Raw genomic sequence first — 113,538 nt, 5'->3', positions numbered from 1 at the left:
CGTAGGCGAACGCCGAGCGCAACGCCCTGGTGCTCGCGTCACCCCTGCTGGCCTGGGTGTCGGGGCCCGCCAGCGCGAAGTAGGCCCACCACAGCACGAACAGACCGACGAACCCGAGCAGTGTGGCCACGACGGCGCGGGAGGTGATCGGGTCGAGCTCGGAGAGCGTGAAACCCATGATCAGGATGGATTCGCCGAGCGCGATGATGAACACTGCCCGGTTGCGTTCGGCGAGGTGTTCGGGGTCGGTGGGCCAGGTGTGCATTGGTGCCGAGCCCAGGCCGGGGAAGCGGAACTCGAATCGAGGGGCCGCCACGTCCACGACCAACGCGACCAGCCAGACGACCAGTCGTGCCGTGGGGTCGAGAAACGCTCCCACGATCCATAGCACACCCGCTGAGGTGCTCCAGGCGAGCAGGTTCGTGTAGTTCTTCGCCAGCACGTGCCCACGCAGCGCCACGGCCATGAATGCCGCTCGTCCGACCTGGGCGGCCACATAGCAGGTCGCGAACAACAGGCCGTCCTCGGCGAAGGCGTGCGGCAGCCCGAGTGACATGCCCAGCGCTGCGAGCATCAGCAAGCCGTTGAGGACCCGCACGAGCCCGCTGCCGGGATCCAGCCAGTTCATCGCCCAGGCCGAGTAGTTCCAGGCCCACCACACCGCCCCGAACAGCAGGGCCACCTCCAGCACACCCAACCAGCTGAGGTGAGCCAGCAGCGTGTGCGAGACCTGAATGATCGCGAAGACGTAGACCAGGTCGAAAAACAACTCGATCGGCGCGACCTCCGACCGCCCAGCACCCTCCGACCGCATCAAACGAGGCCGTTCCGGGGAGGGCACTCCCCCCGACGCAAAATCCTGACCCACAACAACCTTCCTTGACAGACGGAGCCGACCCGCAGCCGTGTCAGTATCGGCCGCATACACCACAGTGGCTCGGAGTGCTGCGAGCCACACCCCGAGCGCTCACCACACTTGACTGTCGATGGTTTCTGTGACCTGGTGATCTCCTTCTCGCCTCATGCCCAGCAGCCCCGGCACAGAACAGAGGAGAGCAGGTTGCCGCCACGTGCGGAACGGAACAAGCCCGCCCGCAGCGGGCCGGTCGGAATCCACCCGACACGGACCGCCGCGGCTATGGGAGTCAGCGGCTCGTGTAGCCCCCGTTGGGGAACATCGTCTGGCCGGTGAACCACCAGCCGTCGGTGGCCAGAAACTCGATGATCGGGGCGATGTCCTCGATCCGGGTGAGCTGGTTGCCCATGGCCATCGACTTGTGAAACTCTACCCGTTCCGGCGTCTCCTGGGGGTAGAAGAACGGGGTGTCCATCGGCCCCGGCGCCACGGTGTTGACCGAGATGTGCCGGTCGGCGAATTCCTTGGCCGCCGCCCGGGTGAAGTGTTCCAGCGGCGCCTTGCCCCCCGCGTAGGTGGAATAACCGTCGGTGAAGGCCGCCAACAACGACGTGCCCAGACTGATGATCTTGCCGTAGTCGTTGAGTCGGCGTCCGGCCTCCTGGATGAAGAAGTAGGCGGCCTTGGCGTTGATGCCAAACATCTGGTCGTACTCTTCCTCAGTGGTCTCCAGGATCGGCTTGCGCAACACCATCCCGGTCGTGTTGACCGCGACATCGATCCCGCCGAAGGAATCAACCGCCTGGTCGAACAACCGCCGCACCTGGCTGACCTGGGTCAGATCGCCCTGCACGCTGACCGCCTGTGACCCGGCCTGCTGCACCGCCTTGACCGTGTTCTCGGCGCTGGAGCTGTCGTTGTGGTAGTGCACCACGACCTTCGCTCCGTCCGCGGCGAAGGTCGTGGCCAGCAACCCGCCCAGATTCTTCTCGCCACCACCGATCACAGCGACCTTGTCCTGCAACTTCCCGGTCATGATCTCCCCTCCCTCGATGTCGTTTCGATGCTGGCAGGCGATCCCACCGCCCGCAGCACCCAACGCTAGGCACCTGTCCTCGACGCCGGGAAACACAAACCTCCTGTAACCGCACAAACAAACCTGATAACCCCAGGGAAGCCGATACAGCGACTCCCTGAACACGGGTTTTCATCCCGGCCGCGAGACGGCACCGGAGAGATATCGATAACGAGGAGCTGGTGAACAGGGCACCGGAAATCGAGGGCGAGGTGGTCGGCCCCAGAGCTCGATACAGCGGGCAATCCGTACCACCAGCACCGGCGGACACCTCGGCTACATTCGCGTCGCTCACGACGTGTAGTCGCCAGGGAGAGGAGTGGAATCCGCGCGGTGCATCTGCACAGTGGCCCAGCACCGATGGGCCACTTCTCGCGGGAACTGATCGGATCGGTCTTCCACCGCGAGAGCGATCCCGACAAGATCTTCGGCCTCACCTTACCGCCGGAACAGGCCGCTGAGTCCTACCAGATCATGGAGCATGACCACGCCATACCGCACCGTCGCGGGACGCGGGCTGAACCTTCGATCACGATTTGGCCCACGTCCCACGTCAAACGCGGTCCGAGCCGCACTGTCTCCGGGCACCGGGCACCGGGCACCGGGCACCGGGCACCGGGCACCGGGCACCGGGCACCGGGCACCGGGCACCGGAGGTGGAGCGAACCACGATCTCGTCGAGATCGACGTTCCGCGGCGTCACCGCACCTCTCACTCCGAATCGCAGCAGCTTCCCTCACCGCTTCGAGGGCCGGTCAACGCCAGTCCGGTAGGAGCGCAGCAACCGTCACCCCGCCAGGACTCCACGCCTTCCTTGACAGCGAGCGCGGCGATGACCAGGGCCACGACCGGATCGGCCCAGGCCCAACCGAGGGCGGCGTTGAGTACCAGACCGAGCAGCAGCACCGCGGACAAGTAGGTGCACAGCAGGGTCTGCTTGGAATCGGCCACGGCGCTGGCCGAACCCAGCCGCCGCCCCGTGTGGCGTTGCGCCAACGAGAGCCCGGGCATGACCACCAACGACAGGGCCGCCAGCACGATCCCGACGGTGGAGGACTCCGCACCGGCACCGCCGACCAACGAGCGGACCGCCTCGACGGCGACGTAGCCGGCCAGTAGGAAGAACGACACCGCGATGACGCGCAGCGCGCTGCGCTCACGGGCCTGCCGCGTCGTGACCTCACGCGCGGAGAACTGCCAGGCCACCGCCGCCGCCGAGGCCACTTCGACGACCGAGTCCAGCCCGAACCCGATCAACGCGGTCGAGGAGGCCAGCGCTCCCGCCGTGATGGCCACGATAGCCTCGATCACGTTGTAGCTGATGGTGGCCGCCACCAGCAGCCGGATCCGCCGGGACAGCACCGCCTGCCTGCGCGAGCTCGGGGCCGCGCTGGTGGCCTCGACCGCTGCCGCCGCCGGGGGTGCGCAGCATCCGTCGGAACACTCGGCCTCGCCGGTGATCCCGCCCTGCGGGGCGTGTTGCCGGGAAGCTTCCATCATGAGACCCCCACTTCCCGGGGCGCTGCCCCCTCGGTCGGTGTGTCCTCCTCGGCGCAGGCCTCGGTAGGTTCGACGGCCAGCACCACCTGCACCAACTCCCGCAGCGCACCGGCCAAGTGCTCATCGGCGAGCGTGTACTGCACCTGTCTTCCCTGGTAGGTGGCGATCACCAGACCACAACCGCGCAGGCACGACAGATGGTTCGACACGTTCGACCGCGACAGTCCCAGCTGTTCGGCCAACCGCCCCGGGTACTGCGCCCCGTCCAACAGGCGCACCAGGATTCGGCACCGCGTCGGATCGGCCAGTGCCCGTCCCAACCGGGCCAACACCGCCTCGCGCGTCTCACAAGTCACCATATACTCAACAGTACAGTTAACAATGAACTGAAGTCGAGGCCGAACCGCCACGACCGCCTGACGCTGCCAGGGCGGTGCGAACATCCCCCTGCCCGTGGGGTTTCCTCTCCCGAATCGCCCTGCTCGATCCCGCGACGACATCACCTCCGGGCCTCTGCCGAGTGCCGGTGGAACGCCGCCCGGTCAGCAACTCCACGCGACAGCACGGCCAGACCGGCGACCGCCGATCCCCCTTCGGGGACGGTGCCGAAATCATCGGAACTCGCGTAGCGCTGTCTCCGCCGCTCGGGCGAGGAGCGCGTTGTCGTACTCGGCGTCCCGACTCGGGTGGTCGGACAGCACCGCGAGCACGACGGGCGCCCCTTCCGGGGGCCACAGCACGGCGATGTCGTTGCGGGTGCCGTAGTCGGCGGCGCCGCTTTTGTCCCCGACACGCCAGCTATCCGGGGCTCCGGCACGGATGAGCTCGTCACCGGTGGTGGAGTTGCGCAGCATCCTGTTGAGCAGGGCACGTTCGTCCTTCGGTAGCGCGTTTCCGACGGTGAAAGCGCGCAGGCTGGTGGCCAGCGCCCGAGGGGTGCTGGTGTCGCGGATGTCACCGGGCTCGGTCGCGTTGAGGTCGGGCTCGATCCGGTCTACGTGGGTGGTGGTGTCACCGATCTCGCGCAGCGCCGCGCTGAGCCCTTCAGGACCGCCGAGCTCGTCGAACATGAGGTTCGCGGCGGTGTTGTCGCTGTAGCGCACGGCGGCGTCGAGCACGGAACGCAGACTCATACCGCTGTCGACGTGCTCTTTCGTGATCGGCGAGTAGGTCACCAGATCGGCTCGATCGTAGGTGATCGGCTCGTCCAGTCCCTCGAGCGAAGTTCGCCGCAGCACCGCCCCCGCCGCCAGCGCCTTGTGCGTGGAGGCATAGGCGAATCGTTCGTCGGCACGATAGGACAGTTCCCGCCCCGTCGCCGTGTCCACGGCGTAGACACCGAGGCGAGCGTCGAATTCGTGTTCGAGCCGCCGAAAGTCCTCATGAGACACCGACGCGGTGGAAGGCGTGGGCGTCGAGCTCCGCGGGGGAGCTGACTGTTCGGCTCCGACACCGGTGCAGCCGACAAGTGTGAGCAAAGCCAGCGAGGCCAGCAGACCCCCGCAAGTACGCCGTACGAACAAGGCGGTTCCTTTCGTCGTTGACTACTACAGCCACTCTCATCGACCTCGACTCATCCCGTCCAAGCCACGAACGGATGATCCGATGCCGAACGCGTATAAGCCGTGGATGTGGACCTGGTTGGCGGTCGCGAAGCCTTCGTGGCCGTTGGCGAGGCGGGCAGCTTCACTCGGGGAGCCGCTCTCGCGCGCATTCCCCAGTCAGTGGCCAGCCACCGGGGCTCGACTCTGGAGCGTCCACTGGCGCCAACGCGGGATCGGCCAGGGCCTTCGTCGATCTGTTGCGGGCACTGTGAGCACTTTCCCGCACCCCCGAAACATCGGCACGCGGGTGCGCGAACTCATGGCCAGCAACCTGCTCCGGCAACGCCTGGAACCGGAGTTCGTCTCCGACTCCTCGGCATGGTCGTCGAAGACCGGGACGCTGCTGAACCTGCGGCACGAGGTCGGCGTGGTCGAACACGCCGACGGTCGGACCTTCGCGGTCGCCGCGCTGACCGAAGCGCACCTGGCCACGGCCAACCAGCCCGAAGCCGATGCGGTCATGGCCTGGGTGGCGCGCACACTGCGTGATCAGCTGCGACGCGGCCTGCTCCGGCCGGTTCCTCTGAGGCAGTGGTGTGCTCACACCGGCACGACGCGATGCTCGGGGCCTGGATAGGCTAAAACGGCCGTGACGGTGTGAAAACCAGTGCGGAGCGGTGGTTCGGACCGAGCTCACCGCGCCGTCGCGAGTACTGCTTCGGACGAAAGGACAGGGCTGATGACTGCCGTGCAGGGAACAACGGTGGACATTCCCACGCCGGACGGCGTGGCTGATGCTTACCTCACGTGCCCGGACGACGGTGCCGCCCATCCCGTCGTGCTGTTCTACATGGACGCCTTCGGGATACGGCCACATCTGATCGTGATGGCCGACCGGCTCGCCGCGTCCGGCTACACCGTGCTGGTGCCCAACGTCTTCTATCGCCACGGCCGGGCACCGGTGGTCGAGCTGCCCGAGTTCATCGATCCGGGCAGGCGTCCCGAGATCTTCGACGAGATCGGCCCCATGATGCAGGCGCTCACCCCCGAGCTGGCGATGCGGGACGCCGGCGCCTACCTGGACTGGGTACGGCAGCGGCCGGAGGCCGACGGGGCAGCGGTCGGTGTCACCGGCTACTGCATGGGAGCGGTACTGGCATTGCGCACAGCTGGGACGTATCCGGACCAGGTGGCGGCCATGGCCGGGTTCCACGGTGGCGGTCTGGCCACCGAGGAGCCCGACAGTCCGCATCGGCTGGCCGGCTCCATCACCGCGGAACTCTACTTCGGTCACGCCGACCAGGACCACGCGCTACCACCCGAGCAGATCGAACGACTCGACCGGGCGCTGACCGAGGCGGGGCTGTCTTTCCGTAGCGAAGTGTATCCGGGTGCCGGGCACGGCTACACTCAGGCCGACACCGCCGCCTACGACGAGCAGGCCACCGAGCGGCACTGGTCGGCGCTGCTGGACCTGTTCGACCGTACGTTGAAACCGGACTCGTAACACCGGCGTCCGGGGGTGGACAGCGGCTGCACGTTCCTGATGCCGGGCCGTGTCCGTCGGCGGGTTGTGCTTCCCTCATTGGTGTGGAACGGGTACGCCAGCGGTGCGGAGTTTGGCCTCGATGAGCGCGGTCAACCGAGCTGAGACCGGCATCCGGTCCTGCCGGTGGTAGTTGATCATTCTGTACTGTGGGACAGCTTCGGACCAGGTTCGCAGATCAGTGGGATCCCCCAGCAGCGTGGGATTGGCGAGAAAGTGCTCGGCTACGGCGGTCGCGAGTTCCTCGATACAGGGGTCGTCGGGCTGCCAGGTCTCGGTCTCCCAGCAGCGTTTGGCCAGGTTGACGTACCCGGGGTCGTCGAGCCGGCGTTCGAGCAGGGTCAGGAAACCGTCGAATCCCTCAGGCACCAGAGCCAAGGACAGCACCAGGGCTTCCCGCTGGGTGGTTACATAGTCGGATTCGAAACCGAGCTCGGACATCCGGTGCAGCAGATCGAGAGCGCGGTCGGGCAGCAGGGCACGGTCGCCTTCGGCGAGCTGCCGCAACGTCTCGCGTCGCGCGGTCAGCTCCGCGATCCGCTCGGTGAGGCGTCGCCGCACATCGGCGATCGCCGCGTCGAACTGCTCGGCATCCGCCTCGAGCACGGCCCCGATCTCGGCCAACGGCACGCCCGCGGCCGCCAGCGTACGGATCTGAACCAGTCGCAGCAGCTCGTCCGAGCTGTACCTCCTGTAGCCGGAGCGGTCACGCGGTGGTTCTTCGATCAGGCCAAGCTTGTGATAGTGCCGCACAGTCTTCACTGTGACGCCCGCGAACGTCGCCGCCTGGCCGATCGTGACGCCATAGGCCATCCTGTCAGGTCACCTCGCGGGAACATGGGGCTTCGTGGGTGGAGGCGATCTCGCGAACCGCGTCGGCGACGGCCCGGAAATCCTTGCGCAGGATCTTCGAGTGGTTGCTCGCGACCTTCGCGCTTACCTCGAGGTTCGAGTTGCGGGCGAGTGCGGGAGCGAGACTAGCGCGAGCCCGTTCCATCTCCTCGGCTCCGCCCCCCAGGTTGCCTCCCGAGGCGATCACCCACCGGCCCGGACAGGCCAGGCCGTCCAGCACGGGGCCGAGGGCGCCGAGGCCCTCGTTGATCTCGATGTTGATCTCGGCGTGCTGCTCGGCGGAGAATCGTGCAGCCAGGCCCAATCGACGGGCGATCGGAAACATCCACCTCAACCGGCGGAACAACGTCCTGATCCGTTCCCGGGCCGCGTCGTCGATCCAGTCGTACGGCATCGCACCGTCGACCAGGACCACTCCAAGGACGCGGCCCGGGTTGCGGTTGGCCCAGTGCACCGCGAGCGCGGCCCCGTAGGACCAGCCGACGAGTATCGGCCGGTCCACGCTCCTCGCTTCGAGGACGGCGTCGACGTCACGGACGCACGCCTCGAACGAATAGTCCGCGGACCGCTTCGATCCGCCGCGAGCACGCTCGTCATAGGTGATGTGTCGCCAGTCGCTGCCGAGTTCACCGATGACGCGCCGCCAGTGCGACTGATCGGCATAGGAACCGTTGAGATAGACCACGGGACAGCCGGGCCCACGCGTATCGGTCGTGGCAAGCGCGGTGTCTTCGACCGGCACCATACCGGTCCAGACCGAATCGGACGAAAAGATCGAGTTCGAGAGGCTCATGTGATCAAGTGTGAGCCCTGACCCGAGGGCAACCTCAACACGTACCTCGGCTCCGGAGGGGAGCGGAGGAGAATTCGATCACTTCCGCAGCCCGAGCATCGGGTGTCGCCACGCGGTCGCGGAACCAGGCCGTCAGGCTCGGCTCCGACGGGGATTCCCCGGCGAAACCGTGAATCGCCGCGACCGCGTCCCATTCGGGCGAGCACGAACGGTAAGGACATCGCCGCTGTGGACGTGCCACCGTGGTGCTTGCGCCCCGCCGGACAGCGGATCGGCGGCCGGGGAGCAGCGCCACCGTGAGCGGAACCGACCCGCGCGTTCACTGTCGGTACCGGCGCTGTCTCCACCGAGCGGTTTCGGACTCGTCACCGGAATCGTCCGGCGGACAGGGGTAACGGCCGGGAGTATGGCAAGCATTCCGTGAACACTTTTCCGGGGCCTCAGTGTCGAGAACGTGGCGTTCACCGATCCCCGCAGCACCTCACCTGTCATCACCGTGACGAAATCATCCTGACTTGAGGGGCATATGTTGTTCGCCTGTAACAGGCTCGAGATCCGCTCGCGCGGGGATCGCGAGGAGAGCGGCACCTCGTCCGGGAGGGACCGCCTGAACCGCCGGTCATCGGATCCGGCATCAGGTTTTCCAGGGACCGATGCGGTCCAGGCAGCGGCGCTGCTGGCGTGCGGTCGGCGCGTCGAGATCCTGGCCGCGTTCGACGAGCGCGTCGTCGGCGGCGGCGCGGTTCTCGACGGGATTTCCGCTCGTCGTATTCGAACTTGGCTACCATGTCGAAGGGCGGCGTATCTGCACCTGGCCCGCCAAGATCCCGGAACGTGGGCGTAGTCGCCGAGGACGGTGAAAATGACGTTCGGGGCGTCTTCGATGGTCGTCCAGACCGGATTGGATCGAGCCAGGTGGACGAGCAGGTGGTCTCCATGGCAGGTGAAGTGGGTCGGGAGGACGAGGGGTGGCTGGCCGCGCACACCGTTGACGGCCAGGTGCCCGAAGTCATTCCCCTCGGTGAACCAGGCCTGCCATTCGACCTCGTCCAGGCCGGCGTCCCAGGGACGAATCAACATGTCGTCCTCCTGTCCGGGTCAGGTCGCGGCGAGCAGGCTCACGGCCACGGCGGCGGTGCCCAGTCCGAGAAGTTGGCCGCGATGGACGCGTTCGGCGGTCACGCCGCAGGCGAGCAGGACCGTTCCGGCAGGGTAGAGCGCGACGATCACGGCGACGACGGCGAGGTCGCCGCCGCGGGCGGCGAGCAGGAACAGCAGGTTGGCCACCGAGTCCAACGCGCCCGCAGCGGCCGACATCGCGTAGGCGGGCCGTTCGGGGCCGAGCGCGCGGTGCAGCAGTCCCGCTGCGGCCAGGGTGATCGCCGAGGAGACCGCCCGACCGATGATCAGCGGAGCCACACCGCTGTCGCTCGGCGCCTGGTGCAGGAAGATCAGCTGCCCTGCGATGGCGGCTCCGGCCCCGAAGGCCAGCAGCAGCGCGCCCCGTGAGGGCCGTGTCGCGCCCGTGCCTGGGCCGGTGCTGACCAGCACCACCGCCACCAGGGCCAGCGGAAGCCCCAGGATGCCGGCAACGGCCAGGTGCTCGCTCTGCAGCAGTCCCACACCGGCGGGCAGCGCGGCCGAGACCAACGCGGTCACCGGCGAGAGCACGTTCATCGGACCGATCGCCAGCGTGCGGTAGAGCAGGACGAACGCGGCGGCCGAGGCGAGTCCCGACGCCGCGCCCCAGCCCAGCGTAGCTGGGCTGAACGACGCGCCCAGCAACGGCCACAGCACCAGTTCGACCGCGAGACTGGCCGGGGCCGCGACCACGACGGTCCGCAACGCGTGAGCCTTGCGGGCACCGAGTCCACCGAAGAAGTCGGCGCACCCGTAAGCCAGTGAACTACCCAGAGCCAGCAGCAGAGCGAACACGGCACACCTCTCGCGAGTCAGCAAAACGACCAGAAGGTACAATGAAACAACCAGTAAGGTCAATAAAACGACCTATTCGTTTATTGAAATGACCCATCGGGAAGTGTGACGAACACATGGTCGAGACAACAGCGGCGCTGCGCTCAGTCGCCTTCAACGTTCGGGCGGCACGCCTGCGGGCGGGCCTGTCACTGGAAGAACTCGGGCGTCGCGCCGAGGTCAGCAAGGGCGCCTTGGTAGGACTGGAAAAAGCCGAGGGCAACCCGAACCTGGCCACCCTGGTCCGGCTGGCCGACACCCTCGGCATCTCGGTGTCGGCCCTGATGCGGGGCTCAACCGAAAACCACGTGCGCGTGGTGACCGCCGACCAGGTGGCACCGCTGTGGACCGGGGAAGAGGGCGGCCGGGCTCGCCTCGTGGTGACGACCCCGGGAGCAGCTCCCACCGAGATCTGGCACTGGCAGCTGGAACCAGGGGAGGAGTACCCCAGTCATCCCCACCAGAGCGGAGTCGTGGAGACGGTCAACGTCACCTGCGGGCGGATGACCCTCGTCGTCGACGGTACCGACTACACCGTCGAAGCCGGCCAGACCGCCACTTTCGGTGGTGACGCCCCGCACACCTACCGGGGCGCGGGCACCGAGACCTGCCACCTGATCATGACCGTTCACCTGCCACCCGCCCCCGCTGGCACAACCTGAGCCACACGCATGCCCGGAGTCGTCGGGATCACCACGAGCGAAACCGACGACTCACCCGAGGTCGACCCACACTCGAAACGACCAAGTGCCCCCCTCGATTTATGCCGCCCAGGGCTGGGTGTGCGTGCTCAACGACAGCACGTCGACGACGAACCACTGGTCACCACCGCCGAAGTCGTGCACGCGATGGAGTTCCTGTTGACCAACACCGGGATCAACGCGCAGGACCTGCATCTCGACGGCGGTGTGACACCCACCTGAAACCGACTCCGCCCGAACGGGCACACCAGCCGACCCTCCACCGGCGGCGAAACCGTGGCGACGGCGATCGGCTCCCTAACCACCGAAAGCGAACCTGCCGTGCAGCCGCCACCGCCCCCGCAGCACCACCAGCCAGGCTTCGGACAGTTCGACGGTCAGCGGCAACGACTCCGAGGCCTCCCGTTGGATCACGGCCGCCGTCCGCTCGGCCACTCCCATGGCCACCGTCACGTGCGGCTCCACCTCCTCGCCGAGCCCCCGATGGGCGACCGGAGCAGGCCAGTCACTCCGAAGCGCCCCGATCAGGTCCCGCAGCGGCGCGACCGGTTCGGGCACCAGATACACGAACCCACCCCGCCGGCGGCACCGGGACAACACCACCCGCATCGGCGGCTGATGGTCGAACACCTCGCGCAACGCGGTGAGCACTCCGGCATCGAGGTCACCGGCGGCCAGAAACGGGTAGAGCAGCGACAGGTGCGCCGGCACTCCGTCGCGCACCGCCTCCGGATACCACCCGCTCACCCAGGCCAGCGCCTCGTCGGCAGCGGGAACCGGGATCACCAGGCCGGTACGGCCGTCTCGCGGCATGGTCCCGTTGTACCCGACCAACACGCTCCAGCACCCACCCGGTCATACGGCCGCGCGGCGCTCGCCCGCGCCGCGGGCGCGAGAATGTGAGCGGGCAATTCTTCGTCGTCAAACGCGGGAAGGGACATGGATCTCACCGTCCACCAACTGAGGTGCTTTCTCTCCGTGGCGAGAGAACTGCACTTCGGCCGAGCCGCCGAGCTGCTCCGACTGAGCCCCTCGGCGCTGAGCGAGCAGATCACCACCCTGGAACGCCGCCTTTCCCGCACCCTGTTCCGCCGCTCGTCCCGCACGGTGGAGCTGACCGACCACGCCGTCGAGCTGCTCCCACTGGCGCGCCGGGCGGTGGCCGCCATGGACGAAGTGCTCGAATGGGGCAGTGGTGAGGCCGCCGAACCGTGCCTGCGGATCGGGCTGATGGTCTCCAGCCCCACCTTCCAGACGATCATGACCACCGCCGGACAACGGATGCCCCGAGTACGGCTGCGCATCCGGCAGCTGGGATTTCTGGGATGCTACGAGGCACTGGCCGACGGGGACGTGGACTGCGCCTTCGTCGTCGAGATCGGCCAGACCCCCTCTCCGGAGTTCGACGCCGTCCCGCTGTGGGACGAGGGAAGTGTGCTGGTGGTCTCCGAGCAGCACCGACTCGCCGAGCGTGATTCGGTGCGGCTGGCCGAACTGGCGGGAGAGACCTTCGTCTCGGCCGAGGACGAGGCCGTCGCGGCACGCTGGTTCTCCTCGGTCGTCGGCGAGAACCGGGACTGTCGCCTGCGTCCGGTGGCGCGCACCTTCGAGGAAGTCCTGGAGCTGTGCGGAGCGCGGCAGGGCGTCAACATCGCCGGAGTCTCCGCGGCACGAACCTACCCCCGACCGGGGGTGCGGTTCGTGCCGGTGGTGGACGCGCCACCGGCCAGCACCTACCTGTACCTGCGCCGGGGACACCACCCGACAGCGCTGCGGCAGTTCACCCAGCTGGCCGAAGAGATCGCCGGCAGCCACCCCAGCTGATCATGCGGAACGTCCGAACGGCCGTTCGGACAATCACGTTGGTGTTCGCGGCGCTACCGGGCACACACTGGAAAACGTGCCTGAAGCATCCTCAACATCCGACGAGCCGGTTCGGATCACCAGAAACATCGACTTCGCCCACCGGGACACCGGGGAACTGCTGCTGGACCTGTACCACCCGGCCGCGGCGGGTCGTGCGGTGCCGGTGGTGCTGTGGCTGCACGGCGGCGGGTGGTTCACCGGCGACCGGAGCCTGGCCCCCGACCTGGCCCACCACGCCCGCACCACCGGCTGCGCCATGGCCGCCGTCGAATACCGACTCTCCGGGCAGGCCGTGTTCCCCGCCCAGCTGCACGACGTGCGCGCCGCCATCCGCTTCCTGCGCGAGCACGCCGAGCACTACGACCTCGACGCCGCACACTTCGGGCTCTGGGGCGGCTCGGCGGGCGGGCACCTGGCCGCGCTGGCCGGTCTGACCGGGCACCGTCCCGACGTCCTCGGCGAACCCACCACCGGCGGCGACGTCTCCGTGCAGGCGGTGGCGGTCTCCTATCCGCCGGTGGACCTGGCCGGGGTGGTCGCCGAGGCGGAACACAGCCACGGCCACACGGACGCCGCCTCACCCGAACAACGGCTGCTGGGCACCCACCCGGCGAGCCACCCCGAGGCAGCCAGACAGGCCAGCCCGTTGAGCTGGGTGAGCCCCGCCGCTCCGCCGTTCCAGATCTCGCACGGCACCGACGACGTGCTCGTACCGCAGCAGCAGAGCCAACAACTGCACGAGGCACTGACCACCGCGAACGTACCCAGCGAACTCTACCTCCTCACGGGCTACCGACACGGGTTCCTCAACCCGCCGGGCCGCGCCGACGTGCCCGCCAGCCCGACGATGGACCACGGCCGACTGTGGACCGAGCAGCCCGCCACGGCCCTGTACCGCACCTCGGCACGCCCCGAAACCACAGCCGAACGAACCCGTTTCGGCTTCACCGACATCGAGGCGTTCTTCCGCGAACACCTCGCGACCACCACCGAGAACACGAACTCCCGCACAGAAACAGGACAACCACGGTGAGCACAGCCGACCCCGAAAGCGTCCACGACCTCGCCCCCGTCATCAACGCCCTGCCCGGCGAGCCGGTGCCCTACTACCTGGCCAGCGGCGAAGGGCTACGGTTCGAAATCGACAACCGACTGTGGACGGTCATCGCCCGCGGCGCCGACACCGGCGGATTGTTCGACGCCGCGTTCGTGTCGGGACCACGCGGCGCCGACACCCCGTTTCACAGTCTGCCTGAGCACCAGTGCTCCTACTACGTCTTCGACGGCAGCGTGCAGTTCTGGCTGGACGGCCAGAGCCGTGTACTGGTGCCCGGCGACTCCATCCAGATACCGGACGGCACCCCGGTGGCCTACCGGATGCTCAGCCACCTCAGCCGGATGCTGCTGTTCTCCGCCCCCAGCGGCGCGCTGGACGAACTAGTGACCTGCGCGCAACCGGTGCACCGGCACGTGTACTCCGCCGGCGGGACGGCCCACGGCCATCTCCCGCCGCTGACCGGCGCCCTGCCACACGAGCTGCCGCGAGCCACAGCCCAGGACGCCGACGACGACACCCTTCCCGCCGGAGGCGAAGGCTACTTCCTGCGTTCCCGCTCCGGGGACCGGCGCGGCTGGCCGGACGCGATCAACGCCTACACCGCCCGCGGCCGCAACACCGCAGGCCGCTACCTGGCGGTGAACACCCTGGCCGCCCCGCAGCCCTACATCATCCGCCACTTCCACCGACTGCACACCGAGAACTTCCTGTGCCTGTCCGGCCGGATCTGGCTGTGGGTCAACGGCCACGAGATCCTGCTCACCGGCGGGGACTTCCTGCACGCCCCGGCGGGCACCGTGCACAGCTTCGCCATCGCCGCACACAACACCCAGATGCTGGGGCTGCTCACCTCCGACGTGTTCGAACCGTTCTTCGACGTCACCAGCGTGGCCACCGACGACCACGTCCACACCGAAGGACTGATCGACCCCTCCACGGTCACCGAAGGGCTGCGCACCAACCCCGACCTCGACCTCGTCGTGGTCGGCGGCCCCCCACAACGAGTCAAAGCCACCGAGTTGTGACCGCCCGAAAGACCCACCCAGGCCCCGCCGGGGCCGCGAACCGGCACCATCACGACGCGTCGAACCCTCCGTCGCAGCGGAGGCGACCCCCACCCGACGCGGCGGTACCGTCTCACCGATGACGCTGACACTGCCCGAGCTTCCCGAACTGCCGGTCCGGACCGTTCTCGGCGACATCGGCACCGAACTGGACCGCGGTGGGGCCGCCGTGCTGGTGGCCCCACCCGGAACCGGCAAAACCACGCTGGTGCCACTGGCGCTGGCCGAACGCGGGCTGCGGGTGGTGGTGGCCGAACCACGCCGCCTGGCCACCCGCGCCGCAGCCACCCGCATGGCCGAACTGCTGGGACAACCGGTCGGCGAGCACGTCGGCTACGCGGTGCGCGGCGAACGACGCCGCTCCCCGCGCACCCACGTCGAAGTCGTCACCTCCGGACTGCTGGTACGACGACTGCAGTCCGACCCCGAACTGTCCGGAGTGGACGTGGTCATCCTCGACGAGTGCCACGAACGCCACCTCGACGCCGACCTGCTGCTGGCGCTGCTGCTGGACGCCCGCGACGGGCTTCGTCCCGACCTGCGTGTGCTGGCCACCTCCGCCACCGTCGACAGCGACCGGCTGGCGAACCTGCTCGGCGACCAAGCCCCGGCGCCCGTGCTGCACGCCGCCGGACAAACCCACCCCGTCGAAACCAGCCACCTCGCCCCGCTGCGCAACGAGACCATCGAAAACACCGTGGCACGCGCCGTGCGCACCGCGCTGCACGACCAGCCCGGCGACGTGCTCGCCTTCCTGCCCGGCGCCAGAGAGATCACCCGCACCCGCGAGCTGCTCTCCGACGAGACCAACGTGGACGTGCTGCCGCTGCACGGCAGAATGCCCACCGCCGACCAGGACGACGCCCTGACACCACGAGCACGACGACGCGTGGTGCTGGCCACCGCCGTGGCCGAATCCAGCCTCACCGTGCCCGGCGTACGCGCGGTGGTCGACTCCGGCCTGTCCCGCGTGTCCCGCGTCGACCACCGACGGGGACTATCCGGCCTGGTCACCGTGCGAACCCCCAGCGCGGTCACCGAGCAACGCGCCGGACGCGCCGGCCGCGAAGCCCCCGGCAAGGCCTACCGGTGCTGGCCCGAACACGAACACAGCACCCTCGCCCGCTATCCCGAACCCGAGATCCGCACCACCGACCTCACCCGACTCGCGCTGGAGCTGGCCTGCTGGGGAACCCCGGACGGACAAACACTGCGCTGGTGGGACGAACCACCCCAAGGCCCGCTGACGGCCGGCCACCAAGTGCTGTCGGCACTGGGCGCCCTCGACAGCGACGGGCGGATCACCGAACGCGGCCGACGCATGGCCGAACTCGGACTGCACCCCCGCTTGGCCCGTGCCCTGCTGGACGGCAGCGCCCGGGTCGGGAGACGCACCGCGGCCGAAGTCGTCGCGCTGCTCGACGACGACACCCTGGCCACGCGGACCGAACTCGCCACCTGCCTGCGCGAGCTCCGCGACAACGGGCCCGGCTCCCGCCGCTGGCGCCGCGAAGTACGACGCCTGGAAAAGATGGTGCCCGCCACACCGGAGCCTCCCGACGCCGACGACGAAGCCCTGGTAGTGGCCCTGGCCCACCCGGAACGGCTCGCCCGACGCCGCGCCCCCCGTTCCCGGGTGTACCTCATGGCCGGTGGCACCGCCGTGGAACTGCCCCGCTCCGAAGTGCGGGAAGACCCCTCCGGAATGCCCACCTCCGAAGGAATGGCCGGCTCGGAGTGGCTGGCCGTAGCCGTGGCCGAACGCGACCCCAGCCGCGTGCACGGCTTCGTGCGGCTGGCCGCCCGCGCCGACCAACGCCTCGCCGAACAGGCCGCCCCCGGGCTGGTGGAACACGCCGACGAGATCGACTGGCACGACGGTGACGTGCGCGCCCGCATCCTCCGCCGCCTGGGATCGATCGTGCTGTCCGACACCCCGCTGCGCCACCCCCCGAACGAGGCGGTACGGGCAGCACTGCTCGACGGGCTGCGCACCGAAGGGCTACAGCTACTGCACTGGGACACCGAAGCACACCAGCTCCGACAACGGCTGGCGTTCCTGCGCAGAACATTCGGCCGGCCCTGGCCCAGCACCGACGAGCACGACCTGCTGGCCGCGGTCGACACCTGGCTCGAACCCGAACTCTCGGCCGCACGCACCAGAACCGATCTGGAACAGCTCGACGCCGGTCAGGCGCTGCGCCGCCTGCTGCCGTGGCCCGAAGCCGGGCGGCTCGACGAACTGGCCCCGCCACGGATGCAGGTACCGTCCGGTGCTCGGATCCGCCTCGACTACGACGACGAACAGCCCGTCCTGCCGGTGCGGCTCCAGGAAGTCTTCGGCTGGACCAGCGTGCCCACCATCGCCGACGGCCGCGTCACGGTACTGATGCGGCTGCTCGACCCCGCCGGACGCCCTGCCGCCGTCACCGGCGACCTGACCTCGTTCTGGAACAACGGTTACCACCAGGTCCGCGCCGAGCTGCGGGGCCAGTACCTCAAGCACCCTTGGCCGGAGGACCCGTGGAACGCCGCACCCGACCGACCACGCGGAGGCTGACAAGACCGGTACCGGAGACGATAGCGCACACAGACCATGCCATTACCGAAACAATGGTGGTCGAGCGACTCGAGTTCGGCACGCATCCCGGGCGAAGAACGACCCACCACAACCGGCGCGAGGAACAGTCCACACCTGTCGACCAGCCCCACCTCGAACGCGTGGGCGGCCAACGCCGGGCCGCCCACGGTGAGGTCGTGTTCGGCCGAAGCCTTCAGGTGATGGGCACCGTCTCCAACATGGTGGAGTAGACGACCTTGCCAGCCGCTCGTCACAGTCGCACGAACTCGTCCACGGCGGGACAGCGCCCGGCCAGAGCGGGATCGGATTCCCACCCGGTCATCACCGCGTAGAGCCCGCACCCGTACAGACCAGTCAAAACGGCCGTGTTCGTCAGCGATGTAGCCGTCGAGCGAAGCCAACACGGAACAGTTCAGCCTCACCGTGACTCTCGCGTCCTGCCCGGCGCATCCGCTGCTTGGCGGACGCTTTCCCGCGACATCGTCACGACAGTGTTTCACTGCGGTAGTGGTACCGGCACACCTCGGTGAACCCCACCCGCTCGTACAACCGCAGCGCCGAGGTGTTGTCCACGTCCACCTGCAGATACATCCCACCGGCTCCCAGCCCCGACGCCCAGTCGGCCAACGACCGCAGCACGTCCCCGGCAGCACCCCGCCCGCGCACCCGCGGCAGGGTGGCCATCCCGAACACACCGGCCCACCCGGAGTCGACGACCGCACGTCCCACCGCCACGAGTTCACCACCGTCGAGCACCCCGGCATAGGCGCTCGGCTGCTACCCCCGGGCAAGCATCTGCCACTCCGGCCGACGATCACCACCAGCACCGTGCACCGCGTGCCACACGTCGAACCACCCGGCGGTGGGTGACTCCACCAACTGGGTCCTCGCACCGCTCGTTCGCACCTGAGCGCGAACGTCGTCCACCGCCGCCGCCCACAACGACATCGGGGTGTGCCGGTAGTAGCCGCGTTCGGCCAACAACGCATCGAGCTCGACCGGACACGCACCCGGTGTGATCTGGAAAGTCGCGGCCCGACCGAACCCCGCGTAGAACCCCTCAGCGGCCGAGACCGCCCGCATCAGCCGATCATCGCCGAGCACGCCGTGCGGCAGCACCGTGGACGTCCACCAGGACGCGCCCGGGGCGTGGCGCAGCCACCAGCCACCGAGACGTTCGACGTGCTCGGCGGGCAGCGCCCTGGCTACCCTCTCCTGCAACCGGCGCGCCGTCTCCGGTCCCGTGACCGGGCACCACATCGACTCGACCACCTTCCCGCCACACACCGGCGAGGTTCAGGCGAGCAAGTGCCGCCAACTGTCCGGCTCGGCCCGCAGGAACTCGTCGAAGCTCCACGGCCGCACCCCGGTGACTCGCTCGACCGTGTGACTGGTCACCGAGGTCTCACCCGTGGCGATGGCCAGATACGAACCCACCCAGGCATCGATCTGCCACTGCCGGGCACCCGCCCGCGAGTCACGCGCCTCCTGCTCGTCCTCGGCGTGATAGGTGATCTCACGACCGGTGACCTCACTCAGCAACCGGGCCGTTTCGCGCAGATCGAGCGGTTCGGGACCGGAGACGTCATAGATCCGGTCGGCGTGGTCGTCGTCGAGCAGCACCCGCGCCGCCAACCGCGCCACATCCCGCCGGGCGACCCACGCGGCCCGCCCCATGCCCGCGGGACCACGAATCACCCCGCCCGCCCCGACGAAGTGCGGCACCACATCGGCATACATCGAATTACGCAACGCGGTCAGCCGCATCCCACTGGCCATCACGGCCTGCTCGGTGGCCGAGTGCTCCCGGGCGAAAGGAAACGTCGCGTGCGGCGCCGCCCCCATGAACGAGGTGTAGACCATCCGACGCACCCCGGCCTCGGCGGCCGCGTCGATGAGCGTGCGATGCAGCCACAACCGATCCGGCTCCTCGTGCGCGGAGACGAACAACACGGTGTCGACCCCCCGGAACGCCTCGCGCAACGCCGTCGCATCCGAGTAGGACGCCCGCACCACCGAACAGTTCTCCACCCGGGGCACACGTTCGGGAGCCCGGGCCACGAGGCGCTGCGGCACCCCGCTCTGCTCGAGCAACCGACTGACCCTGCTGCCGAGCTCACCGGTGACGCCGGTGAGCGCGATCGACTCCACCACAGTCACACCTCCCAGTCCCGCCCCGGAATCGTATCCGCCACACCACCGCCCACGCCCGACGACACGACGCGGACTCAGAGCAAACTCAACTGCCGAGCGGCACGTCGTCTGCCGCCCCCACCGTCGTCACCCCGCACCGCCGTGTCCCCCAACTCGGACAGGAACGGGCTGGGGGAGCGCTGCGCGGCGGCAGCCTGGCCCCGACGCGCCGCCCGCGTCAGATACAACCGCCGCTGGGCCCGCGTCATCCCCACGAAGAACAGCCGCCGTTCCTCGGCGGTGCCGTCCTGCTGCTCACCCGGCCAGCGCAACGGCAACAACCCGTCCTCACAACCGGTCACGAACACCACCGGGTACTCGAGCCCCTTGGCGGCGTGCAACGTCAGCAACGTCACCGCGTCCGCACGCGGATCCAGTGCGTCGACCTCCGCGCCCAGCATGACCTCCTGGCGGAACCCGGCCACGTCCTCACCGAAACGCGAGGCCAGCGGCGCCAACAACTCCACGGCCGTGTGCAGCTGTTCGGCCCGCTCGCCCGTCGTCTCGACCAACGAGGCGGCGGCCTGCTCCAACTGCCGCAGCACCGTGCCGGAACGAGGACCGGCATAGCCGAGCTCCCGCAACAACGGCTCCACCCCGTCCCGCGACGACAGCGGGTCGTGACTGCGTTTCTGCACCGGGAAACCCTGCCGCGTCAGCTCCTCGGCCAGCACCCGCGACTGCGCGTCAGTGCGGTAGACCACCGCGATGTCACCGAACCCCAACGACGAGGTCTCGTAGCCATCGGCACTACCGCTGTCCAGCGAATGGAAAGTGGCACCACCGAGCAACCCGTCGACGGTGCGGGCCACGAACCTGGCCTCGGAAGTCTCGTCGGCCGCCTGGTGCAGCACGACCGGGTGATCACTGTCGGCGCCCACCGGCCGCAACGTCCGCTCCGGCACCAGACTCTCCGGCCGGATCGCCCGCACCGCACCCTCGACGATCCGTCGCCCACTCCGGTAGTTCCGCGTCAACGCCAACACCGGAGCATCCGGATAGTCCTGTTCGAACCGCAGGAAGAACCCCACATCAGCGCCACGGAAACCATAGATCGCCTGATCCGGATCACCGATGACGGTCAGGTTCGCCCCGGCCGGGGCCAACAACCGCAGCAACCGGTACTGCACCTCGTCGACGTCCTGGTACTCGTCGACGCTGACCCAGCGGTACCGCCGCCGGTACCACTCGGCCAACTCACCATCGGACTCCAACAACTCGACCGGCAACACCAGCAGATCGTCGAAATCCACCAGCCCCTCCCGCCGCAACGCGGCGACGTAGCCGGAAAGCAGCTCCACCACCTCATCGGAAACAACCCCGCCCCGACGAGCCCGGGACAACGCGGAAACGACCTGCCGCGCCCTGCGCTCGTCACCGGTCAACGACACCAGAATCCGGTGCCGCCGATCAGCGTCGACCAGCGCGAAATCCTCGGGCAACCCCAGCGCCGCGTGGTTGTCCCGCACGAGACTCATCCCCAACGAGTGAAACGTCGCCACCGTGACCTCGCTGCCCCGCTCACCCACCAACGCGGTGATCCGGTTGCTCATCTCCGCCGCGGCCCGCCGGGTGAAGGTGATGGCCAAACAGTCCGAAGCAGGCACCCCCCGTTCCTCGATCAGATGAGCGATGCGATGCGTGATGGTGCGGGTCTTACCCGTCCCCGGGCCGGCCACGATCATCAACGGCCCGGACTCCACCTCGGCCGCGGCCCGCTGTTCGGCGTCGAGTTCGGCCAGCATTCCCACCGGGGCGGGCACACCGCCCACGGCACTGTCCGAGAGCTCGCGACGTTCGCCCTCTCGCTCCTCGTGCCGCGCGCCCCCCTCGGCATCCGACGGCGGGGAAGTGGTGGGCACCTCGTCGTCGAACGCCTCCGGCTCACCCACCGCCTCCAGGGCCAGTGGGGTAGAGGTCGCCAACTCCTCGTCGTCGAATAACGAGGCGGCACCACCACTGCGAACCCGCGAGAGCTCACCCGGTTCGAAGACGCGAATCGTGCCGTACTCCCCGTCGTAACCCGCCTCCCGGTGCACCGCGCCCACCCGCAACCGCTCGACAGCCTCGGCCAACGCCCCGTTTTCCCGCCGCAACCGCTCCACCGGAACGTTTTCCAGAATCGCCAGCTCGGAGCCGTGCCGCGCGGTGAGCTCACTGATCTCCCCGAAGACCTTCTTGCTCTTGGGACCGACCCCACGGATCTCACCGACGATCTCCGGAAGCGGTATCAGATTGCGATACTCCGCCGCACCCGACGGCCGCACCCCCTCGGCACGATCGGCCAGCGCATCAACCCGGTTGAGCACCCCCACCGTCAACGGCTTGCCGCAGTCCGGACACCGGCGCCCGTGACGACGCGTCTCGGCCGGATCCAACCGCACCCCGCACTTGCGATGCCCGTCGAGATGGTACTTGCCCTCCTCGGGAAAGAACTCCACCGTGCCCTCGAAACCAACACCGGTCTCCAGCGCGCGACGTATCGCGAAGTAGTCCAACTCGGTGTCGAACACGGTCGCCTCCCGCGCCAACATCGGCGGCGAATGCGCATCGGAATGACTCACCAGCGTGTAGCCGTCCAACCCCGACAACCGCCAGTTCATCTCCGGATCGCTGGACAACCCCGTCTCCAACGCGAAGACGTGCCCGGCCAAGTCCCGATAGCACTCCTCAATCGAATCGAACCCGGCCTTCGAGCCCAGAACGGCGAACCACGGAGTCCAGATGTGAGCGGGAACCAGATACGAACCCGCCCCGGACTCCAACGTGATCTCCAACAGATCCCGCGCGTCCAACCCCAGAATCGGACGCCCGTCCGACCCCAGGTTGCCAATGTTGCCGAGCCTGCGGCTGAACTCCTCAGCCGCGTCGAAATCCGGCACATAGCACAGGTGATGAATCTTGCGAGTGTAGTCCCCGTACTTGTAGATCGTGGCGATTTCCACCGAGAGCATGAACCGCACCGGCGTGTGGCACTTGGCGGGCAGCGTACGCAACGCCTCACGCTCGTACTCCGGACGCAACCGCAACAACCCCGGCTCGGCCGGCTCCAGGACCTCACGCAGATGCGCACGCCAAGCCGGATGCGTGAAGTCCCCCGTGCCCACCACCGTGACTCCCTTGCGACGTGCCCACCAGGCGAGATGCTCGATGTCACAGTCCTTGCTGCACGCACGGGAGTACTTGGAGTGGATATGCAAGTCAGCGTAGAAGCGCACCCGCCGATCCTGCCAAACCGGCCACACCCACCACGCTCCGGCCACGCACTCGCTCCACACCACCAGCGAAGCGATCACCCGCCACGAAAGACAACCACCGAACCGGGAACACCACAGTACTCATTCGACCTTTCTCACCCGGCGCTCCGCACGCCCCGTCGGAGCGCACCGGAGCATGTGAACCGATTTCGCCGAGCCTGTTCCACACCGGCCGCCGACACCGAAACGAACGAACACGCGCACACACGACGTCCCAGAAGAATCGAACCGACCGAAAAACCCGAAACGGAAGCGCCCCGAGAACAACGCCGACACCGAGCGCCGAAACCACCGAAGAAAACAGCGCGAGCCACCGGCGACCACGACGAGCACCACATCCCAGAACCCGCTCGCCCGGCCGCCCTCACCCGAGACCATCGAGCTGACACCACCACACCGACGCCCCGACACGCGGGGCCGGCGGGAGAACTCGCTCCCACCGGCCCCGAACCACACCGAACCGGTCAGACCAGCCCCAACCGACGCACGGTCTCACGCTCGTCGACAAGCTCCTGCACCGAAGCGTCGATACGCGGCCGGGAGAACTCGTCGATCTCGAGCCCCTGAACGATCTCGTAACGCCCGTCACGCGCCCTCACCGGGAAAGAGGAGATCAACCCCTCCGGCACACCGTACGAACCGTCCGAAACCACACCGGCCGAGGTCCAGTCACCCTCAGCCGTACCGTTGACCCAGGTGTGCACGTGATCGATGGCCGCGTTGGCCGCCGAAGCGGCCGAAGACGCCCCACGCGCCTCGATGATCGCCGCACCACGCTTGGCCACGGTGGGAATGAACTCCTCGCTCAGCCACTCCCGCTCGACCTGCTCGGCGGCGATCTTGCCACCCACCTCGGCGTGGAACAGGTCCGGATACTGTGTCGCGGAGTGGTTGCCCCAGATCGCCAGCCGCTGAATCTCGTCGATCCCCACACCCAGCTTGATGGCCAGCTGAGCCAACGCGCGATTGTGGTCCAGCCTGGTCATCGCCGTGAAACGCTCCGCGGGCACGTCCGGAGCGTGAGCCTGGGCGATCAGCGCGTTCGTGTTCGCGGGATTACCCACGACCAGGACCCGCACATCATCAGCCGCATTGGCGTTGATCGCCTCACCCTGCGGCTTGAAGATCCCGCCGTTGGCCTCCAACAGGTCGCCGCGCTCCATTCCCTGGGTACGCGGCCGAGCCCCCACCAACAGGGCGATGTTGGTGCCCTCGAAGGCACGATGCGTGTCATCGGTGACCTCGATACTGCGCAACAGCGGGAAAGCGCAGTCGGTCAGTTCCATCGCCGTCCCCTCGGCGGCCTTGACCGCCTGCGGGATCTCCAGCAACCGGAGATTGATCGGAGTGTCCGGACCGATGAGCTGGCCGGACGCGATCCGGAACAACAACGCGTAGCCGATCTGACCAGCGGCGCCGGTGACAGTGACGGTAACGGGGGAACGAGTCATGGAGTTCTCTCCTGGTCGCCGGGTATTGCCGAAGCGATGCTATCCACCCGCACACCGCGTGCCAGGCGCCCCCGGCACGGATCACACTCCACAACCATCCCCACAGAACCGAAACCGATTCAGCTCTCGCGGGACACGGCCGCCCACGAACCCGGAACCACAACGCTCCCCACGACACCGAACCCGACCGGCGCACACCACCGACACACCGTGTTTCGCCACACGTCACGATCACGCAGAATGAAGCCATGCTGCAGGTCTGCCTCAACGGCGCCCGGGGAGTTCGGGAACACCACCACCTTCCCGTACAACCCCACGAGCTGGCCGCGGCAGCAGCGCACAGCGTCGCGACGGGCGCCGAGGACGTGCACCTGCACCCCAAGAGTCCCGACGGTACCGACAGCCTCGACGCCACCACGGTGGCCGCCGCCATCAATGCAGTACGCGCAGCAGCGCCCGGCATTCCAGTGGGAATCACCACCGGCGCCTGGACCACCCCCGACACGCGATCCCGACTCGAAGCCATCGAGAGCTGGACTAGCCTACCAGATCATGCCACCGTCAACTGGCACGAACCCGAAGCCGAACGAATCGCCCACGCACTGCTGCGACGGGGGATCGGCGTCGAAGCCGGTGTCCGCTCCGGCACCGAGGCCGCCGAACGCTTCGCCGAATGGCCCCACCGCGATCGGGTGCTGCGCATCCTCGCCGAGGTCGTCGACCCCACAACAACCGGCGCGACCGCCACCGCCGAGGCACTGCTGGGGCGAATCCGTCCCACCAGAACCCCCGTACTGCTGCACGGCAGAGCCGCCGGAGCCTGGCCCGTACTGCGCCTGGCCGAACAGCTGGACCTGCATCGCAGGATCGGCCTGGAAGACACCCTGCTGCTTCCCGACGGCAACATCGCCGACGACAACCCCCAACTCGTCAGCGCCGCACTGCACAGCCGAACGGCCCCGGCTGATCGGGCTGCACGCTCCGAATGAGAGCACCACCCAGCGGAACAGAGCGGTCGAGTGAGGAGAGGGAAGCGGTAACACCACAACAGGTTCCGCAGCACGCCCCGCGAGCCCCGCACCGCGGCCACAGCGGGCAGTCACCACCACGTCACCTCCAACCGTCCCATCGCGAAAAAACGACGCGAAACACCCAGCACTCGGCACCGCACGGCCGGTGCGAAACGAGCCGTTCATCACCGTCTCAATCCAAACAGGACGGTCAGAAGCTCGAAGTACCGCAGGTTCCGACAGCAGAAGGACGAAATCGGGGTGCTTCCCAGGTCACAGTGGGCCGAATTCGCATTCGCTCGGTGTCTGGTGGACGAACGAGTCCGATACGAATCGTTACGAATCGTTCGGCCGTCGGCACAGGCGTGCTCAACGACCTCAGGCGAGTGTGACAGATGTGGGGTGGAGCGGTCATGGTCTCCGCGAGAAGCATTACTTAACATAATGTGCATTATCGGCTAAAACTGTATCCGGTGGTCACCGGTGGTGAAACCGGCCAGCCGACCGAACCAGCCGCGACATCGCGATGTCGCGTTCGCGGCCCGGAGACGCGCGGCGCGCTTCACGGCTCGGTGCGGCACGCTGTGGAAACCCCACGTGGGCCGCCGCCATCGATGATCTCGCTGCCGAGGCGTCTGCCAACCCGGGAAGCACGGGCGGATTCGTCACCGTGATGTTGTTGAGTGCTTGAAGCGGGCCTGCGGGCCGTCGTTCCGCTCGTGAAAACGTCGACCGCGCCCCCGGTATACGGTCGGTTCCGCTGCCGTAAAACGTGGATAATGAATATTATCCATCAAATCTGTTGATCCGCTCCTGTCCCAGCGCTGGTTCGATCACCTCAGCGGCCGTTCTCGGTGCACGGATCCTGGCAGGCGTGGTTGACCGCCGGTAGCGGTACCGTGCGAACATGTTCGGCCCGCTCGATCGTCAACGCCGCCAGTGCCGCCCCCACCACGCACAGTCCGGCGGAGATCAGCATGGCGTTGCCGTAGCCCTGCCCCAGCGGTTGCCCCGTCGCGGTGCCGGACAACCCCGCCAACGGCGGCAGCACCGCCACAGCCAGCAATCCGGCCACTCTGGAAACGGCGTTGTTGACGCCGGAGGCCACCCCACCGCGCTCAGAACCGACCGAGGCCAGCACGGCCGAGGTCAATGGTGCCACGGTGATCGACAGTCCGATCCCGAAGACCAGCACGCCGGGGAGTACACCCGTCGTATAGGAGGCCCCCGGCGTCACTCGCGTCATCAGAACGAGCCCGCAGGCGCACACCACCGGTCCGATGGTCATCGGCCACCGCGGTCCGATCCGTTGTGCCAGCGCTCCCATCCTGCTCGACAGCAGCAGCATGATGACCGTGATCGGCAGCGTGGCCAGCCCCGTGGCCATCGCCGAATAGCCCAGCGTCTGCTGTAGCTGCAGCGACAACAGGAACAGGGCCGTGCTCAGCGCACCGTAGACGGTGAAAGTGGTGAGGTTGGCCCCGACGAACTGCCGGGAGCGGAACAGTGACAGCGGCAGCAGTGGAGCCCGCTGTTTGGCCTCGATGCGCGGAAAGCAGGCCAGCCCGACGATCCCGACGAGCGCGGCAGCCACGGTCACCGCGTTCCAGCCGTGCGCGGGGGTTTCGATCAACGCGTAGACGGCTCCGGCCAGCCCGAGGGTGACCGCTGCCGCACCGGTGGTGTCAGGAGGTCCTGAGATCGTGGGGTCGTTGGACTCGGGAACGTGCCGCAGGGTCACCGCCAGCGCGAGCGCCGCTACGGGCAGGTTGATGAAGAACACCCAGCGCCAGGACGCGGTGTCGACCAGCCAGCCACCCACGAACGGGCCGACCGCCGAGGCGACACCGGTCAGTCCGGCCCAGGTGCCGACGGCTTTGCCCCGGTCCTCCGGTCGCACGGAGGCATTGATCAGGGCCAGGCTGCCCGGTACCAGCAATGCCCCGCCGACTCCCTGCACGAGTCGCGCGGCGATCAGCTCCGCTCCCCCGCGTGCGATCCCACAGCCGAGTGAGGCCAGGGTGAACAGCACCAGACCGGCGGTGAAGATTCGACGGCGACCGTAACGGTCCCCGAGCGCTCCGCCGAGCAGCAGCAGCGCGCTGAGCGTCAGCAGGTAGGCGTCCAGCACCCACTGCAGCAGGGCGAAGGTTCCGCCGAGATCGCGGCCGATGGCGGGCAGGGCGACGTTGACCACCGAGCCGTCGAGGAACGCGACTCCGGAGCCGAGCATGGTGGCGAGGATGATCCGCCTTCCCCGTGCCGAGTGCAGCGGCACGGGGGCGTCGGCGCTGCGGACGCTCATCCGGTGAGGGTAACCGCTGTGGGACGTTTCGGCCGGGAATCGCGGTGTGCGGGGATCGAGCGCGATTCCCGGCCAGTTCGTCGGGAGGTGAGGGGTTTTCCGCGCGTGTGGGCGGTTGTTGCCGGTACTTCTACTTCGTCGGATCGTCGTCGCTTTTGGGTGCCGCGTGGTGTTCAGGGGCGCCATCGGTGGTGGTAGGCGGGGCGGTCGTTGTAGGGCAGTCCGAGCCGGGCCCGGTGGGGCATCCTCGTTCGTCCTCGTGGGGGGGACGAGGTGTTGAGGATGTCGCGGGGGCCGTGTCCGGTTCCGCAGTGGCGGTGCTGGTCGAGGATTTTGGCTTTGAGTTCGCATTCCCGGAATCCTCGGGTGATGTGGGTGGTGGAGCAGGTGTCGGTTCCGGCCAGGTCGTGCGGGATCTGCGTGCGCAGGAACTCCCGGAGCCGATCCACGGTGGTTCTCCTCGACTGGTCTCCTCGTGGGCGTTTCGGTGGTGACCTGGGGGTCACGGGAGACATCGTCGATCATGGAAGGGTGCCGGTTCGGCCTCGGTGGGGTGATCGCCGGAGGAAATGCGCTGGGTATCGGCGTGTGCGGTTGTCGTGATCACGGGGTGGCCGCATGCTGTGGTGTCGAGGACGGCATCGGTTCGGGAAAAACGGGGGTCGTGATGGGTACGTGCGAGGTCTGCGGCAATGACTACTGGATGACGTTCGAGGTGCGTACGGCCGGTGATCAGGTGCACGTGTTCGATTCGTTCGAGTGCGCCGCGCACCGGCTGGCGCCGCACTGTGAGCACTGCGGGTGCCGGGTGCTGGGGCATGGTGTGGAGGATTCGGGGCAGTTCTTCTGCTGCGCGCACTGTGCCCGGCAGGCGGGGGCGGCGATGGCCGGTGAGTTGCGGGATGCGGTGGGTGTTCATCCGGGTTGAGGGATCTTCGGCGCGCGGGGGTGCGGGCTTGTCCGGGTGGGCGCGGTTCGCTCCCCCGCCCGTGTCGGTTTCGGGTGTGAGTCCCCTTCCGGTTCTGCGTAGCCGGAGTTCGCTCTCCCGTGTGGCCTCAGTGGCCGCCGTCGGGTTCGGCGCAGCCGCCGTCCAGGCTCGGTCCCTGGGTGTGCAGTGACACGTGGTCTTCGTCGATCTGGCCGGTGACGCAGATTCCGTCTGCTTCGGCTCGGAATCCGAGGCCGTCCTGGGTGGTGGTTACTTCTCGCGGGGTGAGTCCGACGTGACGCAGCGCGTGGCGCGTCCGTTCGATGTCTGGGTTCTCCTTCTCTGCCAGGTTCCGTAGCTGGGGGCGCAGCGCGGCGGTGATCCTGTCCGCCTGGCGTTGTTGCTCGGGGGTGAGCGGGTAGCGCTCGCGGTAGGCATGGTTTCCGGCGTGTTCGCGCTGCCAGTCGGTTCGCGGGTCCGGTACGTGGCTCGGTTCTGCCTGGGCGATCGTTTCGGAGCTGGGCGCTGGGCTGGGTGTGCTCGCCGGGGGTGTGGTTTCGTGAAGGGTGCCGGGGGTGTGTGTGGCGCCGCAGCTGGTGAGGACGAGACCGCAGGCGAGGGTCGCCAAGCACCGGATCGAGGCTGTCGGGGACATGTGTTGATGGTGTCATCGGCGGTGTTCGCCGTGGGGTGATCGGTGTTTTCTCGCGGCGTCGCGGCGTGTGTTCTCGCCGCTGCGTGGTCCCGTCTGCCGTGGTGCTTGGCGGTGCCGCTGTCGATGTTCTCGCCGGTCGGTTGTTCCTCGCTGCTGGTTTAGATACCGGTGGTGCCGTCGATGCGTTCCCGGAGCAGGTCGGCGTGACCGTTGTGGCGGGCGTATTCCTCGATCATGTGCACGTAGATCCAGCGCAGGTTGACCGCTTGGCCGCCGAGGTCGCCGAGATCGGTCAGCGAGTGCCGTTGGCAGTTCCGTCGAGAGTGTTCCACTTCGGTGTGCCACGTGCGCAGGGCGTCGTGGAGGGTGGCGTCCTCGGCGAGTTCGAATCCGCCGTCGGTGCCGTCGGGGTGTGCCCGGCCGGTGGGGATGGGTGGCAGGGGTTCAGCGGTCAGCACTCGGCGGAACCAGTTGCGTTCCACTTCGGCCATGTGCTGGACGAGTCCGGTCAGGGTGAGCTCGGACGGTGGGGTGGCCGCGGTGGACGCTTGGTTGTCGTCGAGTCCTTCGCATTTTCTGGCGAGGGTGGCGCGGTGGAAGTCGAGCCAGCCTTCGAGGACGTCGCGTTCGTCGGCGTTGAGGGGGGGGCATGGGGCGTTCGATGCTGCTCATCCGTGAATTGTCGCACCTTCTGTGAATTTTATTCGTATTGAGTTCGGCGAGTCGTACCTCCGCTGTTGTCGGTGCGACCGCAGGCCCGCCCCCGCACGAGCGTGGACGAGCACGGGAAACCCGAGAGCGGGGTTGTCCTCGCTCGGGTGCGGTGAAACGTGGACACCACGCCTCACGAGTGAGCAGGCAGCACGCACAGCTCATTGCCCGAGGGGTCGGCATAGAGCCGCCATGGCAACCCGTCCTGGTCGGGGTGGAGTTCCCGACCGCCGCGCTCGGCGATGCCTGCCGCGACTTCGTCGGGATCGTCACCGTCCTCGAGCCGGATGTCGAGGTGCAGCCGGTTCTTGGCCGCGCCCTTGGAAGCCGGTTCGGGACACAGTTCGAAGAGGGGGCCGCGCCGCGAGGGGTGGCGCAACGTGCGGGGAGCGACCCCGGGAGCATCGGTCCAGCCGGTCAGCCAGGCCCAGAACTCCCGGTCGGTGTCCGGGTCGGCGGAGGCGAGCGGGAGCGCCGCGATCGGGCCGGTGTCGAGGTAGACCGCCCGGTGTTCCATCACGCAGCAGGGATTGCCCTCCGGGTCGGCGAGCACCACCCAGGGCACATCGCCCTGGCCGATGTCGAGGTGTCGTGCGCCCAGCTCGAGCAGCCGGTCGACCTCACCGGCCTGGTGGTCCCCGCCGAGGAGGTCGAGGTGGAGCCGCGGCGGCTCGGCGGGCGGTTCGGGAACCGGCTGGAAGCACAGGTCCAGCACGGGCCCGTCCTCGACGGTGAGCCGGGTCTCGAAGATGTCGGGCTCGTCGGTGAGCCGCACCCCACCGACCACCGCCTCCCAGAACCGTCCCAGCCGCTGTGGTTCGATGGCGTCGATGATCAGGTTCTGCAAATACATGATCACAGTTTAGGCTCGGCAGGGGCCGCGATCGGGCCGCCGCCGAGCGGCGAGCCCCCTGCCTACTGGTGGCGGGCGTGCGCCAGCGCGGTGCTGACGCTGTCGTGGCAGTTCAGGCTGGCGTCGATGCCGGTGAGGTCGAGCAGGCGGCGCACGCAGCCCTGCCCGGGGACCACGTGCATGTCGATGCCGCGCTGTTGGGCGCGGCGTTGGGCCTGCAGCAGCAGTTCGCCCCCTGTGGTGTCGATGAACGAGATCATGCTCAGGTCCACGATCAGTGCTCGCAGGGTGGCGGCGGTCAGGCGTTGCCGGATGAGTTCGGTGACCCGGGGGGCGGCGGCGAGGTCTATGTCGCCGTTCATGCTCACCACCACCACGCCGGGTGCCGGGCGTTGGACGGACAGGCGCAGGGCGGGATCGAGCCGGTGTTGTCCTTGGGTGAGTTCACCTTCGCCCGGGCGTCTGGTGGGCACGGTCGGTCGCGGCGGGGTCGGCGTGGCCGTGTCGGGCTCGTCACTGTCGAGTGAGCGCGAGGTGTGTCGAGAAACGATCACGTTTCCTCCTGCGACGTCCGCCGGGCCGGCGAACAGGAAGCGGTGTCGGCGGCCGGGTCACCGCGTTGTGACCCCTCGTGTTGATGTGATTACTGTTCGCCCAGCCGTGTCTCCCACCGTAGTGGCCCCGCCGGAGGGGCTACAACCGCTGCGACGTTCGGGCGTACGAATACATCCGACTGGGGTCTCAACTCTGTCGTGCCGGGGTGGTCTCGGCGAGCATGGGGATGATCCCGCCCGCCAACACGGCGTTGACCTGCCGTGGGGACAACCGGTGGCCGACTCGGTAGTCGACGCCGCGGGTGAGGTTGTGCAGGGTGATCTCGCCCCGGCGGGGCAGATGGTGGTGCAGCTGCTCGATCCGGAGCACGTCGCCGTGGTCGATGTCGTCGTAGTCGGCCGGGTCGGTGAATTCCAGCGGCAGGATGCCGAAGTTGACCAGGTTCTGCCAGTGGATCCGCGCGAAGGATTTGGCCACCACCAGGCGCAGCCCGAGATGGCGGGGGGTGATGGCGGCGTGCTCCCGTGAGGAGCCCTGCCCGTAGTTGTGCCCGCCGATCACCGCGTGCGGGTGGCCGTGCTGCCGGGCTCGCTGGGGGTAGTCGGGATCCAGTCGGGTGAAGGTGAACTCGGCCAGCGCCGGGATATTGGACCGCAGCGGCAGCGCCTGGGCTCCGGCCGGGGAGATCTCGTCGGTGGAGACGTTGTCGCCGGTTTTGAGTAACACGGCCGTTTCCAACCGTTCCGGGGGTGGGCCCAGCTCCGGCAGCGCGGAGATGTTGGGGCCTTTGACGGGGCTGATGCGCAGCGCCTCGGTCTCCTCCGGCGGGGCCAGCAGCATGGCGGTGTTGACGGCGGAGCGCTCGGATGTTTCGGGGCTGTGGTCGGTGATGCCGAGCTGTTCGGCCAACTCGCGGGGGTCGGTGATGGTGCCGGTCAGGGCGGAGGCGGCGGCGGTTTCCGGGGAGCACAGCCACACCGAGTCCTCGGGGGTTCCGGAGCGGCCGGGGAAGTTTCGGGGGAAGGTGCGCAGTGAGTTCTGCCCCACGGCCGGTGCCTGGCCCATGCCGATGCAGCCCATGCAGCCGGATTGGTGGATGCGTGCTCCGGCGCCGATCAGATCGGCCACCGCGCCGGTGCGTGCCAAATCCTGCAGGATCTCGCGGGAGGTGGGGTTGATGTCCACGCTGACCGCGTCGTTGGTGGAGCGTCCGCGCAGCATGTGGGCGGTGACGGCGAAGTCGCGCAGCCCGGGATTGGCCGAGGAGCCGATGACGGTTTGGCTGACCGGTTCTCCCGCGACGTCGCTGACCGGCACGACGTTGTCGGGCGCGGAGGGGCGTGCGATGAGGGGTTGCAGGCCGCTGAGGTCGATCTCGTCGGTGAGGTCGTAGGTGGCTTCGGGATCGGCGGCCAGTTCGGTGAAGTCGTGTTCGCGGCCTTCGGCGCGCAGGAACCGTCGCACGGCCTCGTCGGCGGGGAAGACGGTGGTGGTGGCGCCGAGTTCGGCGCCCATGTTGGCGATGACGTGCCGGTCCATGGCCGACAGGTCGGCCAGGCCGGGCCCGTGGTATTCGATGATGCGGTCGACTCCGCCGGTGACGGTGTGTCGGCGCAGCATTTCCAGGATGACGTCCTTGGCCGAGACCCACGGGGGCAGCTGGCCGGTCAGGCGCACGCCCCAGATCTCGGGCATGCGCAGACGCAGGGGCTCACCGGCGATGGCCAGGGCGACCTCGAGGCCGCCGACGCCGATGGCGAGCATGCCCAGGGAGCCGGCCGCGCAGGTGTGCGAGTCGGAGCCGGCCATGGATCGCCCCGGGATCCCGAAGCGCTGCATGTGGGTGGGGTGGGACACGCCGTTGCCGGGTTTGGAGTACCACAGTCCGTAACGCTGGGCGGCGGTGCGCAGGAACTCGTGGTCCTCGGCGTTCTTCTCGTCGGCCTGCAGCAGGTTGTGGTCGACATACTGCACGCTGACCTCGGTGCGGGCGCGCCGCAGCCCCAGCGATTCCAGTTCCTGCATGACCAGGGTGCCGGTGGCGTCCTGGGTCAGGGTCTGGTCGATGGACAGCGCCACCTCCTGGCCGGGGTGCGGATCGCCGTCGACGAGGTGGTCGGCGATGAGTTTGTGCGCCAGGGTACGTGCGGGCACGGCGGGTCTCCCCTTTCGTGATCATGTGCTCACCGGGTGCCGGTGCCCCTCTGGTCGGGTTCGGCCCCGAGTGGGCCGTGCTCGGGTTACCCGCCAGGGGTGGAGTTGAAACGATCAGCCGGGCAGTACGCCCGTGATGTCAGGGACGCCTGACGCGCCGGTGGTGCTGTTGGTCGCCCCGGCGCGCGGAGGGGGCACATGTCGAGCGGCGGGTACGGGGAGAGGATCCCGTAGCTGGGGGAACACCGCGAGCCGTGCCCACCGGTGGCGGGCATCTCCTGGGAGCACCCCACGAAGATGGTGCGGGTCCGGGCGGGGTGCCGTCCGGACCCGCCCGGTCGGACCGTCAGCGGCCCCTCAGCGCGAAGACTCCCCAGCCGAGGTATTCACGTTCGTACCGCGTGTAGCGTGCGGGATCGGTGGTGAGCTCGGCCCGCACCTCGACGGCCGGCTCGTCATCGGGGTTCTGGTCGAGCCAGCGGCGCAGGTTGAGCCACTGTGCCGCTCGGTATCGGTCCCAGCTGTCCTGGTCGGCCAGCATCATTTCTACGACGTCGTGCCGAGGTCACCGAACCGCTCGATCAGCTCCGGCAGCACCAGGAAATCGTCCTCACCGCTGGCGTGGCAGGCCTGGGCTGTTTCCCGGTCCGGCACTCGCCGGCGCCAGTACGACTCGCCGATCAGCATCAGACCGCCGGAGCGGAGGCTGTTGCCCACTTGGACTTCATGGTGCTTGATTACGAGGAGGACGACGTCGGGACGGGCCCGCGCGAAGAGTTCGGTGGTCTCCGCACACCGGGTCCATGCTCTTCACTGGACTCGCGCCGCGGCTGTGTTCCGGTGGGGTTCGGTTGGGGGCGACCGCGCGGTCGGTGGCAGGATCGGGGCCATGCCGACTGTGGCCGGTGACTTCGAGTTGACCATGGAGGAGCTGCGGATCGTGGCGCGTTTCGCCGCCGACAGCGCCCGGCGAGTGCTGCCGGTGTTCGAAGAGACCGTCGCCGGTGATCCGCGTCCCCGTGCGGCCGTCGACGCCGCCTGGGAATTCGTCCACGGGGCCAGGCGGAGCAAACTGCAGCGCGTCACCTCGTTGGAAGCGCATCGAGCCGCGCGGCAAGCGAGCACCGAGGCCGCGCGGCTGGCCGCACGCGCCGCCGGTGATGCCGCCTCCGCCGCCTACCTGCACCCCATCGCGCGGGCCGAGCAGGTGGGACACATTCTGCGAGCTACCGCGAGCGCCGCGCGCGTGGCCGAGCTGAACGCCGGTGACGATCCCTCGGTCGGGGACGCGCTGCTCGAACGGGCGCGGCAGCGGGCCACGCCGGTCCTGGTCGATGTCCTTGGCCGGTATCCCCCGGCGCCGACCGGCAGCAATCGCACCGCGCGGCTCATGAGCACGTTGGACACCGCCCTGCGGGCTGCCCGAGTGTGGTGAACACGCGGCAGCGGCCGGTGTGCCGCGACGCGCCACCGCTGCCGCTTCGGGACGGGCGCTAGCCCGCGACGTCCGGCGGCAGGGGCAGCACCGCCACCGCGCGGCTGGTCAGGCTGCCCAGGTACAGGCTGTCCCGATGTCGGCGGACCCCGGTGACCATGCCGAATCCGGTCGGGTCGGCGCTGAGCTCGTGGACCACCTGCCCGTGGGGGTCGACGGCCAGCAGCCACAGCGTCTCGGTGGGTTGTACCTGCAGTGGTGGCGGCAGCGCGGCGGCCAGCCGCAGCAGGGCCGGGGCGTGGGCGTGGGCGGTGTCGAGCAGACGGCTGCGTGCGGCCGCCTGGGTCACCCAGATCAGCCCGTCGGGGCCGGTGGAGATGTTGTCGGGGAAACCCGCCATCGCCGAAAACAGGGTGTCGTCGCAGCCGGTGCGGGGACCGTCGAGGAGCACACGTCGCAGCCGGTACGCACCGGTCTCGGCCACCACCACGCTCGATTCGTCGGGGGTCAGCGCCACCCCGTTGGCGAACTGCAGCCCGTCGAGTACCACCTCGGCGTCTCCGTCCGGTGGCAGGCGCCACAGCCGTCCGGTGCCGGAGTGTTCCATGAGGTCGTCGCGCCAGCGAGCCAGCGGGAACCGGCGGGAGGAGTCGCTGAAGTACACGGTGCCGTCGCGGGCGACCGCCGCGTTGTTGCACAGCGCGGGCCCTGCCCGCTCGTCGGAGGCGAGCAGGGTTCGCACCGTCGCTCGCTCGGGGTCGACCCGCAGCAGCCCACGCTCGGCGTCGCAGACCAGCAGCTGCCCGTCCGGCAGCGTTTCGATGCCCAGCGGGCGGCCGCCGGTGTCGGCCACGGTGCGCGAGGGCCCACCGGCGGGGTCGACGGCGAGCAGACGTCCGTCGTCGACGCCGGTGATGACGCGCTCGTGTCGGTCGACGGCGACGTCTTCGGGGCCGAGCCCGTTGACCGGCAGCAGGCCGGGTGCCGCGATTCGTCGTGCCCGCCCGGGGCGAGGCGGGGGTGGGCGCCATCCTCGTGGGCGAATGCCGGGGCTCATCGGCGGCTCCCGGGGTGTGCGACGGGGCAGGTTCTGTTTTCGTGGGAAACAACGATCAACCCGGCGGTGAGTGACGCGGCGAGGTCGATGGCCGCCGTGCCGGCGGTGTGCCCGGCTCGCTGGTGCCGGGCGCCCTCCTCCGGCCCGCTCACCTCTCGTCCTCGGCGGGGGTGATGCTGATCGTCTGGTCGCGTTCGGTGCCCAGCAGGGCGGCGGCCGAGGCGGTGTTGACGGCCACGGCCAGCTGACCGGCCGAGTCGACCAGCACCAGGCAGTCACCTTCGGCGACGTCGCCGAAGGTGCGGCCGAAGCGGGCGGTGAAACTCCCGGTGGGGGTGGTGATCCGCAGCGGTTCGCCGTGTCGCCAGGGCGCCTCGGTGCCGGGCAGTGCCAGCTGCAGGTTGCCGAAGTGGTCGATGGTGATCACCTGTGCTCGCACCTGGTCGTTGTCGCGTCGGCAGTAGGGCGTGGGGGCCGGCACCAGTTCGGCGGTGGGCAGGGCGGGACCGGCTCGCCGGATGTCGGCTCCCATCGCGATGGCGGCGGCCACGGGAGCGAACACGTCGCGCCCGTGGAAGGTGGCCGAGACCTCGGGCAACCACCAGTCGGGCTCGGCCAGTTCCACCGCTGTGGTGATCCCGCCGAGCCGTTCGGCCGGGGCAGGCAGCACCCCGTTGTCCGGGCCGACGAGGACGCCGCCGGAAGCGGTTTCCACGACGATGCCGCGACGCGCGGTGCCCACCCCGGGGTCGATGACGACCAGATGCACGGCGGTGGGCAGGTAGGGCACGGTCTGGGTCAGCACCGCCGAGGCGGCGGTGATGGCCTGCGGCGGGATGTCGTGGCTGATGTCGAGCACCGCCGCGCCGGGGGCGCGGCGGGCCAGCACCCCCTTGCAGGCGGCGACGAAACCGTCGGCGGTGCCGTAGTCGGTGGTGAACGAGATCCACGGGTAGCGCGGCTGCTGATCGGTCATCGTTCCATCGTGACACCGTCGCCGTCGCCGGGGACGGCCGTGGCGGTCGCCGCGTGCTCGCAGGCGAGACCGGACGAGCGGTGCGGTTCGGCCAGCCGCACGGTCAGCGCGTCCCCGGTGACTTCGGCGTGCACGGTGCTTCCCTCCGGACTGGGGTGTTCGGTCAGCAGCGCGGCGAGGCGGTTGTGCAGCTCGCGTTCGATGACCCGCCGCAGCTGCCGTGCCCCGAACTCGCGGTGATGGCCACGGTCGACCAGCCAGCGCACGGCCTGTTCGGTGATCTCCAGCCGCATGCGGCGGGCCCGCAGTCGTTGCCGGGTCTGCTCCAGCAGTGTCTCGGCGATGCCGACCAGGGCGTCGGTGTCCAACGGTTCGAACGGCACGATCTCGTCGACACGGTTGACGAACTCCGGCCGGAAACACCGGGTCAGCTCGGCGACGGGGTCGTAGGGCTGGTCGGTTTCCCCGGCGTGCAGCGCCTGATCGGCCCCGATGTTGGAGGTCATGATCACCACGGTGTTGCTGAAGTCCACGGTTCTGCCGCTGGAGTCGGTCAGCCTGCCCGCGTCGAGCACCTGCAGCAGCGTGTTGAGGATGTCGGGGTGGGCCTTTTCGATCTCGTCGAGCAGCAGCACGCTGTAGGGCCGGGTGCGGATGCTGTCGGTGAGCTGGCCGGGCTCGTCGTGGCCCAGATACCCGGGTGGGGCGCCGATCAGTCGGGAGACGCTGTGCTTTTCCTGGAACTCGCCCATGTCGAACCGCACCGTGCGGTCACTGTCGGAAAACAGCGCGGCCGCCAGCGCCCGCGCCAGTTCCGTCTTGCCCACCCCGGTGGGGCCGGTGAACACGAAGCTGCACAGGGGCCGCTGCGGATCCGACAGTCCGGTGCGGGCGCGGCGTACCGTCTCGGCGACGGTGCGGGTGGCGTGGGGCTGGCCGATGACCCGTTCGGACAGCCGGGCACCGAGCTCGCGGAGCTTGGCGCGTTCGGTGGTGCCCAGTTCGGTCAGAGGCAGCCCCGTGCGGGTGGCCACGACCTCGGCGACGGTATCGGTGCCCAGCAGGGGGCGGCGTGTGGGCGGGGTGTCGTCGCGGTCGTGCCGCAGCCGCAGCCGGGCGCAGGCGTGGTCGAGCACGTCGACGGCTTTGTCGGGCAGGAAGCGGTCGCTGATGTGACGGTCGGCCAGGAACGCGGCATGGTGCAGGGCCCGGTCGTCGATGCGCACCCGATGGTGGCGCTGGTAGCGCTCCCGCACCCCCCGCAGGATCTCCACGGTCTCCGACACCGACGGCTCGGGCACCACCACCGGGTGGAACCGTCGTTCCAGCGCCGGGTCCTTCTCGATGTGCTTGCGGTACTCCTCGGTGGTGGTGGCCCCGATCAGGGGCAGCTCGCCACGCGCCAGGGCCGGTTTGACCACGGTGGCCGCGTCCAGCGCACCGTCACCGGCACCGGCCCCGATCAGCGCGTGGATCTCGTCGATGAACACGACCAGTTCCCGGCGGTGTTCGGTGATCTCGCGCAGCAGTTCGCGCAGGCGGCGTTCGAAGTCGCCTCGATGCTGGGCGCCGGCCACCAGGCTGGTGACGTCGAGCGCGACGAGTCGTTTGCCCGCCAGCAGCGGCGGGGCGGTGTTGGCGGCGATGCGGTGGGCCAGTCCCTCCACGATGGCGGTTTTGCCCACCCCGGCCTCGCCCAGCAGCACGGGACTGTTCTTGCCGTGCCGCGCCAGCACCTCCACGACCTGGTCGATCTGCTGTTGCCGCCCCACCACGGGGTCGAACTCCTCGGTGGTGGCGTGCGCGGTCATGTCGTGGCCGAACTCGTCCAGCCACGGTGTGGTGGGCCGGCTGGTGGTTTCGTGCGGGGAGGGCTCGCCGGAGCTGTCGGCGACGCCGCGGGCGGAATCGCCCTGTTCGATGGCGCGTGCCAGCGCCCGTCCCGCCGCGGAGTCGGCATCGGTGGCGATGCCCAGCAGCAGGTGCCGTGTCCCGAGCTGGTCGGCTCCCTCGTGGCGCGCCTGCCGGTAGGAGCCCAGCAGTGCGTGCCGGGCGGCGTTGGTCAACCAGGGACGCGGGTCGGTCGAGTCGTTGGCGGCTTCGTACGCACCGGCCAGGGTGCGCAGGCTGCGGGCCAGCCGGTCCACGGCGACCCCGGTCTCACGCAGCATGCGGGCGGTCTGGCCTGTCTGGGTCAGCGCCCACAGCAGGTGCGTGTCGTCGAGGGCGGTGCTGCCCCAGTCGCGGGCGGCGTGCACGGCCGCCGACAGCACGGTGCGGGCCTGCTCGTCGAGCAGACCGGTGTGCCGTTCGCGGGCCGTGTCGGTGGCGGCGTCGTCGCGGGCACGCAACAGTTCGTCGAGCAGCGACTCGACACCCGGCGACGGATCGGAGGTCCGGCCGCTACTCACGTCACTCTCCCCATCGGCGTGGCTGCTCGTGGTGGACCACCGCGGTGATCGCGGTGTCCTCAGTCCATCCTGGCCAATACCGACGGGCCGGTGTGCGGGTGGTGCCTAGTGGGCCATGCCGTGGCCCAGCAGTCGGTGCAGCTGGCTGTCGGTGACCGGCTGGAAGTCGTCATACCACTGGCCCACCGCACTGAACACGGCCGGGGTGCTGGGGCAAACCAGCAGCTCGACCTCCTCGCTCAACGCCGCCACGGCCTCGGGCGCCCCGACCGGCACGGCCAGCACCACCCGGGCCGGGTGGTGCTGGCGGACCCGCCGGACGGCGGCGCGGGCGGTGGCTCCGGTGGCCAACCCGTCGTCGACGACGATCACGTCACGCTCGGCCAGCCGCACCGTCTCGGCGTGCTGGTAGGCCCGCTCCTGCCGGCGGGCCTCGGCCCGTTGCCGCTCGCACCGCGTGGCGAGTTGTTCGGCGTCGAGCCCGTAGGCCCGCAGCAGCCGGTCGTCGTAGGTGGCGGGGCCTTCCGCGGCCACAGCGCCCAACGCCAGTTCCGGCTGCCCGGGGGCCCCGATCTTGCGGGCCACGCAGACCCGCATCGGCGCGTGCACCGCCGCCGCCACCTCGGCGGCCACCGGAACGCCGCCACGGGCCAGTCCCAGCACCACCGGATCGTCGAGCCGGTGTTGGGACAGGGCCTGCCCCAGCACTCGCCCCGCGTGCGAGCGGTCGGTGTAGACCGTTTCCCTGTCGAACGCATCGCCATGGCCCATGGTCGGCCTCCTCGGCCCGGGTGCGGGTGCGCGGCGCCGCCGACGGCCCGTGTCCTGCCTCCTGCCGCCAGGATGCCCGTCTCGGTGCGGCGGGAAAACCCGCCGCCACCTGCTCGGGAGCTCAGTCGCGGAACGCGCCGATCCGCAGGGTGCGCAGCCGGTTGAGCGCGGCGGCGAGCTCGAAGCGGCGGGGCACGGCGAAGTCGCCGACGTAGCGGTCGTCGACGGCGTGGATGCCGCGTTTGGCGACTTCGGCGTCGAAGGCGTCGAGCACCTCGTGCACGGTGCGTGTGCCGTCGAGCAGGCCGGCGCGCACACAGGTGACCAGCGCCAGCCCGATGCCGGTGACCTGGCTGGGGTCGACCAGCTGCTCCACGGCCCGCAGCTCCACTGTGGACTGGCCGAGGGTCAGCGCGTCGGTGCCGCGGGAGCGCACCTTGGGCCGGTCGGTCTCGACCGAGCGGGGATCGGGCACTCGGGCGCGGGTGTCGGGAAACGTCTCGGCCTCCCGGTGTCGCCCTGTGGGAGTGGTGGCCAGCGCCCGGGCCCGTTCGGTGACCTCGTAGCAGCGGTAGGAGTCCAGCATCAGCACCCGGTCGGCGACGTCCATGTAGTCGCCGGAGCCGCCCATGACCATAACGGTGGAGACACCGTGCCGCTGGTACAACGGGCGGATGAGGTCGAGGAACGGGGTCAGCGGCTCGGAGTCCTTGGCCACCAGTTCCTGCATCCGCGCGTCGCGGATCATCAGGTTGGTCGCGGCGGTGTCCTCGTCCAGCAGCAGTGTGCGCGACCCCGCTTCGACGGCCTCGACGATCGAGGCGGCCTGCGAGGTCGATCCCGAGGCGTTGTCGGTGGAGAAGTCACTGGTGCCCGAACCGGTGGGCAGGTGGCTGACGAAGGGGCTGACATCGACGCGGTGCACGCGCCTGCCGTCCTCGGCACGGACCTTGACGGTGTCGTGGGTGCAGACCACCAGTTCCCTGCCGTCGCCGGGCACGTGGTCGTAGATGCCGTGTTCCAGGGCGCGCAGCAGGGTGGACTTGCCGTGGAACCCGCCGCCGACGATCAGGCTGATCCCTTCGGGCACGCCCATGCCGGACACGCGTCCCCGGTTGGGCAGGTCGAACTCCACCCGAAGTGATTCCGGGGAGGTGAAGGGAACGGCCTGCTGCAGCGGGCGATCGTCGATGCCGCTGCGGCGGGGCAGCACCGCCCCGTCGGCGACGAAGGCCACCAGGTTGTTCGGGGCCAATTCGCGCCGCAGCGCGTCGGTGTCCTCGATGGAGTCGACGAACTCGCGGACTCTGCTCTGATCGGCGGAGTGCCAGCGCAGCGCGGATTCGACCATGTCGGGCAGGTCGCGGCACAGTGCCTGCTCGGCCTGCTTGCCGTCGATGCTGCGTCCCCTGCCCGGCATGTCGATGCCCAGCCGTAGCAGCACGGTGCCGTCGACGATCTGGCAGGAACTGCGGTCGAGCACCTGCTGCCTGCCCGCGTCGACGCTGAGCCTGCTGTCCTTGAGCCTGCGGTGCACGGCCCGCACCAGCACCCCGGCCAGGCCGCGAGCCCGGACCGGGTTGGCCCACAGGTCGGAGGGAAAACCGGCGTGGCCGGGGTCGACGCGGACCTCGCAGCGGCTGGCGGGGGCGTAGGGGTCGGGTTGGACCCGCTGCACCTCCAGGGTGAACCCGTCGAAGGACCAGTTGCCGGTCAGCGACTTGTAGCGCCCGTAACTGGCGCCGTGCATCGACCTGAGTTGGTCACGCAGCCCCTGGGCGGTGCGTTTGCTCGGATTGGCCGGTTGACCACGCCCGCCGGGGCCACGATTGTTACTAGCTCGTTGTGCCATCCCCCGATGGGTACCCGAGGCGACTGTGAATATCCAATCGAGTCCCGCCCGGCGCGTGACGACGGGGCGAGACCGGCAGATCCGGTAGTGTCCAGCACGGATCAGTTAGACACGTTGTGTGATCAAACTGGTGTGTCATCACCCCCGGACTGCTGAGGAGGACCACCATCGTGGGCGATGTCAGCTCCCCAGTCGACCGAATTCGCCGCCGCTGCCGACGTGGACCGCGCGGCTACGCACGCCTGGCCGGCGTGCTCGCCGTCACCATGGTGGGGCTGGCCACACCGTGCGCGACGAACGCCGCCACCCCCCGGTTTCCCGCCGGGCCCACCGTGCGCGGCATGGACGTCAGCGGCCACCAGGGCACGGTGGACTGGGCCACCGCCTGGCACCGGGGCGCGCGGTTCAGCTACGTCAAAGCCACCGAAGGAACCGGGTTCCGCAGCCCCACCTTCCGGGCCCAGTACGAAGGTGCGGCACGCGTGGGCATGCTGCGCGGCGCGTACCACTTCGGACGCCCCGACATCTCCGGCGCCGCCGAACAGGCCCGCTACTTCGTCGCCCACGGCGGTGACTGGTCACCCGACGGGCGCACCCTGCCGGGGGTACTCGACATCGAGTACAACCCCTACGGGCCCGACGACTGCTACGGCTTGACCCCGGCGGCCATGTCGGGCTGGATCGCCGAGTTCAGCGACACCTACCGCGCGTTGACCGGGCGTTTCCCCGTCATCTACACCACCAGGAACTGGTGGAACACCTGCACCGGAGGCAACCCGGACTTCGCGGCCAACAATCCGCTGTGGGTGGCGCGCTACGGCCCCCGCGTGGGCGCCCTGCCCGCGGGCTGGCGCACCCACGCGATCTGGCAGCACGACAACCGGGGACCACTGCCCGGCGACCAGAACCTGTTCAACGGCGACATGGCCGCGCTCGAACGCTTCGCCATGGGCCCGACAGCCCCGTGAGCACGAGAACACCGGCGGTTGGCCCCGGCCTGATCAGCCCAGCAGGCGCTCGGAGACCTCCCGGTCGGCGGCGATGGCCTCGAACAGCCGGGAGGCCCGCTGGGAGTCCCAGCGCACCACCGACTGGCCGTGCAGTGTGCCGAACCCGGCGATGGGCACCGTGCCCGACAGGCCCCGCCCACCGGAGACGTCCCCCATCGCGCCGGCCAACCCGGCCAGGTGCCAGACGTGGTCACCGTTGTCGACCAAGAACGTGTCCCCGACCGCCGAGACCAGCGGAACCATTCGGAACGGGTTGAGCAGCGTCGCCGGGCTGGTGGTCTTGTCGATCAACGCGCCCAACAGCCTGCGCTGGTTCTCCACCCGTTGCAGGTCCCCCTCGGCGTAGGCGCGGCTGCGCACGAACCCCAATGCCTGAGGCCCGTCGAGCTGCTGACATCCGGCGGGCAGGTCGACACCGGCTTTGGGGTCCTTCAACGGCTGGTCCAGGCACATCTCGACCCCACCCACCGACTTGACCAGATTGGCGAACCCACCCAGCCCGATCTCGGCGTAGTGGTCCATCCGCACCCCGGTGACGGTTTCCACAGTGCGCACCAGCAGCCGCGGCCCACCGAACGCGAACGCGGCGTTGAGTTTGGCACGCCCGTGACCGGGGATGGGCACCGAGGAGTCCCGCGGCAGGCTGACCAGTACCGGCCGGCCCCCACCGGAGGGGATGTGCAGCAACATCATGGTGTCGGTGCGCCGTCCCCCGGCGTCACCGGCCGAGAGTTCCTCCCGACGTGACTCGTCGAGCCCTTCCCGGCTGTCGGAACCCACCAGCAGCCAGTTCGTGCCCGGGGTGTCTTCGATCCGTTCCGGGTAGTCGGCCAGCGCGTCGGTGCGCTGCAGCGAACTGTCGACGTAGACCACCAGGCCCACTACCAGCAGCAGCACCAGCAGCAGGGTGATCCCGATACCGCGGCCCCATCGCCGTTTCTTGCCACGTTCGGACGTCGAGGCCGCCCCCGAGCGCTGCCGGCGAGAACGCCGCCTCCCACCCGAACCCGCACCGCGGTGGGAGCCGTCCCCGCCCCACTGTCCACGTCCCGCCGAGCTTCGTCCGTTCGGCTGCTTGGCCGACCAATCGCTCATGCCCGGTAATCTATCCGCACCGCCCACCCCCACCGAAACGGGTCATCACCCGATGATGCGCCGCGAACCGCCCGAACAGCCGCACCGCACTCCCCTGATCGCGCCCACGACACCCCCACACCCCCGCACCGGAAACGAGCACCACCACGCCTCCGCTGTCGAACACCGCACCGAAAGCGGGCATCATCGGTGGCATGAACGCTGACGACCAGCCACACCACCCGCGGGAAAGCACCGTTGTCGAAGCCGTGCCCCGGGCACTGCTCATCGACGGCACGTGGCGTTCGGCCACCGCCGAACGCACCTTCGAAGTCGAAGACCCCTCCACCACCACATCCCTGTGCGCGGTGCCCGACGCCACCGCCGACGACGCGCTACGGGCCCTCGACGCCGCCGACCGGGCCCAGTCCTCCTGGGCCGCTCACCCGCCCCGCCAGCGCGGCGAGATCCTGCGCCGCGCCTTCGAGATCATCAACAGCAGGCACAAGGACCTGTCCCTGCTGATGACGCTGGAAATGGGCAAACCCCTGCCCGAGTCCCGCGCCGAAGTCACCTACGCCGCCGAGTTCTTCCGCTGGTTCGCCGAGGAAGCCGTCCGCGTCGACGGCGACTACACCGTCTCACCCAACGGCACCGGGCGAGTGCTGGTGATGCGTCAACCCGTCGGGCCGTCACTGATGGTCACGCCCTGGAACTTCCCCATGGCTATGGGCACCCGCAAGATCGGCCCCGCGGTGGCGGCGGGCTGCACCATGGTGCTCAAACCCGCCCACCAGACCCCGCTGACCATGCTCGCCCTCGGCGAGATTCTCACCGAGGCCGGTTTGCCCGACGGCGTGCTCAACATCATCACCGCCCGCGACGCCGGCGCCGTGATGGGCCCGCTGATCAGCGACCCCCGAGCCCGCAAACTCACCTTCACCGGATCCACAGCGGTGGGACGCACCCTGATCGAGCAGTCCGCCGAGCAAGTACTGAAAGTCTCCATGGAACTCGGCGGGAACGCCCCCTTCCTCGTCTTCGGCGACGCCGACGTCGACGCGGCCGTCGAGGGGGCCATGCTGGCCAAGATGCGCAACGTCGGCGAGGCCTGCACCGCCGCCAACCGGTTCTACCTGCACCGCGACATCGCCGACGAGTTCACCGACAAACTCACCCGACGCATGCGCGCCCTGCGTGTGGGCCGCGGCGTCGGCGACGACGTCGACGTCGACGTCGGCCCGCTGATCGACGCGTCCCAGCTGAACAAGGTCACCGAACTCGTCGACGACGCCGTCCATCAGGGGGCCCGCGTGCTCACCGGCGGCAAAGCCGACTCCGGACCGGGCTACTACTACCAGCCCACCGTACTGACCGACGTCCCAGCCACGGCACGCTTGACCAGTGAAGAAGTGTTCGGCCCCGTGGCACCGATCAGCACCTTCACCGACGAGGACGAAGCGCTCACCGCGGCCAACAACACCGAATTCGGCCTGGTCAGCTACGCCTACACCCAAAACATGCGCCGCGCCCTGCGGGTCAGCGAATCCCTGCAGACAGGCATGGTCGGACTCAACCAGGGCGTGGTCTCCAACGCCGCCGCCCCCTTCGGAGGGGTCAAGCAGTCCGGTATCGGCCGTGAAGGCGGCAAGATCGGCATCGACGAATATCTGGAAACCAAATACGTCGCCGTCGGCGGACCGTGACACCGGAACGTTCCCACCCATCGGGCGGCACCGTCACCGGAAACGGGCCGCCCCACGGGGACCGGAGACGCCTACTGGTCGAGCGAGGCCGTCAACCGCTGCAGCGCATCGTTCATGTGCGCCTCCAAACGCGACAGCAACAACCCCTCGTCACCGGCCTCGATCGCATCCACCAGCCCCTTGTGCTCGTCGACCAGAGCCTGCGTGTCAGCCGGGTAGGTGTCGACCAACGCGGCCAGGCACATCCGCTTCTCCACCAACAACGTCTGGGCCATCCGCTGCAGCCTGGGGCTGCGGGAGGCCGCCACGAGCGTCTCGTGGAACTCCTGATCGGCCTCGGTGAGCCCGTCCCGGTCGTCCTTGGCCACGGCAGCGACCATCTTCGCGTGCGCGGCGGTCAACTCCGCCACCGCGTCCACCCGGTGGTACCGCACGATCTGTTCGCACGCGCTGCGCTCCACAGCCAGCCGCGCCACGTACACGTCGTGGACGTCCTCGGGCTCCATCGTGGTCACGAACAGACCCCGGTGGGGTTCACTGTGCAGCAGTCCTTCCTGAACGAGGCGCTGCATCGCCTCCCGCAGCGGCCCACGGCTGACACCCAGCTGCGTGGCCAGATCAGCCTCACCGAGCTGGCTTCCCGGAGCCAACGAGCCGTACATGATCGCCGAACGCAACTGGTCGGCGACGATCGCCGCCGTGGACTTCCGTTGGACCGGTTCCAACTCCCCGGCCTGGTTCTGTTCGTCGACTCCCAACATCTCGCACCCTCTCGTTATTCGAGGTCCCCACCCCTGACCGCGAGGGCGGGGCGGCTGCGGCTCGTCGACGACGCGTTCCCACACCACAGGCAGGCCGGCACCGAATCCGAGGACGGGGCCGACCGTGCGCGGGCTTCGGTGAACACGCCTGACACACCACATCCGAGTCCGAAACAGCCACGGGCACGGCAACGCGGAACTCAGCCGCACGATGCCCACCCGGCTCCCGGCACGATCGGCGTCCCGGCGACGGACGGTCTTCACCGCTCACCAGCAGCGAAGGCACGCGTGCCGCGGACAGCGCTCTCGCGCTCGCGGTACGCGCCACCGAAAACTCCCTTCGCGGATGCGCGCCCGCACGGGCCCGCACGACGGCGTCCGACCATCGCACCCGAGACGCCGATTGTTGACAATGCTACCCCCTCGCTCGCACGTCCCTTAACCACGAAGGGAACCAGATACCGAGCGGCGAGACGCATCAACGGCCCGTGTCGACCGAATCGACACCGCGTCACCGATCCCGCCCGGCAACCGAGACGTCGCACCGGGGAAAACACGTCCCGAACCGTCGCGGCGACACCGCGCACCGCGGTGGAAACGATCTCTGCCCACCGGAGTCGCCACCCCGCCGCGCCCCGCCGATTCGGCCCCCGACCGCGACCAAGCGCTTTACCGGCGGCGCCCGACCTTCACCTGCCGGGCACTACCCGGCCGCACACACCACTCTCCCCCAGCGATCCGGCCTCCCCCGAAAACGACCGGACCGTTCGCGAACCGTGTGTGGTCTGGCTGGCCCTGCCGCGCCAGCCAGACCACACACGCGCGATCATTCGAACGTGATGTCGGAACGGTCGTAACGGCAGTTGTCACCGGGGCCGCTGCCGACCTGTTCGGGTTCGCCGGAACCCTCGGTACCCTCGTACCAGGAGCAGATTCCCATCTCGGAGTCACCGACGATCGTGATACCGGAGAACTCGGCGGTGTCGCCGTAGTTGATGTTGACCCCGGCCAGCGTGTCGCCGGGGGCGGTGGCGGTCACATCGTCGATGACCACGTGGCGGTCGACCTGGTCGCTGCAGTTGCCGCAGGAGCGGTACAGCTTGCCGAAGTCCTCGACCCGGAAGTCACTGATCGTCATGGTTCCCGCACCGTTGGCCTGAAACACCTTGTCCGCGGCGTACTGCGCACCACCGCCCCGGATCGTCATCGTGGCCGAGGCGTAGTCGGCGTCGAAGGTGGCGGCGTCCTCACCGACGTCCTCCCACCACACGTTGCGCAGCGTGCAGGAACCCAGGCAGTGGATGCCGTCGGCGGCGGGGGCGCCGATGATGACGTTCCGCAACGTGGCCCCGTCGGCCAGTTCGAAGATCGGCGGTTGGCCCTCGGTCTGGTCACCCCCGCCGAGCTCACCCTCGCCGTAGTAGCGCGTGAGGCCGCCGTCCATGGCGCCCTCGACGGTGATCGTGGCGCTGACCGCCCGCTCACCCCGAGCTTCCGGCACGGGCACCTCGGCATGCCCCAGCGGGGCCACCATCACCGTGCCCAACACCGTCAGGGCGGCCAACACGGCCCCGTACAGGCTTTTCCCGATTCGCGACGAAATACCGGACAACAAAGCTCTTACCTCTTCACAACGGGAAAGAAAACGCTTTCCCGCTCAGGCTAGGCCGCACCGTCCTCCGGCCACAGTGTCCGTTCTTCCCTCTCGACTGCTCCGAACACCCCGCCGTGTCCTGGTTCCGACGGCCCCGGATCCCCCGCGGGGACCGCCGGAACTCCTCGTCGCCGCGCACGCGGTGTCCCGGACAGGATCTCGACGGCCGGTCTCACCCGCGCCAGCCCCGCCGGCTGCGCCGTGACTGCCGCACCTGGCCGAACAGGCCCACCACGACCAGCGACAGCACCGCCACATAGGCCAACCGGTAGGACGGCCCCGCCGGAAGTCCCTCGGCCAACCGCAACACCCCACCGACAGCCAGCTGGATCAGCACCGCGGCGGCGAACCCGCCCATGTTCGCGGTCCCCACCGCCAACCCCGAGCGGTGCGCCGCGTTCGCCGCCCGGGCACCGTCGAAGGCCAGCATCGCCGCACCGCCACCGAACCCGATCAGCACCAACAGCACGGCCAACAGTGCGGCGGGAATCACGCCGGACCAGCCGATCACGGTCGCCCACACCGCGACCAGCAGCACCGACAGCGCCAGCACGAACCGTTCGCGCCGCAGGGGGCGCCCCGCCACGAACTGCCCGCACAACCAAGCCCCCAGCAGAAAGCCCGCCACACACAACAGCACCCAGTTGCCCGCGGCCGCGGCTTTGTACCCCTGCGCCCGCATCAACCACGGCGGTCCCCACAGCACCGTCACGGCCACGAACTGCCCCATCATCACGAAGTGCACCCAGAAGGAGTGCCACGTGCCCGAGGTGCTCACCACGCCGCGCAGGGCCGCCCGCACCGGCTCGGACTCCGACGAGGTCGGCAACCCTGCCCCGGCGCCGCCGTACCCCGAATCCTGCGGACGGTCACGCACCGCCGCCCACGCCAACACCGCCAGCACCGCGGTCAACGCCGCCGCCCCCAGGAACGTGCCCAACCACCCCAGCACGCGCAGCGAAGTGGCCAGCGGGGCGGTGGCGGCCAGCTGGCCCACTCCGCCGACCAGCCCGGTCAGCGCCGCCACGCGACCGAACCGGTCAACGGGAAACCAGTGCGCCGCCAGCCGCAGCACGTTGGTGAACAAAAACGCGTCCCCCAGGCCGATCAGCGCACGCCCGGCCAGCCCGCCCACCAGGGAAGCGCTGATCGCGAACACCGCTGATCCCGCCGCCAGCGCCAGGGTGGCCACGGTGATCACCCGTCGGGGGCCGATCCGGTCGGCCAGCACCCCCGCCGGGATCTGCAAGGCCAGGTAGATCCCCAGCTGCAGCGCCGACAACGCCGACAGCGCGGCGGGTCCCACCGCGAACCGCGCCAGGGCCGCGTCGGCGGCCACGGCCAGGCTGGCCCGGTGAAACAGCGCCACGAAATAGCACGCCGCCGCCACCGACCACACCAACCAGGCTCGCCGCAGCGGTGGTCCCGTCCCCGTTTCGGGGGCCGTGGTCGAGGACTCCGAGGAACCGATCGTGACGCGCACACCCACCTCCAAACTTGTATGCATCTTAGATACAAGCCGGGCGGAAGTAGAATGGCGCCGTGTCGAACACAACATCCTCGGAGACGATCCCCGCGTCCCCGACCAGCACGGGCGACCACGAGCGGGAACCCGCCGCCGACCGCGCCTACCGGCACGTCAAAACCGGCCTGCTGGACGGCAGCTACCCCGACGGGCACCTGCTGTCCGAGGGGGAGATCGCCCAAACCCTGCGGATGTCACGCACCCCCGTTCGGGAAGCCTTCCTGCGGTTGCAGAGCGAAGGTTTCCTGCGGCTGTACCCCAAACGGGGAGCCCTGGTCGTACCGATCACCCCCGCCGAGGCGCACTCCCTGATGGAGGCCCGCCTGACCCTGGAGAGCTTCGCGATCGACAAACTCGCGGCTCTGGGACGGCAACGACTCGCCGCGATCGGCCGTGAACTGCTCGAGCACCCCGCCTGCCACCCCGGCGAACTCTCCGACGCCGAAACGCACGAAGCCGACCGCGCTTTCCACGCGCGGCTGGTCGCCGCCGCTGACAATCCCGTGGTGACCGACCTCTACAGCGCGCTGCGGGACCGTCAGCTACGCATCACCGCAACCGCCCGGACTCACGAGTCCTCCCGCCGAGCCGCGGTCACCGAACAACACAACGGGCTGGCCACCGCGTTGCGGGACGGGGACGCGGCCCTGGCCAAGCACAGGCTGCGCGAGCATCTCGCCCACACCATGCGCGCCATCGGCATCAGCGAACACCTGCCGCACCTCGACACCTGACGCGAATCGAGGGCCCCTCGCGGTCGTGTAACCGGGCAAGGACGAGTCCGCGGAGCGGGGCGACCTCGTGCGCACGGCGAGTCCGCACTCCGGCCGCGGCCGGAGTGCGGATGGTTGGCCACGGCGGCGATGCCGACCGCACCGTAGCCGTGGCCAACCGGCACGAACTGATCGCGCGGCGAGCGCCCGCCCCCGAGCCCCCGGGGCTTCCACACGGAGGTCTCCCCAGCCCCCTCACGTGGTCGCGGCCGAATCGGCCGGGACCACCTCGATCCGAAGGGTCAGCCCGCGCTCGACCCCCGAGGAAACAGCGGCCTGCCCGAACGGCGGTGCCGGCAGGTCGCATCACGTGAGGAGCGCGGCGGTCGGGCCGCCAGCAACACCGCGCACGTGATCACCAGTGTCACCACCACGAACACGGTGGCGCCGATCTCGACGAGAACCCCGATGGGCATGGTCACCTCCCGTGACTGGCCTCATCCACGGCTCGACTCCCGGCCCGCAGGCTGGCCACCGTCACCACCACGAGAATGAGCAGGATCACCGACAGCGAAACCGGAGTGGCGATCTCGGGAACGGCGGGCCAGATCCCGTGCGCCCAGTGCAGCATCAACTTCACACCGATGAACGCCAGAATCAGCGCCAACCCGTGGTTGAGATACACCAGTTTACCCAGCACGGAACGCAGCACGAAATACAACGCCCGCAGCCCCAGCAGCGCGAACGCGTTGGTCGTGAAAACCAGGTAGGGATCCTCGGTGATGCCGTACACGGCGGGTACGGAATCCACGGCGAAGACCACGTCGGTGGCGAAAACCGCCACTACCACGACGGTCATCGGGGTCAACGCACGGCGCCCGACCTGCCGCACTGTCAGACGGGTCCCGTGGTAGTCGTCGGTGACGGGCATCAGTCGACGCAACAACCGCACCGAACGCATCCGCGAGACGTCCCGTTCGACCGACTCACCGCCCAGCGCTTCGCGCAGGATCTTCACGGCCGTGACGAACAGGATCGCACCGAACACGAGGAAGGCCCAGGTGCCCGCCTGCAGCAACGCCGCCCCCATCGCGATGAACGCCCCGCGCAGCACCAGCGCTCCCACGATGCCGTAGAGCAGCACGCGCTGTACCAGCGCTTTGGGAACGGCGAAGGCCGTCAGCAGCAGCATGAACACGAAGAGGTTGTCCACCGACAGGGACTTCTCCACCACGAACCCGGCGAAGAACTCCAGTGCCTGAGCGGTACCGAACCACCACCACAGCCCGAGCCCGAACGCCAGCGGCAGAGCCAGGTAGAACACCGACCAGCCGACCGCCTCCCGCAGCGAGACCTCGTGCGGGCGGTGCGTGACCGCGAAGTCGGCAACCAGCAGGGCCAGCAGCACACCGATACTGATCGCCCACAACCACGGGGAGCCCACCGACTGCGGAGCGGCAGCCAGAGCAGACGGGGCACCGAACACTTGAGACCTCCCGAACAACGTCGTTCGAGGTCTCCTTCACCCCGGCAGCGGGGCCGATCCCGGGGACACCGTGGTGATGTCCGTACTGACCGGGTGAACGCGCGGAAGTACTCCCCTCTTGGCTGAGTATAGGGGATGATTAGTCCGCTTCGCCAAATTCGTTCGGCTTTTCGTCGTCGTGGTCATCGCTTTGTGTGTAGTGTTCGTGCAGCACTGAAACGACAGTCTCGACTATCACCTCAGGGCTTGTCCGCGCCCCGGCCAAGGCCGGTCCAGCCCCCTCGGGAGGGTCTCGACGACCGCGAAGCCACGGCCGAAAAGTCGCCCCGCGCCGCCGCGACCGACTCATCGCCCGACCTTCGACCGACACGAACGCCCCATCGGGGCTCTTCGCCCACCGCGGTCAGGCACCGACGTATTCCGCGAGGTGCTTGCCGGTGAGGGTGGAGCGGGCGGCGACGAGGTCGGCGGGGGTGCCCTCGAAGACGACGCGTCCCCCGTCGTGCCCCGCGCCGGGGCCGAGGTCGATGATCCAGTCGGCGTGTGCCATCACCGCCTGGTGGTGCTCGACGACGATGACCGACTCGCCGGAGTCCACGAGCCGGTCGAGCAGCCCGAGCAGCTGCTCCACGTCGGCCAGGTGCAGCCCGCTGGTGGGCTCGTCGAGCACGTAGACACCGCTCTTCTCGCCCATGCGGGTGGCCAGTTTGAGCCGCTGCCGTTCACCCCCGGACAGCGTGGTCAACGGCTGCCCCAGAGTGAGGTAGCCGAGGCCGACGTCGGAGAGTCTGGCGAGGATCCGATGCGCGGCCGGTGTGCGCCCCCGACCGGAACCGAAGAACTCCAGAGCCTCCGAGACCGGCATCGCCAGCACTTCGCTGATGTCGCGATCGGCGAGGCGGTACTCCAGCACCGAGTCCTGGAACCGCCTGCCCTCGCACTCCTCACAGGTCGTGGCCACGTCGGCCATCATCGCCAGGTCGGTGTGGACCACCCCGGCGCCGTTGCAGTTGGGGCAGGCCCCTGAGGAGTTGGCGCTGAACAGCGCGGGTTTCACCCCGTTGGCCTTGGCGAAGGCCTTGCGGACCGGGTCGAGCAGGCCGGTGTAAGTCGCCGGGTTGCTGCGCCGCGAACCGCGGATCGTCCCCTGGTCGATCGACACCACACCGGCCTCGGAGGGAAGCGAGCCGTGCACGAGCGAACTCTTCCCGGAGCCCGCCACCCCGGTGACCACCACGAGCGCACCGAGCGGGACGTCGACGTCGACCCCGCGCAGGTTGTTCGCCGTGGCCTCGCGCACCTCCAGCGCCCCGGTGGGGGTGCGTACGCCGTCCTTGAGCCCGACCCGGTCGTCGAGGTGGCCACCGGTGACGGTGCCCGAGGTTCGCAGCCCTTCGACGGCGCCCTCGAAACAGACACGTCCCCCCGACGTGCCGGCGCCGGGACCGAGGTCGACGACGTGGTCGGCGATCCCGATCACCTCAGGCTCGTGCTCGACCACGAGCACCGTGTTGCCCTTGTCCCGCAGCCGCAGCAGCAGCTCGTTCATCCGCCGGATGTCGTGGGGGTGCAGCCCGGTGGTGGGCTCGTCGAAGACGTAGGTGACATCGGTCAACGAGGACCCCAGATGGCGGATCATCTTGGTGCGCTGCGCCTCGCCACCTGACAGCGTTCCCGACGGGCGGTCAAGACTGAGGTAGCCCAACCCGATCTCCACGAACGAGTCGAGCGTGTGCCGCAGCGTGGCCAGCAGCGGGGCCAGAGACGGCTCGTCCACACCTCTCACCCATTCGGCGAGATCGCTGATCTGCATCGCGCAGGCCTCGGCGATGTTGATTCCGGCGACCTTCGAGGAGCGGGCCGCCTCGTTGAGCCGGGTGCCGCCGCACTCCGAACACGAGGTGAAGGTGACCACCCGCTCCACGAACGCGCGCACGTGCGGCTGCATCGCCTCGACATCCTTGGACAGCATCGACTTCCGGATCTTGGGGATCAGCCCCTCGTAGGTGAGGTTGACGTCGTCGACCTTGATCCTGGTCGGCTCCCGGTACAGGAGGTCGTCGAGCTCCCGCGCGGTGAACTCGCGGATCGGCTTGTCCGGGTCGAAAAAGCCACAGCCCCGAAAGATACGACCGTACCAACCGTCCGTGCTGTAACCGGGGACCGTGAGAGCCCCCTCGTTGAGCGACTTGCTGTCGTCGTAGAGCTGCGACAGGTCGAAGTCGGTGACCGCGCCCCGCCCCTCACAGTGGGGGCACATGCCGCCGGTGACGCTGAAATCGCGGCGTTCCTTCACGGTCCTGCCCCCGCGCTCGAACGTGACCGCGCCCGCTCCGCTGATCGAGGCGACGTTGAAGGAGAACGCCTTCGGTGAACCGATGTGGGGCTGTCCGAGCCGGCTGAACAGGACCCGCAGCATCGCGTTGACATCGGTGGCGGTGCCGACCGTGGATCGGGCATCGCCTCCCATCCGTTCCTGGTCGACGATGATCGCGGTGGTCAGCCCGTCGAGCAGGTCGACCTCGGGGCGAGCCAGCGTCGGCATGAAACCCTGCAGGAAGGCGCTGTAGGTCTCGTTGACCAACCGCTGCGACTCGGCGGCGATCGTGTTGAACACCAGCGAACTCTTCCCGGAACCGGACACTCCGGTGAACACCGTCAGCCGACGCTTCGGAAGTTCGACACTGACGTCGGCGAGGTTGTTCTCCCGCGCACCGTGCACGCGGATCAGATCGTGGCTGTCGGCGGGGTGCGGCGCGGAGGACCGCGTGTGCGTGCTTCCGGTCATGCTCCTCGTGTCTCCCTCGGTCGTGGGCTCTCGGCAGCCCCCGTCGACTGGGGCCGGGCTCGGTGCTGAGCGGCTTTCGACGGTCTCGTCCGGTAACCGGTCGGCCGTGCTCATCGGCTGTGGCACGCCGACCCCGTTACCGCTCCGTGCGCGGCGTTGCCGCCGTCACCGGACGGGTCAGCGCCGCTGCTGGACGCGGATCAGATTGCCCGCCGGGTCACGGACGGCGCAGTCGCGGACGCCGTAGGGCTGCTCGGCCGGTTCCTGGACGATATCGGCGTCGGCGAGCCGCAGCCGCTCGAAGGTGGCGTCGAGATCGTCGGTGGCCAGCAGGAGCATGGCGTAGGTGCCTTTGGCCATCATCTCGGTGATGGTGCGGTGTTCCTCGTCGGTGACGCCGGGATCGGCGGCGGGCGGGTCGAGGACCACGGACGTGCCGGGCTGCTCAGGGGGTCCGACCGTGATCCAGCGCATTCTGCCGCTGCCGACGTCGTTGCGGACCTCGAAACCGAGGACGTCGCGGTAGAAGGCCAGGGAGGCGTCGGGGTCCTCGTGCGGGAGGAAGCTCGAGTGGATGGTGATGCCCATGCCGGTCAGAGTAGTTGCGGATCGGTGATCCGCGCTTCTCGATTCCTGACCGGTCTGGTCACCCGTTTCGCCACGCACGCCGGCATTCCGGCCGTGACGCGTACCGCCTCGCGCCGGTACGTGCTGGGCGGCACGCCGACCAGCTCGGTGAAGCGGGTGCTGAAGGTGCCCAGGGAGGAGCAGCCGACCGCGAAACAGACCTCGGTGACGCCGAGGTCACCCCGTCGCAGCAGCGCCATGGCACGTTCGATGCGCCGTGTCATCAGGTAGGAGTACGGGGACTCGCCGTAGGCGCGCCGGAAGGCACGGCTGAGGTGGCCGGCGGACATGTGCACGCCACGGGCGAGTGCCGCCACGTCCAGTGGCCGCGCGTACTCCCGATCGATCCGGTCCCGGACCCGGCGCAGCCGGGTGAGTTCGTCCAGACGGCGCGCCGACGACGGGGTGCTGGTCACTCCCCGATGCTGCCAGGTGACCCACGAATCACCCAACCCGCTGACATGCCGGTGCTCGAAAAGCGCGGCGAGCGACCCGCCGACCGAAAAGAAACCCGGTGACCTACGTCGATGCTAGTTTGCACGAGCAATCGACTCGTTCGTCGACCCCGGCTCGTTCGAGGAGCAACCCGGTGACCGCAGGTTTGCACGTCTCGTGGCAGACACTGGCGCTCGTGGCGATATCGACGGTGTCGATCTATGTGGCGCTGATCGCGTTCTCCCGCATAGCCGGGCTGCGTTCGTTCTCGCAGATGACGAACTTCGACTACGCGGCGACGGTGGCGTTCGGCTCCATCACCGCCACCACCGCGGTCAGTTCCGAGGTTTCGTTGCTGCAGGGCATGTTCGCGTTGGCGGCGCTGTTCACCACGCAGAGCCTGCTGGCGTACCTGCGCAAGCACGGCAGGGTCGAACGGCTCTCCGACAACCGACCGCTGCTTCTCATGGACGGTTGCCGGGAACTGCGCGAGAACCTGGACCAGGCGCAGATGACCCGCAACGACCTCTACGCGAAACTGCGGCTGGCGGGCATCACCCGGCTGGAACAGGTCGAGGCGGTCGTGCTGGAGACCACCGGAGAGGTATCGGTGCTGACCGTCGACCCCGAGGGTCGTCCCGTGGACAGCAAGCTGCTAGCCAGTGTGGACGGACCACAACCGCCGGTACGCGACGATCTGTCCACCCACACCTCGGACTCGTCCGAGTCCGCGGACCCCTCCTCCGAACCGCCCACACGGCCGGGCGAGGACCGGTAACTCCCGCAGGTTCGGGTCCACCGGTCCTCCACGAGAAAGCGGTGCTGCCGAGGCGGTCTGCGGCTACTGCACGGCGGTGACACACGGATGCGTGCGGTCACCGGCTACAGCAGTAGCGGTGGGAACCGGATACCTCGGGAAAAGGGGACGGCAAGGACACCGCGGCGCGGTGTCGATCCGATCCTGCGCACCTGAGGATCCGGACGCCCCGACGCCGGCCAGCGCTCGGTTGAACGCACTGCGCTCGACCACGGCTTGATGGCGCCAGCCAGGCTGGCTCTTCGACGTCCCGAGGCGACAGGTCCGACTGGCCCCTTTTCGGCGTATCCGGTTCCACCCCCTTGTAGACAATTTTCGGGAATATCTGTTGCTGAGCGGTTGGAAGGTCTGGTTCAGGGGTGGATGATGTTGTCCAGGCGTGGAAACATCTGAGCCTCCCCCCGGGGGCCTGGGTGGGGAAGCCCAGAGCTGAGGGAGGGGATCGTGTCAGGGTTCGAGGAGAAAGCCACCAAGTACGCGCGCTGGCTGAGGGAGCGCGCCGCGCAGAAGGCTGAGACCGAACGGACCGACGCACGGGAGGAGGCCCGGCAGCGCCGCCAGGTGCAGGAGTTCTTCGCCTTCGCCCGCCGCCATGGTGCGCCTGCGCTGCCCCGCTATATCGCGCGGGATGCCGGCTTCGAGGGGCGGCAGACGCGCTACGAACGGACCGACGAGGTGTACGTCGTGGCTTGCGAGTGGATCGAGGCAGTCACGCGGTTTGACGGCCCGTCCTGGGCCGTCGACGCCGACGGCACAGTTCACCGCCCCGTGTCGGGCGGCGCCATACCGAGCTACACCACCGGCAGCCCACTCGGTATCGTCGACCGCCAGTTCTTCATCACGCATGATTTCAGCAGCAGCGGGCCGACAGGCGGCTTCGTCGACGAACAACTTCCCGCGGCGGCCGCGGCGCTGCTGGAGCCCGCACCACTGGCCCAGGGCATGAGGACGGGAGTGCAGGACAACGGCTGGATCGGTTACCTGGCCCCCTGAGAGACCGGCACCGGCGAAGGCCGCGTGATCCGCCAGTGACTCGACGCCCGCAGCGGACAGAATGACCGAGACACCCCTCGAGACCGCACCGCGTTCAGCACCGGGCCCGTTCTTCCCCGTTGTGAGGTGAGAGGGCTGGCCTTGTTGTGTCGCTGCAGCCGAAGGTTCCACGCGGCAGCCGGTGCCGATCAGCAGCGCCACCAGCGCGGTGGTGCGTAGCTGGTGAGTCTCGGGGACGTGGTCGGGAGTGATGTCGGCTGGGAACTTGTCCTCGATGAATTCCTGGGGGGGCGTCGAACGAGCGCGAGGATTCGCTGACCTTCTTCAACGGCACCGACGGGCCGAACATCTCGTGCCACTTCTTGTTCGGGAGTGGTGCGCGGTCCAGGGCGAGGACGACTACGCCCCGCGCGAAGGATGTGGCAGTTGCGGTGGGTGATGGACCCGCTAGCGAGGCAATGAATCTTCGCCCCGAGGCGACAGGTCCGACGACGGCCCCGCGCTGTTCGCAAACACAGTGGAATCCGATCGCGGAACATCCACACCGGTTCCCAACCGCCCAGGGGGGATCACCCACCGGTCTGGTCAGCGTCCCCGGAACGCCCGCCGAGCGCCTGCCGGTCTCCCGGACCTCCCGCGCGCGGCGTGCTGCTCAGATCGGTGGGCACCTCCTTGCGGGCCACCGCCTCGGCCGCGCGCACGGCTTCGGCGACCTCGGGGTTGGAGGACATGTCGAACCAGTTGGCCACCGAGGGGTCGTCCTGCTCCGGCGGTTCGTGGGGCATTTCCTGCTCCGGCGGTTCGTAGCGGAACACGCCCTCCTCGTCGGGGGTGCCCAGCATCCGGGCGAAGCCCTCCAACGACTTGCTGAACTCGCTGGGCACGACCCAGACCTTGTTGGCATCGCCCTGAGCCATCTCGGGCAGGGTCTGCAGGTACTGGTAGGCCAGCATCTCCGGGGTGGGTTTGGCCCGTTTGACGGCGGCGAACGTCTTCTCGATCGCCTTGGCCTCGCCCTGGGCGGTGAGGTACTTGCTGGCCCGCTCCCCCTGCGAACGCAGGATGTTGGACTGCCGTTCCCCCTCGGCGTTGAGGATGGCGGCCTGCTTGGAGCCCTCGGCGGCGAGGATCTGAGACTGCTTCTGCCCCTCCGCCGTTTTGATGGCGGACTCGCGTTCCCCCTCGGCGTTGAGGATCATGGCGCGCTTCTCCCGGTCGGCGCGCATCTGCTTCTCCATCGAGTCCTGGATCGACGGCGGTGGGTCGATCGCCTTGAGCTCGACCCGGGCGACCCGGATTCCCCACCGGCTGGTCTCGCTGTCCAGCACCCCGCGCAGCTGGCTGTTGATCTGGTCACGCGAGGTCAGCGTCTCCTCCAAACTCATACCGCCGACCACGTTGCGCAGTGTGGTGGTGGTCAGCTGTTCGACTCCCTCGATGTAGTTGGAGATCTCGTACACCGCCGAACGGGACTCGGTGACCTGGAAGTACACCACGGTGTCGATGGACACGGTTAGGTTGTCCTGGGTGATCACCGACTGCGGGGGAAACGAGACCACCTGTTCCCGCAGGTCGATCTTGGCGCGCACCCGGTCGAGGAACGGAAACAACATGTTCAGCCCCGGAGAGGCCACGGTGCGGAACCGTCCCAAACGTTCGATGACCGCGCTGGTGGCCTGCGGCACGACCAGGATGGTCTTGGCCAGCAGCACCGCCACCAGCAGCACAATCACCAGCAGCACAATCCACACGGCAGGCTCCACGTCCGCCTCCTCAAGGTTCGGCCCACACCACGGCGACGGCGCCCGAGATCTCCATGACCATCACCGTGCGCCCCACGTCCAACACCTGCGTCTCGTCGAAGGAACGCGCCGACCACACGTCACCGTCGATACGCACCCGACCGTCCCGAGCATCCACCGTGGACTCCACAGTGGCACGCTTGCCGATCAGCGCGTCCACGTTCGTGCGTGGCTCGATCCCCTCACTCGTCTCCCGCAGCAACCTGCGTTTGAGCGCGGGGCGGGCCAGGAAGACCAGGCCACCGGACAGGGCGACGAAAACAACCGCGTCCAGCCACAACGGGGCACCGAGCGCCGCCGCACCGGCGGTGCCCATGGCGGCGAGCCCCAGCATCAGCAGCACCAGCTCGCCGGAAGTGACTTCGGCCGCCACCAGCAGCACTCCGGCGAGCAACCACACCAACGCGGCCATACACCCATGGTGACAGATCGAATCATCTTCGTGACCGGTCAAGTGGCTCGCGGGATCGTTCCCGGAGGAAAAGGCTAGTCCCCGGCGAGGGTGACGAAGTCGATGAGGCGTTCCACGGCACCGAGCAGCGGGGGCCGCAGGTCCCGGAAGTCACGCACCCCGGCCAGGACCCTGCGCCACCCCTCGGTAGGATCCGCCCACCCCAGTTCGCGGCACACCCCGGTTTTCCAGTCGTAGCGCCTGTCGACCTCCGGCCATTCGGTGATGCCCACAGCGGCCGGGCGCACGGCCTGCCAAACATCCACGTAGGGATGCCCCGTCACCAGCACATCGGCGGTGTCGACCCGTTCGGCGAGGCGGGTCTCCTTGCTGCCGGTGACGAAGTGGTCCACCAGTACCCCCAACCTGCGCTCGGGACCGGCCTCGAACTCGGCGACCTGCCGCGGCAGGTCGTCCAGCCCGTGCAGCGGTTCGACCACTACACCGGCGACACGCAGATCATGCCCCCAAACCCGTTCGAGCAGTTCGGCGTCGTGCAGACCCTCGACCCAGATCCTGCTGGCGCGAGCGGTGCGCGCCGGAGCGTCGGCGACCGCGAGCGAACCCGAGGCCGAGCGGCGCGAGAAGCGGTCCGTGGCCGCGACGGCGGGAACGAGCGTGACCCTCCTGCCCTCGTGGCGGAAACCACCGGTGCGCATCGGGAAGGCACGCTGGCACCCGTGGCGGTCCTCCAGGATCACGTTGTGCTTGGTGAACTCCCCGCGCTCCAGCCGCACGACCGCGCCGCAGAACTCGCCGGTCGCGTCCTCGACGACCGTGCCGGGCTCGGCGGGCAGCTCGGGCGGGGACTCGCGCCGGTCGCGGCCGGTGGCGAGCACATCGCGGCCGTAGTCGGTCGAACGCACGGGGATCACTCTATCCTCCCCGGCCGCTCGGAGGCCGGCGACGTGCCGCGAGGGTGTTCACGCGATGCGACCACGACGGGGATTCGACCCGCTGGCGACGATCACGGCCACGTCGGTATCGTCGGTGGACGTGCCATGTCCGAGCGCAACGATGGTGGTGTGGACGTCCGCGTGGCTGCACGGCGCGGCCGCCTCGGATGACGTGCTCGACGCCGCACAGGCGTGGGCCGAGGTTCATCAGGTGTGTGCCGCGGACGCGGAGACGGCGACGCGACTCGAACTCCCCGAGCCCGGTGAGACCCCGGCGGGGCTCGCGCTGCTGCTGGCGGCGGTGCGCAGGGCCGGAGGTGGATCCGGAGGCCTCGCGTTGCCGGTGGCGGGCGACGTGCGCGGCCTCGACGGTGCCTCCGAGTTCTCCCGCCACGCCCTGCGGCGGGGTGAGGCCGCTGTCTTCCCCGACGCCCGGCTGGGGCTGGTCCCGGAGCGGCACGTGGAGGGGATGCTGCGTTGGACGATCCACCAGATCGGCGAGCTCGCCCCAGCAGAGCACGTCCCGGTCGGTGAGGCCGAGCACGGCATGTCCTCGGCCATGCGGGAAGCCGCCAGCACGCTGACCGAACTGGACGTCTCGCGCCGACGCCCGGGAGTTCGCGGGGAGATCGCCGAATCCGTCTCGGCCCGTCCCCAGCCCTCCTGGCCAGAGGGAGTGCCACAACGCTGCCTGCGGGTGCTGCAACGCTCCACCGAACTCGAGGCGATCCTGCGAGTGGCCGCTGACGACGCCCCCGGAGGAGCCGTGTCCGCCTCGGCGGACAGGGTGCGCAGTCAAGCACTCAACCCGCTGTTCGAATCGGTGCGAACCGCCCGACGCGCGGCGGTGGACGAGATGGTGCGGGTACTGCGTCAGCGGGCCGAGCAGCACTGAGCACGCCGCGTGCGCGGCCCCGGCCGCATGGGGCGGGCGGTGGTGGTTGCCGCCGCCGGCGAGTGCCCACGAACCACCACCGCGGGAGATCACTCCTGTCGAGCGCTCAGCAGCACCCCTGCGCCACGCACAACTGACCGTTGGCCGTACAGCCCGCCGTGACCAGCGGGGACAGCTTGCGAACCCGCTGGTTCTCGACGTGCTCGGAAACCAGCTCGGCGATCATCCGCGCATAGCGGGGGTCCGTACCGGCGGTGTCGGCCCGGGCGAAGCCCATCCCGAGCTCCCCGGCCTTCTCCGCGGCCTCGTTGTCCAGGTCCCAGATCACCTCGAGGTGATCGGAGACGAACCCGACAGGGCTGGTGACCACGGCGGGCACCGACCTGGCCGACAGCTGATCCAGATGGTCGCAGACGTCGGGCTCCAGCCACGGCACGCTCGCCGGGCCGGAACGGGACTGCCAGACCACGTCGTACCCGGTGACACCGACGGCCTCGGCGACCAGGCGGGCGGACTCGTGAACCTGCCTGGAGTACCACCGCGGGCGTCCGTCGGCGCCGCTTCGTTCCTCCGCGCTCAACGGCACCGAGTGGGCCGTGAACACCAACCGGGCCTGGGTACGAACATCCTCGGGCAGGTGGGCGTAGGCTCGCGTCACCGCGTCGGCGTTGGCGGCGACGAACAACGGGTGGTCGTAGAACTGCCGGAGCTTGACCAACTCGGGAGCCCGCTGTTGCCCGATCGCGTCCCTGGCTCGCGCGATGTCCTCGTGATACTGCCGACACCCCGAGTAGCCACCCCACGCGGAGGTGGCGAAGACCAGGGCCCGCCGCACCCCGTCGGCGGCCATTCGCTCGACGGTGTCCTCGACCATCGGGTGCCAGTTGCGGTTGCCGAAATACACCGGCAGGTTCAGCCCGCGCTCGGCGAGCTCTCCCTCCAGGGAGCTCATGATGTCGCGGTTGAGGCGGTTGAGCGGTGACACACCGCCGAAGTGGTGGTAATGCTCGGCTACCTCGTCGAGCCGTTCCGGGGGAACATTGCGACCGCGAGTCACGTTTTCCAGGAAAGGCCGTACCTCCTGGTGTCCTTCCGGGCCACCGAAGGAGAGGTACAGCAGCGCGTCAACGTCATCCGAGCTGTTCACGCGACCATGATAGGCCGGGGAGGGCCCTCGGCCGCACAGGCGGGGTGCGCGGCCGAGCCCGATGTGCCCCTCCTCACCGAGGGGTGAACACCTCCGGTGGTCAGGCCCCCAGCGCGTGGAACCCGCCGTCGGTCATGATCATGGAGCCGGTGGTCTTCGGGAGCCAGTCCGACAGCACGGTGCACACGGTGCGGCCCACCGGCTCCGGATCCTCCACGTCCCACCCCAGCGGGGCGCGCTCACCCCAGGTGTCCTCCAGCTGTTGGAAGCCCGGGATCGACTTGGCGGCCATGGTGCGGACCGGGCCCGCGCTGACCAGGTTGACCCGGATGCCGCGTGGGCCGAGCTCGCGCGCCAGGTACCGCGAGGTGGACTCCAGGGCGGCCTTGGCCACCCCCATCCAGTCGTAGGCGGGCCAAGCCACCCGGGCGTCGAAATCCATCCCCACCACGGAGGCGCCCTCACCCAGCAGGGGCAGGCATGCCCTGGTCAGCGAATTCAACGAATACGCCGAGATCTGCAGCGTGTTGGACACGTCCTCCCACGGGGCTGCCATGAACTCCGCCCCCAGGCAGGACTCGGGAGCGTAGCCGATCGAATGAACCACACCGTCGAGGCCGTCGACGTGTTCGGAGACCGAATCGGCCAGACCGGCCAGGTGCTGGTCGTTGGTGACATCCAGCTCGATTACCGGGGCCTTCTCGGGCAGTCTGGCGGCGATCCGCTCCACCAGCTTGAGCCGCCCGAACCCGGTGAGCACCACCTGGGCCCCTTGTTGCTGGGCGACCCTGGCCGTGTGAAACGCGATCGAGGAATCGGTGATCACACCGGTGATCAGGATTCGCTTGCCTTCCAGCAGTCCACTCACTTGCCGCTTCCTTCTACTGATCGTTCTGTTTGCTCGGATCGCAAGAGGTGCCACGACGTGCCCCGCCCTCACGCACGACCCCACCGGGAAGGACGGCGACGAACGGGGGCATGACACCGGCACCCTCGGGATGATCAGTGCCCCATACCGACCCCACCGTCGACCGGGATCACCGCTCCGGTGACATAGCCCGCGCTTTCCGAGGCCAACCACCGCACGGCCCCCGCGACCTCGTCCGGCTCGGCATAACGCCCCAACGGCACCTGATCGAGGATCTGCTGCTTGCGCTCCTCGGACAGCTCCTCCGTCATGTCGGTGGCCACGAATCCCGGGGTGACCACGTTGGAGGTGATACCGCGCGAGCCGAGTTCCCGGGCCAACGAGCGGGCGAAACCGATCAACCCGGCCTTGCTCGCCGCGTAATTCGCCTGGCCGGGCGCGCCGGAAAGGGCGACCGTGGACGAGATGAAGATCATCCGGCCTTTCCTGTTGCGCAGCATGCTGCTGGCCGCGCGTTTGGCCACCCGGTAGGCGCCGGTGAGATTGGCGTCCACGACCCGCTGGAACTGCTGCTCCCCCATGCGCAACAGCAACCCGTCGTCAGTGATGCCCGCGTTGGCCACCACCACCTCCACCCTCCCGTGGGCGGCCTCGACCTCGTCGAAAGCGGCCGCCACCTGGTCGGGATCGGTCACATCGCACCGCACACCGAGCATCCCGTCAGGCGCTCCCGATCCACGATGGGTGACCGCCACGTTGTCACCGGCCGCCTGGAACGCCTGGGCTATCGCCAGCCCGATCCCCCGATTGCCGCCGGTGACCAACACGGACCGTGTCACTGCCGCAACTCCCTTTCCAAAAACACTGTCAACCGCCGTTCGTCGTCCAGCGATGTTCACCCGAACCCTCGCTGAGGCTATCGGCCGTGCCGATGCGCTCCGACATCGGATCGGACGTGGTGCGACGACGAGAGAATCCCGCCCTCGACGAGCGGCACCGCTGTCCACCGCGGCGCCAGGAACACCCTCGTCACCACGACGACCCCACCGGCACCGGACTGGGCGAGACCCCACGCCCGGCCGGTAACATGCCCGTGAACAACGTCGATCGAGACCACACAGGGCGGACACCGACCTCCGGCACGACACCGGCCCCACGCCCCCCGGGAGGAGGCCTCGCGTTGAGCAGAACGGTCCCCACCGCCGCGCACCTCCCGGAGTTCGCGGCCCCACTGCGTTCCGCGCTCTCGGGGCAGGCCCGCTTCGACCCGGGCACCCGCGCCCTGTACGCCACCGACGCCTCCAACTACCGGCAGGTGCCCGTCGGTGTGGTGTTTCCCCGCCACGCCTCCGACGTGGCGGCCACCCTCGCCGTGGCACGGGAACACGGACTCTCGGTCACCTCGCGGGGAGCGGGCACCAGCATCGCGGGCAACGCCATGGGCCCCGGCCTGGTACTGGACTTCTCCCGGCACATGAACCGGATCGAACACCTCGACCCCGATCGACGGCTCGCCCGGGTACAACCCGGGGTGGTGCTGGACACGCTGCGCGCGGCCGCGCAGCCGTACGGACTGACCTTCGGCCCCGACCCCTCCACCCACAGCCGCTGCACCCTCGGCGGCATGATCGGCAACAACTCCTGCGGCACCCACTCGGTGGCCTGGGGGAAAACGGCGGACAACGTCCACGAGCTGGACGTGCTGCTCGCCGACGGCACCCGCCTGACACTCGGCCCCACACCACCGGACACACTGGACACCCTGTGCGCGCGGGGCGACCGCACCGGCAGGCTGTACCACCAGCTGCGCGCACTGGCCGAGGAATTCGGCACGAACCTGCGCGAGAACACACCCGAGCTGCCCAGACGCGTATCCGGCTACAACCTGCAGCAACTGCTGCCCGAGAACGGGTTCCACCTCGCACGGGCCCTGGTCGGTTCGGAGGGAACCTGCGCGACGATCCTGTCCGCCACAGTGGAACTCGTCGAGCTCCCCACCGCCCGCGCGATGGTGGTACTGGGCTTCGACACCACCTACGCCGCCGCCGACGAAGTCACCCACCTGCTCGAACAGGACACCCTCGCCATCGAGGGCGTCAGCGGCGAACTGGTCGACGTCGTCAGGAACCGCAACCCCGACTCGCCCGCGCTGTCCCTACTGCCCGAGGCGAAAAGCTGGCTGCTGGTCGAAACCGGCGGCACCGACCAGGACACGGCCCGACAGGCCGCGGAAACGATCGCGAACTCCCTCGGCACCCGCGCCACCACCGCGATACACACCGACCCGCGACACATGGCCGCGTTGTGGAAGATCCGGGAGGAGGGCTCCGGCTACGCCACCCGGATGGCCGATGGCTCGGAACGCTGGTCCGGCTGGGAGGACGCCGCCGTCCCACCCCGCAACCTCGGCGCGTACCTGCGCGAGTTCGACGAACTGCTGCGACACTTCGGCTACCACGGAGCCAGCTACGGCCACTACGGGGACGGATGCGTGCACGTGCGCATCGACTTCGACCTGATGTCACGCGCAGGCGCGGCCGACTACCGCAGGTTCCTGGAATCGGCCGCCGAGCTGACCGTGGCACACGGCGGCTCCCTGTCCGGGGAACACGGCGACGGCCGGGCCCGCTCGGAACTACTGTCCCAAATGTACCCGCAGCCGATACTGACCGCCTTCGAACGCTTCAAAACCGCGTTCGACCCCGAAGGGCTGCACAACCCCGGCGTGCTGACCCGACCGAGACCGGTCGACGGTGATCTGCGACTGCTGGTGGCACCACCCCGCATCCCCAGCAGAACCACCCTGGCGCTGCGGCCCGACGACGGCGACCTCGCTCCCGCCACCCGAAGATGCGTCGGAATGGGCAAGTGCCTCAACACCTCGGGTGGAGTCATGTGCCCGAGCTACCGGGCCACCCACGACGAGAAGCACTCCACACGCGGCCGAGCCCACCTGCTGTTCGAGATGCTGGCGGGCCAGACCGTACGAGGCGGCTGGCGCTCCCCTCAGGTGCGCGAAGCGCTGGACCTGTGCCTGTCCTGCAAGGGCTGCAAAACCGACTGCCCGGTGGGCGTGGACATGGCCTCCTACAAAGCCGAGTTCCTGCACCGGCACTACCACCACCGGCCACGCCCGGCCAGCCACTACTCGATGGGCTTCCTGCCACTGTGGCTTCACCTCGCCAGCCGGACACCGGGCCTGGCCAACCGGATCACCCGGGGCGGACTCGCCCCGCTACTCAAACGGCTCGGCGGCATAACCCCCGAACGGGAACTACCTCCACTGGCCCACCGAACCCTGCGCGAACGGTACCGCGAACGCGGCGAACCCGGCGCCGACGGCGAAACGGTGGTGCTGCTGCCGGACACGTTCACCAACTACCTCGAACCGGACCTCGGCCTGGACGCGATCGCGGTACTACGCCGACTGGGACACCGGGTCGAGCTGCCCCCCGGACCCGTGTGCTGCGGACTGACCTGGCACTCCACCGGGCAACTCGGCATCGCCCGAGAGATGGTCCGCCGCACCGCGCGTCGGCTGCGTCCCCGGACCGGCGCGGGCATACCGCTGGTGGGACTCGAACCCAGCTGCACCGCCTTCCTGCGCAACGACGCGCTCGAACTGTGTCCCGACGACGAGGACGTGAGCGCCATGGCCGCTGCGGTCACCACGTTCGCCGAACAGGTCGCGCCGCGACGGGACCTGTGGCGGCGGGACAGTACCGGCACGAGCGGGCAGGCACTGGTCCAGATTCACTGCCACCAATACGCCGAGTCCGGCTTCGAGCCGGACCGCGCCGCGGTGGAAGCCACCGGACTGCGCACACGAATACTGGACTCCGGGTGCTGCGGACTGGCGGGCAACTTCGGCTTCGAGCGCGGCCACTACGAAGTGTCGATGGCCTGTGCCGAAGACAGCCTGCTGCCGCAAGTACGCGCGGCTGGAGAGCACACGACGGTGCTCGCCGACGGGTTCAGCTGCCGGACCCAACTCCGGCACGCCACCAACAGCGAACCCCTCCACCTGGCGAGCCTGCTCGCACGCACGCTGGGGGTAACCACATAGGGACACGCCGACGCCCCCGTGGAACAGCACGGAAACTAGAACCCGTTCTCCCCCGCGTCACCCGCCGAAGCGTGCAACACCCCCGGCAGTACGGCCAGCTCGTCGACCAGCGCGGAGACGTCGTGCTTCCCCCGCAGCCGCAGCGCCACCACCGCGGTACGCTGCCGGTTGTCGTCACTGTCCTCCCGCTCGACCTGCAGGTCCAGCACCGCCCACCCCCGACTGGTGCACAGCGTCAGCACGTTGCGCAGCACCCCGTGCCCGTCCAGATAACCGATGCGCACAATCCGAGGCTCTCGCATCGCCCTGCGCAGCACCGCCACCAGCCGCTGGTAACCGACCACCACGATGAAGTGCGCCAGCGTGGTCGCCGCCGCCAGCAACAACAACCCACCACCGCAGGCCATCCCCACCGCCGCCACCACCCACACCGTGGCGGCCGTGGTCAGCCCCCGAACGGCGTCACGACGAACGAAGATGAGCCCGCCACCGATGAAGCCGATTCCGGAGACGATCTGCGCCGCCACCCTGGACGGTCCGAGCTGCACGTTGGGCCAGGTCAGGGTGTCGAGGAAACCGTATTTGGACACCAGCACGAACAGCGCCGCACCGACCCCGACCAGCGCGTGCGTGCGCAGGCCCGCGCTTTTGGCGCGAACCTCCCGCTCCAGGCCGATCAGGCTGGACAGCAACAGGGCCGCCCCCAGCTCGACGAGCAGTGGCAGCTCACCGAGGCCCGTGATCGACGAGGTCATCCACCGAAGTTACCGCCACTCCGCCGAGTTCGGCGGGAACGCGCGACGGCGTGCCGGAGGGTCCTCCCACCGGAGATCACCCACCGCTCAGGGCAACCGCTGCCCCACCAGCAACGCAGCGCCCGCCGCCACGATCGCGGCCAACGTCCCCAGCACGAACCACGGTTTGCTCGCGTCGGTCCGCTTGACCTCGTAACCGATCTGCTCCTGCAGGGTGTCGTAGACCGACCGCAGCTGCTCCGCGCTGGCCGCCTTGTAGAACTCACCACCGGCGAGATCGGCGATGTGCCGCATGGCCTGATCGTCGACCTCAACCGGCTGGCGCTGACCCTGGATCCGGATGCTGCCGTGCTCGGTGCCGAACGAGATGGTGGAGATGGGAACCCCGGCCTGCTTGGCGGCCTTGGCCTGGGTGTAGGCGCCGCGCGGCGCGTCCAGCTCACGCGGGATGGTCTGCCCACCGTCGGCCATCAGCACGATCCTGGCCGGTGGCGGCCCCTGCCCTCCGCCGATCATCCTCCCGAAGGAGTCGATGGCCGACAGCGAAGCCTTGATCCCCTCCCCCGTGGCGGTGGCCTCGGACAGCTGGAGGCTGTCGATGGCCTGCTTGACGCTGGGCCGGTCCGTGGTGGGCATGACCATCACGGTGGCGGTACCGGCGAAGGAGACCAACCCGAGGTTGATCCCCGGGGTGAGCTTGTCCGCGAACTCCTTGGCCGCCTGCTTGGCGGCGCGCAACCGGCTGGGGTCGACGTCCTGGGCCTTCATCGACAGCGAGACGTCCATCGTCAGCAGCACGGTGGCGCGGTTGCGGGGAACACGCTGCTCCGAGGTGGGACCGGCCAGACCGACGGTCAACAGGACCAACGCCACCCCGAGCAGCGCCATCGGCACATGCTTGCGCCATCCCTGACGGCTGGGGGCGACGCGGTCCAGCAGCGCGAGATTGCTGAAGCGCATCGTGCTACGCCTACGTCTGCGCTGAGCCCACAGGTATCCGGCGACGAGAACGCCCACCAGAATCAGCAGCAGGAACCACGCCGGGCTGGTGAATCCGCTCAGACTGGGCATCACACTACTCCCCCGGACCAGCCGCGTTTGCGGGCGACGACGAACCGGACAATGTCGGCGATCCAGTCCGAATCGGTCCGCAGCACCAGATGGGCCGCTCCGACCCGCCTCAGCTCCGCGGCGACACGTTCCCGGTGTGCTGCCGCGGCGGCGGCGAACTCACGTCGTAACAATGGTGTGGTGGTCACCTCGCGTTGTTTGCCGGTCTCGGGATCACTCAGCTGGACGGTTCCCACACTCGGAAGTTCGAGGTCGCGCGGATCGACGACCTCGATCGCCAGCAGCGAGTGTCGCGCCGACAGCCCGCGCATCGCCCGCTGCCACTCGATCCGCCCCAGGAAGTCGGAGACCACCACGGCCAGTCCCCGCCTGCGTGGCGGTCTGCGCAGCGCCTCCACCAGTGAGGCCAGATCGCCCGATACTCCCTCCTCCGGGTGCGGCACTTCGGCGACCCGCCTGAGCAACGCTCTCGCGTAGTCGGCCCCACCTCTGGCGGGGACACGAGTGAGTTCCTGGCCGTTGGAAACCACGGCACCGAGCCGGTTGCCGCCCCCCGCCGTCAGGTGTCCCACCGCGGCGAGTCCCGCTATCGCGAGCTCACGCTTGGTGCATCCCGCGGTTCCGAAATCCAGGCTGGCGGACAGGTCCACGGCCGCCCAGGTTTCCAGCTCGCGATCGGCGACCGTCTCGCGGATGTGCGGCTCGGTGGTGCGCGCGGTCACCGCCCAGTCCATCCTGCGCACGTCGTCACCGGGCTGGTAGGCCCTGGCTTCTCCCGGTTCCGTGCCCGGACCGGGGACGAGCCCCAGGTGATTGCCCTGCAGCAGGCCGTCCAGCCTGCCGCGCACCGTCAGTTCCAGGGAACGCAGCGCTTCCCGCACACGTCCGGTGTGCAACGCGGGCGGCGCCCATTCGGGGCGGTCACCGCCAGTCGACACGGTGAATCGGCTCCTCACTGGTTGGCGATGCCGGGGGACGGTTGCTGCCCGTACGCCGCTCCCGTCACCGCGGGACCGGCGGGGTTCGGAGCCCCGTTCTGCGGCGCGGGTCCCTGGGGTCGTGCGGACACCTGGGGCAGCGGAACGGTCTGCAGCACCCGGTTGACGATGTGGTCCACGGGGACTCCGTCGGCCACCGCGTCGTAGGACAGCACGATGCGGTGCCGGAACACGTCCGGAACCACGTCGACGACGTCCTGGGGGAGCACGTAGTCACGGCCACGCAGCAGCGCGAGCGCGCGGGCCGCCCCTACGACGCCGAGGGTCGCGCGCGGCGAGGCACCGTAGGAGACCCAGGCGGCGATGTCCGACAGGCCGTGTTCGTTCGGCCCACGGGTGGCCAGCACCAGCCGGACCACGTAGTCGACCAGAGCGTGGTGCACGAACACGTTGGAGGCCACCTGCTGCAACCGGATCAGCTCCGCCGGATCGAGCACGGTCTGCGGTTCGGGTGGGGTGACCCCCATCCGGTAGACGATCTCGCGTTCCTCCTCCGCCGTGGGGTACTCCACCAGGAGTTTGAACAGGAAGCGGTCCCGCTGCGCCTCCGGCAGCGGGTACACACCCTCGTTCTCGATGGGGTTCTGCGTGGCCAGCACCTGGAAGGGTTTGGGCGTGGGATAGCTGTGCCCGCCCAGGGAGACGTGCTGCTCGGCCATGACCTCCAGCAGGGCCGACTGGATCTTGGCGGGGGCCCGGTTGACCTCGTCGGCCAGCACGAAATTGGCCATGACGGGGCCGAGTTCGACGTCGAACCGTTCGCTGCCCTGTCGATAGATCCTGGTTCCCAGCAGGTCGGCGGGCACGAGGTCCGGTGTGAACTGCAACCGCGAGAAGCTCCCGCCGACCACCGTGGAAAAGGTCTCCACGGCCAGTGTCTTGGCGACGCCCGGGATTCCCTCCAGCAGGATGTGCCCGCCCGCCAGCAGACCCACCAGAATGCGCTCCACGAGTCGGTCCTGGCCGACGATCACGCGTTTGACCTCGAAGACGGTCCGTTCGAGCAGCTGCGCGTCCCTGGCGGGCGTGCTGGTGTGATCCGCCGGGTGGGCCGTCCCGGCCGCCCCCGCGCCATCGCCGTTACCGCCCTGCCCCGGATCGGTCACTGGGAAACCTCCAACTGAGTGCTCGGCACCCCGTGAGGCGCGGATACCACCACAGGGTGATCGTTGTTGTTGCCGATATTGGCACGTGACCGTACTGATCACGCGTCGGGGCGTTTTGTTCTGCCTATTTCATCTCGTTGGACGTATGTGTGTTGTGAAGTTTAATTTCGTTCAACACTGAAATCACAGTAATAACAAACACAGCGAACGACCACGGGGCGACTCCCGATTTCTCCCTCGATGAGCTCAGCGCATCTCACGCAGCGCCCGGCGCAGGTCCTGCGGGGTGTCCACGTCACTCGCCTCTCCGGGGGCGGCGGGCACCCGCAGCGGACGGAGTCGATTCAGTACATCGCGCAGCGCGACGTTTTGTGGCCGGGCCGGCACGGCCCCACGCAACGGCTCCACCCACCACACCCCGACCAACCACTGCGGCCTGTCACCCGGATCGACCAGCATCGCTCCCCCGCTGTCCGGAACAGCCCGGCAGGCTTCCAGCAGCCGACGTAGCGTGTCACGGCTCAACCAGGGATGATCCGCGGCCAGCACGGCGACCAACGAGGCGACGGACGGCAGGGCGGCCAGACCGGCGGACAGGGCGGCCACGGGACCGCTCCCCTCAGGTTGTTCCCGGGTCCAGCGGACCGGACGAGTGGTCGGTCGTCGCGGCCCGACCACCACGAGCGATTCTGCCTCCGAAGCCGCCTCCAGGGTGCGATCCAGCAGGGAGCGGCCAGCGAGACGGATCGCCGGCTTGTCCCGTCCCCCCAGCCTGCTGCCCGCGCCGCCCGCCAGCACGATCCCGGCGAATCCACTCGTCGAGGCCATACGGGCAGCCTACGTGCCCTGGTTCGCCACTTCCGTTCGGGAAACGTTCCCGAACCGCCGTGTCGCTACGTGGCATCGACCCGCGTCACTTCCCGCTCGCGGGGTCACTGCATTCGCCGATCGTCGGGAAGTCCGCGCCGGAAGTCACCTCACCTCGTAGGCGTAGTCCGGGTCCCCGACCTCGGACGCTCCCGACCTGGCCGAGCGGCGCTGCCGGATCTCCGCCCGAATCGCCCAGGTCAACCCGACCAGCCAGGCCGCCCCCAGCAGGGCGGTGAGCAACATCCCCGGCAAGGAAGGCACACCGATCGAATCGAGCAGCAACCGCGAATTGCTGAACACGATGAGCCCACCGGCGCCCACCCCCAGCACGCGGACCGGCAGGATGCGAACGAGCCACGCCGCGAGCGGCGCGGCCACTACCCCACCCACGAGCAAGCCGAGGGTCACCGGCCACTTCCAAGCCGAACCACCGTTGTGCAGCAAGAACCCACATGTGGCTCCCAGTGAGACGATCAGCTCACTGGTGTTGACGGTGCCGACGGTGCGCCGGGGCAGGATCCGGCCCGTGCTGAGCAGTGTCGAGGTGGTGACCGGCCCCCAACCGCCGCCGCCCACCGAGTCGACGAAACCGCCGACGCCGCCGAGCGGAATCAACCAGCGTCGCCCAGCCGGCGTGAGGCCGCTGCCACGCACCGGTGTCGACCACGCTGAGAACCGCAGCACCACGTAGCTTCCCAGCACGACCAACAACAGTGCCATCCAGCCACGGGCGGCTCCCGCCGCTATCGAAGAGAGCGCGGAAGCCCCCAGGAAGCCTCCGAGGCCGCCGGGCAGCGCCAACCAGCCGACCATGCGCCAATCGACGTTGCGCATCCGCCAGTGCGCCGCGCCGGAAACGACCGCTGTCCCGATCTTGGCCAGGTGCACCGACGCCGAAGCCATCACAGGCGCGGTGCCCACGGCCAGCAGGCCGGTTGTGGCTGTCACGCCGAATCCCATCCCCAGCGAGCCGTCGACCAACTGAGCGAGGAATCCGGCTATCGCCACGAGCAACAGAGTGGGCACCAATGCCTCCAGACCGTTCCCGCCCGTGATCGGAAGCCACGAGCGGCTTTTCCAACTAAGTTGATAAAAACGGTACACTTTCCAACGGGCCGGTCAACACGCTCCCAGCGTTCGGGACAGTGCCCCGCGAGCACGTTCAGCGCGACTCCCACACCCCTGTTTCACTGGTGCGCGCCACAACGTCCGATGGAAGCTCGCCGGAGACGAGTTGGGCTATGGTGACATTCTCGAGCACTTCGCGCAGGCTGCTGCGCACGGCGATCCAGACCCACTGCAGCACCGCCACCGAAGGGTCGTAGCGCACGTCCTCGGCTCGGGAGCCGTGGATGCTGACCAGTGGGCCATCGGTGGCCCGGATCACATCCGCTATGGAGATCGTGCCGGGATCGCGGGCCAGCACCCACCCTCCTGCTTGGCCGCGCCTGCTGGCGACGAAACCGGCACGCCGCAGGTCGCTGAGCACGGCCTGCAGGAAGTTGCGTGGAATGTCCTGAGCGGCAGCGACGTCCTCGGCACTGACCGGCCCGGCCTGTGCACGGGCTATCTCAACCAGCGCGCGCAGCGCGTAGTCCACCTTGGCCGAAATCCGCATGGCTCGATTGTTCATCACATCCGGGCCCGACGAAGCCCCAGCCCTTCGAAAGGCACCACCTCGGCGGGCCCGGTCCGGGCCCACGCCGGGGAGAACGCCCGATCGGGAGCGGCGGCGTGCGCCGAAGCGCTTCCCGCACCGTCCCGGAGCGGTTTTCGGGGCCGCCCGCTCGCGCGGGCGGCCCCGAAAACCGTGGTGGAGGCCGGGGCGCGTGACGGCGCCCCGGCGGTTCGACCGGTGGCTCAGCTGGTCACCAGGCTCACGCCGTAGGCGTTGAGGGCCTCGTTGACGGGCTGGAAGTACGTGGTTCCGCCCCAGGTGCAGTCACCCGAGCCGCCGGAGGTCATTCCCTGGGCCTGGTTGCCGGAGATGAACGATCCTCCGGAGTCACCGGGCTCGGCGCAGACATCGGTGCGGGTCATGCCGTAGACGGTGCCGCTGGGGTAGCTGACCGTCTGGTTCTTGGCCTGGATGGTGCCACAGTGCCAGCCCGTGGTCTGACCGGAGCGGCACACCGAGGAGCCGACCGCGGCTTCCTGGGAACCGCTCACGGTCCTGGCGGAGCCGTTGTACTGGTCGACCCAGGGACGCAGCGTGTCGTCGGAGCCGGTCCGCACGTAGGAGTAGTCGTTGCCGGGGAACGACGATCCGGCGAAGGTCCCGCTGGGGCTGCTGGTGCTGTCGCCGTAGTCTCCGCAGTGCCCCGCCGAGACGAACCCACCGGAGACGGCGAATCCGACCGAGCAGACCGTGGAGTTGTTGATGACGTAACGCTGTCCGCCGATCACGTCGGCGTAGGTGCGGGGCCGCTCGGCGGACTCGACCACGCGTACCGCGTCACTGTCGACACCGGTGGAACGGACGAATTCCGCCGCGCTGCCGGCCGTACCCTTCCGCGTGGTCAGCACCACGGAATTGCTCGTGGTGTCGACGTACCAACCGGTGACCGATTCCGGTGCCCGCTGGGAGTGCTGATTCAGCGTGGTGCTGGCCTCGCGCAGTTGCGCTCTGCTGTCGTCGACCAGACGAGGAACGGCGCCCTTGGCCCGCACGCTGCCGAATTCGGCGCGGTCGGTAACACCCACGACCAGTTTTCCGAGTCCGGCGTCGTAGTGGAATCCGCCGAAACTCTCGCCGAGCTTGTCGGCCATCCCGTCGGCGGCCTGGCGCGCCGCCGCTTCGGCGTCGAGCCGCTGTTCGGCCTGTGCGCGGCTCAGACCGAGATCGCGCTGCATGGCCTGCATCATCGTGCTCGCGTACTGCGGGCTCTGTTCCTGGGAAACGCTCGTGGTGTCCGCTGTGGCCGGTGCGGTCATGGCGGTCAGCGTCCCCGCGGCGAGAATCGCGCTCGCCGCGATTCGGCCGGGCATTTTCCGCTGCATCTGTGATCTCCCTGTGCGCGAAAACGGTTTGTCTTCGGTGGCAGGGAAGTTTCCTGGGAAGAGGATCCCGCGACAATACTGCGTTTGCAGCAGCGATTCGCAATCGGAGCACACGAAATCAGAACACGATCCGTGCAGAGCGGAGACCGAAAACCGCAGAATGCGGGTGAAGTGTCGGCACCGAACCGGTCAGCGCATTGACATCGCATTCCATGCATCTTAGGCTTTACGCTTTTCCTTTCCGGCGAACAACCTCGTGAGCAGCGATTCCGGGACCGACTCCGGGAAACACCGGGGGTCGCCACCGATCCGAGCGGCCGGATCACGTTATGTGTCCGAACATCCCGCAACTCTTTCACGAGCTCGGAACCGAACGCGTAAAATGGGAAAGAAAAAGTATGATCAATTCTCGCGGTGTTGGTATGAACGGGTGAGGGCACGGGAACCGAGGTCCCGCCGCGAGCACGGCACCGGACGAACGTGGGTGGGGCACCTCGCCAGCGGCGAAGGCACCCCACCCACGACGTCTCGTCACCGGAGCATCAGGTCAGCGGACGGTCGTTGGGACCGATGGGCGCGGGAAGCGCGTCACGCCCCATCAGGTACTGGTCGACACCGGCCGCGACGGAACGGCCCTCCGAGATGGCCCAGACGATCAGGGACTGGCCACGTCCCATGTCACCAGCGCTGAACACACCGTCCACACTGGTCATGAAGGAACGGTCCCGCGCGACGTTGCCGCGCGCGTCGAGCTCCACGCCGAGTTCGTCGATCATGCCGGCTCGTTCCGGGCCCACGAATCCCATCGCCAACAGCACCAGCTCGCACGGCAACTCCCGTTCGGTCCCCTCGACCGGGACGAACCCGCCGTTCTCCCTGCGGACCTCGACCAGCCGCAGCGCACGCAGATTCCCGTTCTCGTCACCGAGGAACTCCTGCGTGTTGACGGAGAACATGCGGTTGCCGCCCTCCTCGTGCGCCGAGGAGACCCGGTAGAGCATCGGATAAGTGGGCCAGGGCTGGTTGTCCGGCCGCTCGTTCGGCGGGGTCGGCATGATCTCCAGCTGGGTGACGGAGGCCGCACCCTGCCGGTGGGCGGTTCCCAAGCAGTCCGCGCCCGTGTCCCCACCACCGATGATGACCACGTTCTTGCCCTCGGCGCTGATGGGCGAGTGCGACAGGTCGCCCTGCTGCACGCGGTTGGCCGGCGGCAGGTACTCCATCGCCTGGTGGATGCCCCCGAGCTCCCTGCCGGTGATCGGCAGGTCGCGGGAAACGGTGGACCCACCCGCCAGCACCACGGCGTCGTGCTCGGAACGCAGCTGCTCCACGGTGAGATCCACCCCGACGTTGACGCCGGTGCGGAACTCGGTCCCCTCGGCCCGCATCTGTTCGAGCCTGCGGTCGAGGCGGAACTTCTCCATCTTGAACTCGGGGATGCCGTAACGCAGCAACCCACCGATCCGGTCGGCACGCTCGTAGACGATCACCCGGTGCCCGGCACGGGTGAGCTGTTGCGCGGCCGCGAGCCCGGCGGGACCGGAACCGACCACGGCCACCGTGCGGCCGGTCGCGGCGGCGGGGGTCTCCGGACGCACCCAGCCCTCTTCCCAGGCACGGTCGATGATCTCGATCTCGACCTGCTTGATGCTCACCGCGTCCGAGTTGATCCCCAGCACACAGGCGGCCTCGCAGGGTGCCGGGCACAACGTCCCGGTGAACTCGGGGAAGTTGTTGGTGGCGTGCAGCCGCTCGATGGCGCCGCGCCAGTCCTCCCGCCAAACCAGGTCGTTCCACTCCGGAATGAGGTTTCCCAGGGGACATCCCTGGTGGCAGAACGGGATACCGCAGTCCATGCAGCGACCGGCCTGCTGCTGCAGCTTCTGGTGGGAGAACTCCTCGTAGACCTCGCGCCAGTCCTTGAGCCGGATGTCGACCGGCCGGCGCCGCGGCGTCTCGCGCGGCGTGGTCAGAAAGCCCTTCGGGTCAGCCATGAGCGGCCTCCATGATCGCCTCGTTGACGTCGCGGCCGTCGCGTTCGGCATCGGCCTTGGCATTGAGAACGCGCTTGAAGTCCTTCGGCATCACCTTGCCGAACCGAGCCACGGCGGCGTCCCAGTCGGCCAGCAGATCGCGGGCCACGGTCGATCCGGTTTCGTGCTGGTGCTTCTCGATCAGCGCGTGGAGCTCGCGGCGATCATCGGAGTCCAGCGGATCCAGATCCACCATCTCGTGGTTGATCCGGTCGGGACGCGGATCGAGCACGTAGGCGATACCGCCGGACATGCCGGCCGCGAAGTTCCGCCCGGTACCGCCGAGCACGGCGATCCTGCCGCCGGTCATGTACTCGCACCCGTGGTCGCCCACACCTTCCACGACGGCCAGTGCACCGGAGTTGCGCACACCAAAACGCTCCCCGACCACACCGCGGACGAACAACTCACCACCGGTGGCGCCGTAGAGCAGCACGTTACCCGCGATCACGTTGTTCTCGGCGACGAAGGCGGCGTCGTCCTGCGGGCGCAGCACGATCCGGCCGCCCGAGAGCCCCTTGCCGACGTAGTCGTTGGAGTCACCGGTCAACCGCAGGGTGATGCCGCGAGGCAGGAAGGCCCCGAAGGACTGACCCGCCGAGCCGGTGAAGGTGACGTGGATGGTGTCGTCGGCCAGCCCGGCACCACCCCATCGGCGGGTGAGTTCGGAACCGAGCATGGTGCCCACCGACCGGTTGACGTTGCGCACCGGCATCTCCAGGCTCAGCGGAGTGCCGTCGGACAGCGCGCCCTCACTGAGCTGGATCAGGGTGTTGTCGAGCGCCTTCTCCAGACCGTGTTCCTGCTTGCCGGTGCAGTGCCGGGCCGCGCCCTCGGCGACCTCGGGCACGTGCAGGATCGGAGAGAGATCGATGCCCTCGGTCTTCCAGTGCCGGGTCGCCGGATCGGTGTCGAGCATCTCGGTGTGCCCCACCGCCTCCTCGATGGAGCGGAAGCCAAGCGCCGCCAGGTGCTCACGCACTTCCTGGGCGATGAACTCGAAGAAGTTGACGATGTAGTCGGCCCTGCCGTCGAACTTGGCACGCAGCTCCGGGTTCTGGGTCGCCACTCCGACCGGACAGGTGTCCAGGTGGCACACCCGCATCATGACGCAGCCGGAGACCACCAGCGGAGCGGTGGCGAAACCGAACTCCTCGGCCCCGAGCAGCGCGGCGATGACCACGTCACGGCCGGTCTTGAGCTGTCCGTCGGTCTGCACCACGATGCGATCGCGCAGCCCGTTGGCCAGCAGCGTCTGCTGAGTCTCGGCCAATCCGAGCTCCCACGGCGCCCCGGCGTGCTTGATCGAGGACAGCGGCGAGGCACCGGTCCCGCCGTCGTGACCGGAGATGAGCACCACGTCGGCGTGGGCCTTGCTCACGCCCGCGGCGACCGTGCCGACGCCGACCTCCGAGACGAGCTTGACGTGCACCCGGGCCCGAGGGTTCGCGTTCTTCAGGTCGTAGATGAGCTGGGCGATGTCCTCGATGGAGTAGATGTCGTGGTGCGGCGGCGGGGAGATCAACCCGACCCCCGGCGTGGAGTGACGAGTGTCGGCGATCCAGGGGTAGACCTTGTGGCCGGGCAACTGCCCGCCCTCACCGGGCTTGGCCCCCTGAGCGATCTTGATCTGGATGTCGTCGGAGTTGACCAGGTATTCGCTGGTGACACCGAAACGGCCGCTCGCGGCCTGCTTGATGGCCGAACGTCGCCAGTCACCGTTGGAGTCCACGGTGAACCGGTCGGCGTCCTCACCGCCCTCACCGGTGTTGGACTTGGCGCCGAGCCGGTTCATCGCCACCGCGAGGACCTCGTGCATCTCCTTGGAGATCGAGCCGTAGGAGATACCACCGGTGGCGAACCGCTTGACGATCTCGGAGACCGGCTCCACCTCGTCGATGTCGACCGGCTCACGCTCGCCCTCGCGGAACTTGAGCAGGCCACGCAGCGTCATGAGCCGCTCCGACTGCTCGTCGACGTGGTTGGTGTACTCCTTGAAGATGTCGTACTGCCCACTGCGGGTGGAGTGCTGCAGCTTGAACACCGTGTGGGGGTTGAACAGGTGCGGATCCCCCTCACGGCGCCACTGGTACTCACCACCCACCGCGAGCTCGCGGTGGTGAGCCTTGAGCCCGTCGACCGGGAAGGTGCGGCGGTGACGCTGGCCGATCTCCGTGGCGAGGGTGTCGAAGTCGATGCCCCCGAGACGGGAGGTGGTGCCGGTGAAGCAACGGTCGACGATCTCCTCGCCGAGACCGATGGCCTCGAAGATCTGGGCACCGGTGTAGGAGGCGACCGTGGAGACACCGATCTTGGACATGGTCTTGCGCAGCCCCTTGCCGAGGGCCTTGATCAGGTTCTTGGTGGCCTGCTTGGCGTCCACGCCGGATATCTCACCGCGTGCCACCAGGTCCTCGACACTGGCCATGGCCAGGTAGGGGTTGACCGCGGCGGCACCGTAACCGACCAGCAGGGCCACGTGGTGGACCTCGCGGACGTCACCGGCCTCGACGACCAGTCCGACGTGGGTACGGCTCTTCTCCCGGATGAGGTGGTGGTGTACCGCCCCGGTCAGCAGCAGCGAGGGGATCGCCGCGTACTCGGTGTCGGCACCACGGTCGGACAGCACGATGATGCGCGCCCCGTCGGCGACCGCCTCGGAAACCTCACGGCAGATCTCGTCCAGCCGCTGGCGGAGCGCCTGTCCTCCTCCTGCCGCGCGGTAGACCATGTGGATGGTCACCGAGCGCAGTTCGGGCCGGTCCCCGTCGTCGTTGATGTGGATCAGCTTCGCGAGCTCGTCGTTGTCCAGCACCGGGAACGGCAGCACCAATTGGTGACAGGCAGCCGGATCGGTGTCCAGCAGATTGTGCTCGGGCCCGACGTGGGTGCTCAGCGAGGTGACCAGTTCCTCGCGGATGGCGTCCAGCGCCGGATTCGTCACCTGGGCGAACAGCTGCGTGAAGTAGTCGAACAGCTGTCGCGGGCGCTCGGACAGCGGTGCGAGCGGAACGTCGTTGCCCATGGAGCCGACCGGCTCGGCCCCTCCGGAGGCCATGGGTTTGAGCAGCGTGTCGACTTCCTCCTCGGTATAGCCGAACAGCTGCTGGCGCTGCACGAGGGAGGAGTGCGTCGGCACCTCGCGGGAACGCGCGGGCAGGTCCTCGAGGTGGACCATCCCGTCGTCCAGCCACTGCCGGTACGGGTGCTGCTCGGCGAGTTCACCCTTGATCTCGTCGTCGTCGACGACGCGGCCCTGCTCGGTGTCGAGCAGGAACATCCGCCCGGGCTGCAACCTGCCCTTGCGGGCCACCCGCTGGGGGTCGATGTCGAGCACGCCGGTTTCGCTGGCGAGCACGAGCATGTTGTCGTGCGTAACCCAGTACCTTCCCGGCCGCAGTCCGTTGCGGTCGAGCACGGCGCCGACCCGCGTGCCATCGGTGAAAGTCACCAGGGCGGGCCCGTCCCAGGGCTCCATGAGGTTGTTGTGGAACTCGTAGAAGGCACGGCGTCTGGGATCCATCTCGGTGTGGTTCTCCCAGGCCTCCGGAATCATCATCAGCACGGCGTGCGGCAGCGAACGCCCACCCAGGTGCAGCAGTTCCAGAACCTCGTCGAAGGTGGCCGAGTCGCTGGCGTCGGGAGTCGCGATCGGGTACAGCCGCGAGAGGTCCCCTGGGATCAGGTCCGTGTCGAGCATGCTCTCGCGGGTGCGCATCCAGTTGCGGTTACCGCGCATGGTGTTGATCTCACCGTTGTGCGCGATGTAGCGGTACGGGTGCGCCAGCGGCCACGAGGGGAAGGTGTTGGTGGAGAACCGGGAGTGCACCAGCCCGATGGCGCTGCTGAACCGATCGTCGGTGAGATCGATGAAGAACGCGTCGAGCTGCGTCTCGGTCAGCATCCCCTTGTAGACGAGGGTGCGGGCCGACAGACTCGGAAAGTACACGTCGGCATCGTGCTCGGCACGTTTGCGCAGGCAGAACGCGCGGCGCTCCAGCCGCATGACCGGGTCCTGCCCGTCGTCGGAGGAGGTGCCCTTCGAATCCGCGACGAACAGCTGACGGAAACGCGGCATCACTTCCCTGGCCAGCGAACCGGCGCAGCCGGGATCGACCGGCAGCGTCCGCCAACCGAGCACGTCGAGCCCTTCCTCCGCCGCGATCCGCTCGATCGCGGACACCGCTCGCTCGCAGTCCGCTTCCTCGTCCGGAAGAAAGGCGTTACCCACCGCGTAACCGCCGGCGGCGGGAAGTTCGAACGGAACCACCTCGCGCAAGAACGCGTCCGGCACCTGGGTCAGGATTCCCACTCCGTCACCGGTGTCCGGATCGGCGCCTTTCGCGCCCCGGTGTTCCATGTTGCGCAGCGCGGTCAGCGCGTTCCGCACAATCGCGTGATCCTTGCGGCCGGCCATGTCGGCGACGAGCGCCACACCGCACGCGTCGTGATCGTTGGCAGGGTCGTAGAGACCCTCGACGTCGGCGCCCCGTTGCGTCCGACCTCTCGCATTCTGGGAAACCGGCATTCGGATCCTCCCGTCGTCAGGCAACGATCTCAGCCACGCGGACAGTGGGGGCGAGATCGTAGAAACCTCTCCGGAGCTGACAAGAAGGATGCGCCGTTGCACTCTTGGTCAGTTTGCGGAACTATACAGATTTCCGGGTTGTTCGACTACGAGTAAGTAACACGTGTTACACCCGCACGTCCTGTTCCCGGAGTCTGGGACAGCGTGAACGCGAAACGTAGTGGCGCACGCACTTCGAGCACCGCACGACAGGGTCGCCGTCGCGCCGAGCCGACCTCGGAAGAGCCACCACGGGGATTACCCGCCTTCTCGATGCTGTGTTGTTCTCAGGATAACTTGCTACGTCCATTTGATCGATTTTATTTCAGTAAACACTGAAATAGCAGTAGTTACAAAACCACGAATACGTGGATTACTGACTCCTCCACCGACAGCGCCGACAGAAGAGGGCTCATCGCCCGCGGAACGATCAGTACAGCCGGGACTCGGGGCGCCACCGCTCGACCGTGGAACACTCGGGAGGGTGCGGCCTGTCACAACGAACGTCCGCCCGGCGCGGCACCACGACGCTCACGCCATCGGGGAGATCCACGTGGCCTCCTGGCGAGCCGCCTACGCCGAAGTACTCCCCGCGGAGTTCCTGACACGGCTGTCCGTGACCGACCGGCGACGAGCCTGGCAGGAACGGTTGCGGACGCTGCCGGACGAAGTCACGGTCCTGGTCGCGGAAGAGCGCGAGCACGTGGTCGGATTCGCGGTTACCGGTCCGAGCCGGGACCGTGACGCGGGACAGGACACCGGGGAACTGCAGTCGCTGTACCTGCACCCGCGGCACTGGCGACGCGGATGGGGATCTCGACTCCACGAGCGGGCGCTGCGCGTCCTGAGCCACGAGGGCTACGCGAGCATCACGCTCTGGGTGCTGACCGCGAACGATCACGCCCGCCGGTTCTACGAGCGCAGTGGTTGGGCGTGCCTCGGAACCACCCGGGTGGACACGCTCGGAGACAGCGGCGTTCGGGTGGAGGAGGTCCGGTACCGGTACGTGCCCACCCTCCCCTGAATCCGGCTCTCCCCGAACTCGCTCACACTGTTTGTCTCCCTCGGTGGATGGAGCGGACTCGCGTTGTACCGGGATCCACCCGGCGACCGCTCCATCGACCAATCCGCCATTTCCTTGGAGCGGCTCGGTGCCGTTACCCGGACTCGCCCGGACACGAATCAGCGTCGGCAGCGACCTCACGAAGCTCCGAACCGAACCCGTCGAGCGGTTCCGGTTTCTTCCCACGAAGCCGCACGAACGAAGCACTGCGGTATCGGAGGCCTTCCGCGTTTCACGACGACGAGCGCAACGGCGGGCAGCGGAGGCGGTCACCGGTCCGCCGCGAGCCGCGAGCCGAACACGACGACGGCCGTCGGCCGCGGGAGAGGTTCTCCGACCGACCCGTCCCGTACCCGCCCTGCTCCGAACCACCGGGGACAGTTGTCCACAACCCACGGACACGAGCGGTACCGAAGGGGCTCCGTTTGGTGTCTAAGATCCAGGGCCGTCTACCTTTCGAGAGTGATGACCGAGTTGAAACAGTCACCGTCGGCGGAGCACGAGCGCAGGAGCTGGCCTGCACTGCTCTCGCCGCTCAGCGATCTGCTCGTGTTCCTGGCCGGGGCGCTGTTGGTCTGGCGTGCCTGGGTGGTGGGCGAACGGCTGCTGGCTCGCGGGGTCAACATCTACCTGGATCTGCCGCCGTTGTTCGCCAGTTGGGCCCCGCACACCGGCCCCGGGACGGTACCCGCGATCGTGCTCGCGTTGCTGGTGGTCATCGCCGGGCCGACCGTGGCCTCGCGCATGCGCTGGGGACCGCTGCTGGCGGTGACCTATCCGGTCACGTTGGGTTGGATGTTCAGCCTGACCATGATCGAGGGCTGGAGCTTCGGTGTGGTCACCAAGCTGTCCAATCCGAAGAACTACCTCGCCGAGATAGACCGGGTGGAGACCGTCGCGTCGATGCTGCGGCACTTCACCGAGCGCATCCTGCTGGAGCCGGGCTCGTGGGCGGTGCACGTATCCGGTCATCCACCGGGCGTGCTCATGGTGTTCGTGTGGCTGGACCGCATCGGACTCGGTGGGGGCATCGCGGCATCCGTGTTCTGCATGCTGGTCGGCTCCACGACCGTGCTAGCGATCGCGACCACCTTGCGTGCCCTCGGTGAGGAGCACATCGCCCGGGCTGTGCTGCCCTTCGGTGTACTACTGCCCGGCATGGTGTGGATGGGGGTCAGCGCCGACGCGATGTTCGCGGGGGTCACGGCGTGCGGGATCGCACTGCTTGCCGTGGGAACGAGCCGGGGAGACCGGCGTGGTGACCTGGCGGCGCTGGCCGGCGGTATACTGCTCGGCTTCACCCTGTACCTGTCGTACGGGCTGGTACTGGCCGGGGTCTTCGCGCTGGTGGTGCTGGCCCTGACACGCAGGCTGCGTCCGACCCTGTTCGCGATCGCCGGGGCCGCGGTGGTCGTGGTGCTGTTCACCGTGCACGGTTTCTGGTGGCTGGAAGGCTACGAGCTCGTCCGTATCCGCTACTACCAGGGAATAGCCGCCACCCGGCCTTACAGCTACTTCGTGTGGGCGAATCTGGCCTGCGTGGTGCTCGTCGCCGGCCCGGCTGTCCTCGCCGGGCTGCGGCGACTCGCGATGGCCCCTCGACGTCTGGCCCTCGGAGCGCGCCTGCTCACTGTCGCCGCACTGCTGGCGATAGCGGCCGCCGATCTCTCGGGCATGAGCAAGGCCGAAGTGGAGCGGATCTGGCTACCGTTCACCATGTGGCTCGCGGTGCCGTGCGCGGTGCTGCCACGCGGACAGCACCGCTGGTGGCTGGCCGCGCAGGCGGCACTGGCACTGCTGATCAACCACCTGATCATCACACGTTGGTAAGGCACGCCCGCGACTCAACCACCGTGACGCAGCCGTTCTATCCGCTCGGCCATCGACAGATCGTTCTCGGTGACCCCGCCCGCCGAGTGAGTGGTGATCCGCACGGTGAGTCGGTTGTAGTCGTGCACGGACAGATCGGGGTGGTGGTCGGCCTCGTTGGCGAGATGGGCGATCGCGTTGGCGAAGCTCATCGCGGTGAGGAAGCCCTTGAGCTTCCAAGTCTTGTGCACGGCCGAGTCCCGGTAATGCCAGTCTTCCAGCTCCGCGAGCCTGTTCTCGATCGTGTCCTGCGACAACAGTTCGGGCATCGAGCTCTCCTCAACGCTGCTCGTCGACGGTCACCGGACGTGGTGCCGGCTCGGGAGTTGTACCAGAGGAACCGGCACCCCGATGATCACCCTGCCCGGCGCGCCGACGCGGAAACGGACTTCGCGTCGGCGTGTCGAACCGCGCGGCGGACTCAGCGCCCCGGTGCCTGCTCCGGGCGTTGTGGAACACAGCGCTCGACCTCGCCGCTGTCCTGGTATGCGCCCTCCGGCAGCGCCCGCAGCGCGCGCAATGTACGGGGATCGGCCTCCCCGTCCTCTGCGTAGCGGATCAGATCCGCCTTGTCCGCGGGGAACTCCAGTCCCTGCAGCGCCTTGCTCACCCGACGTTCGTCGGCATCGGTCATCACTCGATCCTTCCTCAGTACGCGCTGCGGAAACGACAGTCTCACAACGCCGCCCGGCAGCACACGACGTTTCCCGCCGAACGGGTTACCCCGGTGAGCAGGGTTCGACACCTGTTCGCACACGGAGCGCTCCGCGTTCGTGCCGAGCGCCTCGGTGGGTGGGATCATTTCGGCAACGCGGTCGCTAGCCTGACGACATGACCGAATACGTGCAGGTTGTCACCACCACAGATTCCGAACACGCCGCGGGAGAACTGGCCCGCGGTGTCGTCGACGCCCGGCTCGGTGCGTGCGTACAGGTCGTGCCCATCCGCAGCTTCTTCCGGTGGGAGGGAGGCGTCGAGGACGAGCAGGAGTGGCAGCTTCAGATCAAAACATCCCGGGACCGGGTGACGGAACTGCGTGAACACCTCGAGGAGCGGCACAACTACGACGTTCCCGAGATCATCGCCGTCCCCATCGTGACCGGCAACGACCAGTACCTCTCCTGGGTAAAGGAGGAAACCACTCCCTGAACGGAGTCGAGCCTGTCCCCGCGATCGGCACGCGGCGGCCCCTCCCTGCCGACATTCCCGTCCCAGCGGGGGTCCGCCCGACGATCACCGCTCCGCAGCCGTCGTAGACTCCCCGGCGAACACTTCCAACCTCGATGCCGGTTCCCCACGGCACGTGCTCGCGGGAACACGGTCGGACTGGCAGCAACACGCGTCGCGCCCGCGGCGAGGCAAGGACCCAGCCGGATGAAAAAACCCGCCATCACCCGCAACGACATCTACATCGCGGCGGCAGGACCAGCATTGGGCCTGCTCGTGGCGATGTTCACGCTGCACTGGGACTGGCTGCTCGCCGGGATACTGATCGCGGCCATCGCTCTGGTGTGGGCCCGGTTACGACACGCCGGGGCCGACTGGGCGGCGCGAGCGGGGCTGTTCGCCCTGCTGATCGGCCTGCTGCTGTGGCTGTGGCTCGATGACGCACGCTGGGCGATCCTGGGGGCGTTTCCGCTGATGTTCGTATTCATTCGCAAACTGGCGGCCGCGATCGAGCAGCGCCGCTGACCCAGCCTTCCATCACTCCGCGCGAGGCAGCCTCTCACTCATCTGAGAGGTTTCTCCGGCCGGGTGACGCCCCTCGCTCTGATCGCTCCCCCGGCCCGTCGCCGGCCCACCACCATGCCTGAGCGCAGTCGTCACATCGACGAACGGCAGGACCCCCGGCGACGGCACGTGATCCGGTACTGTGCCGAACACGAACGAATCTTTTCCGCGATACGGAAAAATTTGTTTCCGAAGAGAAACGAAGCCGCTCCCGAGATGTCGTGCCAACCCGCCGCATGCCAATATTCGGCGACCAAACCATCCGTGGCGTCGACAGTTCCGGTTCGCCTCGGGCGAGACCCCGCCGCGCGATCGGAACAGCGTGAAAGGACGATGCTCGTGCACGTGCTATGGGGTATCGGCGGCATGATCATACTGCTGCTGATCGCGGTCGCCCTGTCGACCAGCCCGCGCTCGATAAGGCCTCGCACGGTTCTGGGGGCCCTGGCTCTCCAAGTGGTCTTCGGGTTTCTCGTGCTGCGCTGGGAAACCGGGAAGCGGGCCCTGGAAGGGGTCGCCGACGGCGTGGGCAAGGTGATCGACTCGGCCAACGAGGGCATCGACTTCATGGTGGGGCCGCTGCTGGACCTGATGGACGAGGGGACCACGCTGTTCGCCTTCCAGGTACTGCCGATCATCGTGTTCATCGCTTCGCTGAGCGCGGTGCTCTACCATTGGAACATCCTGCAGTGGGTGGTCCGCATCATCGGCGGCGGACTGCAGAAGATACTGGGCACCACCAAGGCCGAGTCACTCAACGCCACGGCCAACATCTTCGTGGGACAGACCGAGGCTCCACTGGTGATCCGGCCTTACCTGGCCGGGATGACCCGCTCCGAGTTCTTCGCGGTGATGGCGGGCGGGCTGTCCACAGTGGCAGGCACCGTGCTCGTCGGTTACTCATTGCTGGGGGCCGACCTGGAGTACCTGATCGCCGCCAGCTTCATGGCCGCACCCGCCGGACTGCTGATGGCCAAGATCATCGTGCCCGAGACCGAGCAACCCCGCAGTGACGAGGCCGTCGTCGCCAGCACCACGGGCGCGGCCAAGCCTCCGGAGGAGCCTGCCGCCGGACCGGCGGAGGAAGCCGAAACCGGAGGCGGAGCCGCGAGCTCGGCCACCGAACACGAGCAGGAGACCGAAAAACCCCGCAACGTCATCGACGCCGCCGCCGTGGGGGCCTCCGACGGGCTCAAGCTCGCCCTCAACGTGGGAGCGATGCTGTTCGCGTTCATCTCGCTGATCGCGCTGCTCAATCTGATCATCGGTGGCGTCGGCGGGCTGTTCGGCCTGGAGGACCTCACCTTCCAGCAGATCCTCGGCTACGTTTTCTCTCCCGTCATGGTCGCGGTCGGCATCCCGTTCAACGAGGCGATCGAGGCCGGCACCTTCCTGGGGCAGAAGCTGGTCCTCAACGAGTTCGTCGCCTTCGCCGACTTCGGCCCCCAGGCCGAGGCGGGCGCCTTCACCGAGCGCACCACCGTGATCATTACGTTCGCCCTGACCGGGTTCGCCAACTTCAGCTCGTTGGCGATCCTGTTGGGCGGACTGGGCGGTCTGGTACCGAGCCGCAGGCCGCTGATAGCCAAGCTCGGGCTCAGAGCCGTGCTGGCGGGAACACTGGCCAATTTGATGAGCGCCACCATCGCGGGGATGGTCATCGGTTGAGCGAAGCGGCGGTCACCGTACGTGTAACTCGCGTCACGGTGACCGCCCACCGGCGGATGCCCGGCACGGTCGACCGGACCACCCGGTCACTACCCCGGAGCCTTTTGACAGGCTGCGGTCATGACCGCAGCCGATACGTTCCCTCGCCACAGCGCCCGGACCCAAGGATTCACACTGGGCGCCCCTCGCAGTTTCACCGTCGCACCGGACGGGCAACGGGTGCTGTTCCTGCGGTCGTCCAGCGGTACCGATCGGAGCAACGCACTCTGGTTGTTCGACACCACCGAAGCGACGGAACGCCTCCTGGCCGATCCCGCACAGCTCGAAGACACCGATGTCGTCTCGGAAGCGGAGCTGGCACGACGGGAACGCGTCCGGGAGCGCGCCTCCGGGATCACCGCCTATGCGGTGGACGACAACGCCCGACGGGTGGTTTTCACACTCTCGGGTGAGTTGTTCGTCAGCGAACCGGAAACCGGGCTGGTCCGCAGGTTGCCGGCACAGTATCCGGCCGCCGACCCGCGTCCGGACGGCTCGGGCGCCCGCGTGGCCTACACCTCGCGGGGCGAACTGCGCGTGATCGGTTTCGACGGCTCCGGTGACAGAGCACTGGCCGAGCCCGAGCACGAACGGGTCCAGTGGGGCATCGCGGAGTTCGTCGCGGCCGAGGAGATGAACCGTGCCCGCGGCTACTGGTGGTCCCCCGACGGTTCGACGGTCCTGGCCGCCCGGGTGGACGAGTCCGAAGTGGCGCGGTGGAGCCTGGCCGATCCCACCCATCCCGCACGAGCACCGAGGACGATGGCGTACCCGGCGGCCGGCGAGGCCAACGCCGACGTCACGCTGGAACTGCTGCGGGTGGACGACGCGGGGTTCGGCGAACGGCTTCCGGTGCGCTGGGACCGCGGGAGTCATCCGTACCTGGTGGAGGTTCACTGGTCGCCACACGGCAGGCCACTGCTGGCGGTGCAGAGCCGCGACCAGCGCAGCCAGCTGGTGCTGGCGGTGGATCCCGAGACCGGTGACACGACGGAACTGCACCGCGACACTGACCCGCACTGGATCGAGATCAAAACCGGCTGGCCCGCCTGGACCCCCGACGGACGCCTGGTTCGGATCGCCGCGCTGGACGGCGCCTACCGGCTGCTGGTCGACGGAGCTGACTGGACGGGCCCTGAACTGCAGGTCCGTGCGGTGCTGGACGTCGGCCCCCACGACATCCTGGTGACCGCCTCGGAATGGGACCCCACCCAGTCCCACGTCTACCGTGTGACCGAAGCCGGGGTGCGGAGACTGTCCGACGAGGCAGGGGTACACGGTGCCAGGCGTGGCGGCCCGGTGACGGTCCTGTCCTCGAGCGGGTTGCGGCAGCTGCACACCACGGTGCGCGTGCTGCGCGAGGACACCCCGATAGGAGAGATCGCCTCGCTGGCCGAGTCGAGCACGATCACGCCACGTGTGGAGCTGCTACGGCTCGGCGCGCGCGAGTTGTGCAGCGCGTTGCTGCTGCCACACGGACACCGTCCCGAGCACGGGAAGCTTCCGGTGCTGCTGGATCCCTACGGGGGCCCGCAGGCGCAGCGGGTGCTGCGGAAGCAGCAGGGCTACCTGACACCGCAGTGGTTCGCCGATCAGGGATTCGCCGTGCTCGTCACGGACGGCCGGGGTATGGCCGGGCGCGGCCCGGAATGGGACCGCGCGATCGCCGGTGACTTCGCCGGGGTTCCGCTGCACGACCAGGTGGACGCGCTGCACGCCTGCGCGGCCGAACGCACCGACCTGGACCTCGACCGAGTGGGGATCAGGGGGTGGTCGTTCGGTGGCTACCTGGCCGCGCTGGCGGTGCTGCGGCGCCCGGACGTCTTCCACGCGGCCGTGGCGGGAGCGCCGGTCTGCGACTTTCGGCTCTACGACACGCACTACACCGAACGCTATCTCGGTGACCCGAAGCTAAACCCCGAGACGTACGCGGCGAACTCACTGCTCGAGATGGCACCCGAGCTGCGCAGGGACCTGATGCTGGTGCACGGCACCGTCGACGACAACGTGGTGTTCGCGCACTCCCTGCGGCTGTCCGAAGCGCTGACAGCGGCTGGCAGGCCGCACACCCTGTTGCCGCTGCCAGGCGTCACCCACATGCCGACCTCGGAGAGCAAGAGCGAGAACCTGCTGTTGCTGCAGCTGGACTTCCTGCGCCGCGCTCTCGGGCTGTCGGCGAGTTCCCCGGGGGACAGCGGGCCGACCGACTGACCCCTCGCCCGTCGGGCCGTCCACCGCGTGGTGCCTTCGACGTATCCCGCCGAAGGCACCACGCGAACCGTACCGGCGCCGGAACCCCCGCGTCGTGTTCCCTCGAGGGGGACGTACCCGGCGGGGTACGACTCCGGCGGGGTACGACTTTCGCGTCAGGAGACGATCCGGGCGGTGACAGGCGGCACGAGGCGTGGGCCCGCCGGCCGTTCGCCCTCCCCTTCAGCTCGACGGGGTGCGGTGATGCCGGCCCCGCGGCCGGGGACGATCGCCGTTCAGAGTATCTCCAGCGGCTCGGGAGCGTCGGGCGGCGGGAAGCGGGCTTCGAGACGAGTGAGCTCGTCGTCGGAGAGCGAGAGGTCCACGGCGGCTCGGTTGTGGTCGACGTGCTCCACCGTGGCCGCCTTGGGGATGGCGCACACGCCGTCCTGGCGCAGTACCCAGGCCAGCGCCACCTGGGCAGGGGTGACACCGCGTTCGGCGGCGACCGCACCGAGCACCGGATCATCGAGCAGTCTGCCCTGCTCGATCGGCGAGTACGCCATCACCGGCAGGTCTCGCTCCCGACACCAGGGCAACAGGTCGAACTCGGGACCGCGCCGGGTGAGGTTGTACAGCACCTGGTCGGTCACCGCCCTGGTACCCGCTCCGGCGACGAAGAGATCGTTCATGTCCGCGACGTCGAAGTTGCTCACGCCGAAGTGGCGGATCTTGCCGTCACGCTGGAGACGTTCGAACGCTTCCATCGTCTCCTCCAGCGGGGTAGAACCGCGCCAGTGCAGCAGGTAGAGATCCAACCTGTCCGTGTCCAACCGGCGCAGACTTCGTTCGCAGGCGGCCACGGTGCCGGAACGGTCGGCGTTGTGCGGGAACACCTTGGAGACGAGGAACGCCTCGTCCCGACGTCCTTCGAGCGCGGTTCCCACGACCCGCTCCGCACCGCCACCGCCGTACATCTCGGCGGTGTCGATCAGTTCGATCCCCACGTCGAGACCACGACGCAACGCCTCGACCTCGGCGTCACGCCGCGCGTTGCGCTCTCCCATTCCCCAGGTTCCCTGCCCGAGCACGGGCAGTTCCCCACCGCCGGGCAGCGGTAGTCGACGCATGACTCGCACCTTGTCGTCTCGGAACTCGGACAGGTGCCGGGCTCCGCGTCACACTACACCACGAACGGCGGCCGCCGGAGCGGTCGGTGGTCAGCGGGAGCTCTTGCGTTCCCTGACTCGGACGACGACCCGAACCGGACTACCGGTGAAACCGAACGCCTCTCGGAACTTACGCTCCAGGAACCTGCGGTAACCGGCCTCCAGGAAGCCGGAGCTGAACAGCACCAGTGTCGGCGGCCGAGAGTGGGCCTGGGTGGCGAACATGATCTTGGGCTGCTTGCCGCCGCGCACCGGCGGCGGGTGGGCGGCGACGATGTCCGACAACCAGGAGTTGATCTGTCCGGTGGACACGCGCTGGTCCCAGGACTCGAGTGCCCCCCGCAACGCTGGGGCCAGCTTGGCGACGGCACGTCCGGTCAACGCCGAAACGTTCACCCGCTCGGCCCAGCGCACCCGAACGAGATCACGGTCGATCTCCTTCTCCAGGCTCCGCCTGCGCTCGTCGTCGACCATGTCCCACTTGTTGTAGGCGATCACCAACGCCCGACCGGCCTCGATGACCATGCTGATGATGCGCAGGTCCTGCTCGGTCAGCGGGTTCGAACCGTCGATCAGCACGATGGCGACCTCGGCGGCCTCGATGGCGGCCTTGGTCCGCAGCGAGGCGTAGTACTCGGTGCCGTCGGCCGTCTTGACGCGCTTGCGCAGCCCGGCCGTGTCCACGAACCGCCACACCTCGTCATCGAGCTCGACCAGCGAATCGACGGGATCGACGGTGGTACCCGCCACCTCGTCGACGACCGCCCGCTGCTCCCCGACGAGGCGGTTGAGCATGCTGGACTTGCCGACGTTCGGCTTGCCCACCAGGGCAACGCGGCGCGGCCCCGCCGCGCCGCCGAAGCGTTCCCGAGGGGTATCCGGCAGCACGCGCAGCACCTCGTCGAGCAGGTCCCCGGAACCGCGACCGTGCAACGCGCTCACCGGGTGCGGCTCCCCCAGGCCGAGGGACCACAGCTCGGCCGTGCCGGCCTCTGCTCCCTGGCTGTCGACCTTGTTCGCGACCACGATCACGGGGCGCTTGGATCGCCGCAGCACTCTGGCCGCGGCCTCGTCGGTGCCGCTGACGCCCACGTTGGCATCGACGACGAACAGGATCGCGTCGGCGGTGGACATGGCCATCTCGGCCTGGGAGGTGACGCTGGCGTACATGCCGTCGGCATCGGGGTCCCAACCGCCGGTGTCGACCACGCTGAAGGCGCGGCCACTCCACACCGCGTCGTAGCTCACCCGGTCGCGGGTGACGCCGGGGGTGTCCTTGACCACGGCCTGCCTGCTACCCAGCAGCCGGTTCACCAGGGTGGACTTGCCCACGTTCGGTCTCCCGACGACCGCGAGCACGGGGCGCCCCCCTCCGGCCTCCGAGTCCTCGTCGAACTCCTCGTCCAACTGGTCGTAGTCGGCCCAGTCCGTCTCGTCGGACCAGGTGCCGTCGAGTCCGGCACCCTCGGCGGCGTCGGCAAACAGCTCTTCGCTCACGCCTCGTTCCCTCTCACATCATCGTCTGGTTCGTCGGAGCCGGTCGTGCTCCCGTCGAGTTCGGCGAGCAGATCGACCAGCTCGCCGCGCACGCGTTCGGTCGCCGCGGCCAGTCCCGCCCTGCCCCCACCTCCCGGAAGCCGGAGGGGGTGGCCGACGAGAACGTCCACGCGCGGCCGGAAGCGAGGCGCTCGCCCCGCTTCCCGGGCGGTACCCCGGCACACGACCGGCAGCAACCACGCCCCCGTCGAACGGGCCAACCAAGCGGCACCGTGCTGCGCGGTGTCCACCGATCCAGCACGTGTCCCTTCCGGGAACACCCCGATCACACCACCCGAACGCAGTATCCGCAGGGCCGCCGAAAGCGACTGGCGATCGGGGGCGCCACGACGAACCGGAAGATGCCCCAGCTTACCCAGTGCCCAGCCGAGCGGGCCGTGGAACAGTTCCCTTTTGATCAGAAACACCGCGCCGCGTGGCAGCGTCCCGAACAGCACCGGACCGTCCGCGAGCGAACTGTGGTTGGCGACGAGAACCACGGGGCCGGCCGCGGGGAACCGCCCCCCGTGTCGAACACGGATCCGATACGACATCCGCAGCACGATCCCGCCGACGCCACGCGCGAATCGACGTGAACCGAGCGAACTGCCCGACGGAAGCATACCCTGCGTGAGACGAGAACGCCGTGGGTGACTCCCCCCTGGCGTCATCGCCCGGCTCGTTCGTCGGTGACCAGCAGTCCTCGCCCGTCGGCCAGCTCTCGCAGCCGCGACAGCACCTGTTCCAGCGAGAGCTCGGTCGTGTCCAGCGAGACCGCGTCCTCGGCCATCCGCAGCGGGGCGACGGCCCGGTTCGAGTCGAGAGTGTCCCTGCGGCGCACGTCGGCGTGCACCCGTTCCCGGTCGGCGGGTCGTCCCTCGGCCGCGTCCTGAGCGGTACGGCGATGGGCCCGGGCGTCCGCCGAGGCGGTCAGGTACACCTTCAGCCCCGCGTCAGGAGCCACCACGGTCCCCACATCGCGTCCCTCGACCACGATCCCACCTCGGGGGCGGGTGGACGCGTCGATCAGTGAGCGCTGCCGCTCCACCAGCAGCTCACGGATCTCGGGCACTGCCGAGACGGCGGAAACGGCCCCCGTCACCTCCTGCTCACGGATCTCCTGCCGCACGTCGACACCGTCGAGCAACACCCCCGGATCATCGGGATGCGTACGCATCCCCAGCCGTGTCTCCCCGGCGACGCGGGCGAGCCCCGTCGCGTCGTCCAGCGCGACCCCGGCACGCAGAACGGCCAGCGTCACAGCCCGGTACATCGCACCGGTATCCAGATAAGCAGCACCGAGCGCGCGGGCCAGCCCTCGGGCCGCCGTGGATTTCCCCGTCCCGGACGGCCCGTCCACCGCCACGATTCCGTTGAGCTCGGGCTGGGACACCTCGACTGACCTCCTCGAACACGATTGACCACGTCGCTCGGTCGGGCTAACCGACAGTGCCTCATTCTGCCTGTCCGCGAAGCGGGCGGCTCAATCGCGTCCCCGGGATCACTCGGCCGGCTACCCGCACGCCGCGAGACGTTTTAAGATCGGTCGTGTGGACGTCACCGTGACCCCGCTGCCGGGGCTGGGCACGCAGCAGGAATTCACCACCGACTCCGGCCGCCGCATCGGAGTTATCACCTACCGCGACGGCCGGATGGAACTGATCGTCTCCGACCCCAGGGACCCGGACAAGATCTGCGCCGCGACCGACCTCACCGGGGAGGAGACCAACACGCTGGCCAACCTGCTCGGCGCGCCCCAGCTGGTGCGGCAGCTCAGCGAGCAGCAACGTGAGGTCACCGGTGTGACGACCTGGCAGCTTCCGTTGCCGCCGGGATCACCGTTCGACGGTCGCACCCTCGGCGAGACCGAGATGCGCACCCGCACCTCCGTTTCGATCGTGGCCGTCATACGGGACGGCTCGGTACTACCCTCACCTCGTCCCGACTTCGTCTTCGCGGCGGGCGACCTCGTGGTCGTCGTGGGTACCGCCGAAGGTCTGCGCGCAGCCGGCGAGATCATGGAAAACGGCTGATTCGGCTCGAACCGGCCCGGATCCGTCGGGGCCGCCGAATCGCGTCGAACACGGAGTCCCGGCACGACCGGATCCGGTGGACGTCCGCGCGGGCGAGGGGAACCAGGTGCAACACACTGCGGTCACGTTGATCGAACTGGGGGCCGTCTTCTTCGGCCTGGGAGTGCTCGGGCGACTCGCCTGGCGCATCGGGATCTCACCGATCCCGCTGTACCTGCTGGGCGGGCTGGCCTTCGGGCAGGGAGGTCTGATCCCGCTGGGCGGCATCCAACCGTTCACCGAGATCGCCTCGGAGATCGGTGTCGTGCTGCTGTTGCTGCTGCTGGGGTTGGAGTACTCGGCGGGGGAACTGGTGACGGGCCTGCGGCGTTCCTGGATGGCCGGCCTGGTCGACGTCGTCCTCAACGCCTCCCCCGGCGCCGTGATCGCCCTCCTGCTCGGTTGGGGCCCCATCGGGGCGATCGCACTGGCCGGGGTCACCTACATCTCCTCGTCGGGGATCGTGGCGAAGGTTCTCGGCGATCTGGGACGGCTGGGCAACCGCGAAACACCGGTGGTGCTGTCGATACTGGTGTTCGAGGACCTGGCCATGGCCATATACCTGCCGATACTGACGGCGTTACTGGCCGGAGTGGGATTCGTGGGAGGACTCGGCGCCGTAGGGGTCTCCGTCCTGGTGATCACTCTGGTGCTGTTGCTCGCGCTACGCTACGGGCGCTACGTCTCGGCGCTGGTGGACAGCCCGGACCCGGAGGTCTTCCTGCTGCGGCTGCTCGGGGCGGCGTTGCTCGTCGCCGGGGTGGCGTCCCAACTCCAGGTCTCGGCCGCCGTGGGTGCCTTCCTGCTCGGGATCGCCATATCGGGCTCGACGGCTGCCAACGCCACACGAACGCTCGCGCCGCTGCGGGACCTGTTCGCGGCGGTGTTCTTCGTGGTGTTCGGGCTCAACACCGATCCGTCCGAGATTCCCCCGGTTCTCCCGTTCGCACTGCTGCTGGCGTTGCTGACCACGATCACGAAACTCGCCACCGGGTGGTTCGCGGCGAGCTCGCAGGGCGTCCGACGGATGGGAAGGGCCCGAGCGGGCGCCGCCCTGGTCGCCCGAGGTGAGTTCTCCATCGTGATCGCAGGGCTCGCGGTGGGTTCCGGAGCGGTGAGCGGTGAACTGGCAGCGCTCTCCACCACCTACGTCCTGTTGATGGCCGTCCTCGGCCCGGTGGCGGCCCGTGTCGTGGAACCGGCCGCGCAACGATTGGTCACACTGCGGCCCGCCGCGAAGCGTTGACCCCGGGCCCACGAGTGGCGAGGGCCGAACGCCTACAGCCCGACCGCCCGGTAGAGCGAGCCGAGCTCCTTGTTGTCCAGGGGACGGATCGCGCCGGGGCGCTCGTTGGTCAACCGCACCTCGCCGATTCCGGTCCTGACCAGTCGCTGGACCGGATAGCCCGCCTCCTTGAACAACCTGCGGACGATTCGCTTGCGCCCCTCGTGCAGCACCACCTGCGCCAGGACACGAGTGCCCTTCTGGTTGGTGTCGACGAAACGGAAGGAATCGACCCGGGCGAGCCCGTCCTCCAGCTCCAGACCGGACTTGACGGTGCGCCCCAGGTCCTTGGGAATCGGGCCCTGCAGTTCGACGAGATACGTCTTGGGAACCCGGTAGGAGGGGTGCATCAACCGGTTGGCCAGCTCACCGTCGTTGCTGATCAACAGCAGGCCCTCGGTGTTGAAGTCCAGCCGCCCGATATGGAAGAGCTTGCCGTCGCGCTTCGGCAGGTAGTCGCCGATGCAGGGACGGTCCTGATCGTCGGACATGCTGCACAGGATGCCCGCCGGCTTGTTCAGCAGCAGGTGAGTGGCCTCGCGGTCGATCACCACCCTGGTGCCGTCGACGTGGATGACCGAGGTCTCCGGGTCCACCCGGGTGCCGAGGGTGGTGACCGGAGCGCCGTCGACCTCCACACGGCCCTCGACGATCATCTCCTCGGCGGAGCGACGCGAAGCCACGCCCGCCTGGGAAAGCACTTTCTGCAGCCGGACGCCCTCCGCCGCTTTCCGGCCGCTTCGGCTCGTCGGGTCACGCAGTTCAGACATCGTCGATCGCATCCACTTCGGGCAACAGGGGGGCCAACGGCGGCAGTTCCCGCAACGAGGACAAACCGAGCCGCTCCAGGAACAACTCGGTCGTGCGATAGGAAGTGCCGCCCGATTCCGGGTCGGTACCGGCTTCGTGGATCAGTCCACGCGCCAGCAGGGTACGTACGACCCCGTCCACGTTAACACCGCGCACCGCGGCCACCTTCGAGCGAGTCACCGGTTGCCGATAGGCGATCACCGCGAGCGTTTCCAGCGCGGCCTTGGTGAGCTTGGCGCGTTGCCCGTCGAGCAGGTAGCGCTCCACGACGGGAGCGTAGACGTCACGCGTGTAGAACCGCCAGCCATCGCCCACCCTGCGCAGCTCGATACCGCTGGCAGCGGCCGTGTAGCCCTCCGCCAGCCGGTGCAGAGCGGTGGTGACCCGCGCTACCGGTTGATCGAGCACCTCTGCCAGCAGTTCCTCCCCGGCGGGGGAGTCCACCACCAGCAGCACCGCCTCCAGAGCGGAGTCGAGGGCGGTGTCGGAGGCCAGATCGGGCCACTCGCGGCCGCCGCCTCGATCCGTGACGACCGACTGCTCGGTGGCCGTGTCGTCCTGAGGGGGCTCTGCCCCATCCGGGTGTGTTTCGCTGCTCACCCGTATTCCTCTTCCTCATCTCGGTCCCGGTCCGCCTCGGCGGCCGCACGGGCCTGCTCGGCGCTCCCGCCCACCCAGCGCACCGTGAGCTCACCGAGCGGCTCGGGCTGGTCGAAAGCGACCACCGTCTCGCGGAACAACTCCAGCAGCGCCAGGAACCGCGCGACGATCTCGAGGGTCGCACCGCACTCCTCGACCAGCTCGGCGAACCGCGCACTGCCCCGCTCCGCCAGCAGTACCCTGAGCACGGCCGCGTGTTCGCGCACCGAGACGCGTTGTTGGTGCAGGTGCTCCAGTGAAACGGTCGGCGGAGGTTTGGGCCGGAAGACCGCGGCGGCCGTCTCGGCCAGGCCCGCGGCGTCGACCCCCAGAACCACGTCGGGCATCAGGTCGAGGTAGCGCTGCTCCAGCGACACCGCACGGGGGTAACGTCCCAACGCGTTGGCCTCGAGCTCGCGGAAGAGCTCGGCGACCCGCTTGTAAGCCCTGTACTGCAACAACCGCGCGAACAGCAGGTCGCGCGCCTCCAACAAGGCCAGGTCCTCCTCGTCCTCGACCTCGGCGGCGGGCACCAGCCGGGCGGCCTTGAGGTCCAGCAACGTGGCCGCCACCACGAGGAACTCACTGATCTCGTCCAGCTCGGAACGCTGCCCCAGTTCCTTGGTGTAGGCGATGAAGTCGTCGGTGACGCGATGCAGGGCCACCTCGGTCACGTCGAGCTGATGCTGGGAGATCAACTGCAACAGCAGGTCGAACGGCCCCTCGAAGTTCTCCAGCCGTACGGTGAAGCGCCCGCCCTGGGTCTCCTGGGCGGCGGCCAGCCCGGGCATCTCGTGCACCGATTCGGCGGCTGTTCGTGCCTCGGTCACTTCTCCTCATCAGCAGCAGTGGCTCGCCCGCGGGCCTCATCTCGCGATGACCTCGCGGGCGAGCGAACGGTAGGCCTTCGAGCCGGAAGAGCGCGGCGCCCACCGGGTGATGGGCTCGCCCGCAACGGTGGTTTCCGGGAAACGAACCGTACGGTTTATCACGCTGTCGAACACTATATCCCCGAAGGCGTCGACCACGCGCGACATGACCTCTCGCGAATGCAGCGTACGAGGATCGAACATCGTGGCGAGGATGCCGCTGATCTCCAGGTCGGGGTTCAACCGTTCCCGGACCTTCTCGATCGTGTCGATCAGCAGCGCCACCCCGCGCAGACTGAAGAACTCGCACTCCAGCGGAATCATCACGCCGTGGGCGGCGGCCAGCGCGTTGACCGTCAGCAACCCCAGCGAAGGCTGGCAGTCGATCAGCACGAAGTCGTACTCCGCCCGCACCGGACGCAGCGCGCGCTCCAGCGCCTGTTCCCGCCCGACCTCGGCGACGAGCTGCACCTCGGCCGCGGAGAGGTCGATGTTGCTCGGCAACAGGTCCATCCCGGCCACGCTGGTGGATCTGATCACGTCCCGGAGTTCGGCGGAGCGCTCCATGATGACGTTGTAGATGGTCTGCTCCAGCTGGTGCGGTTGCACGCCGAGACCTACCGACAGTGCACCTTGTGGATCGAAATCGACCAGCAACACCTTGCGGCCGTACTCGGCAAGCGCCGCCCCCAGATTGATCGTGGACGTGGTCTTGCCGACACCGCCCTTCTGGTTGCACATCGCCAGTACCGAGGCGGGCCCGTGCGCGTCCAACACTGCGGGCTCGGGAATGTGCCGACGCGGCCTACCGGTCGGTCCGATATTCGCGTCGTTGGGATCGGGTCCCATCCCGTCGCCACTGGCGATTTCCGAGGTGTCCGGGGTGATGCTCAGGTCGACCGCGCCCCGGTACCGCCCACCGGCGGAGGGCTGCGGCGTCGACATGGCGGTGGTGACTCCTTCGTGTGCGACGGCATTCGAAAAACCTCGTTCGGTGCGCAGCCTAAGCGGCACGCGCACACGGCGGCAACGCGCCTCGCCGTTGATCGGTCGAAACGCTCGGCGGTGCCGCTCGCTCACCCGGAACTCATCTCGGGTGAACCCGTCGAATTCAGTCGTGCGCTCGCGGATGCGTGGTGGCGTAGATCTCGCGCAACGTGTTCATGGTGACCATTGTGTACATCTGAGTCGTCGCGACGGACGAGTGTCCGAGCAGCTCCTGCACGACGCGTACATCGGCTCCTCCTTCCAGTAGGTGAGTCGCGAAGGAATGCCGAAGCACGTGCGGTGAGACCGAGGTGGACACACCGGCACGTTCGGCCGCCGTCTTCAGGACTGTCCAAGCGCTTTGCCGGGAGAGTCTGCTTCCGCGGGAATTGAGGAACAACGCCGGGTCGCCTCGCCCCCTGTTCGCCAGGGCCGGACGCGCGCGGACCAGGTAGGACTCGACCGCGGCCAGTGCCGGACGCCCCACCGGAACCCGGCGTTGAACGCCTCCTTTGCCGTTCAGGAGCACGGTACGTTCCCGTTCGTCGAGGTCGTCCGCGTCCAGGGCGATCACTTCGGAGATTCGTGCTCCAGTGGAGTAGAGCAATTCCAGCAAGGCACGGTCCCGCAATCCGCGCATGCCTTCGACAGTACCCTTCTCCAACAGCCGCATGACCTCGTCGACGGGTAGCGCCTTCGGCAGGCGTCGCGGCAGGGCTGGTGGCGTCACCTCGCGCGCGGGATCGTGAGCCGTGAGTCCTTCCAGGAAAGCGAACCGGTGCAGCCCCCGCACCGCCACGATCGTCCTGGCGGCCGAGGCCGGCGCCAGGGCTGTGCCCCCGTCGTGCCCACCCCGACGCAGTGTGGCGAGGAACTCACCAACGTGATCGGCGGAGACCGCACTCGCCGTGCCCACCCCCGCCCCGGCCAGATGGAGGCCGTAGCGTCGCAGATCCCTGGTGTAGGCCTCCAGCGTGCTGGGAGCGGTTCCCCGCTCCACGACGAGGTGATCCAGATAAGCCGTGATCACCCGACGCAGTTCGTCGGGAACGTCGTCGAGATCGCGCATCGGTGACCTCCCTCCGGGACCACCCTCACACGAACGCCGGGGCGGCGCGGCCGAATCGCCGGGAAAGCCGTCAACGTCGGGAGCGGGCGGCGAATCGGGTGGGACGATCCCCCCACTCCGCCTCCGGCTCCCTCGGCCGGGCTTCCCCCCGCAGCACGGCCCGGGCCGCCAACAGCCCCGAAACAGCGGGAGCGTTGACGATCTCGCCCGCGAACACCATCTCGACGGCGCGGTCCAGCTCGAATCGACGCACCACGAGATCCGCCTCCTCGTCACCCACCGGCTCCGGGAGACCGACCTCGGACAGTCCGCGGGCGAGGTAGACCCGTTCGGCCTGATCGGTGAAACCGGGGGAAGCGGCGACGTCCACCAGCACCGACCACTCCTCGGCCGCGAGACCGACCTCCTCGGCCAGCTCCCGTCGAGCGGTGTTCAGCGGGGATTCCCCGGCGACGTCGAGCAGCCCCGCCGGGAGCTCCCAAAGTCTGCGATCCAGCGGGTAACGGTACTGATGGATCAGCACGACGCGCTCCCGCTCGTCCAGAGCCACCACCGCCACCGCACCCTGGTGCTCGACGACCTCGCGACGCGAACGCCCCCCACCCGGCATGGCGACCTCGTCCGCGCGCAGCGCCAGGATGCCCCCCACGTAGACGTCGGAACTGGACACCGTGGTGAATTCGTGCCGACCGTTCGTACGGGTAACCGGCGCGTCGGGCTGTTCGGGGTTGGCGGACATGACACTCCTGAACGATCTCGGTGTTATCACGTGCCGACCTGTCTACCGGACGGGCCGGCCGTCGTTGAGCCACTCCCCCGAGGGGAGTTCCGGGCGAGCCCGGAACTCCCGGGGCCCGTGATGGTTCCCGCTCCGCGGCGGCAGCCGACGAGGCAGCGGAACCGGTGGGACGCTCAGACGTTCGCCGGCGCCTGCACCGAGCCGGGCAACTCGACGGGCAACCGCTCGGCGGCACGGTAGTCCAACGCCGCCCGGACGAACGAGCCGAACAGCGGGTGCGGGCGGGTGGGACGGCTCGTCAGTTCCGGATGTGCCTGGGTCCCCACGAAGAACGGGTGCTGCTCCCTCGGCAGTTCGAGGAACTCCACCAGTCGGTCGTCCGGCGAGGTACCGGAGAAGACGAGCCCCGCCTTGGACAGCTGCTCACGGTAGGCGTTGTTCACCTCGTAGCGGTGCCGGTGCCGCTCGGAGACCTCGAGGGTGCCGTAGGCCTCGGCGACCACGGAGTCCTCCCGCAGCGTGGCGGGGTAGGCCCCCAACCGCATGGTTCCGCCCATGTCGCGCTCACCGGAGACCACGTCGTGCTGGTCGGCCATGGTGCTGATGACGGGGTGCTGGCAGGAGGCGGCGAACTCGGTGGAGTTCGCACGCCGCAGCCCGGCGAGGTTGCGTGCCGCTTCGATCACCATGCACTGCAGTCCCAGGCAGAGCCCCAGCAGAGGGATGCCGTTGGTACGGGCGTACTCGATCGCACCGAGTTTGCCCTCGATACCCCGCACCCCGAACCCGCCGGGAATGAGCACGCCGTCCATGCCCGACAGGGCGCGTGCGGCGGCGGCCTCGCTCTCGCAGTCGTCGGAAGCGACCCAGGAGATCTCCACCTTGGCCCGATGCGCGAAACCGCCGGCGCGCAATGCCTCGGTGACCGACAGGTAGGCGTCCGGAAGATCGACGTACTTGCCCACCAGGGCGATCCGAACCTTCTCGGTGGGATTGTGCACCCGTTCGAGCAGATCGCCCCACACCGACCAGTCGACGTCACGGAACGGCAGCCCCAGTCGGCGGACCAGGTAGGCGTCCAGCCCCTCGGAGTGCAGCACCCGCGGGATGTCGTAGATGGAGGGGGCGTCCGGGCAGGCCACCACACCGTCGGAATCCACGTCGCACATCAGGGCGATCTTGTTCTTGAGCTCGGTGGAGAGCTCGCGGTCGGCACGGCAGACCAGCGCGTCCGGGGCGATACCGATGTTGCGCAGTTCCTTGACCGAGTGCTGGGTCGGTTTGGTCTTGAGCTCACCGGAGGGAGCGAGGTAGGGCACCAGCGAGACGTGCAGGAAGAAGCAGTGGTCCCTGCCGACGTCGTGGCGGAGCTGCCTGCACGCCTCGAGGAAGGGCAACGACTCGATGTCACCGATCGTTCCGCCGATCTCGGTGATGACCACGTCCGGCGTCTGCCCGTTCTCGTCCGGCTCGGCCATCGCCCGGATGCGGGCCTTGATCTGGTCGGTGATGTGCGGGATCACCTGCACCGTGTCACCGAGGTACTCGCCGCGGCGTTCTTTTGCGATCACCGAGGAGTAAACCTGACCGGTGGTGATGTTGGCGTTCCGAGTCAGGGCTCGGTCGAGGAAGCGCTCGTAGTGCCCGATGTCGAGATCCGTCTCCGCTCCGTCGTCGGTGACGAAGACCTCGCCGTGCTGGAACGGATTCATCGTTCCCGGATCAACGTTGAGATACGGGTCGAGCTTTTGCATGGTCACCCGCAGCCCGCGGGATGTGAGTAATTCCCCCAGGCTGGAGGCCGTGAGCCCCTTGCCGAGGGAGGAGGAGACTCCCCCCGTGACGAATACATGCTTGATCGTGCGTGCTTGCGGCACCAAAAAAGCTCCCCGTGGTCGATGCCGTCACCGTGCTGGTGTTTGTGCTGGCAGGAACGTCGACACCGTCGTTCCCACGGGACTACAGCATATCCCACCCGCCGCACGCCCCGCACCGCACCCCGGAGCGCCCGGGGCGACGGCCACCGGCGAGCCCGCTGCTGCGCGCGAAGCGGGCCGGCGCTCCGCCGTCCCACCCCGGTGAGCACCCCACATGGCTCCGCGACGGCCCGCCTCACCGACCTCGCGGCGACCGAAACGGACATGCCACGAAACGTGTCGAACGAATCATCCGATCGAAGTATGCCACTGCACGGGATCGTCGGGCATGCTCGCCACAGCGAAGTTCACCTGAACCGGTCCGGCGCGGCGCCCCTCCCCATTCGCGCCGGACCCCTGCCGGGCGGCGCCACCCCTGGTCGCGCCGCCCGGCGCATCACGAGCACGAGTTCGTCCGGGCCCGTGGACCGTCCCGCGGACGAAGCGGGTAAACAACCCCTGGTGCGCCACGTGGTGCACGGAGGAGCGGTCATCGCTCGGAGCAGTCGCCGGACCGCGCGGCCACACCACGAAGGTGCTCGCAGAACGGTTCCGGAAGCCGCCTCTCGGCGCCCGCCCCGATACCGTAACTTCCCACCCGCTCGCGGAGCTCACCCCGCAGCGCCAGCACCGTCGCCACACGTCCCCCGGTGGTTTCGGCGTTGTCGACCGTGGAAACGCTCGAAACGACCGAATCGTCCGACCTGGCGATCCCGATCGTTCCGTTCCCTCGAGCCGAGCCGGTCGCGCCCGCGAGCACCACTCCGGAACTCCCGCGATCCAGTCGCGCCGCGAGGCGGGGCACGATCCCGAGCGGGTCCCGACGCTCACCGTCACCGGTCAGCACCACCGCGAGCTCCGCCGGGCCGAATCCGGGCGAGACCCGCACGAAACCATTGTCACGCAGCTCTTCGAAAGCGACTGTACGCTCCCGCTCGGTGGCTCTCGGTTCGCCGTCGCCCCCGTCGAGCAGGATCAACGGGGACAGCATCCCACCCGCCAGCGTCCCCGGATCGGAAGTCACGGGGAGACGAGCACCGGCCGGAAGCAGCCGCGGGGCGAGCTCGCGCACCCCCGCGGCCGTGTTCGGGCCGGTGAGCTTATCCGTCAGCCGCAGCGTCCCGGTCACCGAACCCCCCGCGACCTCGATCATCCGCCGCACGGCACGAGGCCGGGCACTGTCACCCCCCGGCGCCACCAGCAGCGCCACCTTCGTCCCGCGCAGCTCCCCCCGTACGGCTCGCGGAGCGATCGAGTCGGTCAGGGCCGTGGCACCGGCCAGCTCGTCGCGCAGCGTGTCACGTTCCGAGCGGAGCTGCCGCAGCTGTTGGCGCAGCTCCTCACGTTGCCCGCCGACGGTCGTCAGCAGACTTCGGCTGACCGAGTTCGAGCCGAGCAGCACCCCCAGTGCCAGGGCCAGAAACACCGCCGCGATCGAGACGACGTGGTAACGCACCGAGATCACGTGATCAGCCCCCTGCAGAACTCGACCACGGTGTCGCCGAAGGCCCCGAGCACGGTCAGGTAGGAGCCGAACATCCCCGAGGTGCTCACCACCGTGAACATCGCGAGCATCACGCTCAGCACCAACAACAGCACGGCGAGGGTGGGAACCCGGTTGCGCTGCAGTTCGAGCACGGCCGAGCCGTGCACGACCTTGCCACCCAACCGAAGCCTGGTCAGAAACGTGGAGGGGTTGGTCCCGGCCCGCGTACGATCCAGGAACTCGTCCAGCGTGGCGCGCATCCCCACCGTCGCGACGAGCGCCGCGTCGTGCGTGTCGGCGAGCAGCAGCGCGAGATCCTCGGGATTTCCCGAGGCCGGAAAGGTGACCGCCCCGATACCGAGGTCCTGGATCCGTTCGATTCCCGGAGCGTAGCCGTCGGTGTCGGCGGGGATGACCACCTCTTCCGCCGCCTTGAGCGTGCTCACGTCGAGCACGGCCGGATCTCCCACTATCACGTCCGGGGACAGCCCCGCCTCGTGCAGCGTGTCCGCCGCGGCGCCGACCCCGAACAGCACCGGGCGGTACTCCCGGATGTAGCGACGCAGCCGCCTGAGCTCTTCGGCGTGACCACGTCCCGGGGCCACCACCAACACGTGACGTCCCGCCATCGCCACACCGACGTCGGGAACGCCGATGCCGTCCAGCACGAGCATGCGTTCGTTGCGCAGGAACTCGATGGTGTTGGCTGAGAACGCCTCCAGCTGCGCGGACATCGCCGACTTCGCCTCCGCCATCCGAGCTGAGACGCTCTCGGTGTCCTGCTCCGAACCGTGCAGCAGAAGCTCCTCGCCGCGCTTGCCGGTGAGGAACACATCGCCGTTGTACAACCGCAACGTGGCGCCGTCTCTGACCCGCTCCAGGGCTTCGGGACCGACGTCGTCCACGAGCACTGTGCCCGCCGCGAGCAGAACCTCAGGCCCGAGGTTGGGATACTTGCCCGAGATGGAGGGAGCGGCGTTGACTACGGCGGCCACCTCGTGGGCGACCAGCGACTCAGCGGTACGCCGGTCGAGATCGGGCTCGTCGAGGACGACGATCTCCCGAGCTCCGATCCGAGGTGGGAGTTCGCCGATCCGCCGCTGGACGCGCGCTGTACCGATGAGCCCCGGCAATGCTTCCTGCCGACTTCCGACCAGGCCACTGAGTCGCATGCACCGATGGTGACAAAACAGTGACCGATTGTTTCAACGCCACGCCGGAGCGTGCCGTCGACAGCACGCTCCGACGGCGTTCATCCGCGGCCGGGCCCACCTCGCCCGGCCACCGCGAATCCGCGCCGCGTCGCCCTCCGCCGGTCGGTCCCGGTCAGGAACCTGCCTTGTAGCGGTCGGCGACCTCGAGCAGTTCCTCGGCGTGAGCGCGCCCCGTCTCGGTGGAGTCGAGCCCCGCCAGCATGCGGGCGAGCTCGGTGACACGCTGCCCGTCGGAGACCGTGCGCACGTCGCTGTGGGTGAGTCCGGCGTCACCGGTCGCCTTGTCGACCACCAGGTGCCGATCCGCGTAGGCCGCCACCTGCGGCAGGTGGGTGACGACCACGACCTGATGGCTCCGGGCCAGGCGCGAGAGCCGTCGCCCGATCTCCACCGCGGCTCGCCCACCGACTCCGGCGTCGACCTCGTCGAACACGAGTGTGGGAACGGTGTCCGAATCGGCCAGCACCACTTCGAGCCCCAGCATCACCCTGGATAGCTCTCCGCCGGAGGCTCCCTTCTGGATGGGCAGTGTCGGAGCCCCCTGATGCGCTCGGAGGCGCAGCTCCACGTCGTCGACTCCGTCCGGTCCCGCGTGCGTCGGCTGTCCATCCATCACGATCGTCTCGTGCCCACCCTCGCCGCCTCGACGCCGCGTCACCGTCACCTCGAGCTCTGCCTGGGCCATGGCGAGCCCGGACAGTTCCTCGCTCACCGCGGCGGCCAGTTCGCCCGCCGCCTCCGTTCGGATTCGGGTGAGCTCGCGCGCGTGCTCGGTGAGCTCGGCCGCGAGCCGGTCCCGACGCGCGGCCAGCTCCGCGAGGGCCTCCTCGGAGGTGTCCATCCTCCGCAACCTCTCACGCGCCTGCTCGGCCCATTCGAGGACACCGTCGATGTCCTCGGCGTACTTCTTGGTGAGCTGCTTGAGCTGCGCCTGCCTCGCCAGCACCCGCTCCAGCTCGGCCGGGTCCGCGTGCAGCTCATCGAGGTACCCGCTCAACTCGGCGCCGGCATCTCCGAGCAGGGCGTCCGCTTCGGAAAGCCTGTCGGCGATCTCGCGCAGCCGGGGGTCCTCGGAGGAGTTCAGCAGTCTGCGGGCCTGCCCCACCAGACTCACGGCCCCGGAAACGTCCGGGTCCTCCTCCGAACCGCTGATGGCGGTTCGGGCACCGGTCGCGACCTCGCGCAACTGGTCGATGTCGGAAAGTCTGCGGGCCTGTTCCACCAGCTTGACGTCCTCGCCCCTCTCGGGGCCGGCGCTGTCGATCTCCGACAGTCCGTGACGCAGCAGATCGGCCTCGCGTTCCAGTTCCCGCGAACGTTGGGTGCGGTCGGACAGTTCCCGGACGGTCTCAAGCCATTCCGCCCGCACCGCGCGGTACCGCGCGAGTGGTTCCTCGACTGCCTTACCCGCGAACCGGTCCAGCGCACGACGTTGCTCATCGGCGCGTAACAACCGCAACTGGTCGTTCTGGCCGTGTACCGCCAGCACCCGGTCCGCGAGCTCGGCCAACACCGTGTTCGGGACCGAACGTCCCCCGAGGTGAGCCCGCGAACGTCCCTGCGAACCGACGCTGCGAACGGCGATCAGGCTGCCGTCCTCGTCGGGTTCGGCTCCCGCCTCGCCCGCCACTTCGACGGCCCCGGAATCGGGAGTGGTGACGAACCGGCCTTCCACCACGGCTCGCTGGGCACCCGACCTCACCCTGGAACTGTCGGCTCGGCCACCGCTCAGCAGGTGCAGGCCCGTGACCACCATCGTCTTTCCCGCACCCGTCTCACCGGTCACCACCGTCAGCCCCGGGTGCAGCTCCAGCGTGGCGCTGTCGATCACGCCCAGCCCTTGGATGTGCATCTCCGCCAACACAGCAAGCACCCTAGCTGGCGCCGCCTCGCCTCAGGAGGCCCGGCGAGACGGTTAGGCGCGTTTCCCGATCGGTTCCGCTCTCACCGGGACCGGAGGAGCACCGAAGTCACGGGCGGGCGACTCCGCCGCCGGACGGTGCGCGTGACGGAGTCGGGCAGGGCGAGTCGCACAACGGAACCGAGTTCTATTCGGATACTGGCCCTCGCCAACCGTGCACAGGAAGCTCGAACTTACGCACCAACCGGTCGGTGAACGAGGTGTCGTGCAGGCGCACCAACCGCAGCGGACTCTCCGAAGCCACCACTTCCACCCGGGAGCCCGCCGGCAGGTCGAAATGGCGCTGTCCGTCGCAGCACAGCACGGCGTCGTGACCGTTCTGATCGATCTCGAGGGCCAGCGCGGAGTCCCGCGCCAGAACCAGCGGGCGCGCGAAGAGCGCGTGCGCGTTGCTGGGGACCACCAGCAGAGCCTCCACCTGTGGCCAGATGACGGGCCCGCCCGCCGAGAACGCGTAGGCGGTGGAGCCGGTCGGGGTTGAGCACAGCACCCCGTCGCAGCCGAAAGTGGAAACCGGATGACCGTCCACCTCGACGACGACGTCGAGGATGCGTTCGCGACTGCTCTTCTCCACACTGGCTTCGTTGAGCGACCAGGTGGTGGCCAGCACCTGGTTGCCCATCCTCGCGGTGATGTCGATGGTCATGCGCTCGTCCACGTGGTAGCGTCCCTCCACCACCGCGTCGACGGCCTCGTCGAGCGCGTCGAAGTCGGCTCCCGCCAGGAAACCGACCCGCCCCAGGTTGATCCCGAAGACCGGCACACCCGCCATCCTCGCGAGTTCGGCCGCGCGCAGCAGGGTTCCGTCACCACCGAGCACCAGTACGAGCTCGGTGCCTTCGGCGGCGAGGGGCCCCGGCGCGACCACCCGGCTGTAGCAGGCCGGACTGAGTTGCGGAGCCTCCTCGGCCAGGACACGCACCCGCATACCGGCACCGATCAGCCTCCCGGCGACTTTCTCAGCGGTGCCCAGGTTGTACTGCCTGCCGGTATGTATCACCAGAAGTACGTCACGGGTCAACCGGCGTCATCCCCTCCGAGGGTCTCGGTGTCGGTCTCCGCCGACCGGGAAGCCGTGGTGGCGTCGGTCGAGGAAACCGTTACCGCCTCGGTGACCATGGTGGTCACGTCACGAGGTGCCTGGTCGCCGCGGCGGTGCAGCCAGACGAAATACTCGACGTTTCCCGACGGGCCGGGCAACGGGCTCGCCACGACGGCCTGCAGTCGCAGCCCGTGCTCGGCCGCCGCCGCGACCACACCGAGCACCGCCTCGGCGCGCAACGCCGGATCCCGCACAACCCCTCCCGCACCGAGGCGCTCCTTACCGACCTCGAACTGGGGTTTGACCATGAGCACCAGGTCGGAGCCTCTGTGCACGCACTCACTCAGGGCGGGCAGAACCAGCCGCAACGAGATGAAGGACAGGTCGGCGACCACCAGGTCCGTGGCCTCCCCGATGTCCTCGGGGGTCAGGTTGCGCACGTTCTTGCGCTCACACACCGTCACACGTTCATCGGTGCGCAGCTTCCAGTCCAACTGACCGTAGCCGACATCGACGGCCACGACCTCCTCGGCCCGCCGTCGCAGCAGCACATCGGTGAACCCTCCGGTGGAAGCACCCGCGTCCAGGCACCGCCTGCCCTCGACCCGCAGGCCCTCCTTCTCGAACACCTCCAGCGCGCCGAGCAGCTTGTAGGCGCCTCGGGAGGCCCACTTGGGGTCCTCGACATCGTCGGCGACGACGATCGAGGCATCGTTTTCCACCGAGGTCGCCGACTTCCGTGCCACGAAACCACGTACAGTCACACGCCCGGCCTCGATCAGCTCGCCGGCGTGTTCCCTCGACCGCGCGAGCTTGCGCCGTACGAGCTCGGCATCCAGTCGTGCTTTTCGAGGCACCGCTTCAACTCCCGCTACTGCTCGGTCCGGACAGCAGTTCTTCGGCCCGGTTGAGGGCATCGGTCAACGCGTCGTGAACAGCGTCGAACCGGGCGACGTGCTCGGAAACAGGCAGCCGCTCCAGTTCACGCAGATCCGCCAGGGACCGTTCCACGGCCTCCTCGGCTTCCTGGATCCGGTCCACGACCGAATCGGCGGCAGCCACCGAATCAGCCGCTCCCTCGCCATGTTGCCCCGCGGACTCCATCTCCTCCTGCTTCATCACACACCACTCACAGTGATACCAATCACACGGGCCGAACACCATGCCACGAAGGCATCGAAAGAACGGTCCAAAGGACGGACGGGTATTCCACGCTATCGGATCACCCCGCTGGCCGCCCTTCGGTCTCCTCTCGTCTCAGCTGGAACGGCACACGGGCAGCGCACGGCAGAGAGGCCAAGGACAGGTAGGTGACTCAGCCGACCGCGGAAGTACCGAAACGCTCGTCATCGAACCCAAGCAGGCCCAACTCACGCAGTACTGCCTCTGCGGTGGAGTCCTCGGGGGTCACCGTGGTTTCTCCGCTCCCCACAGCCCACCGTGCGGTACACAGGGCCCGCAGGGCCGTCAGCCCGGTCCACTCCCCCGGCGATCCGATCGCTGCTCCGAATCCGGCCGCGCTGACCGCGGCCAATGACAGCCCGGAACCGGTGACATCGACCTTCCACCCGGCCTGCTCCGCGATCATCGTCGTTTCGGCCGGGGCTTCGAGGGCCGTCAGGTCGGCCGCGACGTAGGTGGGGCGGCATTCGACCGGGGCGGCCAGCAACTCGGCGGGAGTGCTGACACCGCTGAGCACCATCATCGACGGAATACCGGCACGATACGCTCCGAGGATATCGGTCTCCAGCCGATCTCCCACCAGCATGGGCCGCAGCGCGTCGGCCGTGTTCACAGCCCGGTCCAGCAGAGTACGTTCCGGCTTTCCCGCCACCAGGGGACTACTGCCGGTCGCCTCCCCCAACGCTGTCACCAGCGCCCCGTTACCGGGTAACTCACCCCGCTCGGTGGGAAGAGTCGCATCGCGATTGCAAGCCACCCAGACCGCACCACCACGTATCGCCAAGCAGGCTTCGGCGAGATCGGCCCACGTGGTGTGCGGGGAGTGTCCTTGTATCACGGCCACCGGAGCCGAGTCGGCGCCGCGCACCGGGGACAGCCCGACATTGGCGAGCTCCTCGGCGAGAGCACCGGTACCGACCACGAGGACGGGGGAACCTGGGGGCACTCGTTCGGCCAGCAACGCGGCTCCGGCCTGGGCGCTGGTGCTGACCTCGGGAACCGTGGCTGCCACCCCGAGCTCGTTCAGAGCGGCCGCCACCTCCTCGGGAGGTTTGGAGGCATTGTTGGTGACGTACCGAACCGACACACCCGCCTGACGAACACGGGAAATAGTCGACTCGGCTCCTTCGATGACCTCACCACCGCGATAAACCGTGCCGTCCAGATCGAACAGCAGGGCGTCGTGTTCGGCACCGAGCGATTGCCGCACGGTACTCCTTCCGGATCGTCGCTGGACCGTCGTCGGTTACGGAATCAGTCCCAGATCCCCAGATCGACATCATGGGAGGCGGGGGACCGATCGTGCTGCGGAATACGTCCGGAATCCGGTCCACCTTCCTCTCCGATGGCGCCTTCCTGTTCCTGCGAAACGGCGATCTCGGTTTCGGCGTGCGCGGCCAACCGTTCCGCCTCCTCGGGTCCACCGAGTTCGGAGACGAGTTCCTCGAGCCGTTCGGGAGCATCGGTGACTTCATCGTCATCTGCGTTCGCGGCATGCACGAACCAGGTGAAGGCCTCCCTGGTACGCCCGGCCGCCAGCAGATTGTCCGCGTAGGCGTAGAACAGCCGAGCACTCCACGACTCGTTCCGCTGCGGATCCAGCTCGGGGACCTGCAGGCTCACGACAGCCGCTTCCACCTGGCCGAGATCACGGCGTGCTCCAGCACCCACGATGAGCAGTTCGATCGCCTCGTCCTTGGGCAACCGAGCGGCTTCCTCCTCACGCGTGAGCTCCAGGGCTCGCTGTGGTTTGCCGAGGGCACGTTCGCAGTCGGCGATGGTGGCCAAGTGGGACTGCCCCCCCATCCTTCGTGCCGCACGCAGTTCGGAAAGCGCCTCGCTCCAGTTCCCGACGTAGTAAGCGGCCAGTCCGTTGGCCTCCCTGGCCGCTGGGGACCGGGAAGCCTTCCGGCGGGCGTACCGAGCGTGTTCCAGCGCCTTTTCCGGCTCTGACTCCAACAACATCCCGACAGCCACCACGTGGGCACCCACGTCTTCGGCGACCATCTTGGGCAGCGCGCGGAAGTCCCTGCGTACTTCCGGATCGAGTTGTGAGGCGTTGGCTTCCTCCGGCAGCTTCGGAGCCCGGGCGCGATCTTCGTCGGTCGTCGCGTTCGACTGCTCCGCGTCACGGCGGGAACGTCCCGCTCCACCGCCCGCCGAACCGGAGGCGGGATCCTTCCGCTTCGGCGGGCGGTCATCCCGCGAACGGCGGTCCTGCCGTGGGGCGGAGGCGTCTCGCGAGTGAGCGGCCTGTCCCCGGTTGTTCCCGGCACGATGGTCGTCCGGCTTTCGCCTCCGGTCATTACGTCCTACGCGGTTGTTTCCACCACGGGAATCGTCGCGCTGGCCCGGAGCCTGATCACGGCGTTGCCCAGTGGATCCGGAACCGTAACGACTCGAGCGGCGTTCACCTCCGCCGCTGTTTCTGGCTCCAGGCGGCCCCCCACCGGAACCTCCCGTGTGGGAACGGTTCGGCCTGCGGGCCTTGCCTGGTCCGCCACCGGTGTCGTTGGCACGACGCCGAGCATCACGCTTGTCATCAGAACTGGACACCGGACCTCCTGAAACTTATGCACATGATACCCCCCAGCTTAGCCGGGTAAGCCCCCTGCCAGTGGGATGGACGAGTCATATCCGGGAGGGGCCGCCAACCCGACTATGGGGGTGGAATCGCAGTCATACGACGGTGGGGGCGTTTAGGGAAGTGGGGACGTGTTTTGGCCCCACCCCCTTTGTGGTGGGGGTGGGGCCGGTGGGGGGTTGGGTCGGCGGTGTCCGTGTCTCCCACACCCGTGGGGGTGCAGTACCTGGGGCGCTGGAGGGCTTAGCTGCCGGGTTCGGGATGGGGTCCGGGCGTGTCTCCTCCGCTGTGGCCACCGACCCAAGTGTTGGGGGCTGTGTGCCAGCCGGTTGTGTTCAATTGGGGTGATGGGGGGTGGTGG

General features: G+C 68.6%; 98 protein-coding genes, 1 rRNA gene and 3 pseudogenes. 27 read left to right on the top strand and 75 right to left on the bottom strand.

Annotation, left to right across the window (positions count from 1 at the left end; translation table 11 throughout):
* From BLQ75_RS20280 to bla, 5 genes are all read right to left on the bottom strand, one after another.
* A partial coding sequence (locus tag BLQ75_RS20280) for a low temperature requirement protein A (protein ID WP_092604256.1) occupies nt 1–814 on the bottom strand: 814 nt, incomplete at its 3' end.
* Between the two features lie 331 nt (nt 815–1,145).
* Entirely contained in the window at nt 1,146–1,892 is a 747-nt protein-coding gene (locus tag BLQ75_RS20275) for an SDR family oxidoreductase (RefSeq protein WP_092604277.1), read from the bottom strand.
* Nucleotides 1,893–2,642: 750 nt separating this feature from the next.
* Nucleotides 2,643–3,428 (bottom strand): cation diffusion facilitator family transporter, encoded by a 786-nt coding sequence (locus tag BLQ75_RS20270; RefSeq protein ID WP_425286474.1) that lies wholly within the window; start codon nt 3,426–3,428, stop codon nt 2,643–2,645.
* Nucleotides 3,428–3,790, bottom strand: a complete 363-nt coding sequence (gene cmtR, locus BLQ75_RS20265) for a Cd(II)/Pb(II)-sensing metalloregulatory transcriptional regulator CmtR (protein ID WP_092604254.1) — start codon at nt 3,788–3,790, stop codon at nt 3,428–3,430. Before cmtR ends, BLQ75_RS20270 begins: the two co-directional genes overlap by 1 nt.
* A gap of 252 nt (nt 3,791–4,042) precedes the next feature.
* The gene (gene bla, locus BLQ75_RS20260; protein ID WP_092604253.1) at nt 4,043–4,954 is read right to left on the bottom strand and encodes a class A beta-lactamase; all 912 of its coding nucleotides are present in this window, start codon (nt 4,952–4,954) and stop codon (nt 4,043–4,045) included.
* Nucleotides 4,955–5,196: 242 nt separating this feature from the next.
* Between bla and BLQ75_RS23970 the strand changes: the two are divergent.
* Nucleotides 5,197–5,534 (top strand): annotated as a pseudogene (locus BLQ75_RS23970) (serine hydrolase); the annotation flags it as partial.
* 180 nt (nt 5,535–5,714) lie between these two features.
* Nucleotides 5,715–6,482 carry a dienelactone hydrolase family protein gene (locus BLQ75_RS20250; RefSeq protein ID WP_092604252.1) on the top strand — a complete coding sequence of 256 codons (768 nt, stop codon included), beginning with the start codon at nt 5,715–5,717 and terminating at the stop codon, nt 6,480–6,482.
* Between the two features lie 75 nt (nt 6,483–6,557).
* On the opposite strand, the gene BLQ75_RS20245 is transcribed toward BLQ75_RS20250, so the two are convergent.
* From BLQ75_RS20245 to BLQ75_RS20230, 4 genes are all read right to left on the bottom strand, one after another.
* Entirely contained in the window at nt 6,558–7,334 is a 777-nt protein-coding gene (locus tag BLQ75_RS20245) for a MerR family transcriptional regulator (protein WP_092604251.1), read from the bottom strand.
* 4 nt (nt 7,335–7,338) lie between these two features.
* Entirely contained in the window at nt 7,339–8,166 is an 828-nt protein-coding gene (locus tag BLQ75_RS20240; RefSeq protein WP_211481498.1) for an alpha/beta fold hydrolase, read from the bottom strand.
* Between the two features lie 132 nt (nt 8,167–8,298).
* On the bottom strand, nt 8,299–9,246 hold the full coding sequence (locus tag BLQ75_RS24780; RefSeq protein ID WP_211481497.1) for an FMN-binding negative transcriptional regulator: 948 nt from the start codon (nt 9,244–9,246) through the stop codon (nt 8,299–8,301).
* 18 nt (nt 9,247–9,264) lie between these two features.
* Entirely contained in the window at nt 9,265–10,101 is an 837-nt protein-coding gene (locus BLQ75_RS20230) for an EamA family transporter (RefSeq protein ID WP_092604250.1), read from the bottom strand.
* A gap of 116 nt (nt 10,102–10,217) precedes the next feature.
* On the opposite strand from BLQ75_RS20230, the gene BLQ75_RS20225 reads away from it, so the two are divergent.
* Complete coding sequence (locus BLQ75_RS20225; protein WP_092604249.1) at nt 10,218–10,802, top strand: helix-turn-helix domain-containing protein; 585 nt, start codon at nt 10,218–10,220, stop codon at nt 10,800–10,802.
* A gap of 120 nt (nt 10,803–10,922) precedes the next feature.
* Nucleotides 10,923–11,063, top strand: coding sequence for an SDR family oxidoreductase (locus BLQ75_RS23155; protein WP_139183047.1), 141 nt, complete (start codon nt 10,923–10,925; stop codon nt 11,061–11,063).
* Between the two features lie 75 nt (nt 11,064–11,138).
* Here BLQ75_RS23155 and BLQ75_RS20220 read toward each other — a convergent pair whose 3' ends face one another.
* Nucleotides 11,139–11,654, bottom strand: coding sequence for a 2'-5' RNA ligase family protein (locus tag BLQ75_RS20220; protein WP_170837592.1), 516 nt, complete (start codon nt 11,652–11,654; stop codon nt 11,139–11,141).
* A 126-nt stretch (nt 11,655–11,780) separates the two neighbouring features.
* Here BLQ75_RS20220 and BLQ75_RS20215 point away from each other — a divergent pair, with 126 nt between their 5' ends.
* The 5 genes from BLQ75_RS20215 (at nt 11,781) to BLQ75_RS23960 (ending at nt 17,639) form a co-directional block, all read left to right on the top strand.
* Complete coding sequence (locus BLQ75_RS20215; RefSeq protein ID WP_092604247.1) at nt 11,781–12,665, top strand: LysR family transcriptional regulator; 885 nt, start codon at nt 11,781–11,783, stop codon at nt 12,663–12,665.
* Nucleotides 12,666–12,741: 76 nt separating this feature from the next.
* Nucleotides 12,742–13,740 carry an alpha/beta hydrolase gene (locus tag BLQ75_RS20210; protein ID WP_170837590.1) on the top strand — a complete coding sequence of 333 codons (999 nt, stop codon included), beginning with the start codon at nt 12,742–12,744 and terminating at the stop codon, nt 13,738–13,740.
* Nucleotides 13,737–14,789: a quercetin 2,3-dioxygenase gene (locus BLQ75_RS20205; RefSeq protein ID WP_092604245.1), complete on the top strand. Its 1,053-nt coding sequence runs from the start codon at nt 13,737–13,739 to the stop codon at nt 14,787–14,789. The genes BLQ75_RS20210 and BLQ75_RS20205 overlap by 4 nt, the downstream gene beginning before the upstream one ends.
* A gap of 118 nt (nt 14,790–14,907) precedes the next feature.
* On the top strand, nt 14,908–17,388 hold the full coding sequence (gene hrpB, locus BLQ75_RS20200) for an ATP-dependent helicase HrpB (protein ID WP_092604244.1): 2,481 nt from the start codon (nt 14,908–14,910) through the stop codon (nt 17,386–17,388).
* A 56-nt stretch (nt 17,389–17,444) separates the two neighbouring features.
* Nucleotides 17,445–17,639, top strand: coding sequence for a hypothetical protein (locus BLQ75_RS23960; RefSeq protein WP_211481496.1), 195 nt, complete (start codon nt 17,445–17,447; stop codon nt 17,637–17,639).
* A gap of 253 nt (nt 17,640–17,892) precedes the next feature.
* On the opposite strand, the gene BLQ75_RS23955 is transcribed toward BLQ75_RS23960, so the two are convergent.
* From BLQ75_RS23955 to BLQ75_RS20175, 5 genes are all read right to left on the bottom strand, one after another.
* Nucleotides 17,893–18,165, bottom strand: a complete 273-nt coding sequence (locus BLQ75_RS23955) for a GNAT family N-acetyltransferase (RefSeq protein ID WP_211481495.1) — start codon at nt 18,163–18,165, stop codon at nt 17,893–17,895.
* A 21-nt stretch (nt 18,166–18,186) separates the two neighbouring features.
* Nucleotides 18,187–18,681, bottom strand: a complete 495-nt coding sequence (locus BLQ75_RS23950; RefSeq protein WP_211481494.1) for a hypothetical protein — start codon at nt 18,679–18,681, stop codon at nt 18,187–18,189.
* Between the two features lie 24 nt (nt 18,682–18,705).
* Nucleotides 18,706–19,563: an SDR family oxidoreductase gene (locus BLQ75_RS20185; RefSeq protein WP_244515785.1), complete on the bottom strand. Its 858-nt coding sequence runs from the start codon at nt 19,561–19,563 to the stop codon at nt 18,706–18,708.
* 74 nt (nt 19,564–19,637) lie between these two features.
* Nucleotides 19,638–22,820 (bottom strand): UvrD-helicase domain-containing protein, encoded by a 3,183-nt coding sequence (locus tag BLQ75_RS20180; protein WP_092604274.1) that lies wholly within the window; start codon nt 22,818–22,820, stop codon nt 19,638–19,640.
* A 503-nt stretch (nt 22,821–23,323) separates the two neighbouring features.
* A complete protein-coding gene (locus tag BLQ75_RS20175; protein ID WP_043572946.1) occupies nt 23,324–24,310 on the bottom strand; it encodes a malate dehydrogenase in 987 nt (328 codons plus the stop codon).
* A gap of 248 nt (nt 24,311–24,558) precedes the next feature.
* Between BLQ75_RS20175 and BLQ75_RS20170 the strand changes: the two genes are divergently transcribed.
* Nucleotides 24,559–25,299, top strand: coding sequence for a 3-keto-5-aminohexanoate cleavage protein (locus BLQ75_RS20170; RefSeq protein WP_092604243.1), 741 nt, complete (start codon nt 24,559–24,561; stop codon nt 25,297–25,299).
* A gap of 859 nt (nt 25,300–26,158) precedes the next feature.
* Here the strand turns inward: BLQ75_RS20170 and BLQ75_RS20165 are convergent.
* Nucleotides 26,159–27,625, bottom strand: coding sequence for an MFS transporter (locus BLQ75_RS20165; RefSeq protein ID WP_092604242.1), 1,467 nt, complete (start codon nt 27,623–27,625; stop codon nt 26,159–26,161).
* A 173-nt stretch (nt 27,626–27,798) separates the two neighbouring features.
* Complete coding sequence (locus BLQ75_RS20160; RefSeq protein WP_092604241.1) at nt 27,799–28,074, bottom strand: DUF6221 family protein; 276 nt, start codon at nt 28,072–28,074, stop codon at nt 27,799–27,801.
* A gap of 218 nt (nt 28,075–28,292) precedes the next feature.
* Here BLQ75_RS20160 and BLQ75_RS24775 point away from each other — a divergent pair, with 218 nt between their 5' ends.
* Nucleotides 28,293–28,553: a hypothetical protein gene (locus tag BLQ75_RS24775; protein WP_043572939.1), complete on the top strand. Its 261-nt coding sequence runs from the start codon at nt 28,293–28,295 to the stop codon at nt 28,551–28,553.
* Between the two features lie 127 nt (nt 28,554–28,680).
* Here BLQ75_RS24775 and BLQ75_RS20150 read toward each other — a convergent pair whose 3' ends face one another.
* The 6 genes and pseudogenes from BLQ75_RS20150 to BLQ75_RS24770 all read right to left on the bottom strand — a co-directional run.
* Nucleotides 28,681–29,208 carry a hypothetical protein gene (locus BLQ75_RS20150; RefSeq protein WP_092604240.1) on the bottom strand — a complete coding sequence of 176 codons (528 nt, stop codon included), beginning with the start codon at nt 29,206–29,208 and terminating at the stop codon, nt 28,681–28,683.
* Nucleotides 29,209–29,366: 158 nt separating this feature from the next.
* Nucleotides 29,367–29,765, bottom strand: a pseudogene (locus BLQ75_RS20145) (DinB family protein); the annotation flags it as partial.
* Nucleotides 29,766–30,052: 287 nt separating this feature from the next.
* Nucleotides 30,053–30,772, bottom strand: a complete 720-nt coding sequence (locus BLQ75_RS20140) for a VOC family protein (protein WP_092604273.1) — start codon at nt 30,770–30,772, stop codon at nt 30,053–30,055.
* A 62-nt stretch (nt 30,773–30,834) separates the two neighbouring features.
* Nucleotides 30,835–31,326, bottom strand: a complete 492-nt coding sequence (locus BLQ75_RS20135; RefSeq protein WP_244515782.1) for an STAS domain-containing protein — start codon at nt 31,324–31,326, stop codon at nt 30,835–30,837.
* 187 nt (nt 31,327–31,513) lie between these two features.
* Complete coding sequence (locus BLQ75_RS20130; RefSeq protein WP_092604239.1) at nt 31,514–33,481, bottom strand: aconitate hydratase; 1,968 nt, start codon at nt 33,479–33,481, stop codon at nt 31,514–31,516.
* A 346-nt stretch (nt 33,482–33,827) separates the two neighbouring features.
* Nucleotides 33,828–34,198, bottom strand: a pseudogene (locus BLQ75_RS24770) (SAM-dependent methyltransferase); the annotation flags it as partial.
* 172 nt (nt 34,199–34,370) lie between these two features.
* On the opposite strand from BLQ75_RS24770, the gene BLQ75_RS20120 reads away from it, so the two are divergent.
* Nucleotides 34,371–34,916, top strand: a complete 546-nt coding sequence (locus BLQ75_RS20120; RefSeq protein ID WP_092604271.1) for a putative immunity protein — start codon at nt 34,371–34,373, stop codon at nt 34,914–34,916.
* A 58-nt stretch (nt 34,917–34,974) separates the two neighbouring features.
* Here the strand turns inward: BLQ75_RS20120 and BLQ75_RS20115 are convergent, their stop codons facing one another.
* The 5 genes from BLQ75_RS20115 to BLQ75_RS20095 form a co-directional block, all read right to left on the bottom strand.
* The gene (locus tag BLQ75_RS20115) at nt 34,975–35,973 is read right to left on the bottom strand and encodes an SMP-30/gluconolactonase/LRE family protein (RefSeq protein ID WP_092604238.1); all 999 of its coding nucleotides are present in this window, start codon (nt 35,971–35,973) and stop codon (nt 34,975–34,977) included.
* Nucleotides 35,974–36,121: 148 nt separating this feature from the next.
* Nucleotides 36,122–36,949: an SAM hydrolase/SAM-dependent halogenase family protein gene (locus BLQ75_RS20110; protein WP_092604237.1), complete on the bottom strand. Its 828-nt coding sequence runs from the start codon at nt 36,947–36,949 to the stop codon at nt 36,122–36,124.
* Nucleotides 36,946–39,360: an ATP-dependent Clp protease ATP-binding subunit gene (locus tag BLQ75_RS20105; RefSeq protein WP_092604236.1), complete on the bottom strand. Its 2,415-nt coding sequence runs from the start codon at nt 39,358–39,360 to the stop codon at nt 36,946–36,948. Before BLQ75_RS20105 ends, BLQ75_RS20110 begins: the two co-directional genes overlap by 4 nt.
* A 105-nt stretch (nt 39,361–39,465) precedes the next feature.
* The gene (locus tag BLQ75_RS20100) at nt 39,466–40,131 is read right to left on the bottom strand and encodes a phosphoribosyltransferase (RefSeq protein WP_092604235.1); all 666 of its coding nucleotides are present in this window, start codon (nt 40,129–40,131) and stop codon (nt 39,466–39,468) included.
* Between the two features lie 121 nt (nt 40,132–40,252).
* Entirely contained in the window at nt 40,253–41,983 is a 1,731-nt protein-coding gene (locus BLQ75_RS20095; RefSeq protein WP_092604234.1) for an ABC-ATPase domain-containing protein, read from the bottom strand.
* Nucleotides 41,984–42,249: 266 nt separating this feature from the next.
* Here BLQ75_RS20095 and BLQ75_RS20090 point away from each other — a divergent pair, with 266 nt between their 5' ends.
* Nucleotides 42,250–42,951: a lysozyme gene (locus tag BLQ75_RS20090; RefSeq protein WP_092604270.1), complete on the top strand. Its 702-nt coding sequence runs from the start codon at nt 42,250–42,252 to the stop codon at nt 42,949–42,951.
* Nucleotides 42,952–42,984: 33 nt separating this feature from the next.
* Here BLQ75_RS20090 and BLQ75_RS20085 read toward each other — a convergent pair whose 3' ends face one another.
* Entirely contained in the window at nt 42,985–44,088 is a 1,104-nt protein-coding gene (locus tag BLQ75_RS20085; RefSeq protein ID WP_092604233.1) for an LCP family protein, read from the bottom strand.
* Nucleotides 44,089–44,282: 194 nt separating this feature from the next.
* On the opposite strand from BLQ75_RS20085, the gene BLQ75_RS20080 reads away from it, so the two are divergent.
* A complete protein-coding gene (locus BLQ75_RS20080; protein WP_092604232.1) occupies nt 44,283–45,773 on the top strand; it encodes an NAD-dependent succinate-semialdehyde dehydrogenase in 1,491 nt (496 codons plus the stop codon).
* A 71-nt stretch (nt 45,774–45,844) separates the two neighbouring features.
* On the opposite strand, the gene BLQ75_RS20075 is transcribed toward BLQ75_RS20080, so the two are convergent.
* The 3 genes from BLQ75_RS20075 to BLQ75_RS20065 form a co-directional block, all read right to left on the bottom strand.
* Nucleotides 45,845–46,534 carry a GntR family transcriptional regulator gene (locus tag BLQ75_RS20075; RefSeq protein WP_092604231.1) on the bottom strand — a complete coding sequence of 230 codons (690 nt, stop codon included), beginning with the start codon at nt 46,532–46,534 and terminating at the stop codon, nt 45,845–45,847.
* Nucleotides 46,535–47,360: 826 nt separating this feature from the next.
* On the bottom strand, nt 47,361–48,125 hold the full coding sequence (locus BLQ75_RS20070; protein ID WP_425286473.1) for a pectate lyase: 765 nt from the start codon (nt 48,123–48,125) through the stop codon (nt 47,361–47,363).
* A 235-nt stretch (nt 48,126–48,360) separates the two neighbouring features.
* A complete protein-coding gene (locus BLQ75_RS20065; protein ID WP_244515777.1) occupies nt 48,361–49,671 on the bottom strand; it encodes an MFS transporter in 1,311 nt (436 codons plus the stop codon).
* Nucleotides 49,672–49,730: 59 nt separating this feature from the next.
* On the opposite strand from BLQ75_RS20065, the gene BLQ75_RS20060 reads away from it, so the two are divergent.
* A complete protein-coding gene (locus tag BLQ75_RS20060) occupies nt 49,731–50,447 on the top strand; it encodes a GntR family transcriptional regulator (RefSeq protein WP_092604229.1) in 717 nt (238 codons plus the stop codon).
* Between the two features lie 281 nt (nt 50,448–50,728).
* Here the strand turns inward: BLQ75_RS20060 and BLQ75_RS23630 are convergent, their stop codons facing one another.
* The 5 genes from BLQ75_RS23630 to BLQ75_RS20040 all read right to left on the bottom strand — a co-directional run bounded on the left by BLQ75_RS23630 (nt 50,729) and on the right by BLQ75_RS20040 (nt 55,743).
* A complete protein-coding gene (locus BLQ75_RS23630) occupies nt 50,729–50,902 on the bottom strand; it encodes a hypothetical protein (protein ID WP_170837589.1) in 174 nt (57 codons plus the stop codon).
* Nucleotides 50,903–50,904: 2 nt separating this feature from the next.
* Nucleotides 50,905–51,912, bottom strand: coding sequence for a TerC/Alx family metal homeostasis membrane protein (locus BLQ75_RS20055; protein ID WP_092604228.1), 1,008 nt, complete (start codon nt 51,910–51,912; stop codon nt 50,905–50,907).
* A 403-nt stretch (nt 51,913–52,315) separates the two neighbouring features.
* Nucleotides 52,316–54,700: an ATP-binding cassette domain-containing protein gene (locus BLQ75_RS20050; RefSeq protein WP_092604227.1), complete on the bottom strand. Its 2,385-nt coding sequence runs from the start codon at nt 54,698–54,700 to the stop codon at nt 52,316–52,318.
* Nucleotides 54,701–54,877: 177 nt separating this feature from the next.
* Nucleotides 54,878–55,288 carry a VOC family protein gene (locus BLQ75_RS20045; protein WP_092604226.1) on the bottom strand — a complete coding sequence of 137 codons (411 nt, stop codon included), beginning with the start codon at nt 55,286–55,288 and terminating at the stop codon, nt 54,878–54,880.
* Between the two features lie 5 nt (nt 55,289–55,293).
* On the bottom strand, nt 55,294–55,743 hold the full coding sequence (locus BLQ75_RS20040; RefSeq protein WP_092604268.1) for a helix-turn-helix transcriptional regulator: 450 nt from the start codon (nt 55,741–55,743) through the stop codon (nt 55,294–55,296).
* A 173-nt stretch (nt 55,744–55,916) separates the two neighbouring features.
* Between BLQ75_RS20040 and BLQ75_RS20035 the strand changes: the two genes are divergently transcribed.
* Both BLQ75_RS20035 and BLQ75_RS20030 read left to right on the top strand, forming a co-directional pair.
* Nucleotides 55,917–56,540 carry a DUF421 domain-containing protein gene (locus BLQ75_RS20035; protein WP_211481491.1) on the top strand — a complete coding sequence of 208 codons (624 nt, stop codon included), beginning with the start codon at nt 55,917–55,919 and terminating at the stop codon, nt 56,538–56,540.
* Nucleotides 56,541–57,023: 483 nt separating this feature from the next.
* Entirely contained in the window at nt 57,024–57,572 is a 549-nt protein-coding gene (locus BLQ75_RS20030) for a hypothetical protein (RefSeq protein WP_092604225.1), read from the top strand.
* Between the two features lie 569 nt (nt 57,573–58,141).
* Here BLQ75_RS20030 and BLQ75_RS20025 read toward each other — a convergent pair.
* The 3 genes from BLQ75_RS20025 to BLQ75_RS20015 form a co-directional block, all read right to left on the bottom strand.
* Entirely contained in the window at nt 58,142–59,335 is a 1,194-nt protein-coding gene (locus BLQ75_RS20025) for an SPFH domain-containing protein (RefSeq protein ID WP_092604224.1), read from the bottom strand.
* A gap of 10 nt (nt 59,336–59,345) precedes the next feature.
* Nucleotides 59,346–59,786 carry an NfeD family protein gene (locus tag BLQ75_RS20020; RefSeq protein WP_092604223.1) on the bottom strand — a complete coding sequence of 147 codons (441 nt, stop codon included), beginning with the start codon at nt 59,784–59,786 and terminating at the stop codon, nt 59,346–59,348.
* A 74-nt stretch (nt 59,787–59,860) separates the two neighbouring features.
* Nucleotides 59,861–60,691, bottom strand: a complete 831-nt coding sequence (locus BLQ75_RS20015) for a DUF3097 domain-containing protein (protein ID WP_092604266.1) — start codon at nt 60,689–60,691, stop codon at nt 59,861–59,863.
* 151 nt (nt 60,692–60,842) lie between these two features.
* Between BLQ75_RS20015 and BLQ75_RS20010 the strand changes: the two genes are divergently transcribed.
* Entirely contained in the window at nt 60,843–61,616 is a 774-nt protein-coding gene (locus tag BLQ75_RS20010; RefSeq protein ID WP_170837595.1) for a hypothetical protein, read from the top strand.
* A gap of 106 nt (nt 61,617–61,722) precedes the next feature.
* Here the strand turns inward: BLQ75_RS20010 and BLQ75_RS20005 are convergent, their stop codons facing one another.
* The 3 genes from BLQ75_RS20005 to fabG all read right to left on the bottom strand — a co-directional run bounded on the left by BLQ75_RS20005 (nt 61,723) and on the right by fabG (nt 64,470).
* Nucleotides 61,723–62,763, bottom strand: a complete 1,041-nt coding sequence (locus BLQ75_RS20005; protein ID WP_092604222.1) for a ferrochelatase — start codon at nt 62,761–62,763, stop codon at nt 61,723–61,725.
* Nucleotides 62,764–62,863: 100 nt separating this feature from the next.
* Nucleotides 62,864–63,631, bottom strand: coding sequence for an enoyl-ACP reductase FabI (gene fabI / locus BLQ75_RS20000; protein WP_092604221.1), 768 nt, complete (start codon nt 63,629–63,631; stop codon nt 62,864–62,866).
* Between the two features lie 134 nt (nt 63,632–63,765).
* The gene (gene fabG, locus BLQ75_RS19995; RefSeq protein WP_092604220.1) at nt 63,766–64,470 is read right to left on the bottom strand and encodes a 3-oxoacyl-ACP reductase FabG; all 705 of its coding nucleotides are present in this window, start codon (nt 64,468–64,470) and stop codon (nt 63,766–63,768) included.
* Between the two features lie 341 nt (nt 64,471–64,811).
* On the opposite strand from fabG, the gene BLQ75_RS19990 reads away from it, so the two are divergent.
* Nucleotides 64,812–67,697 carry an FAD-binding and (Fe-S)-binding domain-containing protein gene (locus tag BLQ75_RS19990; protein WP_244515776.1) on the top strand — a complete coding sequence of 962 codons (2,886 nt, stop codon included), beginning with the start codon at nt 64,812–64,814 and terminating at the stop codon, nt 67,695–67,697.
* 35 nt (nt 67,698–67,732) lie between these two features.
* Here BLQ75_RS19990 and BLQ75_RS19985 read toward each other — a convergent pair whose 3' ends face one another.
* From BLQ75_RS19985 to gltB, 10 genes are all read right to left on the bottom strand, one after another.
* The gene (locus BLQ75_RS19985; protein ID WP_092604219.1) at nt 67,733–68,452 is read right to left on the bottom strand and encodes an MgtC/SapB family protein; all 720 of its coding nucleotides are present in this window, start codon (nt 68,450–68,452) and stop codon (nt 67,733–67,735) included.
* Between the two features lie 87 nt (nt 68,453–68,539).
* Nucleotides 68,540–69,523, bottom strand: coding sequence for a VWA domain-containing protein (locus tag BLQ75_RS19980; RefSeq protein ID WP_092604218.1), 984 nt, complete (start codon nt 69,521–69,523; stop codon nt 68,540–68,542).
* On the bottom strand, nt 69,523–70,461 hold the full coding sequence (locus tag BLQ75_RS19975; RefSeq protein WP_092604217.1) for a DUF58 domain-containing protein: 939 nt from the start codon (nt 70,459–70,461) through the stop codon (nt 69,523–69,525). Before BLQ75_RS19975 ends, BLQ75_RS19980 begins: the two co-directional genes overlap by 1 nt.
* A gap of 14 nt (nt 70,462–70,475) precedes the next feature.
* Entirely contained in the window at nt 70,476–71,627 is a 1,152-nt protein-coding gene (locus tag BLQ75_RS19970) for an AAA family ATPase (RefSeq protein ID WP_092604216.1), read from the bottom strand.
* A gap of 246 nt (nt 71,628–71,873) precedes the next feature.
* The gene (gene mobA / locus BLQ75_RS19965) at nt 71,874–72,455 is read right to left on the bottom strand and encodes a molybdenum cofactor guanylyltransferase (protein WP_092604215.1); all 582 of its coding nucleotides are present in this window, start codon (nt 72,453–72,455) and stop codon (nt 71,874–71,876) included.
* Nucleotides 72,456–72,599: 144 nt separating this feature from the next.
* Nucleotides 72,600–73,523 (bottom strand): sulfite exporter TauE/SafE family protein, encoded by a 924-nt coding sequence (locus BLQ75_RS19960; protein ID WP_092604263.1) that lies wholly within the window; start codon nt 73,521–73,523, stop codon nt 72,600–72,602.
* A 136-nt stretch (nt 73,524–73,659) separates the two neighbouring features.
* Entirely contained in the window at nt 73,660–74,115 is a 456-nt protein-coding gene (locus BLQ75_RS19955; protein WP_043573767.1) for an RrF2 family transcriptional regulator, read from the bottom strand.
* Between the two features lie 242 nt (nt 74,116–74,357).
* Complete coding sequence (locus BLQ75_RS19950; protein ID WP_092604214.1) at nt 74,358–75,497, bottom strand: S1 family peptidase; 1,140 nt, start codon at nt 75,495–75,497, stop codon at nt 74,358–74,360.
* Between the two features lie 542 nt (nt 75,498–76,039).
* Nucleotides 76,040–77,491, bottom strand: coding sequence for a glutamate synthase subunit beta (locus tag BLQ75_RS19945; RefSeq protein WP_092604213.1), 1,452 nt, complete (start codon nt 77,489–77,491; stop codon nt 76,040–76,042).
* Nucleotides 77,484–82,058 (bottom strand): glutamate synthase large subunit, encoded by a 4,575-nt coding sequence (gltB, locus tag BLQ75_RS19940; RefSeq protein ID WP_092604212.1) that lies wholly within the window; start codon nt 82,056–82,058, stop codon nt 77,484–77,486. Before gltB ends, BLQ75_RS19945 begins: the two co-directional genes overlap by 8 nt.
* 523 nt (nt 82,059–82,581) lie before the next feature.
* Between gltB and BLQ75_RS19935 the strand changes: the two genes are divergently transcribed.
* On the top strand, nt 82,582–83,121 hold the full coding sequence (locus tag BLQ75_RS19935) for a GNAT family N-acetyltransferase (protein WP_092604211.1): 540 nt from the start codon (nt 82,582–82,584) through the stop codon (nt 83,119–83,121).
* A 504-nt stretch (nt 83,122–83,625) separates the two neighbouring features.
* Nucleotides 83,626–84,990, top strand: coding sequence for a hypothetical protein (locus BLQ75_RS19930; RefSeq protein WP_092604210.1), 1,365 nt, complete (start codon nt 83,626–83,628; stop codon nt 84,988–84,990).
* 14 nt (nt 84,991–85,004) lie between these two features.
* On the opposite strand, the gene BLQ75_RS19925 is transcribed toward BLQ75_RS19930, so the two are convergent.
* Together BLQ75_RS19925 and BLQ75_RS19920 are read right to left on the bottom strand one after the other, a co-directional pair.
* Nucleotides 85,005–85,298 carry a 4a-hydroxytetrahydrobiopterin dehydratase gene (locus tag BLQ75_RS19925; RefSeq protein ID WP_092604209.1) on the bottom strand — a complete coding sequence of 98 codons (294 nt, stop codon included), beginning with the start codon at nt 85,296–85,298 and terminating at the stop codon, nt 85,005–85,007.
* A gap of 152 nt (nt 85,299–85,450) precedes the next feature.
* Nucleotides 85,451–85,663: a DUF2795 domain-containing protein gene (locus BLQ75_RS19920; protein ID WP_092604262.1), complete on the bottom strand. Its 213-nt coding sequence runs from the start codon at nt 85,661–85,663 to the stop codon at nt 85,451–85,453.
* Between the two features lie 197 nt (nt 85,664–85,860).
* On the opposite strand from BLQ75_RS19920, the gene cutA reads away from it, so the two are divergent.
* From cutA to BLQ75_RS19900, 4 genes are all read left to right on the top strand, one after another.
* Nucleotides 85,861–86,178: a divalent-cation tolerance protein CutA gene (gene cutA / locus BLQ75_RS19915; RefSeq protein WP_092604208.1), complete on the top strand. Its 318-nt coding sequence runs from the start codon at nt 85,861–85,863 to the stop codon at nt 86,176–86,178.
* 225 nt (nt 86,179–86,403) lie between these two features.
* A complete protein-coding gene (locus tag BLQ75_RS19910; protein ID WP_092604207.1) occupies nt 86,404–86,721 on the top strand; it encodes a hypothetical protein in 318 nt (105 codons plus the stop codon).
* Between the two features lie 372 nt (nt 86,722–87,093).
* Nucleotides 87,094–88,428 (top strand): NupC/NupG family nucleoside CNT transporter, encoded by a 1,335-nt coding sequence (locus BLQ75_RS19905; protein WP_092604206.1) that lies wholly within the window; start codon nt 87,094–87,096, stop codon nt 88,426–88,428.
* A gap of 120 nt (nt 88,429–88,548) precedes the next feature.
* Nucleotides 88,549–90,678, top strand: coding sequence for a S9 family peptidase (locus BLQ75_RS19900; protein WP_092604205.1), 2,130 nt, complete (start codon nt 88,549–88,551; stop codon nt 90,676–90,678).
* A gap of 275 nt (nt 90,679–90,953) precedes the next feature.
* On the opposite strand, the gene BLQ75_RS19895 is transcribed toward BLQ75_RS19900, so the two are convergent.
* The 4 genes from BLQ75_RS19895 to cmk form a co-directional block, all read right to left on the bottom strand.
* Nucleotides 90,954–91,787, bottom strand: a complete 834-nt coding sequence (locus BLQ75_RS19895; RefSeq protein WP_092604204.1) for an aldo/keto reductase — start codon at nt 91,785–91,787, stop codon at nt 90,954–90,956.
* A gap of 90 nt (nt 91,788–91,877) precedes the next feature.
* Nucleotides 91,878–93,323 carry a ribosome biogenesis GTPase Der gene (gene der / locus BLQ75_RS19890; RefSeq protein ID WP_211481488.1) on the bottom strand — a complete coding sequence of 482 codons (1,446 nt, stop codon included), beginning with the start codon at nt 93,321–93,323 and terminating at the stop codon, nt 91,878–91,880.
* Nucleotides 93,320–94,033 (bottom strand): lysophospholipid acyltransferase family protein, encoded by a 714-nt coding sequence (locus BLQ75_RS19885; RefSeq protein ID WP_092604203.1) that lies wholly within the window; start codon nt 94,031–94,033, stop codon nt 93,320–93,322. Before BLQ75_RS19885 ends, der begins: the two co-directional genes overlap by 4 nt.
* Nucleotides 94,030–94,755, bottom strand: coding sequence for a (d)CMP kinase (cmk, locus tag BLQ75_RS19880; protein ID WP_092604202.1), 726 nt, complete (start codon nt 94,753–94,755; stop codon nt 94,030–94,032). Before cmk ends, BLQ75_RS19885 begins: the two co-directional genes overlap by 4 nt.
* 157 nt (nt 94,756–94,912) lie before the next feature.
* Here cmk and BLQ75_RS19875 point away from each other — a divergent pair, with 157 nt between their 5' ends.
* Together BLQ75_RS19875 and BLQ75_RS19870 are read left to right on the top strand one after the other, a co-directional pair.
* Nucleotides 94,913–95,395 carry a cation:proton antiporter regulatory subunit gene (locus tag BLQ75_RS19875; RefSeq protein ID WP_092604201.1) on the top strand — a complete coding sequence of 161 codons (483 nt, stop codon included), beginning with the start codon at nt 94,913–94,915 and terminating at the stop codon, nt 95,393–95,395.
* 106 nt (nt 95,396–95,501) lie between these two features.
* The gene (locus BLQ75_RS19870) at nt 95,502–96,680 is read left to right on the top strand and encodes a cation:proton antiporter (protein WP_092604260.1); all 1,179 of its coding nucleotides are present in this window, start codon (nt 95,502–95,504) and stop codon (nt 96,678–96,680) included.
* A gap of 32 nt (nt 96,681–96,712) precedes the next feature.
* Here the strand turns inward: BLQ75_RS19870 and BLQ75_RS19865 are convergent, their stop codons facing one another.
* The 16 genes from BLQ75_RS19865 to rrf form a co-directional block, all read right to left on the bottom strand.
* Nucleotides 96,713–97,489 (bottom strand): pseudouridine synthase, encoded by a 777-nt coding sequence (locus BLQ75_RS19865; protein WP_092604200.1) that lies wholly within the window; start codon nt 97,487–97,489, stop codon nt 96,713–96,715.
* Nucleotides 97,482–98,135 carry an SMC-Scp complex subunit ScpB gene (gene scpB, locus BLQ75_RS19860; protein ID WP_092604199.1) on the bottom strand — a complete coding sequence of 218 codons (654 nt, stop codon included), beginning with the start codon at nt 98,133–98,135 and terminating at the stop codon, nt 97,482–97,484. The genes BLQ75_RS19865 and scpB overlap by 8 nt, the downstream gene beginning before the upstream one ends.
* On the bottom strand, nt 98,126–98,959 hold the full coding sequence (locus BLQ75_RS19855) for a segregation and condensation protein A (RefSeq protein WP_092604259.1): 834 nt from the start codon (nt 98,957–98,959) through the stop codon (nt 98,126–98,128). Before BLQ75_RS19855 ends, scpB begins: the two co-directional genes overlap by 10 nt.
* 75 nt (nt 98,960–99,034) lie before the next feature.
* Nucleotides 99,035–99,982 carry a ParA family protein gene (locus BLQ75_RS19850; RefSeq protein ID WP_092604258.1) on the bottom strand — a complete coding sequence of 316 codons (948 nt, stop codon included), beginning with the start codon at nt 99,980–99,982 and terminating at the stop codon, nt 99,035–99,037.
* Between the two features lie 166 nt (nt 99,983–100,148).
* Entirely contained in the window at nt 100,149–101,093 is a 945-nt protein-coding gene (locus BLQ75_RS19845; protein ID WP_092604198.1) for a site-specific tyrosine recombinase XerD, read from the bottom strand.
* A gap of 70 nt (nt 101,094–101,163) precedes the next feature.
* Nucleotides 101,164–101,832 (bottom strand): NUDIX domain-containing protein, encoded by a 669-nt coding sequence (locus BLQ75_RS19840; RefSeq protein WP_092604197.1) that lies wholly within the window; start codon nt 101,830–101,832, stop codon nt 101,164–101,166.
* 173 nt (nt 101,833–102,005) lie between these two features.
* A complete protein-coding gene (locus BLQ75_RS19835; protein WP_244515771.1) occupies nt 102,006–103,709 on the bottom strand; it encodes a CTP synthase in 1,704 nt (567 codons plus the stop codon).
* Between the two features lie 529 nt (nt 103,710–104,238).
* On the bottom strand, nt 104,239–105,204 hold the full coding sequence (locus BLQ75_RS19830) for a copper transporter (RefSeq protein ID WP_170837587.1): 966 nt from the start codon (nt 105,202–105,204) through the stop codon (nt 104,239–104,241).
* Nucleotides 105,205–105,209: 5 nt separating this feature from the next.
* Nucleotides 105,210–106,406, bottom strand: coding sequence for a putative cytokinetic ring protein SteA (steA, locus tag BLQ75_RS19825; protein WP_092604194.1), 1,197 nt, complete (start codon nt 106,404–106,406; stop codon nt 105,210–105,212).
* Between the two features lie 154 nt (nt 106,407–106,560).
* Entirely contained in the window at nt 106,561–108,312 is a 1,752-nt protein-coding gene (recN, locus tag BLQ75_RS19820; protein WP_092604193.1) for a DNA repair protein RecN, read from the bottom strand.
* A 184-nt stretch (nt 108,313–108,496) separates the two neighbouring features.
* Nucleotides 108,497–109,390 (bottom strand): NAD kinase, encoded by an 894-nt coding sequence (locus BLQ75_RS19815; RefSeq protein ID WP_043572829.1) that lies wholly within the window; start codon nt 109,388–109,390, stop codon nt 108,497–108,499.
* Nucleotides 109,387–110,268 (bottom strand): TlyA family RNA methyltransferase, encoded by an 882-nt coding sequence (locus tag BLQ75_RS19810; protein ID WP_092604192.1) that lies wholly within the window; start codon nt 110,266–110,268, stop codon nt 109,387–109,389. The genes BLQ75_RS19815 and BLQ75_RS19810 overlap by 4 nt, the downstream gene beginning before the upstream one ends.
* 4 nt (nt 110,269–110,272) lie before the next feature.
* Nucleotides 110,273–110,530, bottom strand: a complete 258-nt coding sequence (locus BLQ75_RS19805; protein ID WP_244515770.1) for a hypothetical protein — start codon at nt 110,528–110,530, stop codon at nt 110,273–110,275.
* A 196-nt stretch (nt 110,531–110,726) separates the two neighbouring features.
* The gene (locus tag BLQ75_RS19800; protein ID WP_092604191.1) at nt 110,727–111,803 is read right to left on the bottom strand and encodes an HAD-IIA family hydrolase; all 1,077 of its coding nucleotides are present in this window, start codon (nt 111,801–111,803) and stop codon (nt 110,727–110,729) included.
* A 44-nt stretch (nt 111,804–111,847) separates the two neighbouring features.
* The gene (locus BLQ75_RS23935) at nt 111,848–113,149 is read right to left on the bottom strand and encodes a tetratricopeptide repeat protein (RefSeq protein WP_211481487.1); all 1,302 of its coding nucleotides are present in this window, start codon (nt 113,147–113,149) and stop codon (nt 111,848–111,850) included.
* Between the two features lie 210 nt (nt 113,150–113,359).
* A 5S ribosomal RNA gene (rrf, locus tag BLQ75_RS19790) occupies nt 113,360–113,477 on the bottom strand.
* Between the last annotated feature and the right edge of the window lie 61 nt (nt 113,478–113,538).

The sequence above is a fragment of the Actinopolyspora xinjiangensis genome (genome assembly GCF_900104475.1).
GTDB classification, from domain to species: domain Bacteria; phylum Actinomycetota; class Actinomycetes; order Mycobacteriales; family Pseudonocardiaceae; genus Actinopolyspora; species Actinopolyspora xinjiangensis.
The sequence above is the reverse complement of the archived record's forward strand: the minus strand, read 5'-3'. Positions and strand labels throughout refer to the sequence as shown.

Excerpts from the sequence above, each read along its gene's own strand:
- BLQ75_RS20275 (WP_092604277.1), bottom strand. The coding sequence starts at position 1,892 with ATGACCGGGAAGTTGCAGGACAAGGTCGCTGTGATCGGTGGTGGCGAG.
- BLQ75_RS20270 (WP_425286474.1), bottom strand. The coding sequence starts at position 3,428 with ATGGAAGCTTCCCGGCAACACGCCCCGCAGGGCGGGATCACCGGCGAG.
- cmtR (WP_092604254.1), bottom strand. The coding sequence starts at position 3,790 with ATGGTGACTTGTGAGACGCGCGAGGCGGTGTTGGCCCGGTTGGGACGG.
- BLQ75_RS20250 (WP_092604252.1), top strand. The coding sequence starts at position 5,715 with ATGACTGCCGTGCAGGGAACAACGGTGGACATTCCCACGCCGGACGGC.
- BLQ75_RS20245 (WP_092604251.1), bottom strand. The coding sequence starts at position 7,334 with ATGGCCTATGGCGTCACGATCGGCCAGGCGGCGACGTTCGCGGGCGTC.
- BLQ75_RS20240 (WP_211481498.1), bottom strand. The coding sequence starts at position 8,166 with ATGAGCCTCTCGAACTCGATCTTTTCGTCCGATTCGGTCTGGACCGGT.
- BLQ75_RS24780 (WP_211481497.1), bottom strand. The coding sequence starts at position 9,246 with ATGTTGATTCGTCCCTGGGACGCCGGCCTGGACGAGGTCGAATGGCAG.
- BLQ75_RS20225 (WP_092604249.1), top strand. The coding sequence starts at position 10,218 with ATGGTCGAGACAACAGCGGCGCTGCGCTCAGTCGCCTTCAACGTTCGG.
- BLQ75_RS20220 (WP_170837592.1), bottom strand. The coding sequence starts at position 11,654 with ATGCCGCGAGACGGCCGTACCGGCCTGGTGATCCCGGTTCCCGCTGCC.
- BLQ75_RS20215 (WP_092604247.1), top strand. The coding sequence starts at position 11,781 with ATGGATCTCACCGTCCACCAACTGAGGTGCTTTCTCTCCGTGGCGAGA.
- hrpB (WP_092604244.1), top strand. The coding sequence starts at position 14,908 with ATGACGCTGACACTGCCCGAGCTTCCCGAACTGCCGGTCCGGACCGTT.
- BLQ75_RS20175 (WP_043572946.1), bottom strand. The coding sequence starts at position 24,310 with ATGACTCGTTCCCCCGTTACCGTCACTGTCACCGGCGCCGCTGGTCAG.
- BLQ75_RS20170 (WP_092604243.1), top strand. The coding sequence starts at position 24,559 with ATGCTGCAGGTCTGCCTCAACGGCGCCCGGGGAGTTCGGGAACACCAC.
- BLQ75_RS20165 (WP_092604242.1), bottom strand. The coding sequence starts at position 27,625 with ATGAGCGTCCGCAGCGCCGACGCCCCCGTGCCGCTGCACTCGGCACGG.
- BLQ75_RS24775 (WP_043572939.1), top strand. The coding sequence starts at position 28,293 with ATGGGTACGTGCGAGGTCTGCGGCAATGACTACTGGATGACGTTCGAG.
- BLQ75_RS20150 (WP_092604240.1), bottom strand. The coding sequence starts at position 29,208 with ATGTCCCCGACAGCCTCGATCCGGTGCTTGGCGACCCTCGCCTGCGGT.
- BLQ75_RS20140 (WP_092604273.1), bottom strand. The coding sequence starts at position 30,772 with ATGTATTTGCAGAACCTGATCATCGACGCCATCGAACCACAGCGGCTG.
- BLQ75_RS20120 (WP_092604271.1), top strand. The coding sequence starts at position 34,371 with ATGCCGACTGTGGCCGGTGACTTCGAGTTGACCATGGAGGAGCTGCGG.
- BLQ75_RS20115 (WP_092604238.1), bottom strand. The coding sequence starts at position 35,973 with ATGAGCCCCGGCATTCGCCCACGAGGATGGCGCCCACCCCCGCCTCGC.
- BLQ75_RS20110 (WP_092604237.1), bottom strand. The coding sequence starts at position 36,949 with ATGACCGATCAGCAGCCGCGCTACCCGTGGATCTCGTTCACCACCGAC.
- BLQ75_RS20100 (WP_092604235.1), bottom strand. The coding sequence starts at position 40,131 with ATGGGCCATGGCGATGCGTTCGACAGGGAAACGGTCTACACCGACCGC.
- BLQ75_RS20095 (WP_092604234.1), bottom strand. The coding sequence starts at position 41,983 with ATGGCACAACGAGCTAGTAACAATCGTGGCCCCGGCGGGCGTGGTCAA.
- BLQ75_RS20090 (WP_092604270.1), top strand. The coding sequence starts at position 42,250 with ATGGTGGGGCTGGCCACACCGTGCGCGACGAACGCCGCCACCCCCCGG.
- BLQ75_RS20085 (WP_092604233.1), bottom strand. The coding sequence starts at position 44,088 with ATGAGCGATTGGTCGGCCAAGCAGCCGAACGGACGAAGCTCGGCGGGA.
- BLQ75_RS20080 (WP_092604232.1), top strand. The coding sequence starts at position 44,283 with ATGAACGCTGACGACCAGCCACACCACCCGCGGGAAAGCACCGTTGTC.
- BLQ75_RS20075 (WP_092604231.1), bottom strand. The coding sequence starts at position 46,534 with ATGTTGGGAGTCGACGAACAGAACCAGGCCGGGGAGTTGGAACCGGTC.
- BLQ75_RS23630 (WP_170837589.1), bottom strand. The coding sequence starts at position 50,902 with ATGCCCATCGGGGTTCTCGTCGAGATCGGCGCCACCGTGTTCGTGGTG.
- BLQ75_RS20050 (WP_092604227.1), bottom strand. The coding sequence starts at position 54,700 with ATGACCGGAAGCACGCACACGCGGTCCTCCGCGCCGCACCCCGCCGAC.
- BLQ75_RS20045 (WP_092604226.1), bottom strand. The coding sequence starts at position 55,288 with ATGGGCATCACCATCCACTCGAGCTTCCTCCCGCACGAGGACCCCGAC.
- BLQ75_RS20020 (WP_092604223.1), bottom strand. The coding sequence starts at position 59,786 with ATGGCCGCGTTGGTGTGGTTGCTCGCCGGAGTGCTGCTGGTGGCGGCC.
- BLQ75_RS20010 (WP_170837595.1), top strand. The coding sequence starts at position 60,843 with ATGGTGGTGTGGACGTCCGCGTGGCTGCACGGCGCGGCCGCCTCGGAT.
- BLQ75_RS19985 (WP_092604219.1), bottom strand. The coding sequence starts at position 68,452 with ATGACCTCGTCGATCACGGGCCTCGGTGAGCTGCCACTGCTCGTCGAG.
- BLQ75_RS19980 (WP_092604218.1), bottom strand. The coding sequence starts at position 69,523 with ATGCCCAGTCTGAGCGGATTCACCAGCCCGGCGTGGTTCCTGCTGCTG.
- mobA (WP_092604215.1), bottom strand. The coding sequence starts at position 72,455 with ATGGCCTCGACGAGTGGATTCGCCGGGATCGTGCTGGCGGGCGGCGCG.
- BLQ75_RS19955 (WP_043573767.1), bottom strand. The coding sequence starts at position 74,115 with ATGCGGATTTCGGCCAAGGTGGACTACGCGCTGCGCGCGCTGGTTGAG.
- BLQ75_RS19950 (WP_092604214.1), bottom strand. The coding sequence starts at position 75,497 with ATGCAGCGGAAAATGCCCGGCCGAATCGCGGCGAGCGCGATTCTCGCC.
- BLQ75_RS19945 (WP_092604213.1), bottom strand. The coding sequence starts at position 77,491 with ATGGCTGACCCGAAGGGCTTTCTGACCACGCCGCGCGAGACGCCGCGG.
- gltB (WP_092604212.1), bottom strand. The coding sequence starts at position 82,058 with ATGCCGGTTTCCCAGAATGCGAGAGGTCGGACGCAACGGGGCGCCGAC.
- BLQ75_RS19930 (WP_092604210.1), top strand. The coding sequence starts at position 83,626 with ATGACCGAGTTGAAACAGTCACCGTCGGCGGAGCACGAGCGCAGGAGC.
- BLQ75_RS19925 (WP_092604209.1), bottom strand. The coding sequence starts at position 85,298 with ATGCCCGAACTGTTGTCGCAGGACACGATCGAGAACAGGCTCGCGGAG.
- BLQ75_RS19920 (WP_092604262.1), bottom strand. The coding sequence starts at position 85,663 with ATGACCGATGCCGACGAACGTCGGGTGAGCAAGGCGCTGCAGGGACTG.
- cutA (WP_092604208.1), top strand. The coding sequence starts at position 85,861 with ATGACCGAATACGTGCAGGTTGTCACCACCACAGATTCCGAACACGCC.
- BLQ75_RS19910 (WP_092604207.1), top strand. The coding sequence starts at position 86,404 with ATGAAAAAACCCGCCATCACCCGCAACGACATCTACATCGCGGCGGCA.
- BLQ75_RS19905 (WP_092604206.1), top strand. The coding sequence starts at position 87,094 with ATGCTCGTGCACGTGCTATGGGGTATCGGCGGCATGATCATACTGCTG.
- BLQ75_RS19900 (WP_092604205.1), top strand. The coding sequence starts at position 88,549 with ATGACCGCAGCCGATACGTTCCCTCGCCACAGCGCCCGGACCCAAGGA.
- BLQ75_RS19895 (WP_092604204.1), bottom strand. The coding sequence starts at position 91,787 with ATGCGTCGACTACCGCTGCCCGGCGGTGGGGAACTGCCCGTGCTCGGG.
- BLQ75_RS19885 (WP_092604203.1), bottom strand. The coding sequence starts at position 94,033 with ATGACGCCAGGGGGGAGTCACCCACGGCGTTCTCGTCTCACGCAGGGT.
- BLQ75_RS19865 (WP_092604200.1), bottom strand. The coding sequence starts at position 97,489 with ATGTCTGAACTGCGTGACCCGACGAGCCGAAGCGGCCGGAAAGCGGCG.
- BLQ75_RS19855 (WP_092604259.1), bottom strand. The coding sequence starts at position 98,959 with ATGCCCGGGCTGGCCGCCGCCCAGGAGACCCAGGGCGGGCGCTTCACC.
- BLQ75_RS19850 (WP_092604258.1), bottom strand. The coding sequence starts at position 99,982 with ATGTCGACGCCGCAGCCCTCCGCCGGTGGGCGGTACCGGGGCGCGGTC.
- BLQ75_RS19845 (WP_092604198.1), bottom strand. The coding sequence starts at position 101,093 with ATGCGCGATCTCGACGACGTTCCCGACGAACTGCGTCGGGTGATCACG.
- BLQ75_RS19840 (WP_092604197.1), bottom strand. The coding sequence starts at position 101,832 with ATGTCCGCCAACCCCGAACAGCCCGACGCGCCGGTTACCCGTACGAAC.
- steA (WP_092604194.1), bottom strand. The coding sequence starts at position 106,406 with ATGCGACTCAGTGGCCTGGTCGGAAGTCGGCAGGAAGCATTGCCGGGG.
- BLQ75_RS19805 (WP_244515770.1), bottom strand. The coding sequence starts at position 110,530 with ATGAAGCAGGAGGAGATGGAGTCCGCGGGGCAACATGGCGAGGGAGCG.